Origin of the sequence: Rhizobium sp. BK376, from assembly GCF_004341625.1 — a bacterium.
Classification (GTDB): Bacteria; Pseudomonadota; Alphaproteobacteria; order Rhizobiales; family Rhizobiaceae; genus Rhizobium.
The window spans coordinates 57,672-165,554 of record NZ_SLZG01000014.1; the positions used below are offsets into that span (position 1 = coordinate 57,672).

100 protein-coding genes and 2 pseudogenes (1 of these 102 cut by a window edge) are annotated in these 107,883 nt (G+C 60.3%); 41 read left to right on the top strand and 61 right to left on the bottom strand.

The features are described from left to right. The 3 genes from EV561_RS25465 to EV561_RS25475 form a co-directional block, all read right to left on the bottom strand. Positions 1–36: the 5' end (the start) of a carbohydrate ABC transporter permease gene (locus EV561_RS25465; RefSeq protein WP_132525740.1), read on the bottom strand. 810 nt of this gene lie to the left of the window's left edge; only the first 36 of its 846 coding nucleotides appear in the window; the start codon lies at positions 34–36; its stop codon lies beyond the left edge, outside the window. Next, positions 36–920, bottom strand: a complete 885-nt coding sequence (locus tag EV561_RS25470) for a sugar ABC transporter permease (protein WP_132525742.1) — start codon at positions 918–920, stop codon at positions 36–38. Before EV561_RS25470 ends, EV561_RS25465 begins: the two co-directional genes overlap by 1 nt. 76 nt (positions 921–996) lie before the next feature. Beyond that, positions 997–2,235: an extracellular solute-binding protein gene (locus EV561_RS25475; RefSeq protein WP_132525744.1), complete on the bottom strand. Its 1,239-nt coding sequence runs from the start codon at positions 2,233–2,235 to the stop codon at positions 997–999. Positions 2,236–2,489: 254 nt separating this feature from the next. Here EV561_RS25475 and EV561_RS25480 point away from each other — a divergent pair, with 254 nt between their 5' ends. After that, positions 2,490–3,716 carry an ROK family transcriptional regulator gene (locus EV561_RS25480; protein ID WP_132525746.1) on the top strand — a complete coding sequence of 409 codons (1,227 nt, stop codon included), beginning with the start codon at positions 2,490–2,492 and terminating at the stop codon, positions 3,714–3,716. A gap of 20 nt (positions 3,717–3,736) precedes the next feature. Here the strand turns inward: EV561_RS25480 and EV561_RS25485 are convergent, their stop codons facing one another. Then, positions 3,737–4,066: a hypothetical protein gene (locus EV561_RS25485; RefSeq protein WP_245512921.1), complete on the bottom strand. Its 330-nt coding sequence runs from the start codon at positions 4,064–4,066 to the stop codon at positions 3,737–3,739. A 233-nt stretch (positions 4,067–4,299) separates the two neighbouring features. Here EV561_RS25485 and EV561_RS25490 point away from each other — a divergent pair, with 233 nt between their 5' ends. Together EV561_RS25490 and EV561_RS25495 are read left to right on the top strand one after the other, a co-directional pair. Then, positions 4,300–5,217 (top strand): alpha/beta hydrolase, encoded by a 918-nt coding sequence (locus EV561_RS25490; protein ID WP_132525748.1) that lies wholly within the window; start codon positions 4,300–4,302, stop codon positions 5,215–5,217. Position 5,218: 1 nt separating this feature from the next. Continuing rightward, a complete protein-coding gene (locus EV561_RS25495; RefSeq protein ID WP_132525750.1) occupies positions 5,219–5,623 on the top strand; it encodes an ACT domain-containing protein in 405 nt (134 codons plus the stop codon). Here the strand turns inward: EV561_RS25495 and EV561_RS25500 are convergent. The 10 genes from EV561_RS25500 to EV561_RS25545 form a co-directional block, all read right to left on the bottom strand. Continuing rightward, positions 5,616–7,616, bottom strand: a complete 2,001-nt coding sequence (locus EV561_RS25500) for a CocE/NonD family hydrolase (RefSeq protein WP_132525752.1) — start codon at positions 7,614–7,616, stop codon at positions 5,616–5,618. The genes EV561_RS25495 and EV561_RS25500 overlap by 8 nt on opposite strands. 50 nt (positions 7,617–7,666) lie before the next feature. Then, on the bottom strand, positions 7,667–9,298 hold the full coding sequence (locus EV561_RS25505; RefSeq protein ID WP_132525754.1) for an ABC transporter ATP-binding protein: 1,632 nt from the start codon (positions 9,296–9,298) through the stop codon (positions 7,667–7,669). Continuing rightward, complete coding sequence (locus EV561_RS25510; protein WP_132525756.1) at positions 9,291–10,118, bottom strand: ABC transporter permease; 828 nt, start codon at positions 10,116–10,118, stop codon at positions 9,291–9,293. The genes EV561_RS25505 and EV561_RS25510 overlap by 8 nt, the downstream gene beginning before the upstream one ends. Beyond that, a complete protein-coding gene (locus EV561_RS25515) occupies positions 10,115–11,140 on the bottom strand; it encodes an ABC transporter permease (protein ID WP_132525758.1) in 1,026 nt (341 codons plus the stop codon). Before EV561_RS25515 ends, EV561_RS25510 begins: the two co-directional genes overlap by 4 nt. Before the next feature lie 100 nt (positions 11,141–11,240). Then, a complete protein-coding gene (locus EV561_RS25520; RefSeq protein WP_132525760.1) occupies positions 11,241–12,833 on the bottom strand; it encodes an ABC transporter substrate-binding protein in 1,593 nt (530 codons plus the stop codon). Between the two features lie 133 nt (positions 12,834–12,966). After that, complete coding sequence (locus EV561_RS25525; RefSeq protein WP_132525762.1) at positions 12,967–13,749, bottom strand: carnitinyl-CoA dehydratase; 783 nt, start codon at positions 13,747–13,749, stop codon at positions 12,967–12,969. A gap of 4 nt (positions 13,750–13,753) precedes the next feature. Next, positions 13,754–15,811, bottom strand: coding sequence for an acetate--CoA ligase family protein (locus EV561_RS25530; protein ID WP_132525764.1), 2,058 nt, complete (start codon positions 15,809–15,811; stop codon positions 13,754–13,756). A 4-nt stretch (positions 15,812–15,815) separates the two neighbouring features. Further along, the gene (locus EV561_RS25535) at positions 15,816–16,976 is read right to left on the bottom strand and encodes an acyl-CoA dehydrogenase family protein (protein WP_132525766.1); all 1,161 of its coding nucleotides are present in this window, start codon (positions 16,974–16,976) and stop codon (positions 15,816–15,818) included. Positions 16,977–16,990: 14 nt separating this feature from the next. Then, positions 16,991–18,481, bottom strand: coding sequence for a carnitine 3-dehydrogenase (locus EV561_RS25540; RefSeq protein ID WP_132525768.1), 1,491 nt, complete (start codon positions 18,479–18,481; stop codon positions 16,991–16,993). Between the two features lie 8 nt (positions 18,482–18,489). Then, positions 18,490–19,392, bottom strand: coding sequence for a 3-keto-5-aminohexanoate cleavage protein (locus tag EV561_RS25545; RefSeq protein WP_132525770.1), 903 nt, complete (start codon positions 19,390–19,392; stop codon positions 18,490–18,492). A gap of 105 nt (positions 19,393–19,497) precedes the next feature. On the opposite strand from EV561_RS25545, the gene EV561_RS25550 reads away from it, so the two are divergent. Further along, on the top strand, positions 19,498–20,493 hold the full coding sequence (locus tag EV561_RS25550; protein WP_132525772.1) for a GlxA family transcriptional regulator: 996 nt from the start codon (positions 19,498–19,500) through the stop codon (positions 20,491–20,493). Positions 20,494–20,590: 97 nt separating this feature from the next. Then, entirely contained in the window at positions 20,591–21,823 is a 1,233-nt protein-coding gene (gene pepT, locus EV561_RS25555) for a peptidase T (RefSeq protein WP_132525774.1), read from the top strand. Positions 21,824–21,843: 20 nt separating this feature from the next. On the opposite strand, the gene EV561_RS25560 is transcribed toward pepT, so the two are convergent. From EV561_RS25560 to EV561_RS25595, 8 genes are all read right to left on the bottom strand, one after another. Further along, positions 21,844–22,506, bottom strand: a complete 663-nt coding sequence (locus EV561_RS25560) for a sulfite oxidase-like oxidoreductase (RefSeq protein ID WP_132525776.1) — start codon at positions 22,504–22,506, stop codon at positions 21,844–21,846. A gap of 132 nt (positions 22,507–22,638) precedes the next feature. Next, positions 22,639–22,752 carry a cytochrome bd-I oxidase subunit CydX gene (gene cydX / locus EV561_RS25565; RefSeq protein WP_132525778.1) on the bottom strand — a complete coding sequence of 38 codons (114 nt, stop codon included), beginning with the start codon at positions 22,750–22,752 and terminating at the stop codon, positions 22,639–22,641. Between the two features lie 18 nt (positions 22,753–22,770). Beyond that, on the bottom strand, positions 22,771–23,925 hold the full coding sequence (gene cydB / locus EV561_RS25570; RefSeq protein ID WP_132525780.1) for a cytochrome d ubiquinol oxidase subunit II: 1,155 nt from the start codon (positions 23,923–23,925) through the stop codon (positions 22,771–22,773). Between the two features lie 6 nt (positions 23,926–23,931). Next, the gene (locus EV561_RS25575) at positions 23,932–25,512 is read right to left on the bottom strand and encodes a cytochrome ubiquinol oxidase subunit I (protein WP_132525782.1); all 1,581 of its coding nucleotides are present in this window, start codon (positions 25,510–25,512) and stop codon (positions 23,932–23,934) included. Between the two features lie 81 nt (positions 25,513–25,593). Beyond that, positions 25,594–27,285: an amino acid ABC transporter ATP-binding/permease protein gene (locus tag EV561_RS25580; protein WP_132525784.1), complete on the bottom strand. Its 1,692-nt coding sequence runs from the start codon at positions 27,283–27,285 to the stop codon at positions 25,594–25,596. Continuing rightward, positions 27,282–29,051, bottom strand: coding sequence for a thiol reductant ABC exporter subunit CydD (gene cydD, locus EV561_RS25585; RefSeq protein ID WP_132525786.1), 1,770 nt, complete (start codon positions 29,049–29,051; stop codon positions 27,282–27,284). Before cydD ends, EV561_RS25580 begins: the two co-directional genes overlap by 4 nt. 5 nt (positions 29,052–29,056) lie before the next feature. Then, on the bottom strand, positions 29,057–29,632 hold the full coding sequence (locus tag EV561_RS25590) for a GbsR/MarR family transcriptional regulator (RefSeq protein ID WP_132525788.1): 576 nt from the start codon (positions 29,630–29,632) through the stop codon (positions 29,057–29,059). A gap of 217 nt (positions 29,633–29,849) precedes the next feature. Beyond that, on the bottom strand, positions 29,850–30,641 hold the full coding sequence (locus tag EV561_RS25595; protein ID WP_132525790.1) for a phenylalanine 4-monooxygenase: 792 nt from the start codon (positions 30,639–30,641) through the stop codon (positions 29,850–29,852). Between the two features lie 124 nt (positions 30,642–30,765). Here EV561_RS25595 and EV561_RS25600 point away from each other — a divergent pair, with 124 nt between their 5' ends. Next, positions 30,766–31,227: an Lrp/AsnC family transcriptional regulator gene (locus EV561_RS25600; RefSeq protein WP_132525792.1), complete on the top strand. Its 462-nt coding sequence runs from the start codon at positions 30,766–30,768 to the stop codon at positions 31,225–31,227. 24 nt (positions 31,228–31,251) lie between these two features. Here the strand turns inward: EV561_RS25600 and EV561_RS25605 are convergent, their stop codons facing one another. Beyond that, positions 31,252–31,752, bottom strand: coding sequence for an Lrp/AsnC family transcriptional regulator (locus EV561_RS25605; protein ID WP_132525794.1), 501 nt, complete (start codon positions 31,750–31,752; stop codon positions 31,252–31,254). Positions 31,753–31,880: 128 nt separating this feature from the next. Here EV561_RS25605 and hppD point away from each other — a divergent pair, with 128 nt between their 5' ends. The 4 genes from hppD to maiA are packed head-to-tail and all read left to right on the top strand — an operon-like array spanning position 31,881 to position 36,101. Further along, the gene (gene hppD, locus EV561_RS25610) at positions 31,881–32,990 is read left to right on the top strand and encodes a 4-hydroxyphenylpyruvate dioxygenase (RefSeq protein ID WP_132525796.1); all 1,110 of its coding nucleotides are present in this window, start codon (positions 31,881–31,883) and stop codon (positions 32,988–32,990) included. 57 nt (positions 32,991–33,047) lie between these two features. Further along, positions 33,048–34,409, top strand: a complete 1,362-nt coding sequence (hmgA, locus tag EV561_RS25615) for a homogentisate 1,2-dioxygenase (protein ID WP_132525798.1) — start codon at positions 33,048–33,050, stop codon at positions 34,407–34,409. Positions 34,410–34,446: 37 nt separating this feature from the next. Further along, on the top strand, positions 34,447–35,472 hold the full coding sequence (locus tag EV561_RS25620; protein WP_132525800.1) for a fumarylacetoacetate hydrolase family protein: 1,026 nt from the start codon (positions 34,447–34,449) through the stop codon (positions 35,470–35,472). After that, positions 35,469–36,101 carry a maleylacetoacetate isomerase gene (maiA, locus tag EV561_RS25625; RefSeq protein ID WP_132525802.1) on the top strand — a complete coding sequence of 211 codons (633 nt, stop codon included), beginning with the start codon at positions 35,469–35,471 and terminating at the stop codon, positions 36,099–36,101. The genes EV561_RS25620 and maiA overlap by 4 nt, the downstream gene beginning before the upstream one ends. A 116-nt stretch (positions 36,102–36,217) precedes the next feature. On the opposite strand, the gene EV561_RS25630 is transcribed toward maiA, so the two are convergent. Continuing rightward, on the bottom strand, positions 36,218–37,420 hold the full coding sequence (locus tag EV561_RS25630) for an MFS transporter (RefSeq protein ID WP_132525804.1): 1,203 nt from the start codon (positions 37,418–37,420) through the stop codon (positions 36,218–36,220). A 93-nt stretch (positions 37,421–37,513) separates the two neighbouring features. Here EV561_RS25630 and EV561_RS25635 point away from each other — a divergent pair, with 93 nt between their 5' ends. Beyond that, complete coding sequence (locus EV561_RS25635; protein WP_132525806.1) at positions 37,514–38,290, top strand: helix-turn-helix transcriptional regulator; 777 nt, start codon at positions 37,514–37,516, stop codon at positions 38,288–38,290. A 67-nt stretch (positions 38,291–38,357) separates the two neighbouring features. Here the strand turns inward: EV561_RS25635 and EV561_RS25640 are convergent, their stop codons facing one another. Together EV561_RS25640 and EV561_RS25645 are read right to left on the bottom strand one after the other, a co-directional pair. Next, positions 38,358–39,491 carry a mandelate racemase/muconate lactonizing enzyme family protein gene (locus EV561_RS25640; protein ID WP_132525808.1) on the bottom strand — a complete coding sequence of 378 codons (1,134 nt, stop codon included), beginning with the start codon at positions 39,489–39,491 and terminating at the stop codon, positions 38,358–38,360. Next, entirely contained in the window at positions 39,488–40,804 is a 1,317-nt protein-coding gene (locus tag EV561_RS25645; protein ID WP_132525810.1) for an MFS transporter, read from the bottom strand. The genes EV561_RS25640 and EV561_RS25645 overlap by 4 nt, the downstream gene beginning before the upstream one ends. Positions 40,805–40,914: 110 nt before the next feature. On the opposite strand from EV561_RS25645, the gene EV561_RS25650 reads away from it, so the two are divergent. Both EV561_RS25650 and EV561_RS25655 read left to right on the top strand, forming a co-directional pair. Beyond that, positions 40,915–41,826 carry a LysR family transcriptional regulator gene (locus EV561_RS25650; protein WP_132525812.1) on the top strand — a complete coding sequence of 304 codons (912 nt, stop codon included), beginning with the start codon at positions 40,915–40,917 and terminating at the stop codon, positions 41,824–41,826. Positions 41,827–42,007: 181 nt separating this feature from the next. After that, positions 42,008–44,182, top strand: a complete 2,175-nt coding sequence (locus tag EV561_RS25655) for an adenylate/guanylate cyclase domain-containing protein (RefSeq protein ID WP_281026131.1) — start codon at positions 42,008–42,010, stop codon at positions 44,180–44,182. Between the two features lie 36 nt (positions 44,183–44,218). Here the strand turns inward: EV561_RS25655 and EV561_RS25660 are convergent, their stop codons facing one another. Together EV561_RS25660 and EV561_RS25665 are read right to left on the bottom strand one after the other, a co-directional pair. Next, on the bottom strand, positions 44,219–45,250 hold the full coding sequence (locus tag EV561_RS25660) for a FecR domain-containing protein (protein ID WP_132525814.1): 1,032 nt from the start codon (positions 45,248–45,250) through the stop codon (positions 44,219–44,221). 752 nt (positions 45,251–46,002) lie between these two features. Then, complete coding sequence (locus EV561_RS25665) at positions 46,003–47,553, bottom strand: trimethylamine methyltransferase family protein (RefSeq protein ID WP_132525816.1); 1,551 nt, start codon at positions 47,551–47,553, stop codon at positions 46,003–46,005. An 88-nt stretch (positions 47,554–47,641) separates the two neighbouring features. Here EV561_RS25665 and EV561_RS25670 point away from each other — a divergent pair, with 88 nt between their 5' ends. Further along, on the top strand, positions 47,642–48,586 hold the full coding sequence (locus tag EV561_RS25670; RefSeq protein ID WP_132525818.1) for a LysR substrate-binding domain-containing protein: 945 nt from the start codon (positions 47,642–47,644) through the stop codon (positions 48,584–48,586). Positions 48,587–48,614: 28 nt separating this feature from the next. Here the strand turns inward: EV561_RS25670 and EV561_RS25675 are convergent, their stop codons facing one another. Continuing rightward, on the bottom strand, positions 48,615–49,829 hold the full coding sequence (locus tag EV561_RS25675; RefSeq protein ID WP_132525820.1) for a pyridoxal phosphate-dependent aminotransferase: 1,215 nt from the start codon (positions 49,827–49,829) through the stop codon (positions 48,615–48,617). Between the two features lie 286 nt (positions 49,830–50,115). On the opposite strand from EV561_RS25675, the gene EV561_RS25680 reads away from it, so the two are divergent. Next, entirely contained in the window at positions 50,116–51,114 is a 999-nt protein-coding gene (locus tag EV561_RS25680; RefSeq protein WP_132525822.1) for a glyceraldehyde 3-phosphate dehydrogenase NAD-binding domain-containing protein, read from the top strand. A 55-nt stretch (positions 51,115–51,169) separates the two neighbouring features. Here EV561_RS25680 and EV561_RS25685 read toward each other — a convergent pair whose 3' ends face one another. Next, positions 51,170–52,780 carry a GMC family oxidoreductase N-terminal domain-containing protein gene (locus tag EV561_RS25685; protein ID WP_132525824.1) on the bottom strand — a complete coding sequence of 537 codons (1,611 nt, stop codon included), beginning with the start codon at positions 52,778–52,780 and terminating at the stop codon, positions 51,170–51,172. Positions 52,781–53,001: 221 nt separating this feature from the next. Here EV561_RS25685 and EV561_RS25690 point away from each other — a divergent pair, with 221 nt between their 5' ends. The 4 genes from EV561_RS25690 (at position 53,002) to EV561_RS25705 (ending at position 57,720) form a co-directional block, all read left to right on the top strand. After that, complete coding sequence (locus EV561_RS25690; protein ID WP_132525826.1) at positions 53,002–54,081, top strand: sugar ABC transporter substrate-binding protein; 1,080 nt, start codon at positions 53,002–53,004, stop codon at positions 54,079–54,081. 168 nt (positions 54,082–54,249) lie between these two features. Next, on the top strand, positions 54,250–55,233 hold the full coding sequence (locus EV561_RS25695; RefSeq protein ID WP_132525940.1) for an ABC transporter permease: 984 nt from the start codon (positions 54,250–54,252) through the stop codon (positions 55,231–55,233). Positions 55,234–55,238: 5 nt separating this feature from the next. After that, positions 55,239–56,741, top strand: coding sequence for a sugar ABC transporter ATP-binding protein (locus EV561_RS25700; protein ID WP_132525828.1), 1,503 nt, complete (start codon positions 55,239–55,241; stop codon positions 56,739–56,741). Positions 56,742–56,751: 10 nt separating this feature from the next. Continuing rightward, a complete protein-coding gene (locus tag EV561_RS25705) occupies positions 56,752–57,720 on the top strand; it encodes an ABC transporter permease (RefSeq protein ID WP_132525830.1) in 969 nt (322 codons plus the stop codon). A 77-nt stretch (positions 57,721–57,797) separates the two neighbouring features. Here the strand turns inward: EV561_RS25705 and gloA are convergent, their stop codons facing one another. Next, positions 57,798–58,211: a lactoylglutathione lyase gene (gene gloA, locus EV561_RS25710; protein WP_132525832.1), complete on the bottom strand. Its 414-nt coding sequence runs from the start codon at positions 58,209–58,211 to the stop codon at positions 57,798–57,800. A 161-nt stretch (positions 58,212–58,372) separates the two neighbouring features. On the opposite strand from gloA, the gene EV561_RS25715 reads away from it, so the two are divergent. Genes EV561_RS25715 through EV561_RS25730 form a run of 4 tightly spaced genes read left to right on the top strand, consistent with a single transcriptional unit; the run spans position 58,373 to position 62,178 of the window. Further along, positions 58,373–59,818, top strand: a complete 1,446-nt coding sequence (locus EV561_RS25715) for an FAD-binding oxidoreductase (RefSeq protein WP_132525834.1) — start codon at positions 58,373–58,375, stop codon at positions 59,816–59,818. Positions 59,819–59,821: 3 nt separating this feature from the next. After that, positions 59,822–60,541, top strand: a complete 720-nt coding sequence (locus tag EV561_RS25720; RefSeq protein ID WP_132525836.1) for a FadR/GntR family transcriptional regulator — start codon at positions 59,822–59,824, stop codon at positions 60,539–60,541. A 17-nt stretch (positions 60,542–60,558) separates the two neighbouring features. Beyond that, positions 60,559–61,302: an SDR family oxidoreductase gene (locus tag EV561_RS25725; RefSeq protein WP_132525838.1), complete on the top strand. Its 744-nt coding sequence runs from the start codon at positions 60,559–60,561 to the stop codon at positions 61,300–61,302. Between the two features lie 30 nt (positions 61,303–61,332). Next, positions 61,333–62,178, top strand: a complete 846-nt coding sequence (locus tag EV561_RS25730) for a fumarylacetoacetate hydrolase family protein (RefSeq protein WP_132525840.1) — start codon at positions 61,333–61,335, stop codon at positions 62,176–62,178. Between the two features lie 29 nt (positions 62,179–62,207). Here EV561_RS25730 and larB read toward each other — a convergent pair whose 3' ends face one another. The 4 genes from larB to EV561_RS25750 are packed head-to-tail and all read right to left on the bottom strand — an operon-like array spanning position 62,208 to position 65,968. Further along, a complete protein-coding gene (gene larB, locus EV561_RS25735) occupies positions 62,208–62,870 on the bottom strand; it encodes a nickel pincer cofactor biosynthesis protein LarB (protein WP_132525842.1) in 663 nt (220 codons plus the stop codon). Beyond that, positions 62,867–63,658, bottom strand: coding sequence for an adenine nucleotide alpha hydrolase (locus EV561_RS25740; RefSeq protein ID WP_132525844.1), 792 nt, complete (start codon positions 63,656–63,658; stop codon positions 62,867–62,869). Before EV561_RS25740 ends, larB begins: the two co-directional genes overlap by 4 nt. Continuing rightward, entirely contained in the window at positions 63,655–64,986 is a 1,332-nt protein-coding gene (locus EV561_RS25745; protein ID WP_132525846.1) for a LarC family nickel insertion protein, read from the bottom strand. Before EV561_RS25745 ends, EV561_RS25740 begins: the two co-directional genes overlap by 4 nt. A gap of 13 nt (positions 64,987–64,999) precedes the next feature. Further along, positions 65,000–65,968, bottom strand: a complete 969-nt coding sequence (locus tag EV561_RS25750) for an NAD(P)-dependent oxidoreductase (RefSeq protein WP_281026133.1) — start codon at positions 65,966–65,968, stop codon at positions 65,000–65,002. Between the two features lie 59 nt (positions 65,969–66,027). Here EV561_RS25750 and EV561_RS25755 point away from each other — a divergent pair, with 59 nt between their 5' ends. Beyond that, entirely contained in the window at positions 66,028–66,774 is a 747-nt protein-coding gene (locus EV561_RS25755) for a FadR/GntR family transcriptional regulator (protein ID WP_132525850.1), read from the top strand. A gap of 4 nt (positions 66,775–66,778) precedes the next feature. Here EV561_RS25755 and larA read toward each other — a convergent pair whose 3' ends face one another. From larA to EV561_RS25785, 6 genes are all read right to left on the bottom strand, one after another. Then, complete coding sequence (gene larA, locus EV561_RS25760) at positions 66,779–68,065, bottom strand: nickel-dependent lactate racemase (RefSeq protein ID WP_207910592.1); 1,287 nt, start codon at positions 68,063–68,065, stop codon at positions 66,779–66,781. Between the two features lie 2 nt (positions 68,066–68,067). After that, the gene (locus tag EV561_RS25765) at positions 68,068–68,796 is read right to left on the bottom strand and encodes an ABC transporter ATP-binding protein (protein WP_132525854.1); all 729 of its coding nucleotides are present in this window, start codon (positions 68,794–68,796) and stop codon (positions 68,068–68,070) included. After that, positions 68,793–69,515 carry an ABC transporter ATP-binding protein gene (locus EV561_RS25770; RefSeq protein ID WP_132525856.1) on the bottom strand — a complete coding sequence of 241 codons (723 nt, stop codon included), beginning with the start codon at positions 69,513–69,515 and terminating at the stop codon, positions 68,793–68,795. The genes EV561_RS25765 and EV561_RS25770 overlap by 4 nt, the downstream gene beginning before the upstream one ends. After that, complete coding sequence (locus EV561_RS25775; protein WP_132525858.1) at positions 69,512–70,531, bottom strand: branched-chain amino acid ABC transporter permease; 1,020 nt, start codon at positions 70,529–70,531, stop codon at positions 69,512–69,514. Before EV561_RS25775 ends, EV561_RS25770 begins: the two co-directional genes overlap by 4 nt. A gap of 18 nt (positions 70,532–70,549) precedes the next feature. Further along, positions 70,550–71,419: a branched-chain amino acid ABC transporter permease gene (locus tag EV561_RS25780; RefSeq protein ID WP_132525860.1), complete on the bottom strand. Its 870-nt coding sequence runs from the start codon at positions 71,417–71,419 to the stop codon at positions 70,550–70,552. 107 nt (positions 71,420–71,526) lie between these two features. Then, on the bottom strand, positions 71,527–72,738 hold the full coding sequence (locus EV561_RS25785; RefSeq protein ID WP_132525862.1) for an ABC transporter substrate-binding protein: 1,212 nt from the start codon (positions 72,736–72,738) through the stop codon (positions 71,527–71,529). Between the two features lie 146 nt (positions 72,739–72,884). On the opposite strand from EV561_RS25785, the gene EV561_RS25790 reads away from it, so the two are divergent. The 3 genes from EV561_RS25790 to EV561_RS25800 are packed head-to-tail and all read left to right on the top strand — an operon-like array spanning position 72,885 to position 75,757. Then, on the top strand, positions 72,885–73,871 hold the full coding sequence (locus EV561_RS25790; RefSeq protein ID WP_132525864.1) for an aldo/keto reductase: 987 nt from the start codon (positions 72,885–72,887) through the stop codon (positions 73,869–73,871). 12 nt (positions 73,872–73,883) lie between these two features. Then, positions 73,884–74,756 (top strand): amidohydrolase family protein, encoded by an 873-nt coding sequence (locus EV561_RS25795; RefSeq protein WP_132525866.1) that lies wholly within the window; start codon positions 73,884–73,886, stop codon positions 74,754–74,756. Next, positions 74,753–75,757, top strand: coding sequence for an aldo/keto reductase (locus EV561_RS25800; protein ID WP_132525868.1), 1,005 nt, complete (start codon positions 74,753–74,755; stop codon positions 75,755–75,757). The genes EV561_RS25795 and EV561_RS25800 overlap by 4 nt, the downstream gene beginning before the upstream one ends. A gap of 87 nt (positions 75,758–75,844) precedes the next feature. Here the strand turns inward: EV561_RS25800 and EV561_RS25805 are convergent, their stop codons facing one another. Further along, positions 75,845–76,885, bottom strand: coding sequence for an aldo/keto reductase (locus tag EV561_RS25805; RefSeq protein WP_132525870.1), 1,041 nt, complete (start codon positions 76,883–76,885; stop codon positions 75,845–75,847). A 172-nt stretch (positions 76,886–77,057) separates the two neighbouring features. Between EV561_RS25805 and EV561_RS25810 the strand changes: the two genes are divergently transcribed. From EV561_RS25810 to EV561_RS25820, 3 genes are all read left to right on the top strand, one after another. Next, on the top strand, positions 77,058–78,155 hold the full coding sequence (locus EV561_RS25810) for a sugar ABC transporter substrate-binding protein (protein WP_132525872.1): 1,098 nt from the start codon (positions 77,058–77,060) through the stop codon (positions 78,153–78,155). Between the two features lie 90 nt (positions 78,156–78,245). After that, positions 78,246–79,331: an ABC transporter permease gene (locus EV561_RS25815; RefSeq protein ID WP_132525874.1), complete on the top strand. Its 1,086-nt coding sequence runs from the start codon at positions 78,246–78,248 to the stop codon at positions 79,329–79,331. After that, complete coding sequence (locus EV561_RS25820) at positions 79,328–80,146, top strand: ATP-binding cassette domain-containing protein (RefSeq protein WP_132525876.1); 819 nt, start codon at positions 79,328–79,330, stop codon at positions 80,144–80,146. Before EV561_RS25815 ends, EV561_RS25820 begins: the two co-directional genes overlap by 4 nt. 112 nt (positions 80,147–80,258) lie before the next feature. Here the strand turns inward: EV561_RS25820 and EV561_RS25825 are convergent, their stop codons facing one another. After that, complete coding sequence (locus EV561_RS25825) at positions 80,259–81,422, bottom strand: isocitrate/isopropylmalate family dehydrogenase (RefSeq protein ID WP_132525878.1); 1,164 nt, start codon at positions 81,420–81,422, stop codon at positions 80,259–80,261. Between the two features lie 15 nt (positions 81,423–81,437). Next, positions 81,438–82,250 carry an amidohydrolase family protein gene (locus EV561_RS25830; RefSeq protein ID WP_207910593.1) on the bottom strand — a complete coding sequence of 271 codons (813 nt, stop codon included), beginning with the start codon at positions 82,248–82,250 and terminating at the stop codon, positions 81,438–81,440. Between the two features lie 94 nt (positions 82,251–82,344). Between EV561_RS25830 and EV561_RS25835 the strand changes: the two genes are divergently transcribed. From EV561_RS25835 to EV561_RS25875, 9 genes are read left to right on the top strand one after another with little or no spacing between them, the layout of a single operon-like run. Further along, on the top strand, positions 82,345–83,136 hold the full coding sequence (locus EV561_RS25835; protein ID WP_132525882.1) for an amino acid ABC transporter ATP-binding protein: 792 nt from the start codon (positions 82,345–82,347) through the stop codon (positions 83,134–83,136). A gap of 24 nt (positions 83,137–83,160) precedes the next feature. Then, complete coding sequence (locus EV561_RS25840) at positions 83,161–84,009, top strand: glutamate ABC transporter substrate-binding protein (protein WP_132525884.1); 849 nt, start codon at positions 83,161–83,163, stop codon at positions 84,007–84,009. A 50-nt stretch (positions 84,010–84,059) separates the two neighbouring features. Then, positions 84,060–84,707 (top strand): amino acid ABC transporter permease, encoded by a 648-nt coding sequence (locus EV561_RS25845; protein ID WP_132525886.1) that lies wholly within the window; start codon positions 84,060–84,062, stop codon positions 84,705–84,707. After that, the gene (locus EV561_RS25850) at positions 84,704–85,495 is read left to right on the top strand and encodes an ABC transporter permease subunit (protein ID WP_132525888.1); all 792 of its coding nucleotides are present in this window, start codon (positions 84,704–84,706) and stop codon (positions 85,493–85,495) included. The genes EV561_RS25845 and EV561_RS25850 overlap by 4 nt, the downstream gene beginning before the upstream one ends. A gap of 48 nt (positions 85,496–85,543) precedes the next feature. Continuing rightward, on the top strand, positions 85,544–86,305 hold the full coding sequence (locus EV561_RS25855) for a GntR family transcriptional regulator (protein ID WP_132525890.1): 762 nt from the start codon (positions 85,544–85,546) through the stop codon (positions 86,303–86,305). Positions 86,306–86,331: 26 nt separating this feature from the next. Then, on the top strand, positions 86,332–87,150 hold the full coding sequence (locus EV561_RS25860; RefSeq protein WP_132525892.1) for a TIM barrel protein: 819 nt from the start codon (positions 86,332–86,334) through the stop codon (positions 87,148–87,150). A 40-nt stretch (positions 87,151–87,190) separates the two neighbouring features. After that, positions 87,191–88,576, top strand: a complete 1,386-nt coding sequence (locus tag EV561_RS25865) for an NAD-dependent succinate-semialdehyde dehydrogenase (protein WP_132525894.1) — start codon at positions 87,191–87,193, stop codon at positions 88,574–88,576. Between the two features lie 11 nt (positions 88,577–88,587). Continuing rightward, on the top strand, positions 88,588–89,001 hold the full coding sequence (locus tag EV561_RS25870) for a cupin domain-containing protein (protein WP_132525896.1): 414 nt from the start codon (positions 88,588–88,590) through the stop codon (positions 88,999–89,001). A gap of 9 nt (positions 89,002–89,010) precedes the next feature. Then, on the top strand, positions 89,011–89,310 hold the full coding sequence (locus EV561_RS25875) for an antibiotic biosynthesis monooxygenase family protein (RefSeq protein ID WP_132525898.1): 300 nt from the start codon (positions 89,011–89,013) through the stop codon (positions 89,308–89,310). A 95-nt stretch (positions 89,311–89,405) separates the two neighbouring features. On the opposite strand, the gene ugpC is transcribed toward EV561_RS25875, so the two are convergent. The 9 genes from ugpC to EV561_RS25920 all read right to left on the bottom strand — a co-directional run bounded on the left by ugpC (position 89,406) and on the right by EV561_RS25920 (position 99,134). After that, positions 89,406–90,473: a sn-glycerol-3-phosphate ABC transporter ATP-binding protein UgpC gene (ugpC, locus tag EV561_RS25880; protein ID WP_132525900.1), complete on the bottom strand. Its 1,068-nt coding sequence runs from the start codon at positions 90,471–90,473 to the stop codon at positions 89,406–89,408. Positions 90,474–90,537: 64 nt separating this feature from the next. Next, on the bottom strand, positions 90,538–91,851 hold the full coding sequence (locus EV561_RS25885; protein WP_132525902.1) for a D-tagatose-bisphosphate aldolase, class II, non-catalytic subunit: 1,314 nt from the start codon (positions 91,849–91,851) through the stop codon (positions 90,538–90,540). Beyond that, entirely contained in the window at positions 91,848–92,801 is a 954-nt protein-coding gene (locus tag EV561_RS25890) for an SIS domain-containing protein (RefSeq protein WP_132525904.1), read from the bottom strand. The genes EV561_RS25885 and EV561_RS25890 overlap by 4 nt, the downstream gene beginning before the upstream one ends. A gap of 12 nt (positions 92,802–92,813) precedes the next feature. After that, positions 92,814–93,671 carry a carbohydrate ABC transporter permease gene (locus tag EV561_RS25895; RefSeq protein WP_132525906.1) on the bottom strand — a complete coding sequence of 286 codons (858 nt, stop codon included), beginning with the start codon at positions 93,669–93,671 and terminating at the stop codon, positions 92,814–92,816. Further along, complete coding sequence (locus EV561_RS25900; RefSeq protein ID WP_132525908.1) at positions 93,671–94,588, bottom strand: sugar ABC transporter permease; 918 nt, start codon at positions 94,586–94,588, stop codon at positions 93,671–93,673. The genes EV561_RS25895 and EV561_RS25900 overlap by 1 nt, the downstream gene beginning before the upstream one ends. After that, the gene (locus tag EV561_RS25905) at positions 94,585–95,841 is read right to left on the bottom strand and encodes a sugar ABC transporter substrate-binding protein (RefSeq protein WP_132525910.1); all 1,257 of its coding nucleotides are present in this window, start codon (positions 95,839–95,841) and stop codon (positions 94,585–94,587) included. The genes EV561_RS25900 and EV561_RS25905 overlap by 4 nt, the downstream gene beginning before the upstream one ends. Beyond that, positions 95,834–96,832 (bottom strand): BadF/BadG/BcrA/BcrD ATPase family protein, encoded by a 999-nt coding sequence (locus EV561_RS25910; protein WP_132525912.1) that lies wholly within the window; start codon positions 96,830–96,832, stop codon positions 95,834–95,836. The genes EV561_RS25905 and EV561_RS25910 overlap by 8 nt, the downstream gene beginning before the upstream one ends. Further along, entirely contained in the window at positions 96,829–97,623 is a 795-nt protein-coding gene (locus EV561_RS25915) for a DeoR/GlpR family DNA-binding transcription regulator (protein WP_132525914.1), read from the bottom strand. The genes EV561_RS25910 and EV561_RS25915 overlap by 4 nt, the downstream gene beginning before the upstream one ends. 194 nt (positions 97,624–97,817) lie before the next feature. After that, positions 97,818–99,134 (bottom strand): alpha-glucosidase/alpha-galactosidase, encoded by a 1,317-nt coding sequence (locus EV561_RS25920; RefSeq protein ID WP_132525916.1) that lies wholly within the window; start codon positions 99,132–99,134, stop codon positions 97,818–97,820. A gap of 108 nt (positions 99,135–99,242) precedes the next feature. On the opposite strand from EV561_RS25920, the gene EV561_RS25925 reads away from it, so the two are divergent. Beyond that, positions 99,243–100,100, top strand: a complete 858-nt coding sequence (locus EV561_RS25925) for a helix-turn-helix domain-containing protein (protein ID WP_132525918.1) — start codon at positions 99,243–99,245, stop codon at positions 100,098–100,100. Positions 100,101–100,554: 454 nt separating this feature from the next. On the opposite strand, the gene EV561_RS25930 is transcribed toward EV561_RS25925, so the two are convergent. The 4 genes from EV561_RS25930 to EV561_RS25945 are packed head-to-tail and all read right to left on the bottom strand — an operon-like array spanning position 100,555 to position 104,482. Continuing rightward, positions 100,555–101,892, bottom strand: a complete 1,338-nt coding sequence (locus EV561_RS25930) for an LLM class flavin-dependent oxidoreductase (protein ID WP_132525920.1) — start codon at positions 101,890–101,892, stop codon at positions 100,555–100,557. Between the two features lie 12 nt (positions 101,893–101,904). Next, on the bottom strand, positions 101,905–102,630 hold the full coding sequence (locus EV561_RS25935; RefSeq protein WP_132525922.1) for an ABC transporter ATP-binding protein: 726 nt from the start codon (positions 102,628–102,630) through the stop codon (positions 101,905–101,907). Then, a complete protein-coding gene (locus EV561_RS25940) occupies positions 102,627–103,493 on the bottom strand; it encodes an ABC transporter permease (protein ID WP_132525924.1) in 867 nt (288 codons plus the stop codon). Before EV561_RS25940 ends, EV561_RS25935 begins: the two co-directional genes overlap by 4 nt. Next, positions 103,493–104,482, bottom strand: coding sequence for an ABC transporter substrate-binding protein (locus tag EV561_RS25945; RefSeq protein WP_132525926.1), 990 nt, complete (start codon positions 104,480–104,482; stop codon positions 103,493–103,495). Before EV561_RS25945 ends, EV561_RS25940 begins: the two co-directional genes overlap by 1 nt. Before the next feature lie 265 nt (positions 104,483–104,747). On the opposite strand from EV561_RS25945, the gene EV561_RS38435 reads away from it, so the two are divergent. Beyond that, complete coding sequence (locus EV561_RS38435; RefSeq protein ID WP_281026132.1) at positions 104,748–104,870, top strand: hypothetical protein; 123 nt, start codon at positions 104,748–104,750, stop codon at positions 104,868–104,870. 161 nt (positions 104,871–105,031) lie between these two features. Here the strand turns inward: EV561_RS38435 and EV561_RS25950 are convergent. From EV561_RS25950 to EV561_RS25965, 4 genes and pseudogenes are all read right to left on the bottom strand, one after another. After that, a pseudogene (locus EV561_RS25950) lies at positions 105,032–105,475 on the bottom strand (zinc-binding dehydrogenase); the annotation flags it as partial. Between the two features lie 17 nt (positions 105,476–105,492). Then, a pseudogene (locus EV561_RS25955) lies at positions 105,493–106,281 on the bottom strand (POTRA domain-containing protein); the annotation flags it as partial. Positions 106,282–106,302: 21 nt separating this feature from the next. After that, positions 106,303–106,968 carry an invasion associated locus B family protein gene (locus EV561_RS25960; protein WP_245512925.1) on the bottom strand — a complete coding sequence of 222 codons (666 nt, stop codon included), beginning with the start codon at positions 106,966–106,968 and terminating at the stop codon, positions 106,303–106,305. Between the two features lie 598 nt (positions 106,969–107,566). After that, on the bottom strand, positions 107,567–107,883 hold a 317-nt coding region (locus EV561_RS25965; protein ID WP_348633754.1), incomplete at its 5' end, for a type II toxin-antitoxin system RelE/ParE family toxin.

The window sequence follows — 107,883 nt, forward strand, 5'->3', positions numbered from 1 at the left end:
AACGAAGGCGGTGAAGATCGGGTTCTTGCGTTCCATCAGGCGGCACTCCCTGCAGTCTTGCGCACCAATGCGGCATAGGCTGCCGCGAGCACGGTGACGAGCAGCGTGACAATCAGCGCCAGCGAGGCACCGGATCCCGCGCGTTGGAAGGAAAACGCCTCCTGGTAGACCAGGATGGAAAGCGACCGGGTGCTGTTGGCAGGGCCGCCACGGGTCATGACCCAGATGATGTCGAAGACCTTGAAGGCTTCGATCGTGCGCAGCACCAGCGCCACCATCAGCGGTCCGGCCAGATAAGGCAGGATCACGAAGCGGAAGCGGTTAAACGGTCCGGCGCCGTCGACCAGCGACGCGGCCGTTATATCGCGCGGAACGGCCTGCAGGGCCGCGAGAGCGATCAGCGCCACCAGCGGGAAATTCTTCCAGCAATCGGCAACGATCAGCGAGACGAGGGCAGTGCCCGGTTCTCCGAGCCAGGACCGATATTCGCCGATAAGACCAAGCTGGGTCAGCGCGGCGTTCAATGCGCCATATTCAGGATTATAGATCAGGCGCCAGAGGGTGGCGTTGACCACTGTTGGCAGCGCCCAGGGCAGGATCATCAGGCCGCGCAGGATGGTGCGCCCCTTGAATTCCTGATTGAGCAGCAGGGCGGCAAGGACACCAAGCACCATTTCGGCAAAGACCGAGGCGATGGCGAATTCGGCCGTGGTGATGAGGGTTCGCTGGAAATTCGAACCGGAGATCATCTTCACGTAGTTGTCGACGCCGACGAAACTGCCCGCGGTCCCGACCAGCTTGGCATCGGTGAAGGAGAGGCCGACCGTGTCGACGAGCGGCCAACCGATGACGGCGATCATGACCACCAGGAGCGGCAGCATCAGGAGCCAGGCGCGGGTCGTCATCCAGGTGCCGGACATCAGCGTCTCTTCTTGTTCTTGGAATAGCCGGAGAAAAGTCCGGGCGACGGGAAGGCCGCCGCCCGGCTTGTCGAGATCAGAGGCCGCTATTGTCAGCTGCGGTCTTCAGCGCGTCTTCAGGCTTTGACTGGCCGAGGAGCGATTCCTGGATCGCCTGCTGCAGGGCGGTCGAAAGTTCCTGATACTTCGGCGTCGTCGGGCGCGGGAACATTGCGGCGAGCGCATGCTTAGCGGCGCCGATCAGTTCTTCCTGACCCTTTGTCACGGCCGGATCGTCGTAGGAGGTCGCCCAGATCGGCAGGCTCAGCTTGGCATACTGGTTCTGCACCGGCTGCGAAGTCATGAAGGTAATGTACTTCCAGGCCTCGTCCTGATGCTTGCTGGTTGCCGTGATGCCGAGGCCCATGGAGCCGTTGACTGCGGAAACCTGGCTCTTGCCATCGACGCCGGGGGCAGGCACGACGCCGACCTTGCCGGCAACCTTGCTGTCCTTCGGGTCATTCGCCATGTTGTACATGTAGGTCCAGTTCAGCGCGAAGGCAGCTTCGCCGTTTTCGAAGACCTTGCGGACATCCTCTTCCAGAAATTCCTTGGAGTTCGGATTGGTCAGGCCCGACGTATAGCTGGAGACCATGTACTTCAAGGCGTCGAGACCGCCGCCGTTCTGGAAGTCCGGCTTGCCGTCCTTCAGGAAGTCGCCGCCGTAAGCGCTGACGAGCGTTGCATAATCGCAGATCGCGGCTTCCGCCTGCGACCAGCTCCAGGCGATCGGGGTGGCGAGCAGGCCCTTGTCCTTGATGATCTTGGCGTCTGCGCTCAGTTCGTCCCAGGTCTTCGGGGGCGCGGTGATGCCGGCTTTCTCAAGGATTTCCTTGTTGTAGAAGAGATACTTCGTGTCGAGGATCCACGGCATGCCGTAATATTTGCCGTCATACTGAACGGTTGTCCACGCGCCCGGCAACACACCCTTCTTCATCTCATCGGTAATCTTGTCGGAGACGTCGACCAGCACCTTGTTGGTCGCATACTCGGCCGGCCAGATGACGTCGAAGAGGGCAACGTCGTAACCGCCGCCGGAGCCCTGCGCCAGCACCGTCTTATCGTGCAGGCCTTCGTAAGGGACGAATTCGAGATTGACCTTGATATCGGGATTGGCCTTCATGAAGGCATCCGTCATGGCGCGAACATCGGCCTCGCTATAGGCCGCCTGGACCATGAAAAGCGCGTTGAGCGTTGTTTCCGCGTGGGCATGCGTGGCAAAGGACGCGCCGATGAGGGCAGCACCCAAAAGCGCGTTGCGTGTCGATTTCAACATTCCTACCTCCATTGACTGTTTATTGTGATGTCGCCCGCTGCCAGCTCATCGCGGCATCGGGATCTCGGGTTGGCGTCGCGTCGAGACGCGGCACCGCCATGCGTACTGGAGCGTTGAAACGACATCGGAAACCCTGGCCCTCGTCGTCTGCGTTCCCCGGAACTCTGAACGGTTCCTTATTAAGTCAATTGCATTGACTAATTTCTTGTTCAATATTCTAATCAAGTCAAGAGGGATTTCAGCGGTCGACCGAGATGAACGATATCCGCCCCATCCGGGCCAAGAGTGGTACCAATCAGGAAGGCACCAGCGCCCATAATCGCCGGGTGATGATCGACGCTTTGCGACTGAACGGTTCCCTTTCCCGCGCCGATCTTTCCCGCGCAACCAAGCTTACAAAGCAGACGGTCTCCAACATCATCGAAGAACTCGAAGGTGATGGTCTGGTCGTTTCCCTGTCAGCGGTGCGCAAGGGCAGGGGGCAGCCTTCGACGCCCTATCGTCTGGTCCCTGAGGGTGCGTTTGCGATCGGCCTCCAGATCGATCGCTATGTGACGCGCGCGGCGGCCGTTAATTTGGTCGGCACGGTATTGGTCCGCGCCGAAGCAAACCTGCCGCTTGACGGGCCGGCAAGAGGTGTCAAAGTCATCCTCGACCTAATCGAGGGGGTGCGCAAGGAACTTGCTGTCCTCAGCGCGCAATCGGAGAAGCGTCTGGTCGGCCTCGGCGTCGCCATGCCTGGTCCATTCGGTCTCGAAGCCCCTGAGGACGATCCGTGGATGATGGCCGCCTGGCAGAATTTTCCGCTACTGGAAACGCTGGCAGCCGGCACGGGGCTCGATGTCGGGCTGCAGAACGACGCCGCCGCATCTGCGACCGCCGAACGAATGGTCGGCGCCGCCCATGGGCTTGATAATGCCGTCTGTCTTTATCTCGGTTACGGTATAGGCGCGGGCCTTATTCTCAATGGCGAGCTCTACGCCGGAGCAAATGGAAACGCCGGCGAGATCGGCATGGTACTCTCGCCGCCGGGAAGCAAGGGTAAAGAGCGACAGACGCTGGAGCATCGGGCGTCGTTCGCCTCGCTTTACCAACATATGGGTTTCGATCCGGCAGACCCGATGTTGCGTCAAAAACTGACGGTCGCAGTCGAAACTGCCGATCCGTTGCTAAGGGACTGGATTGAGGCTGCAGGCGTGGATTTGCGCTGGAGCGTGCAGATCATCGAGACGATCTTCGATCCGGAGACGGTCATTCTGTGCGGAAGCGCTCCCGAGCCGCTGGCGCGCCGGCTGATCGAAGCAATGCATCCACTGCTGCCGTCAATTGCCGAACGACGGACAAGGAGGCTGCCGCGACTTCAACTTGGCATGACGGACCCTTGGGCGGTGGCACTTGGCGCCGCCGCCGAACCCATCAGCCGCGCCTTCGACCCTCGCTTTTCGGCAATCCTTAAAACCCGGACGAACAGCCTGGCCTAACGCCTTTGCCGCTCACCCAATTACGGGCAAGGCATGGACATATCGAAGGTGCTTGTTCGCATCCCGACTGTGTTGGGACCGGAGTCGCACAGCATCCGAGGCTGACTGGAACTGGTCGTGCCATCATTGCTGTTTGTCAGGCTGCCCGTCACCATTGGGTCCAAATTGATTGTGCCGTCAGGGAGAATGGCATCCTTCGAATGATCGGTGCCGCTGCCAATCACCGATTGCACACGAGAGCCCTTGAACATTTCCGTCGTATGCGTCTTGTGAGTGTTCTGCGCCACGACCGTCGTCGCAACGCCCATTATCAAGGCGGATACCGCGAGGGTTCTAAGAAACATGATCATTGCTCCTACCACCTGGGATTAATCCCCAACCGGGATTAATCGGCGTAAACGCTGGATCGCGCTTTATGTTCCGCGGCAATTCGCAATAATATGCTTTTGAACACTCTCCGGAAATTTGATCTATGACGGACGGCATTTCTGTATCGAATCAGGTCAAAAATTGCGGACTTTCCATAGGCAGTTCATATGATGGTATTGCTGTCACAACATCAGCCACATTTGTCGAGAACACCATGAGTTCCACAACATGCCCCAGGCCTTCGGAAGAAGGTATTCTGCAGTTCCTTGAAATCTGCGACTCCTTCTACCCAGCCGACGCGGTGAACGCCTCCATCGAGCAGCAGCGGCAATGGTATGATGCCTTGTGTGCGCGTTTCGATCGTTCGCTTCCGGAAAGGATGGTCGTCGAAGATTCGATCATCGGCGATGTTCCCGTCCGATCCTATCGTCCTGCCACGTTGCGCAGTTCCACGCTCCTCCTCTATTTCCATGGCGGTGGATTCGTCGTCGGTTCGCGGCAGAGCCATCACGCCATATGCGCCGAGATCGCTGACCATGCCGGAGCAGAGCTCGTATCGGTTGACTATCGCCTCGCGCCCGAACATCTCTGGCCAGCGCAGGCGGATGATTGCTTCGCTGTCTTGAAACATGTTCTGAGGGACGGCCGCCGTGTCGTCCTGATCGGCGATAGCGCCGGCGGCAACCTTGCGGCGGGGGTGGCTGTCCAGGCGAAGAACGATGGCCTCAATGGCATCGTTGGCCAGGTGCTGATCTACCCAAGCCTCGGCGGTGATTTGATTTCCGGTTCCTACGAGGAAATGGCGGATGCTCCGGGGCTGACAACGTCAGATGTCGCCTACTACCGCCAGCTACTCGGGGCGCCGGAAGACAATCCGATAGCGATGCCGCTTGCCACAGAGTCCTTCGCCGGCCTCCCGCCTGCCTTTATCAGCGTTGCCCACTTCGATCCCTTGCGCGACGATGGCCGTATCTATGCCGGCCGGCTTGCGGCCGCCGGTGTCGAAGTCTGGTTTCGCGAGGAGCCGCAGATGGTGCATGCGTGGCTGCGAGCGCGTCATATGAGCGAAGGAGCGCGCATCGGGTTTCGCGCCGTCTGCGATGCCGTCAGCTATTTTGCGGGAGCTTTATGAGATGGCTGGGATCACGGATCTCTCGATCCTTCTGAAGACGATGGAGCCCAACCTTTCGCCGCTGGAATTCGTTTATTGCAGCGTTCCGACCGAGGACTTTACAAACTATCTGACCCTGAACCCGCTTTGCGTTTTCCACGAGGCCGAGGGCACGACGCTGATCCTGCCGATAGGGGCCGCGAAAGATCACGGCTTGCCACACAGCGCGCCGCTACGATGCATCACGCTGACCGTGCATTCGGCGCTTGAGGCCGTCGGACTGACTGCGGCTTTCGCGGCGGCACTGACCCGGGAAGGGATCAGCGCCAATGTCGTTGCCGGCTATTATCACGACCACATCTTCGTCCCTTCGGCCGACGCCGAACGGGCAGTCGCTGCGCTGAAGGCGCTTTCGGCGTCTACATGAAGTCGCGCGGAATGGTTTTGACGAATGTCTTCTCGAAGATCTGCTCCTCGCTTTCGTAGGCGACGACCGATCCGCCGACCCGCCAGTCCGTGGCCGTGCAGGTGATCGTCGCTGTGCTTGCTGTGCGGACGGACCAGCCGGGCCGTTCCATTTCGCAGGTCCAGACCGAAACACCTCTCATCGAAAGTGGATCGTCGGGCGAAATCGACCACACCTCGTCGCGTCGCTGGCGTGTCGAGAGCCCCGTGCCTGGATGCTCAAAAAGCCCGGTGTCTTCGTGAATACGATAGTCCGTACGGTTGGCCGAGAGATCACGCATGACCTGGCGTCTCGTCGCAGCGGGCTTGTGCTCGATATAATGCGGTAGCGGATCGGGATTCTCCGGCTCCTTCACTTCGATCGCGTCATGCACGCCAAGCTTCGGCAAGCCAAGTCCAATGGACGCGATATCGATCGTAAGGCCGGGATCGGTCGGTGCGGGAAGGATCGTCGGCCAATAGGCAGTGGAAAGCGAAAGCCGGATACGGTGCCCCTCGCCAAACCGGTAGCCACAGGCGTCCAGAACAAGACGGATCTGCGTCTTCTCACCGGGCTTCATCGGGGTCGGTTCGGTATTACCATCGCGATGGGCGAGGTTCAGCACGCCATAGGAGACGCGTGTCGCGGTGCCATCGGGGTGGACATCGACCAGGCGGGCGCAAAGATTGGCAATCTCCGCCGTGCAGCTGAGCGTCACTGTCACCACCGGCCGTCCCAAATAGTCCTGCGCTTGGGCGAGCGGTGCAGTCTGGAATGTCAGTGAACCGGCATCGTCGATACGCTGGTCGATCGCGAGTTCCGCATCCGGTTTCAAGGTGAACCATTCGCCGGACGTGGTTCCGGTATCCAGCGGCGACTTGATATAGACGTCATGCGCCGGCGCATGGGGAATCGGCATCCCCTCCATCAGCGTTCCGAACTGCTCGACATAGAAGCATTGCATCTCCGGCTGCGTCCAGGCGTCCTTGGCAATCCAGAAGCCCGGATCGCGGTCACGCCTCGGTGCCGGCCTTACCGCGTCAAGAATGTAGGCTCGAACCTGCGGGCCTTCCTCGATGCCGTTTTCCTCTCCGCGTAGCCAGCGGTTCCACCAGCGGATCGCTTCGCCGTGGAAATCCGCTCGCGGCTTCGGCCAGGCGAAATGCGGATATTTATGGATCCATGGTCCGATCAGCGCCTTGGCTTTCTCGCCAAGCCCCTCTGCGGCGGAAAGCGGCGTGTTGCGATAGCCGTCAGCCCAGCCGGCGATAACGAGAGCAGGGACCTCCAGGGCAGAGAAATCCTCCCGGATCGAGCCATGCTTCCAGAAATCGTCGCGGCGCTGATGGGAAAGCCACTCCTCCATGAAGAACGGCTCTTTCTCCAACCGCTCCAGCCACATCTCCTTCCAGCGTTCTCCAACGATCTCGGGATCGGGGGCGCGGGACTGATAGGCAAGCATGGTGGCCGCCCAGGAAAGCTGCGCCGACAGATGGCAACCATTCTTGTAATGAATGTCGTCGTTGTAACGGTCGACTGTGGAGGCAATCGAAATCACTGCCTTCAGTGCAGGGGGCCGAAGTGCGGCGACTTGAAGGCAATTGAACCCACCCCAGGAAATGCCCATCATACCGACGGAACCGTTGGACCAGGGCTGTTCCGCGATCCAGGCAATCAATTCGCAGGCATTGGCAAGTTCCAGCTCGGTATATTCGCCATCGATGACACCATCGGATTCGCCGGACCCCCTGATATCGACCCGCACCCCGGCAATGCCGGCGGCCGCAAAGACGGGATAGGTGGATTCGTCGCGGACACTGGTCCCGTCACGCTTGCGATAGGGCAGGAATTCAAACACCGCCGGCACCGGATCGACCTCGGCATTGTCGGGCATCCAGACACGCGCCGCCAGCCGCGTGCCGTCCTTGAGCATGATCCATTCGTTTTCGATGACGGTGAAGCTGCGGTCAGTCATTGTCAAAATCCATGTTCCATTACACCTGTCGGTCCCGAAAGACCGCTTGGTCAATTTCCGGCACTGGCCATCTTTCGCGTCGTGAGCACCTTCTCAAGCCAACCGATTTCCATTTCGGGAACGGATTTCAGCAGGAGATCGGTGTAGTCGTCGAAAGGCGGAGAGAGCACTTTCGACTTTGGCCCGAAGCGTACCAATTTGCCTCGATGCATCACGGCAACCGAGTCCGCGATGGCGCGGACAATGGCGATGTCGTGGGTGATGAAGATATATGAGAGCTGCTGCTCTTCCTGCAGCCGCATCAATAGCTTGAGGATGCCTTCTGCAACCAGTGGATCAAGCGCCGATGTCGGCTCGTCGCAGAGGATCATCTCCGGATTGGCCGCCAGTGCTCTGGCAATCGCAACGCGCTGCTTCTGGCCACCGGAGAGTTCGGCGGGATAGCGATCGACGAAGCCGTTGCTCATTTCGATATGTTCGAGCAACTCCTTCACCCGCGCTGTCTTCGCCGCGCCCCGCAAGCCGTAATAGAAGGTCAGTGGCCGGCCGATGATGTCACGCACCGTCTGGCGGGGGTTCATCGCGGTATCAGCCATTTGATAGATCAGCTGGATACGACGAAGATCGTCGTTCGACCGGCCCTTCAGTGCCTTGGATAACGGCTTGCCGTCGAATGAGAGGGTACCCTGCAACGGTGGCAGAAGCCCGGTGATAACGCGGGCGAGCGTCGATTTTCCGGAACCGGATTCGCCGACGACGGCAAGCGTCTGTCCCTTCGGCACATGCAGCGAAATGTCAAACAAGACCTTGAAGCCGTTGGGATAGCCGGCGGTGACGTTCTCCACCTTCAGCAGGGCCGAACTCTGGTCGGGAGCCTCCTCACGCTTGTCCTGACGGACATTGACGAGGGCCCTCGTATAATCTTCGCGAGGCGCCTCGATGATCTGTTGCGCGGTACCGTATTCCACTCGTCTGCCGTGGCGCAGAACCATGATGTCGTCGGAAATCTGCGCAACGACGGCGAGATCATGGGTGATGTAGAGCGCCGCGGTATTGGTCTCCTCAATCGCGTGCTTGATGGCGGCGAGCACGTCGATCTGGGTCGTGACGTCAAGAGCGGTGGTCGGCTCGTCGAAGACGATGAGCTCGGGATTCGAGCAGAGCGCCATTGCCGTCATGGCGCGCTGCAGCTGGCCACCGGACACCTGATGGGGAAAGCGATCGCCAAAGCCCTCCGGATTGGGGAGGCCGAGGACGCGGAACAGATAGAGCGCCCGCTTCTTCGCCTCTTCCTTGCTCATCAGGCCGTGCTTGACTGACGCTTCGATGACCTGGCCGCCGAGCTTGTGAGCGGGGTTGAATGCAGCAGCGGCCGACTGCGCGACATAGCAGACGCGGGCGCCGCGCACCTTGCGAATGCCTGACTTGCCGAGGGTCAGGAGGTTCTGCCCGTCGAGCAGCACTTCGCCGCCGGTGATCTCGGCACCGCCACGACCATAGGCGAGGGCAGAAAGGCCGATGGTCGATTTGCCGGCGCCTGACTCACCGATCAGCCCGAGCACCTTGCCTTTCTGGAGATCGAAGGAAACGCCGTCGACGATGGTCACCCGCTTGGGCGGCTCGCCGGGCGGATAGCTTGTCGCCTCGATCTTCAGATCACGAACCGAAAGAAGTTCAGGCATCGCCGCGTCCTCCCTTGAGGCTGGATGTCCGTTTCAGGAGCGAGTCGACCACCAGATTGACACAGACGGCGAGCGCCGCAATGGCGGCGCCAGGCACGAGTGCAGCCGAAACGCCGAAAATGATGCCGTCCTTGTTGTCCTTGACCATGCCGCCCCAGTCGGCCGCCGGCGGCTGGATGCCGAGGCCGAGGAAGGAGAGGGTCGAGAGGAATAGAATGGCAAAGGCGAAACGCAGGCCGAACTCTGCCAGCAGCGGCGACAGCGTGTTCGGTAGGATCTCGCGAAAGATGATCCAGACCTTGCCTTCGCCGCGCAGCTTCGCGGCCTCCACGAACTCCATGACAGCGACATCGAGGGCGACGGCGCGGCCGAGGCGATAGACGCGGGTGGAGTCGAGGATCGCCATGACGAGGATCAGCACGATTAGGTTCTGCGGCAGAACCGCCAGCACGACCAGCGCAAAGATCAGCGTCGGGATCGACATCATCAGATCGTTGAAGCGCGAGAAGATAAGGTCGATCAGGCCGCGGGAAACCGCCGCCGTGAAGCTGAGGATGATGCCGAGCGAGAAGGAGATGAGGGTCGCGCCGAGTGCGACGAACAACGTCGTCCGCGCGCCGTAGATCAGGCGCGAGAGGATGTCGCGGCCGAGATTGTCGAGGCCGAAGAAATAGTTGGCATCGGCCGGCGCCCAGACGTCGCCAAGAACCTGGGTCTCGCCATAGGGCGCAATCCAGGGAGCAAAGATGGCGCATATGAGTGCGAGAAGGATGCCGAGAATGCCGACCCAGGCAGTGATGGGAATATCTCTCAATCTCATCGCGGATGCCTCAGGCGTGGATTGGCGACGATCGCCAGAATGTCGGCCACCATGTTAAGGAGGATATAGACCGCGGCGAAGATCAGGCCGCAGGCCTGCACGACGGGCATGTCACGCACCGTCACCGCATCCACCATGTATTGACCCATGCCGGGATAGACGAAGACCACCTCGACCACGACGACGCCGACGACGAGATAGGCAAGGTTAAGCGCTACCACATTGACGATCGGCGCCAGTGCATTGGGTGCCGCATGCTTGACGATGGCCCGAAAGGCGCTGAGGCCCTTGAGCTCTGCCGTTTCCATATAGGCCGACGACATGACAGAGAGGATCGCCGCCCGCGTCATCCGCATCATATGGGCAAGGACGACAAGCACGAGCGTGGCGGTCGGAAGCGCAATCGCCTTCAACCGGTCAAGGAAATCCATGCCGTCGAAAACCGTGGCCGGAAAGGTGGCGACGCCGAATTTGACGGCAAAGAACATGATCAGCAGATAGCCGATGAAGAATTCCGGCAGCGAGATCGCCGCGAGCGAAACGACGTTGATGATCTTGTCTGGCAGCCGGTTGCGATAATGAACCGAGAGCATGCCCAGGCCGACGGCAAGCGGCACGGCAATCAAAGCCGCGAAGCCGGCAAGAAAGAGCGAGTTGCCCAAACGGTTGCCGATTTGCTCGCTCACCGAATTCTTGCTCGCCCAAGAGGTTCCGAAATCGCCCTCGACCGCATGCCCGAGCCACTGGAAATAGCGGGTCGTCACCGGTTGGTTGAGCCCCAGTTCCTCGCGAATGTTGGCGACGGCCTCCGGCGTTGCCGACTGGCCGAGATAGGTCGTCGCAAAGTCGCCGGGAAGCGCCTGGACGCCGCCGAAGATGAGGATAGACACGGCAAACAACAGGATGATGCTCAGCACCAGTCGTTCGAAGATGAGAAAGACGAGCGGAAAACGCTCGCGCAGTCTTCGACCTGGAAGGCCGCCGACTTCGACAGGATTGGCGACTTCTACGGGATTGGACATGGCAGGCTCGCCTCGCGCTGAAACAAACGGGGAAGGACCGCAGGCGGATCGCCTGCGGTCCTGGTTCCGGATTTTCGGGCAATAGGCCCGGCTTCAGGCATCAGGTGTCGAGCCAGACGCGGGTGGCGACGTAGCCGTTCGACATGTCATTGCCGATGTCCTGAACGTAGTTCATCAGCTTCTTGGTGCCGGCGTTCACGAAGTCGTTGAACATCGGCAGGATAGTGCCGCCTTCGTCGCGAACCATCATCGCCATCTGGCGATAGAGGTCCTTGCGCTTGGTCTCGTCGAGTTCGGCGCGGGCCTGGATCAGCAGCTTGTCGAAATCCGGGCGTTTGAAACGGGTGTCGTTCCAGTCGGCGGTGGAGAGATAGGCACCGGAATAGAACTGGTCCTGCGTCGCGCGGCTGCCCCAATAGGAAGCGGAGAAGGGCTGCTTGTTCCAGACGTTGGTCCAGTAGCCGTCGCCCGGTTCGCGCTTGATTTCCAGCTGGATGCCGGCCTTCTTGGCGCTTTCCTGGAACAGCACGGAGGCATCGACGGCGCCCGGGAAGGCGACTTCCGACGTGCGCAGCAGGATGGAGCCGCTATGGCCGGACTTCTTGTAGTGGAAGGAGGCCTTGTCCGGATCGTATTTGCGCTGCTCGATGCCCTCGGGGAAGAGAGCATAGGTGTTGTTGATCGGGAAGTCGTTGCCGAGCGAGCCGTAGCCGCCGAGGATGCGCTTGACCATCTCGTCGCGATCGATCGCGTACTTCAGAGCGAGGCGCAGGTCGTTGTTATCGAAGGGCGCGGTGTCGCAATGCATGATGAAGACGTAGTGGCCGCCGCCGGCCGTCGTCAGCAGCTGGACGTTCGGAGCGCGCTTCAAGAGGCTGACCGTCTTCGGGTCGACGCGGTTGATATAGTGTACCTGGCCTGATGTCAGCGCCGCGATACGGGCCGTCGCATCGTTCATGGTGATGAGTTCGACGCTGTCGACATAGCCGCGATCCGTGCGCCAGTCGTTGGGGTTCTTCTCGAAGGTCATGCGAACGCCGGCCTGGAAATTCGTCACCTTATAGGGACCGGTGCCGATGCCTGCGGTCGGGTTGTCCACGCCGCCATTCGGCTGGATGACGAGGTGATAGTCGGTCAGCAGCGCCGGCATGTCGGCATTGCCCTGGTCGAGGCTGATGACGAGGTCGCCGTTCTGGTTCTCGATCTTCGTCAGCGCTTTCATCATGCCGAGCGCGCCGGATTGCGACTTCTCGTCGGAATGGCGGTGCAGGGTGGCGACGACGTCGTCAATCGTCATTTCCTTGCCGTTGTGGAACTGCACGCCCTTGCGGATCTTGAAGGTCCAGATCTTGGCATCCGGCGAAGACGACCAGGATTCGGCAAGCGACGGCAGCGGCTTGCGGGTCTGCGGATGCGTTTCGACGAGCGTGTCGCCCCAGGTGCGCACGGCGCAGAACATGACCTGCGAGGTCGCTGCTGCCGGATCGATCGAATCCGTCGAGGCGCCGCCTTCGAGGCCGAGCTTCAGGTGGCCGCCCTTCTTGGGCGTATCGGCAGCGGAAGCGCTTGATGTAAACAGGCTGTCGGCCGCGGCGAGCGTCAACCCGGCGGCCATGGCGCGGCCCATGAATTCGCGGCGGCTCATGCCTCCCGCGGTCACGCGACCGGCGAGATATTTGGTATATTCGGTCATTCCCCTTTTCCTTCTTGTTCGAGTTTTAAAAGTGAAATCCCGGCCAGTAGGTTCAAAGCTGCGTTTCCTCTCGCAGATTGCCCGGCTGCCCACGATCATTCGCGGTTATTCGGCACGGTTGTCGCCGGCCTCGTCATTTCCCTTTCCAGACCGGCTCCCGCTTCTCGGCGAAAGCGCGGGCACCTTCCAGTTGATCCTCACTCGAATAGAGGACGTCGACCGTCCGAAACTGCCTTTTGGTGATTTTGTTCATGGCAGTCTGAAAGGTCATGCCCTCCGCTTCGCGAACCACTTCCTTGATGGCCGCCTGAACGAGCGGCGGCCCTTTTTCCAGAAGACGGGCGAGTTCCCAGGCTCGCTCCATCAGCTTGTCTGCGCCAAGGATTTCGTTGACGAAGCCCCAGCGATGCGCTTCCTGCGCATCCAGCCAGCGGCCCGTCAGCAGCATGTCCATGGCTATATGATAGGGAATGCGCTTTGGCAGCTTGATCGAAGCCGCATCTGCAACCGTACCCGAACGGATTTCCGGCAGTGCGAAGGTGGCGGACTCCACTGCAAGGATGAGATCGGCGGAGAGCGCAATCTCCAGCCCACCGCCGCAACAGATGCCGTTGATCGCCGCGATGACCGGCTTGTTCAGGTCGCGCAATTCCTGGAGACCGCCAAAGCCGCCGACGCCATAATCGCCGTCGACTGCATCACCGGCGGCCGCTGCCTTCAGATCCCAGCCGGCCGAAAAGAACTTTTCGCCCGCCCCAGTAATGATGGCCACGCGCAATTCGGCGTCATCGCGAAAGCCGCGGAAAATCTCTCCCATCAAACGGCTGGTAGCAAGGTCTATAGCATTGGCCTTCGGTCGGTCGACCGTGACCTCCAATATGCCGCCGACACGCTTGGTGCGAATGGGGCTATCCAATGCCTTACCTCCTTCGCCTGACGAGCGCATCTGCCGCAACGACACCTTCGCCGTCTGCGAGAACCATCAAGGGATTAATGTCCAGTTCCTCCAGCATTGCAGCGTTTGAAGCGACATAATCTGCCACCGATGCGACGGTCCGGACCAGAGCCCGCCAGTCACCCTTACGGCCGTTGCGATAACCCATGATCAACTTGCTGATCCTAAGTTGCGAGAGCGCCGCGGCGATTTCCTCCTCCGTCGTAGGCAATACCAAAATTGCAGAATCTTCAAGCAATTCCACAAGGATTCCGCCGGCACCAACCGTGAGGTAAAGACCGGCGACGGGATCGCGCGCCGCGCCGATGATCAGCTCGGCTACTGGCGCGGGGATCATCTTTTCGACGAGGAAACCTGAACTGATCCCAGCCATCGATCGAGCTGCGGCTGAGACGCTCTCCGCGTCTTGAAGATTGAGCCGAACCGCCCCCGCTTCGGTTTTATGAGCTACACCCAGCCCCTTGAGGGCGACCGGAAAGCCGATTTCGGCCGCGGCACTCGCCGCCGCGTCCGGTGTCGTGGCCGTGCGGCTCTTGGGTATCGCAACGCCGAACAGCGCCAGTTCAGCCTTTGCTTCGGCCTCCGTCAAAAGAACGGCGTCGCCATCTTGAGGGGTAGTGTCCAGAAACTTTGGCGGTTCAGCGCGTTGCCAGGCTGCTCCGATGGCCGCAGCCGTTTCCGCTGCTGCAAGGGTTTCGCTGATTCCGCTGAAAGGGACGACCCCGGCCTGCGTCAGCCCCAATGCGACCTGTTCGGGCATGTTCTCGCCAAGCGTTGCGACGATGCCGGCGCGTGCGCCCGTAGCAGTGGAGGCATCGATCACGGCGTCCACTGTTGTCATCCAGTCGGCTCCATCGCAGCGGTCGGCTCTGGGGAAATCCAGGACGACGAGATTGAGAGCGTACCCTCCGGCAAACATCGCGGAAAAAGCCTCCGTCAGCCGGATGCGATCTCCCCAGACGAAGGTGTGGTAGTCGAGCGGATTGGACAGGGTGACCATCTCGCCGAGGGTTCGGCGTAGGGGTGGTACCTGCCCGGGTGTCAGTGCGCGAAAGTCAACGCGGCGACCTACCGCTGCATCAGCCATCAGCGACGCCTCACCACCGGAACAGCTCATCGACGATATCTCGGCGCTGGCGAGAGGGCCGGCGATATGGAGCAGCTTCAACGTTTCGATCATCTCGGGCAATGTCGAGACGCGGCCGATGCCCAGGCGATCCAGTATGGCGGCGGAAACCGCATCGCTGCCGGAGAGCGAAGCGGTATGCGAGACGGTCGCCCGTCGCGCCTTTTCCGATTTGCCGACCTTTAACGCGACCACCGGCTTCTTGAGTTCGCGGGCGCGCATTGCAAGGCGTTGCAAGGCCGCAAGACTATCGAAGCCCTCGATGTGTAGGCCGACGGTAGTGACGCGAGGATCTTCGAGGACCGCGCAGGCGAGGTCCGAAATTCCTGTCTGCGCTTGATTGCCGGCGGTCATCAGATAGGCGATCGGCAGACCGCGTGTCTGCATGGAGAGATTGATGGCGATGTTGGACGATTGCGTCAGGATGGCAACGCCGCCTTCGGTGCGAAGGACGCCGTGTTGGTCCGGCCAAAGCAATGCGCCATCAAGGCCGTTGATAAGGCCATAGCAGTTCGGACCGATAATCGGCATATCGCCGGCGGCATCAACAAGCGCCGCCTGCAATTCGGCGCCATCGGCAAGTTCAGCTACAGCTTCGCGAAAGCCGGAGGCATAGCAGACAGCGCCACCGGCGCCCCGTTCGGCCAGATCTCGGACGATGTCGATCGTCAGCGTTCGGTTGACGCCGACGAACGCCGCGTCCGGCGCTGCCGGTAAGTCAGCGACGGACCGGTAGCATCGGCGACCAAGCACCTCGTCCAGCTTCGGATGCACGGGCCAGATCTCTCCGGCAAACCCCATGCGATCACATTGCTCGATCACCCGCCGCGCTTCTCTGCCGCCGAAAACGGCGATGGATTTCGGTCTGATGAGGCGGTCGAGTGACGCTTGGACCATCCGGTTACGCTCCGAAGGGCCGCAACAGGTCGCGGCTGATGATGTGCCGGTGGATTTCCGAGGTGCCGTCCCAGATGCGCTCGACGCGGGCGTCGCGCCAGAAACGGGCAAGCGGCAGGTCATCCATCAATCCCATGCCGCCATAGATCTGGATTGCCTCGTCGGTGACGCAGGCTAGCATCTCTGTCGCAAACAGCTTGGCCGAGGAGATTTCCCTGTTGGCCGGCAGACCCTGGTCGACCCGCCACGCGGCAGCCAGCGTCATCCATTCGGCGGCATCGATCTCAGTGATCATGTCGGCAAGCTTGAAGGAGACACCCTGGTTGGCGCCGATGGGCTTGCCGAACTGCTTGCGTTCCGCTGCATAGGAGAGCGCAAGATCGAATGCGCGCCTGGCACGGCCGATGCAGGTTGCAGCCACGGTCAAGCGTGTGCCGGAAAGCCATTGATTTGCAATCTCAAATCCCTTGTGCAGCTCGCCGAGAATTTGCGACGCCGGCAGGCGGCAATCGGTAAAGTTAAGAATGCAGTTGTGATAGCCGCGATGGGATACCGACTCGTAGCCCTTGCGGATTTCGAAGCCCGGCGTGTCTCGGTCGACGAGAAAGGCGGTGATCTTCTTCTTCGTGCCCTTTGCCGTCTCCTCCTCGCCGGTCGCAGCAAAGACGATGACGAAATCGGCAATATCGGCATGGGAGATGAAATGCTTCGTGCCGTTCAGCACCCAGTCCGAACCATCGGGTCGGGCGGCACATTTCATGCCACGCATGTCGGAGCCGGCATCAGGCTCCGTAATTGCCAGAGCATCGAACTTCTCGCCGCGAACCGCAGGCAGGAGATAGCGATCGCGCTGCTCGCCCTCGCAGGCCATCAGGATGCCGGACGGACGGCCGAAATAGACGGTGAGGCCGAGCGATCCTCGTCCCAGTTCCCGTTCGACCAGCGTGAAGGTCAACGTATCGAGGCCGGCACCGCCGACCTCTTCGGGGAAATTGCAAGCAAAGAAGCCGAGCTCGAGGCACTTGCGCTTGATTTCCTGCCCGAGTTCTCGCGGCACGATGCCGGTGCGCTCGACTTCGTTTTCATGCGGATAGATTTCGGTCTCGACGAAGTCCCGGACCGTCTTGACGATCAATTCCTGCTCTTCGCTCAATCCGAAATTCATGATCCGCTCTCCCCTTAGCGTTTTTGTCCCACATGTCGGCCGGCTCCCTCCGGCGTCGGCAGTTTGGCGTGTTCCGCCGCAATCGCATTGACCTTCGCGAACACCTCTGCTGGTGCGGGCGTCGCTCTTCCGGCCTTCGTATCCACATGCAGCAGCATCTGCTCCGCTGTGGCAATCGCCTCTCCGGAAGCAGTCTCGTAAATCGTATGGAACACCTGCAGTCGCTTTTCGTCGGCGGAAAGAACCTGGCAGGTCGAATAGATGGCGTGGCCGAGCTTGGCCTCGCCGAGATGGCGAATATGCGTCTCGACAGAATAGTAGCTGTGGCCGCCCTCCACATAAGCGAGATCGACGCCAATCAGCCGCAGCAGCGCATCGGAGGTGTCGCCGAAGACCTGCAGGTAGCGATGCTCGGTCATATGGCCATTGTAATCGACCCAGGCGGGGCTGACCTTGGTTTCAACGAGACGGAGTGGTCTTGCCGTATCATGCAGGGTCTTGTCGCTGCCTGCCGAGGCCCAAAGCGTCGCCTCGAACTCCTTGAGCAGCTTTCCAGCGCCCCAGCCCTTGCCGCCATGCCCACCCTTCAAGGCGTGGAAAATGCCGACAAGATTTTCGTCGCGGATGCGCTCGAGTTCGCGGATCGACAGGCCGTCGGCCTGTTCGTCGGATTGCTGGCCGATTTTTTCGACCAGAGCATCATCGAGATCGACGACATCGGTCAGCTTCGTCCAGGGCCACGCAAGGCAGGGTCCGAACTGGGCGAGGAAATGGCGCATGCCTGCTTCGCCGCCGGCGATGCGATATGTCTGGAACAGACCCATCTGGGCCCAGCGCAGGCCGAAGGAATAACGGATGACGTCGTCCAGTGTCTCGACGGTGCAGATGTCGTCCTTGATAAGCCAAAGAGCCTCGCGCCAGAGCGCTTCCAGCAGGCGGTCGCCGACGAAAGCCTCGATCTCCTTGGCGATGTGAACGCCCTTCATGCCGATGGGGACAAGCTTGTCCATCGCGGACTTGATCGTCTCGGCCGACGTCTTCTCACCGCCGACGATTTCGACCAGCGGCAGAAGATAGACCGGATTATAGGGATGCGCCACGAACAGCCGCTTGGGATGTTTCATGTCGCGCTGCAGATCGGTCGGCAGAAGGCCCGAGGTGGACGAGCCGATCAGCGCATCGGGCCTAGCTGCGGCATCGATCTGCGTCAGCACGTTGCGCTTGAGGTCGAGCCGTTCCGGTACGCTCTCCTGGATCCAGTCGGCACCCGCAACGGCTTCCTCAAGCGTCTTGCTGAAAGTCAACTTGCCACGCGGCGGTAGCGGAGCCCCTGTCAGCATCGCATATGCCTTTTCGGCATTGGCCAGCACTTCGCCGACGATGCGTTCGGCATCCGGATGCGGGTCGAACACCTTGACGTCGATCCCGGCCAGCAGAAACCGGGCGATCCAGCCGCCGCCGATGACGCCGCCGCCGACGCAGGCGGCCTGTCTGATCTTGCTCATGGCCACCCTCAGCGCTTCGTCAGTTTCAGCTTGGTGCGGACCTCTTCCGGTCCGATGATCCGCGCGCCCATTCCCTCGATGACGGTGACCGCCTTTTCGACGAGCTGCGCGTTGGTGGCGAGCGCGCCCTTGCCGGCATAGAGGTTGTCTTCAAGGCCGACACGGACATTGCCGCCCGCGAGCACTGCGGCAGCCGGGTAGGCGAGGGCGTTTCGGCCGATCGAGAATGCCGAGAAGGTCCAGGATGACGGAACGTTGTTGACCATCGCCATGAAGGTATTGAGGTCGTCCGGCGCGCCCCACGGAATGCCCATGCAAAGCTGGATCAGCACCGGATCCTGGATCAGGCCTTCCTCGACCAATTGCTTCGCGAACCAGAGATGGCCGGTGTCGAAGGCTTCGATTTCCGGACGGACGCCGAGATCCGTCATCTTCTTTGCCATGGCGCGCAGCATGGCCGGCGTATTGGTCATGACATAGTCGCCGAGATTGAAGTTCATCGTGCCGCAATCGAGCGTGCAAATCTCCGGCAGGCATTCGGCAACGTGCGAAACGCGCTCCGTGGCGCCGGCCATATCCGTACCCTTGGGGTTGAGCGGGAGAGGGCTTTCGACATCGCCGAAGATCAGATCGCCGCCCATGCCGGCGGTCAGGTTAAGCACGACGTCGATATCCGCGGAGCGGATTCGATCGGTCACTTCCTTGTAGAGGTCGTTGCGACGGCTGGCAGCGCCGGTCTCCGGATCGCGGACGTGGCAATGGACCACGGCTGCGCCGGCCTTGGCGGCATCGATGGCGGAATCGGCGATCTGTTTCGGCGTGATCGGCACGTGGTTCGACCGACTGGTGGTGTCGCCGGCACCGGTCACGGCGCAGGTGATGAAGACATCGCGGTTCATCGCAAGAGGCATTTTGTTCTCCCTCGTTTTGTGACCATTACGAAACAAGAGTGACGAACATGCTTTGCATTTACGGATGCATTCTATACATTTCCGGAAAAAGACGGGCGATCCAATATGCTAACTGCCTCCAATGAACGGCTCGATATCGATCTTCTGGTCTTGCCGGAAACTAACCTCATTCTGCTCGCATCTGTCATCGAGCCCTTGCGCGGTGCGAATCGTATAGCGGGCAGCGAGATATATCGTTGGCGGGTCTTCACCTCAGAAGGCGAGCCGGTCGAAACGACGTGCCATCTCGCGGTGTCCGCGGAAGGTCCCTTCCGGCCGCAGCGTGATGCAGCCCCGCTTTTTGTGGTGGCGAGCTACAATTGGCAGCGTAGTGCGACCTCGTCGTTGAAGATGCAGTTATCCCAGACTGCGCGTTATCGTTCCTTCATCGCAGGTATCGAGTCGGGCACGTGGTTGCTGGCGGAATCCAGCCTGCTCGATGACGTGTCCGCCACCATCCACTGGGAGGATTTCGAGGAGTTTTCCGCCGCCTATCCGCAGGTGAGATGCGTGCAGGACCGCTTCGTCATCGACGGCAAGCGGATAACGACAAGCGGCTCGCTACCGACGATCGACCTCATGCTCGAGGTGATCAGGCGGCGGCAGGGTTATTCGCTGGCCTTGGAGGTCAGCCGTCTCTTCAGCTATCAGCAGGCGCCATTCCAGCTGACCGATGGATCGCTTTCGCCGGCAGCGGCGGGACTTGACATGCGCGATCCACGAGTCGCGCAAGCCGTCAGAATGATGGAGGAGAACATCGAGCAGCCATTGGTGCTGACGCGACTTGCCCGCCGGGTCGGCGTCAGTGCCCGCCACTTGCAGGGGCTTTTCCGGGATAGTCTGGGCGCGCCACCGCATGTGCATTACCTCGCCCTGCGGCTCAATGCAGCACGTCGCAAGGTCATCGAGACAAGATCTTCCCTCGCAGACATCGCAGCGGCAACCGGCTTCAATTCCGCCTCTGCTTTTGCGCGGAGCTATCGGGCGAGTTTCTCCGAAAGCCCCTCCGAGACGCGCCGCCGGCTTCGCGCACGATCCGTTGCCATGAGTTCGGCGAGTTGAACGGCGAAGAGCTCCTTTGGGGAAAAAGGGCATTCACGAGAGCGGCCGTGGAGGTTAAGGTCGACGCTTCAAGAGCACATATTGGACCTGTTGCACCATGACCGATACCGTTACAGACCGCTTTCTTCGCTACGTTGTCATCGACACCCAATCCGATCCCAAATCCCTGGCGCAGCCCTCCACGGAAAAGCAGAAGAACCTCGGTCGTCTGTTGGTCGAGGAATTGCTGGCCATCGGCCTTTCCGATGCGCATCTGGATGAGCACGGCTATGTCTACGCAACCGTTCCGTCGAACACGGACAAGTCGGTCCCGGTAATCTGCTTCTGTTCACATATGGACACGGCGCCCGATTTCACGGGAACGAACGTCAAGCCTCAGATGGTGCGTGACTATCGCGGCGGCGATCTCCAGCTTTCCGGTGATCCGCAGCAGATCATTCGCTTGAAGGATCATCCGGCGCTCGCCGACCAGATCGGCAATGACATCGTCACATCGGATGGCACGACCCTGCTCGGAGCCGACGACAAGGCCGGCTTGGCCGAAATCATGACCGCGGCGAAATTCCTGGTCGATCATCCGGATATCAAGCACGGAACGATCAAAATCCTCTTCACGCCTGATGAAGAGATCGGGCGCGGCGTCAACAAGGTCGATCTGGAAAAGCTCGGCGCCCAGTTCGCCTATACGATGGATGGCGAAACGGCGGGCCATATCGAGGACGAAACCTTTTCGGCCGATGGTGTCGAGATCACTATCCAGGGCGTTGCCATCCATCCGGGCTTTGCCAAGGGAAGGATGGAAAATGCCATCAAGATCGCCGGCGCGATCATCGACCGCCTGCCGAAGGACGTTGCGCCTGAAACCACCGAAGGCAGGCAGGGCTTTGTTCACCCGACCGGCGTGGTCGGCTCGATGGAAAAGGCCACGATCGGCTTTATCATCCGCGATTTCACGGATGAAGCCCTGACGACCAAGGAAGAGATGCTCGAGGCGATCGTGAAGGAGGTCATGGTCGGCTACCCCGGTTCCTCCTACACCTTCGAGGTCAAGCATCAGTACCGCAACATGAAGGTCGTCCTCGATCGCCACCCGGAGATTGTCGAAAACGCAGTCGATGCCATCAGGCGTGCGGGCATGACACCGGTGCGCGGCAGCATCCGTGGTGGCACGGATGGGTCCCGGCTGTCATTCATGGGTTTGCCCTGCGCCAACATCTTCGCTGGCGGCCATGCCTTTCACTCGCCGCTCGAATGGGTCAGCCGGCAAGACATGGAGAAAGCGGCCAAGACGATCGTGGAGCTCGCGAAGGTCTGGGAGGAGCGGAGCTAGTCTCGCCGCAAGGCGGATGATCAATCCTCGGAGTAGCGCTGTTCCTTCCAGGGGTCGGCGTACATGTGATAGCCGTTCATCTCCCAGAACCCGGCTTTATCCGCCCGCAGCAGATCGATGCGACGCAGCCACTTGGCACTTTTCCAGAAGTAGAGGTGAGGGACCACCAGCCGCATCGGTCCGCCATGTTCGGCGCTGAGTGGCTGCCCCTCCCAGGCCGTGGCGAGGATGGCGTCTTCGGCGGCAAAATCGGCAAGCGGTAGATTGGTTTTGTAGCCATCATAGCTGGTCAGCATGACGTAATGTGCCTCGGCCTTCGGCATGACAAGATCGAGCAATTCGCGCGTCGAGACACCTTCCCAGCGATTGTCGTAGCGCGACCACGTCGTCACGCAATGAATATCGGTGACGCGCGTGCTCTGTTCGAGCGCCTGGAAATCGGCCCAGCGGAAGATAAGCGGATTTTCGACAAGGCCGCTCACTTCGAGCCGCCAACCGGATGTCAAAATCTCGGGCTGCTGCCCGAGGTCCAGCACAGGCCAGTTCTTGACGAGATGCTGGCCCGGCGGCAGCCGCTCAGTTTCAGGGCGACTGATGCGACCGGTCAGAAATTTGCCCTCTGCGGCCCAGCGGCGCTTCGAAAGGGTGAGCTTGCTATCGGTCGCTGCGTCTTCGTCGCTCATGTGGGCCTTCCCTATGCAAACAGTTCAATAGGGCATCCGCATCGACGCGGTGTCAAGCGGGGAGCGGCGATGGGGCGCGAGGCTCCATGTGAAAGGCATGCGGCCGGGGATTAGGCCCGGCCGCGATATGTACTAGCTGCGCTTTTTCTTCTTCGCTTCGTCATCCATCAGTTCGTACCATATAGCGTTGAGGACGGCGAAGGCGGCTGCCAGGGGCAGGCCCAGGAGCCAGGCGAAATACCACATTTCATTCTCCTTTCCGGGTCAGTAGGCGTGACCGCCCTTGTCGTTGACAGTATCTGCATCGACCTTGCCCCAGAGCACCCGGTAGACCCAGCTCGTGTAGGCGAGGATTATCGGCAGGAAGATCACGACCACGACGAGCATGGTGAACAGCGTCGTGTGGCTGGATGAGGCATCCCAGACGGTAAGGCTCGATCTCGGATCCAGCGACGACGGCAGGATGAAGGGGAACATCGAGAGGCCGACAGTCGAAATGATACCGAAGATCGACAGCTCGCTGAACATCATCGTGGCGCCCGGGCGCCGCGCCAGCATCAGGAGGAATGCCGCCATCGCGCCGACGAAACCGAGGATCGGAGCGATCAGCATCCAGGGGTGCGTGCTGTAGTTGGCAAACCAGATGCGCGAACCGCGATCGACCGTCTTCAGAAGCGGGTTGGACGGCCCGATCGTGCTGATCTCGCTGGTGATGCGATAGCCATCGATGCCGTACCACAGAAAGAGCCCACCAAGCGCAAAGAGCACTATGACGACAAGTGCCGCGAAGCTGCCATAGGTGCGGGCGCGTTCAGCGACCGGACCGGATGCCTTGAGCTGAAGCCAGGCGGCGCCATGCATGATGAACATGGCGACGGACAACAGGCCGCAGAGCAAGGCATAGGGGTTCAGCAGCCCGAAGAATGAGCCCTCGTAGAAGATGCGCATGTCGTCGGCGAAGCGGAAGGGTACCCCTTGCAATACGTTGCCGACCGCAACGCCCAGGATCAGCGACGGCACGAAGCCACCGATGAACAGGGCCCAGTCCCAACCCGCTCTCCAGGCGGCGCTGTCACGCTTCGAGCGGTACTTGAAGCCGACCGGGCGCAGGATGAGCGCAAAGAGGATCGCAAACATCGCCAGATAGAAGCCCGAGAAGGAGACGGCATAGAGGGGTGGCCACGCTGCAAAGATCGCGCCGCCGCCCGTTATCAGCCACACCTGGTTGCCTTCCCATACGGGGCCGATCGTGTTGATGGCGACGCGCCTTTCGGTGTCTGTTTTTGCCACGAATGGCAGCAAGGTACCAACGCCGAGGTCGAAGCCGTCGGTGGCGGCAAAGGCGATCAGCAGCACGCCAAGCAACAGCCACCAGATCATGCGTAATGTTCCATAGTCGATAAGTTCGTGCAGGATCATGGCGTGTTACTCCGCAGCGGAAACGAAGGTTTCGGGAATAAGTTCTGCTTCCGGTCTGTCGTCAGGTTCCGGACCTTTGCGGATGGCCCTGATCATCAGGGTCATCTCGATGATGATCAGCACCGTATAGAGCGCCGCAAAGCCGATGATCGTCAGCAGAACCGAGCTGGCGCCGAGGCTCGAAACGCCGGCTGCGGTCGGCAGCACGCCTTCGATGATCCAGGGTTGGCGGCCGAATTCTGCGACGACCCAGCCAAGCTCGATGGCAACCCAGGGCAGAGGGATCGCGAAGACTGCGATCCGAAGCAGTGGTCTATAACGATCGAGCTGCCTGCGGGCGGAGAGCCAGAAGAAGGTCATCATCAGCAGGATGAAGAACAGGCCGAGTCCGACCATGATGCGGAACGACCAGAACAGCGTTGGCACGTTGGGAATAGTGTCGCGAGCTGCCTGTGTGATCTGCTCGTCCGTGGCTTGGCGGGGATCGTCGACATAGCGCTTCAGGAGAAGGGCGTAGCCGAGCTCGTGGCCGAGATCCTCGAACGAGGAACGGACTTCCGGCGCCACAGCGTCAAGCTTCGGCGCCGAGCGGATCTGCAGCAGCGCGTCGTAAGCCTTGATGCCGTCACGGATACGCGTCTTGGCCTGTTCCTCCAGCTGATTGATGCCGGGGATTTCCGTGGTGAGCGAACGCGTGCCGATCAATCCCATCACCCAGGGAATATGGACGGCGAAGTGCGTCTCGCGGGCCTGCTGATCCGGGAAACCGAAGGCGGTAAAGGCTGCAGGCGCCGGCTCGGTGTTCCACATGCTTTCGATGGCGGCGAGCTTCATCTTCTGGTTTTCAGTCGCCAGATAACCGCTCTCGTCGCCGAGGACGACGACCGAAAGCGCGGAGGCAAGGCCGAAGGAAGCAGCAACCGTCATAGAGCGCTTCGCAAGTTCCACGCTACGGCCGTTGACGAGATACCAGGCCGAGACGCCGAGGACGAAAACGGAGGCGCAGACATAGCCAGCCGAAACCGTGTGAACGAATTTCGCCTGGGCGACCGGATTGAACACGACATCGTAGAAGCTGGTGATCTCCATGCGCATGGTCTGCGGATTGAGTGCAGAGCCAACGGGGTTCTGCATCCATCCGTTTGCGATCAGGATCCAGAGTGCGGAGAAGTTGGACCCCAGCGCGACCGCCCAAGTCGCCGCCAAGTGCCCGACCTTCGACATCTTCTCCCAACCGAAGAAGAAAAGCCCAACGAAAGTCGCCTCCAGGAAGAAGGCCATCAGCCCCTCGATCGCCAGCGGCGCGCCGAAGATATCGCCGACGTAGTAGCTGTAATAGCTCCAGTTCATGCCAAACTGGAATTCCATGACGATGCCGGTGGCGACGCCAAGGACGAAGTTGATGCCAAAGAGCGTGCCCCAGAATTTGGTCATCTGGCGCCAGATCTGCCGCCCGGTCATGACATAGGTGGTCTCCATGATGGCAAGCAACACGGATAGGCCAAGCGTCAGCGGCACGAACAGAAAGTGATAGAGCGCAGTCATGGCGAACTGCAGGCGCGACAGCGCCACAATGTCGAGTTCCATTTGTCTTTCTCCCACGGTCCCACGGGGTTCGGTTACACACCGCCTATCAATGCGGCATGGTCATGCACTTGAACTGTCGTCTCAATCGGGCCTTAGCCCGTCGAGTGCGATATCGAATTCGGGTTCACCGCGCCGTGCAGTGGCGATGATCCGGCCTCGGTCGAGGATCGCGATGCTGTCGGCAATTGCCGCTTCGCGCCGGATGTGTGTGGCGATGACCAGGGATCGGCCCTGCGACCTCTGGACGAGCCGATCCATGACATCGCGGGCCGTCTCTCCATCCAGGCTTTCAGTCGGCTCGTCGAGAAGCCAGAGTGGCGTATCCCGCAACAGCAGACGGGCGAGCGCCAGGCGCCGCGACTGCCCACCAGACAGTCCGAGCCCGCCTTCGCCGAGCCGGGTATCGAGCCCCTTTGGCAACACGTTTACATCGGCCAGCAGCCCGGCAGCGGCGAGAGCATCACTGAGCTTGCTGTCGATGGCTGCCGGATCGGCGAGGCGAAGATTGTCGCGCAGCGTGTCCTGAAAGAGTTCGGTGCGCTGCGTCAGCAGAGTTGCGCGCTGCGTTTCGAGCAAACCGCCATCCGGAGCCATTTCGCCGGCAATGAGTGCCAGCAAAGTGGATTTGCCCGCGCCACTCGCGCCGATGAGGGCCAGCCGTTCGCCAGCCGCGAGCGAAAGCGTGATGTCACGCAGGGCCGGATGGTGCGCATGCCGGTGCTGCACCTTGATCCGGTCGACGCGGAAGGCACTCCCATCCGTTGGAACGGCGATAGGAGGAGAAGCTTCTTCCGGCGCAAGGCGAGGGCCGATACGCTTGGCGGCAAGCACGGTGCGGCCGAGTTCAAGCGCGCCACGGCGCAGCGCCGCGAAAGGTTCGATTGCGGCAAGGGCGACGAGCAGGCCGAGTGCCGCAACGGGCGCCGTCATTTGTCCAGCCTCCGAAAGCGCTGCAACCGCAAGGAGCGTACCTGTCAGCAGCACCGTTGAGGCAAGACTGAAGCCGAAGGCACTGGCGCTTTCGATGCGGTTCAACGCGTCGTCGGCGTCCGCCAACCGATACTCCGCATTGCCGATCGCGATCCGCTGCGCTTGCAGCCGCCCGGTCATGGCAAGGTCCGTCTGGCCGGCGACGAGGTCAATGACGCGCGAACGCAACGCCTCGATCGTGTGTGCCCTGCGGCGCGCTGGCGCGAGAGCCTTTCGTCCGGCAAGGAACGGGATACCAAGACCTACCGCAGTCAGGAAGAGGCCTGCCGAAAGACCGAATAACGGCTCTATCAGGCCAAAGGCCAGGCCGACGCCGAGAGCAGAGAGAACGGCCACGCCGGCCGGGACGAGAACGCGCAGATAGAGGGAATCGAGGGCGTCGATATCAGCAGTCAGCCGGAAGAGCAGCTTCGCCGGCCGATGCAGCAGAAGCGCAGCCGCCCCTGGCGTCGCCCAGCCGCGAAAGAGCCTTTCGCGCAACGATGCCAAAACCCTCAAGGTGGCCTCATGCGTGGTCAGTCGCTCGCCGTAGCGCGCAGCCGTGCGACCAATCGCCAGCAGGCGGATGCCGGCCGATGGGGCGAAAACATCGAAGGCTATTGCGCCTCCAGCCGAAAGCCCGGCGAAGGATGTTGCGGTGATGAACCAGCCTGAGAGGCCCAGCAGCGCGATACCTGCCGTGACGGTCACGAAGGACATCAGCGCACCGAGCAGCAGCGCGCCGCCATGCTGGCGCATGAACAGCCGCAGGATCGGCCGGAGGGATCTGATCATCTGGCTCATGCGGCCACCTCCTGCATCTCCATGCCCAGGCGGATCGTGCGGTTCATTCTTGCGGCCAGCACCGGGTCGTGCGTGGCGACGATCAGCGTGCGGCCTTGTGCCAGCGCCAGGAGGCTCTCGGTGATCTCGCTTGCCATTTGCCCGTCCAGATGCGCGGTCGGTTCGTCGGCGAGGATGATGTCGGCGCGGGGATTGGCGGCTGCGCGAGCGAGCGCCAGTCGCAAAGCCTCTCCGCCCGAGAGGCCGATACCACCTTCGCCGATCAGTGCTTTGCCGCGCGATTCCTCGATGTGCCCGAGATACATATGATCGATGGCTTGTCGGACGGCATCGGTGGTGATCTCGGGGCGGCCGAGCGTGATGTTGCCGAACAAGGTGCCGGCGAAGACATGAGGGCGCTGGCCGATCCAGGCCATGCGGTGGCGCAGAGAGTGCGCGGTGACGTCGCTGAGCACCGTATCATCGATCTGGATCGTACCGCTGTGGGCCGCTGCCAATCCGGCAATCAGGGACAGAAGCGTCGTCTTTCCCGAGCCGCTCGCGCCGAGCAGCGCGACATGTTCGCCCGGTCGAACGGCGAGACTGAAGTGATTGAAAATCGGCCGCCGGTTTGTCTCTCGCGAGTAATTGAGACTCTCGATGCGGATTGCGGGTGGTGACTGCACAGGCGGAATTGCGGCTGCGTCTTCGGCACCGCTGGCACCAAGCAAAATCGGGGCCTCCGCGGACAGTTTGTCCAACGCATCCAGCGCAGCTTCGCCCGCCGCCCGATCGTGCCAGACAGCGGAAAGCTCGCGTAGGGGCTCGAAGAATGCCGGAGCCAGCAGCAGGATGAACATGCCCTGCGTCAGGCCGAGCTTGCCTTGCCAGGTGCCGACATCGATCGAACCGAGCAGGCCGAAGCCGACATAGACCGCCGTGGCTGCCACGCCGAGAGCGGCAAAAAGCTCCAATACGGCAGAGGACAGAAAGGCGATCTTCAGCACCGCCATGGTACGCACCCGCAGCGAATCCGCATCTGCGCGCAGCCTCAGCGCCGTCGCATCAACGGCATCAAGGGCGCGAATCGTTGCCAGCCCGCGCAGCCGATCGAGAAGAAATGCATTGAGACCGCCGGTCTCGGCGAGCTGCTTTTCGCTCGCCTCCTTGGCGCTCCAGCCGATCAGCGCCATGAAGACCGGGATCAGTGGCGCTGAAAGAAGGAGTATCAGCGCAGCTACCCAGGAGATTGGCAGGACGCAGACGAGGATAGCCAAGGGCACGAAACTCGCTTTCATACGGGCCGGCAGAAAGCGCGCAAAATAGGGCACGGTTGTCTCGGCCTGTTCGGCGAGAAGGCTGGCGGCAGCGCCGGAAGCAGGTCGATCAATATCGAGCGGTGAACGGGCAGCGAGCGCTTCCGCTGCTCTCTCGCGTCGCTGTGTTAGCTCGGTTCTTGCGGCCCGGAAGGCCATGCGCATGCCCATAGCGTCAAGGCCGGAGCGCAATATGCCCAGCGCAAGAATAGATGCAGCCGCCGGCGCAACAGCGGCAAGGCCGCCGCGATTGACGATCGCGCCAACGCTCCAGGCAAGCAGCGCCGCCTGCGGAATCCAGAGTGAGGTCCCCAATGCCTGGACCAGAGCCGCCCGCGGCAGGCCCTTGGGCTGCGAACGCTTCGGCTTTCTGTAACGGGGAGGCGCCCCGGCCGGCTCATCGGTCGCGTGCGGGTTCCTTGTCCGCCGCCCCTTGGGCGCAGCACTGGCATCGAAGAAAGCGCTGGCCATTGGGCTCACCTCTTGTCCGCAGGATTGGGACGGCGGCGACCCAGGGATACGACGCGATCCTTCGCTTCCAGCAATTTTGTTACTTTAGCACCAAGCGATAGTAATGTCGCGAGCCTATCAGTTTCCAGTTGCCGAACATCATCATACCAATTGGTAAGTTGCTCTATCAGTCCGTGCATTTCGTTCATGCGCACCTGCGCATATCGCTCGTCCTCGGTAGAGGGGCGCTGCATCAGGATTTCGCGGAGAACCGAGAGGGTTGGATCGACTTCGCGCTTCTTCCGCTCCTCGGCGAGCGTCCTGAGAATCTGCCAGACGTCCTCCGGCGTGGTGAAGAAGTCGCGTCGGTCGTCCGGCTTGTGCCTGAGCAACACGAGGTTCCAGGTCTGCAGTTCGCGCAGGCTCATGGAGACGTTCGAGCGCGAAATGCCGAGGGCGTCGACAATCTCTTCGGCGCAAAGCGGCGAAGGCGAAACGTAGAGCAGGGCGTAGATCTGCCCGACCGTGCGATTGATGCCCCACCGCGAGCCCATTTCGCCGAAGTGAAGCACGAAGGATTGGACGAGGGGAGGGAGGTTCATGGCGATTTCAGCCTCTACAGTGATTTCAGTAATTTCTGAAATCACTGTAGAGAATATCGCGAATTTGCCAATCGGTATTTCGCAACTGCGTCACTCTGCGCAGGTTGCAGACTAGCGCTGTGCCATCCTGCCTTTCGAGACAGGTTACAACATGCTGATATCGATCAAACTTTCGGAAGTTTGCACTGCAAAAGAAATAGCCATCGCCGCCAGCAGGTCACGAGGCCTTGGCTTCGAAGGCGGGGGCGAAATCACCCAGCGACTTTGCGTGCAGGATCATTTCCCCGATATCCTGTTGGACAATGGCCTCAAGGTCGGCGAAGCTGTCGATGACATAATAGATCGGCTGGACGATATCGATCCGATAGGGGGTCCGCAGCACGCTCAACAGGTCGAATGGCCTGAATTCGCAAGCTTTTCCTTCCATCGCTGCCTTCGCTTCGCTGGGTGAAGAGACGATGCCAGCGCCGAAACAGCGGCGCCCCTCCGGCGTATTGATCAGGCCGAATTCGACAGTGAACCAGAAGATGCGGAACAGATGCCAGGAATAGCCCTTGCCGAGGCGGACGGCGGTTTCGCCGAAATGCCGCACGAAATTGGCATAGCTCTGGTTGGTCAGCAGCGGGCAGTGGCCGAAGACCTCGTGGAACAGGTCGGGTTCCTCGATATAGTCGATATGTTCACGACGGCGCAGGAAGGTTGCGAGCGGGAATTTGCCTTGGGATAGAAGTTCGTAGAAGCGCGATGGCGGAATGAGCGCAGGCACACCTTCGACGCCGAAGCCGGTGGTTTCGTTCAGACGTCGGTTGACATCGAGGAGCTGGGGCACCTTGTCTGGCCTAAGGCCCAAGGTTTTGACGCCCTCCAGATATTCCTTGCAGGCCATACTAGCCAGCAGCTTGATCTGCCGTTCATAGAGCTCGCCCCATATCACATCCTCTTCGGTAGTGTAGGCATAGAAGCCGTCCGGGCCGGGCAATTTGGCGGTGTAGCTGCTTTCCTTCGGCATATGCTGATCCTCCCTGGAAACTGCGGTTTTCTTGCAATTATGCTCCGGGGGTTGAGGGTTTTCTTTTCTTTTATGCTGGCCAGCGACATAGTGATGAAAAATATCTTCGGCTTCGGGGCCAGTCATGAAAGAATCTGGGACTTTCAATCGCAAGCTCCTGCAACTCATTCAGGCCGACGGCAGTCTTTCGCTGGCGGAACTGGCGGAAAGCGCCGGCATGTCGCAAAGTTCAGCCTGGCGGAAAATCCAGGAACTGGAATCGGACGGCGTCATCCGCAAGCGCGTGACCCTGCTCGATCCGTCAAAGCTCGATCTCAAGCTCTGCGTGATCGCGCATGTGACGCTGGAGGATCATCACGAAGAGGCGGTGGCATCCTTTGCCTCGGTCGTGCTGGAGAGGCCGGAGATCATGGAGTGCTACGCGCTTTCAGGCGCCTTCGACTACATGCTGAAGATCCGGGCAAGCGATGTGGAAAGCTATGAGGCCTTCATGACCCGCTACCTCATGCGCAACCCGCATGTGCGTACGGTCGTGTCGAGCTTCGTGCTGCGCGAATTGAAATTCTCCACCGAACTGCCGATCTAGCCGTTCATAACCGAGGCGCCAAACTCACCGCGCACTGTCGCCATGCCAGCCAGTTGGCATAAGCACCGGCAGGCCTTCGAATGTCTTGAGCGTGTCGAGAACGATGGACGTCTTCACATGCTGCACCGACTCGTGAGGCAACAGGACGTCGTTGACGAACCTGGAGAGATCATTCAGCCCGCGGACCGCGACCTTCAGGTGATAATCCATCTCGCCGGTCAGCGCATAGGCTTCAAGAACTTCCGGTAACCCGTTGATGAGTTGGGAAAATCTGCGCGCATTGTCCCTGTTGTGGGTTGCGAGCGTCACGGAGATGACCACAAGCATATCGAAACCCAGCTTCTGTCTATCAAGGTTCGCCTGATAGCCGCGAATATATCCTTCCGCCTCCAATCTCGTCCGCCGGCGGGAGCATTGAGAAGGGGAAAGCGCGATCCGCTCGCCCAACTCATTGTTCGTCAACCTGCCGTCTTTCTGAAGCTCCTGAAGCAGACGAAAATCCAGTTTGTCGAGCTGCTCATTCATTGCGCCAAATCCCAATAATGCTCACGGAACATGCGTAATATCTTCATAGGATACGAAGAATGCAAGAACTTTGCGCGCGTTTTGGGCCACACTTTGCATAGTCGAAGCACCATTCTCAGGAGGAGAAAATGGGCCCTTATCCGCACGATGCACCGCCCCCGGAAATCAACGCCAAAAACCCGGCCGGCACGGATGGCTTTGAATTCGTCGAGTTCGCTCATCCTGAACCTGAGAAGCTGCGCGACCTCTTCACGGGCATGGGCTATGTCGCCGTCGCCAAACACAGGACGAAAGACATCACCGTATGGCGTCAGGGCGATATCAACTATCTCCTGAACGCTGAGCGGGGCAGCCACGCCACTCGGTTCGTCGCAGATCATGGCCCCTCTGCTCCGTCGATGGCATGGCGCGTTGTCGACGCCAAGCATGCTTTCGACTACGCGGTATCGAAAGGCGCTGTTCCCTATGAAGGGGATGACAAGGCGCTCGACGTGCCTGCGATCGTTGGCATCGGCGGCTCGCTGCTCTACTTCATTGAGACCTATGGTGCGAAGGGCTCGGCTTACGACAGGGAATTCGATTGGCTTGGCGAGCGCAATCCGCGTCCCGAAGGTGTCGGTTTCTACTATCTCGACCATCTGACGCACAATGTCTTCCGCGGCAACATGGACAAGTGGTGGGACTTCTACCGTGAACTGTTCAATTTCAAGCAGATTCACTTCTTCGATATTGACGGGCGCATCACCGGGCTGGTCAGCCGCGCTATTACATCGCCCTGCGGCAAGATCCGCATTCCGCTGAATGAATCCAAGGACGATACGAGCCAGATCGAGGAGTTTCTGAAGAAATACAAGGGCGAGGGCATCCAGCATATCGCCGTCGGAACCGAGAACATCTACGAGGCCACTGACCGGCTTTCTGAGAATGGCCTACGCTTCATGCCAGGCCCGCCCGAGACTTACTACGACATGTCCTACGCACGGGTGAATGGACATGACGAACCCATTGAGCGCATGAGGAAACACGGTATCCTCATCGACGGGGAAGGTGTGGTCAGTGGCGGCATGACGAAAATCCTGCTCCAGATCTTCTCAAAGACCGTCATCGGCCCGATCTTCTTTGAGTTCATCCAGCGCAAGGGGGACGAAGGCTTCGGCGAGGGCAATTTCCGGGCACTCTTCGAGTCGATCGAAGCGGATCAGATCAAGCGTGGCGTCATCGGCACTGCGGCAGAGTGATCTCTCGGCGACCCACGTCTGCGTGGGTCGCCCTTAGTTTTCGAGAGGAATTGAGCAATGGAACAGACGGTAACTCAGTCCTCCGACGGCGGGGCCTCGGCGGCGGACCGGCCGAAATATATGTCGGGGTTCGGCAACGACTTCGAAACAGAATCGCTTCTCGGCGCCCTGCCGCAAGGCCAGAACAGCCCGCAGAAATGTAATTACGGCCTTTACGCCGAGCAGCTTTCCGGCTCGCCCTTCACTGCCCCGCGAGGAACGAATGAGCGGTCCTGGCTCTATCGTATTCGTCCGAGCGTGCGCCACACACGTCGCTTCTCCAGCACATCCTATCCGCTCTGGAAGACCGCGCCATGTGTGGAGGAACATTCGCTTCCCCTGGGCCAGCTTCGCTGGGGACCTCTCCCAGCGCCAACCGAGAAGCTGACCTTTATCGAAGGAGTGCGGACGATTACGGCGGCCGGCGACGTGCTCACCCAGACCGGGATGGCGGCCCACGCCTACGTCTTCAACGAAGACATGATAGACGATTACTTCTTCAACGCCGATGCCGAGCTGCTGATCGTGCCGCAGCTCGGCGCTATCCGCGTCTTTACCGAGATGGGCATCATAGATGTCGAGCCGTTGGAAATATGCCTCATCCCCCGCGGCATGATGTTCAAGGTGCTGCGACAAGGCGAGAGCCAAGCTTGGCGCGGCTACATCTGTGAAAACTACGGCGCGAAATTCACCCTGCCGGATCGCGGGCCTATCGGCGCGAACTGCCTGGCGAACCCGCGCGACTTCAAGACGCCCGTCGCAGCATTCGAGGACAAGGAGACGCCTTGCCGCGTGCATGTAAAATGGTGCGGCAGGTTCTACACCACGGAAATCGGCCATTCGCCCCTCGACGTGGTGGCATGGCATGGCAACTACGCCCCTTTCAAATACAATTTGCGGACATTCTCCCCCGTAGGCGCGATCCTCTTCGATCACCCCGATCCGTCGATTTTCACGGTGCTGACCGCCCCGACTGAATCGGCGGGCACGGCGAATGTTGACTTCGTGATCTTTCCGCCGCGCTGGCTGGTCGCCGAACATACGTTCCGTCCGCCCTGGTACCATCGGAACATCATGAGCGAATTCATGGGCCTGATCCATGGACAGTATGATGCAAAGGCAGAAGGCTTCGTGCCTGGTGGCATGAGCCTGCACAACATGATGCTTCCTCACGGGCCGGATACGTCTGGCTTCGAAAAGGCGTCCAATTCCGAGCTCAAACCCGTGAAGCTCGATCACACAATGGCCTTCATGTTCGAGACCCGATACCCGCAGCAGGTGACGAAATACGCCGCCGAGCTCGAGACGCTGCAGAACGATTACCTGGAGTGTTGGGACGGGCTGGAACGCAGGTTCGACGGAACCCCAGGTATCAAGTGAAAGCCAGCCACATATTCTCTGCCAGCGGAATTGGGACATGAAGCTCGCGACATTGAAGGACTCCACAAGGGACGGTCGGCTCGTCGTCGTCTCCCGCGACCTGACCCGCTGCTCCGAGGTCGGTCATATCGCCCGCACTTTGCAGGCGGCTCTCGACGATTGGGAACATGCGGCTCCGCGACTTGCGCAGATCGCCGAAGGGATCGAGACCGGCGCCCAGCCGACGATCCGGTTCCACGAACATGAGGCCGCGTCGCCTTTACCGCGAGCCTATCAATGGGCCGACGGCTCGGCATACGTGAATCATGTCGAGCTGGTGCGCAAGGCCCGCAATGCCGAGATGCCCGCCAGCTTCTGGGCCGATCCGCTGATGTACCAAGGAGGGTCGGATGGCTTCCTGGCGCCACGCGACCCTATCCTTATGGCCGACGAGACCTTTGGGATCGACATGGAGGGTGAGGTCGCCGTCGTGGTCGGCGACGTTGCCATGGGTGCCAGTCCGGACGCGGCCCGTAATGCCATCCGTCTGGTGATGCTCGTCAACGATGTGTCCTTGCGCGGTCTGATACCGGAGGAGCTGGCAAAGGGATTTGGCTTTTTCCAATCCAAGCCCGCATCCGCATTTTCTCCGGTCGCCGTAACACCGGACGAACTCGGTGAAGCGTGGGATGGTGGCAAGGTGCATCTTCCGTTGCTTGTGAGCCTGAATGGCAGTGCATTCGGCAGGGCCAATGCCGGCGTCGACATGACATTCGATTTTGGCCGGTTGATCGCCCACGCTGCCAAGACCCGCAATCTCGTGGCGGGAACGATCATCGGCTCCGGCACGGTTTCCAACAAACTGGATGGTGGAGCGGGTAAGCCGATCGAGGAGGGCGGAGACGGCTATTCGTGCATCGCCGAGATACGGATGATCGAGACCATCGAAACCGGATCGCCGAAGACCCCCTTCATGCGGTTCGGGGACCAGGTCCGCATCGAGATGAAGGACCGGGCAGGGCACTCGATCTTCGGGGCAATCGAGCAAACCGTCGAGAGATATGAAGGGCCGGCGCAGCCATGAAAGAGGTCGTTCTTTACGACTACTGGAGATCGTCCGCCAGCTATCGCGTCCGTATCGCGCTCAACCTGTTGGGGATCGACTATACGACTGTGCCGGTTAACTTGCTGGAGGGAGCGCACAGACGCCCCGATTATCTCGCACTCAATCCTCAGGGCTTGGTGCCGACATTGGTGATCGACGGGAAGACGCTGACGCAGTCCCTTTCAATCATCGAATATCTGGCGGAGCTTCGGCCGGAATGTGGGCTACTGCCATCGGACATTCTGGATCGACAACACGTGCGGGCGCTCGCATATGCGATCGCCATGGACATCCATCCGATCTGCAACACGCACGTGGTCGCTCATCTCATGACCATAGTGGATGAAACTGATGCCCGCGAAGAATGGATGAAGCACTTCATTTCGGACGGCCTTCACCGGCTGGAGGCTGTGCTCGACAAGCTGGATGGGCAGTTCAGCTTCGGGGATGCGCCGACAATGGCGGATCTTTGCCTTGTGCCGCAGGTCTACAATGCCCGCCGCTGGGGCGTTGATATGAGTGGCCTCAAGCGCATCGTCGATATCGACAGCCGGTGCGCGCAATTGCCTGCCTTTCAGGCGGCGCATCCCGACCGCGCAAAACCATAACGCAAGATCGGCGGATTTCCATTCGTCGGCAAAGCTGCTTAAAAGCAATCAACCGCGAGGACTAATCGCTTTTTGAGAGGTCAGGCTAATTCCGTCACGGAACCAGTTGCTTTTACTCAATGTTCCACGTTCGGCAGCAGCGCCGTCAGCAGACCGATCAGTGGCAGGAATGCGCAGACTTCGAAGACGAATTCGACGCTCGTCCAGTCCGCCAGCGCACCGAGCGCCGCCGCTCCTATCCCGCCCATGCCGAAAGCAAAGCCGAAGAACAGGCCCGAGACCATGCCGACCCGTCCGGGCATCAGTTCCTGAGCGTAGACGACGATCGCCGAAAAGGCCGAGGCAATGACGATCCCGATGATGACGCTCAGGACGACCGTGATCGGAAGGTTCGAGTGGGGCAGGGCCAAGGTGAAGGGAAGGATGCCGAGTATCGATCCCCAGATGACCTTCTTTCGACCGATGCGATCACCGACGGGACCACCGATCAGCGTGCCTGTCGCGACGGCTGCAAAGAAAACGAACTGGTAAATCTGAGCCGCCTTCGCCGATATCCCGAACCGCTCCACGAGGTAGAAATTATAGTAGCTGGTGAAGCTGGCGAGGTAGAAATACTTGGAGAATATGAGCGCGACGAGAATGGCGATCGCAGTGCCGATTTTCCAACGGGAGAGCGCAGGGGTCGTGGCTGAGGCCGCCCTCTTGCGCGGCGCCGCAAGGTGCGGTGCGTTCACTTGGTACCAGCGGCCGAGGCCTGTCAGGATGAGAATGCCGACCAAGGTGATGACCGAAAAATGGGCAAGATAGTGCTGTCCGTTGGGCAATACGAAAAATGCCGCCAGCAGCGGGCCGAGCGATGTCCCGAGATTGCCGCCAACCTGAAACAATGATTGCGCGAAACCATGCTTTCCGCCGGAAGCCATACGAGCAATACGTGACGATTCCGGATGGAATATCGAGGACCCGATGCCAAGCATTGAAGCGCCGATCAGCAGCACGGGGTAGCTGGGGGCAAATGCCACCACCAGCGTCCCTGCCATCGAACACGCCATTCCAAAAGGCAATGAATAGGGCTGTGGCCGGCCATCCGTATACCAGCCGACGACAGGTTGAAGGATCGACGCAGTGATCTGATAGACAAGCGTCAGCACGCCGAGCTGACTGAACGACAAGTCGAATGCAATCTTCAGGACGGGATAGGTCGCGGGAAGAAGTGCCTGCGTTACGTCGTTGATGAAATGGCAGAGACTGGCCGCCACCAGGACGGGCATGATTGTCATGGAAGCCGAAACCCTCGGCGCTTCAATTGTCTGGCTCATCGTCGCCTCTTTACTTGCTTTACGCTCCTGATAATGAAATGGCAGTCGGCCCGCCACCGCGAGTAGGCGAAATTATAACGAGACTGGGCCAGGATGGTCAGAAACATCAGGATTGAAGATTACATAGACGCTCCAAGGCCGCTGATTGCCTTGGGCAACGACTATAGGGATGGCCATTTTGTCGAGCCGCACCACCATAGTCGCGGCCAACTCCTGTACGGCTATTCGGGTGTCGTCATGGTGACAACGCCCACGGGGACATTTGTCATGCCGCCGCAACGTGGGATGTGGATCCCGGCCGGCGTGATCCATAGTGTCCGCATGCTGGGGGCGGTCACGATACGCAGCCTTTATGTCGACCCGCGATGCGTCGAGGGGATGCCCGAGCACTGTCAGGTCGTCGAGATAACGCCGTTGCTGCGCCAGCTCGTCACCGAGGCAGTGGATATATCGGTGGAGTATGACGTCTCAGGTCGCGACGGCGCGCTCATGGCACTGATAGCGCACGAGCTGGTGCGGCTTCAGCCATTGCCGCTGTCCCTTCCGCTTCCAGCGGATCAGGCCCTTGCAAAACGGTGCCGTGCCTTCCTGATGTCGCCGACAACGCACGATACCATCGATGCCTGGTCACAATCGCTGAACATGAGCCGCCGTGCCTTCACGCGTCTGTTTCGCCAGGAGACTGGCCTAAGCTTCGTCGAGTGGAAGCAGCAGGCCTGCCTGGTTGCCGCCTTGCCCCGATTGGTGGCGGGCGACCCGGTGACGGCAATTGCGCTTGACCTCGGATACAAAAATCCCGCCGCCTTCACCTCGATGTTCAAGCGGAGCTTCGGCTACTCGCCGCGTGAAATCAGGCGTGATCGGACTTGAACCAACCGCGCCAAATTTTTATTTTTCAAGAGAAATCACCGATGCGGAGACCTCTCGATAGGCAGCCTCATTCGGAGATGATCTTGCGAGCAATAGTATAGGGTTCAAGGATCGAGGCATTCAGCTCGATTCCGAGCCCAGCGCCTTCGGGTACGGAAACCGTGCCATCACCATTGACCTTCGGCCTGCCTGCCAGCTCCAGAAGCGGATTCGGGCCGACGTCATATTCCAGATAGGGGAATGGCTGGCTCCCGCCGGAGCGATGGCGCGGCAGTGTCGAGATGAAATGCAGAGCTGCATGGAAATTGACGGTGCTTCCCCAGACGTGCGGGATAACAGGACGATTGTACATATCGGCCAATGTCGCGACTTGCCCGACCCCGGTAAGACCGCCGCAGATGGCGATATCAGGCTGCAGGATATCCATACAGCCCTCCGACAGGAACGGACGGAAGGCAGCCGGGGTCATCAGGGCCTCACCACCGGCGATCGCCGCTTTGATGTGATTTGCGGCCAGGCGGTAGCCCTGGATATCCGTCGGCGTCACCGGTTCCTCAATCCAGAGCGGAGCCGCTTCTTCCATCAAGGCCGCGGTCGCAATTGAACGCCGCGCCGTACAGGATTGATTGAAATCGATCATGAGGTCGGCATCCGCGCCGATCTGCCTGCGCGCGCCAAGTGCGGCGGCGACATCGTCTCTCGGATTGAAGCCGCTTCGCAGTTTCAGCGCGCGAAAACCTTCCTTCAAATAGCCATCGATCTCTCGCTCGAAATCCCGATAGGGATGACCGTTCGGCTTGAAGAACGGGCCGCTGGCATAGGCAAGCACCTTGTCGCGTCGTGCGCCGCCGAGCAGGCTCGATAGCGGTATGCCATAGGCGCGTGCCGTCAGGTCGTGCAAAGCCATGTCGACGGCAGCAATGGCCACCATGATGCCATCGCCTTCGTTCGCTTCACGCATTGTCTGCCATAGCGCCTTGATATGGGTGGGGTCGCGTCCAATCAGATGGCGGGCGAGTTGCTGTTCGACCATCGCCGCGGCAGTGCCAGGAGAAACCCACGCCTCGCCCCAACCGGAAAGCCCTCCTGCTACGATCTCCACCAGAAGTGTCTGGCGGCTCGGAAAGAAGATGAGGGCATTTCCAATCGGCTCCGATAACGGAGCCGAAAGATGGTAGAGGCGAAGTTCGGATATTCTCATGATTGTGTCCTTGCGGATAGCGGGCGGGCAATCCTGGGACGGATCATGTCCCTCATGCTGTACCCGAGAAGGAAGATGGCAGCGGCAGTGATTGCCATTGCCGCTGCCAGAAACAGAAGAGCGCCCTGGAAGCCGCCGGTCGCGTCGCGAACCCAGCCGATGATCGTCGGACCAAAGAAGCCGCCCGTGCTGCCGACGGAATTGATAAGGGCGATACCGGCGGCCGCGGCAGTTCCTGTCAAAAGCGTCGAGGGGAAGATCCAGATCGTCGGCGAAGCTCCGCCGATACCGGCCGCGCCGATCGTCAGGCCAATGAGGCCGATGATCGGATTCGTCGCGAAAGCGGCCATCACAAAACCAACCGTGCTTGCGAGAAACGGTCCGGCGGTATGCCAGACGCGCTCTCCGGTTTTATCGGAATGACGACCGACGACGATCATGGCAACAGCCATGAAGGCGGGCGGGATGGCGGAGACGAAACTGGTCTGGATGTTGGAGAGGCCGAATTGCTTGATGAACTGCGGCATCCAGATCGCGATCCCCGTCGTGCCGATGACAAGGCCGACAGCAATCAAGCACATCAGCAGAACGCGCGGATCAACCAGGGCACGTCTAACGGAAAAACGCTCCACGGTTTCCTGCGCCTCACGTTCGCTGTCAAGGCGATTGGTCAGCCACTGCCGTTCCTCGTCATTCAGGAAGGAGGCCGTCTTGGGCTCCTGCGGAAGAGCAGAGAGCACCACCAGACCCATGATGAGAGCGGGCACTCCTTCGATCAGGAACATCCACTGCCAGCCGTGCAGACCGGCTACGCCGTTGAGATTTTCCAAGATGAGCCCCGATATCGGCGCTCCTATGACCGAGGCGAGGGGAACCGCCACGTTGAATGAGGCAAATATTCCGCCCCTGTATGCGCGGGGAAACCACAAGGTCATGTAGAAGATCATGCCTGGAAAGAAGCCTGCTTCGGCCGCACCCAAAAGAATGCGAACGATATAGAAGCTCGCCGGGCTCCAGACGAACGCCGTCGCGGCGGAAAGAATGCTCCAGGTAATGAGGATGCGGGCAATCCAGCGACGCGCACCGACGCGCGCCAGCATCAGGTTGCTCGGCAATTCGCACAGGACGTAACCCAGGAAAAAGATGCCGGCGCCGAACCCAAAGGCCGAGGCGGAAAAGCCAAGATCCTGGTTCATGGTCAAAGCCGCGAAACCGATATTCACACGATCGAGAAACGCCGCCAGGTAGCAAAGCATGAGGATCGGCAATATTCGCTTTGCAGCCTTGGATATGATGTCTGGTCTATCTGTCATTATTCTTTCCTCCCACAAGGCGGCGGTCAGCCGCTTGTGCAGCTTCTATCGAATATTGACATTTCCAATCAAATGAGTTTTTCAAAGATAGGGATATAGGATTATTCAATATGCGGATAACGCTCGCCCAGGTCGAAGCCTTTTACTGGACGGTTCAACTTGGCTCGGCGCAAAGGGCGGCGCAGCATCTCAATCTCGCGCAGCCAACGGTCTCGTTGCGTTTGAAGGATCTCGGCGAAGCGCTAGGCGTAGAATTGCTGGAGCGCTCGAGCCGGGGCCTTGTCATGACGGCGGAGGGCCGCCTGCTGCTGCCCCGCGTCAAGGCGATCATGACGGAAGTGCAAGGTATCCAGCAACAGGATCCGGCCGGCGCTGTGGTGGGCGCCATTCGTGTCGGTTTGGCAGAGGGTTTCGCGGTCAATTGTCTGGCGCCGCTGCTGGCGGGCCTCCTGGAGGATCATCCGGCACTACAGCCGGAATGGGTTGTCTCGACCAGCACGACGCTGGAATCCTCGCTTCTGGACGACAAGCTCGATGTTGCGGTCCTGCTCAATCCGACCGGGCACGAAAAACTGGCGCTGAAGCCGCTAGGCCCGCAACCGACACATTGGGTTGCTCCAGCCTCGTGGAAGATGGGCAGCTCGGTTGAACCCAAGGACCTGTGGGACAAGCCGATCATCTCGAATCCGCCGCCTTCCGCCATGTATCGCCAGATCACCCACTGGTTTGCGCTTGCCGGAATACAGCCGGAGAAGGTCAGTATCTGCAACAGCGTTGCAGTAATCCCCGAGCTGGTAGCGGCAGGCCTGGGCGCGGGCATTCTGCCGACGCGGATGGCTGATCGCTATGTCGCGGAAGGGAGCATACAGCTGCTGCCTTCCAGCCCCAGGATCGAGAACGGCAGGCTCTTCCTCGGATCGAGAGCCGGCGTGACGGACCCGAAGACGGTTGCTGTCGAGCGGACAACCAGTCGGGTACTGGAGAAGATGCGCTACCTGGAAGTCGATGAAAAGATGCCGTAAGGCAGCATGATTTCACGGTTTGTCGAGGCTCTGCTTGCCTTTCAGACCTTCGCCATTGCATCCATAGCAACAACGATGCAGCATATACTTCGCTTGGCGCGGCAGCAGGATAATAAACAGGGCAGTCTCGACGAAATAGTATTTATTGTTTGGCTTCCGGCAAAGAGGGACCGGCACCATAATGGTGACACGCGCACAACAGGTTGGCGTCATTGTCGGTCTTGCCATTGTCGCAGTGCTGACGATCTTGCGGGCGAGCGACCCGCAGTTGCTGCAACTGGCCCGTGATTTGACGTTTGACCAATATCAGCGCCTGGTCCCGAGGAAATTCGAGAATGTGCCCGTCCGCGTCATAGACATCGACGAAGCGTCTCTTCGGGAATTCGGGCAGTGGCCATGGCCGAGAAATCGGGTCGCCGCGCTGGTAGACAGGCTTTCCGATATGGGAGCCTCGGCAATTGCGTTCGATGTTCTGTTCGCGGAGCCCGATCGCCTGTCGCCACGCAATGTCGTTCGCGATGTCAGCGGCATCGATCCGTCGCTTCTCAGCCAATTGCCGGACAATGACGAGATTTTCGCGAAATCGCTGACCGGAAAACCGGTGGTGCTGGGCTTTGGTCTTTCGAACGAGGGCAATTATCTGCCCCCCGTGCTGGCCGGCTTTGCCTTCACCGGCGAAAGCCCTGTCGGGGCACCTCCCGCCATCAAGGCCGCCACGCCACTAAGGCCACAGCTGCAGGCCAATGCCACGGGCATCGGACATATCAGCCTCAATCCGGGCGCATCCTCCGCTGTGGTGCGAGCCGTCCCGCTATTTCTCAGCGACGGCAAGCAGCTCTATCCCAGCCTTGCGCTCGAGGCGCTGCGCGTAGCACAGGGCTCGTCCACCTACGTGCTGGCCGGTGCCCCGGACACGCCAAACACGATGACCCGCGCGAAGATCGGGGATTTCGTCGTCCCGGTAACGGCTTCGGGCGAGCTTTGGCTCTATGTCAGCCCAGACACATCTGAAAGATATATTTCCGCGAGCAAGGTCTTGGCTCCGGAGGGGCCTTCTGCTGATGTCAGATCGGCCATCGAAGGCAGCATCGTTTTTGTCGGCACCTCAGCGGCCGGCCTTCAGGACGTCCGCACCACGGCGCTGGGTGAAAATGTCCCGGGCGTTTCCATCCATGCGCAGATCGTCGAGCAGATCCTTTCCGGGCATTTCCTTTCCCGGCCGGATTGGGCAAATGGAATGGAGATTTTGTCTATTGCCGTGCTGGGTAGCTTGTTGGTTATCCTGACCACTTTCGTTACTCCAGCGGTCGCGCTCGCTTGCGGGCTGTTGATAACATTGCTCGCGCTTGCTGCATCATGGGCAGCGTTCCTCTATGCTGGTCTCCTCTTCGACCCCTTGGCACCGATCGTCGCCGGCTCCATCACCCATTTCGCCGCCACGGCATTCCGCTTCCTCGTGACCGATCGCGAGCGGCGCGACGTACGGCGGGCTTTCGGCCACTATCTCTCGCCGTCTCTGCTCTATCGCGTCGAGCATACGCGAGACGCCTTGCGTCTCGGGGGCGACGATCGCGAGCTGACCGTCATGTTCGTCGATGTGCGAAACTTCACCCAGATCAGCGAAGCGATGACGCCGGCAGCCGTCGTCAATTTCCTCAACACGTTGCTCGATGCGCTGAGCCACCACGTCATCGCAAACGAGGGCACGCTCGACAAGTTCATCGGCGACTCCATCATGGCTTTCTGGAACGCTCCCGTGGATGTCGTCGATCATGCCGGCAAGGCTGTCCATGCCGCGCTTGGCATGCGGGAAACGCTCACGCGTCTCAATGACAGCGATGCGTTCGGCTTCGGTCCCGAACGAAAGGTCGGCATAGGCATCGGCATACACACGGGACTTGCCTGCGTTGGAAACATGGGGGCGCAGACACGCTTCAACTACTCGGCTGTCGGTGACGCGGTCAACATCGCCGCGCGCATCGAATCCACTTGCAAGGATATCAACTTCGATATCCTGGTGTCCGACACGACAGCGCGCTTACTGCCTGCGTCAGCATTGCTGGAGGCGGGCGCGCTGACGCTCAAGGGAAAAAGCACCCGGACCACGCTCTTTGCTGTCGTGGGTGACGCCGGCATGGCGAAATCTGCCGCATTTGTCGAGCTTCAGGCTCTTCACCGACAGCTCGTCGATGTCTTGCGAACGCGGTCGACGAGCAGTCGCAAGCTTCTCGGCGCCGCAAAACGCAAGGCGGCGATCTTGGCAACGGGCCTGCCCGGATTTTACGAGCGGATCTCGCGCCGGTCCGATCACTTTCTCTCCGACCCGGCAGTCAGGACGGATCACGTCGAGACATGATTGGATCCCTGATCGATGCCTGGCGGGGGCGAGGCGTTATCGATGGTGATCTCCACCATTATTTCGACCCCCGTCATGATCCCCTCGCCCACGTCCGTGGTTGTCCCGGCCCCAGCCGTGGTCGTGTCTACCGTCACGGTCATGATCATGATCGTGGTCGCGATCGTGATGCCTGCCCCGGCCGTCGTGATCCTTGTCCGGACCATTGGGCTTACCCGGCGTGCTCGGAGGGTCGGGGGTGTTCGGTGTGCTCGGCGCTTGCGGCGCTGCAGGTGCGCTGGGCGCCGCCGGCGAGCTTGGAGCCGTGGGAGTATCCGGTGCCCTCTGGGGAGCCGGTGCGGATGGCGGCGCGGCTCGGGGAGAAATCCCATTCGGCCGCTCTCTTGTCGCGGTGGCCAGACCGCATCCTCCTGAGCCGGCAAAACCCAATTGCCCGGCGAGCTGTTGGTCGCCAGACAGGAACGGCAGAGCCTGCTGATTGCCGAGCGTCCTTAAGACATCGCGATTGACCCTGCGGGCATCGCTCACGCCGCCACTCGGTGAGGCGACGACCACATCGCATTTTTGCTTCAACTGTTTGCAACCGCCCGCTCCGCAGAATTGGACGGCACCATTCAGGAGAACGACCGCCGTCCGGCCATTACGATCGACATAGAAATCAAACGCAGTTCCGCGCACCCCGATCGTCCCCGCAGGTGTCACGATCTGGTAGGCGGAGGAGTTCGAATTTCCGCTGATCCAGCGAAACGTTCCCTTCGCGGCCTTTATGGTGAGCTTCTTCACCGAGCCGGAATCATCGAAAACGAACTTGTCGATGACCACGGAAGAGCCCCAGCCGACCGCGAGCTTGGTACCGTCACGAAAGGTGAACTGACCCAGGCCGGATTGCGAGGTGCGGATTCGCTCGTCGCGATGCACGCGATCGTCGACGGCTAGGGGACCGCCGTCACCCGAAACCTCGGTTTTGATCAAAACGGCTTGGCCAACCTCCTCGGCGGCTTTCGACTGCAACGGGGCGAGTAGGATAACGCTGAACAACACGAATGCGGCGGCCCGCAGATGCAACATCGAACCCTCCCCAAGTGATCAGGTTTTACCATGGGATAAGGGCTCACGTCCCATCATCCTTTCTGGGTAAAAAGGATGCCGTTGGAGTTCCGTGCGGGTGAGTTTTCGCCTTCGCGATGCCGTTTCAGCTGGAGATGATATCGAGGGCGATCAGGCCGACGATGGGGCGATCTGACGCTGGTCAGTCCGCCAAAGGCCAACTGTTCCGGAAGATACGGATATGAGGTATTGAGATCTTGGCTGGCGAACCGGACAGTCCAGCCCAATATCCAGAGATCAAAGGCCGTCGCCAGCGCTCATCTTAATACCGGCGACGGCCACGCCTGCGTCCCCCTGCAGGCTTGTGATAAACTAGCATCCGCTAATTTTCTCGAAATTTAAAAAAGACATGGGGTTGAAAACAATCAGCCTTACGTAAGGTAAACTCTTACAACCCCATGTCCCAGCATACGTATAATATTGGAAGAGCCGAAAACGCGACGGTTACAAGTAATGCAGTACAGAATTTCAACGTTTGGCTTCTGCGATCGTGTCGCTCATCCCAATCAATTCTCACCACGTTCGCCTGCCTCGCTCTATTAACGCAGAACCTGGCTAACTAAAGCAGCGTTGCTTGGGGGAGTCGAGTCGGCGCAATTCAATCATCATTGCGGGAGTCATCAATACGTGATCCCGGCGATTGAATGAACGTTTCCTACCGATGCGGCGGTGATTGCCGGGAAATGAAAGCGGTCGCTGGGCTGCGGGAATCCTTAATACCAGCCGTCAGCCATCGACGCTTTGCGTCTGTTCATAAAGTCGCCGAGGGCCTCGTCGATCGCGATGTCGAGGGGCGGCTCTTCGTAGCTTTCGAGCGTCCGCTTCCACTGCCTGTTGGCGCGGGTTGCGATATCGGTCGAACCGCCTTCCTCGCTCCATTTCTCAAAGGGCTCATTGTCTGAAAGCGTAGAATCCCAGAATGCGGTCTGGTAGTTCCGCATCGTGTGAGCCGAGCCTAAGAAATGGCTACCTGGCCCGACCTCTTCGAAGGCATCGAAGGCGAGCGTATTGTCATCGACGGTGACGCCGGCAAGATAGGAGTGCAGCGCGCCGCAGAGGTCTGTGTCCATCACGAATTTCTCGTAGGACATGGCGAGAAGCCCATCCAGGAAGCCGGCTGAGTGGAGGATGAAGTTCGCTCCGCAGTGAATTGCCGATAGCATCGACATCAGGCCCTCCTGCATGGCCTGACCGTCCGGCAGCTTGGAATTCGAGAAATTTCCCGCGCAGCGCAGGGGGAGCTTCAGTCGCCGTGCGAGTTGACCGATGACCATCGAGCCGATGGCCGGTTCCGGTGTGCCGAAGGTCGGAGACCCCGATCGAAGCGACATGGACGAGAGGAAGTTTCCGAAGATGACCGGCGCGCCCCTACGCTCGAGTTGGGTCAGGGCACAGCCCGCCAGGGTCTCGGCGTAGGATTGCGCAATGGCTCCGGCATTGGTGACCGGACCCATCGCACCGCCGAGAATGAAGGGCACGATGACGGCGGCCTGATTGGCACGGGCATAGGCTCGCAGCGATTTCGTCATGGTGCCGTCCCAGACGAGCGGCGAGTTGACGTTGACATTGCCCAGGATAACACAGTTCCGGTCGACAAAATCGGCGCCGAAAAGAATGCGCGTCATCTCGATCGAATCTTCGGCACGATCTTCTGCCGTCACCGAACCCATGAAGGCGCGGTCAGAATATTTTATGTGGCTGTAGACCATGTCGAGATGGCGCTTGTTGACGGGCACGTCGACCGGCTCGCAGATGGTGCCGCCGGAATGGTGCAGCCACGGGCTTGCCTGGGCGAGTTTTATGAAATTCCGAAAATCCTCGATCGTGCCGTAACGGCGTCCTTTATCGAGATCCATGACGAAAGGTGAACCATAGGCCGGGGAGAAGACGACCTTGTCGCCCCCGATCTGAACGCTGTTGGCCGGATTTCTGGCGTGCTGCGTAAACTCCCTCGGCGCCAATGCAACGATCTCATGGAGCATCCCCGGCTCGAATTTGACCCGGACACCGTCGACCTTCGCTCCGGCTCGCTTCCAGTGATCGACCGCCGCGGGATCATCGCGGAACTCGATGCCGATCTCTGCGAGGATACGATCCGCGGTCCGCTCGATCTTCTGAAGGTTTTCTTCCGACAGGATGTCATAGGTCGGAATATTGCGGACGATGTACGGGGCACCGTGCGGCTTCGCGTTTCCATCGCGACGCGCAGCCCTTCCACTGCGTCCCCGCCTGACAGTCCCTTCCTCGATTGCCGCTTCGGTCATATCCGCCTCCATAATTTGAACAGAGGCTAGGACGACATCGACGCTTTGTGACGCTGGAAAAAACTTGGTCTTTGTATAAGCTCTATTTATGGAAACGTTTCGAAGACTGCTGCCTTCCGCGTCGAGCCTGATCATCTTCGAGGCAGCGGGGCGTCACCAGAATTTCAGCCGGGCGGCCGAAGAACTCGGCATGACCCAGGCTGCCGTCTCTTATGCCGTCAGAAAGCTTGAGGACCAGCTTGGCGTGCCGCTCTTCCATCGCGAGCACCGCAGTGTCGAGTTGACCGATGCTGGCGAGAGGTTCCACGTGGACGTCACCGTTGGCCTGTCGCGTATCCAGAAGTCGGCGGAAGATATTCGCATGAAAGGACGGGAATCCAATGTCACGCTTGCTGCATCGACCGCCTTCGGCTCGATGTGGATGCTGCCACGGCTCGCCCGGCTGCGTGCCGACCTCCCGGATATCGACCTACGCATCCAGACGAGCGTCCGGGACCTCGATCTGGACGATGAGCCGATCCCGCTCGGCGTGCGAGGTGGCGATCCGGCAAACTGGCCGCGATATCATTCCGTGATGCTGGCACCGGAGATCGTCTTTCCGGTCGCCAGTTCGAGCTTCGTTGAAAAACGCGGACGTCCCGAGCGTCCCGAAGATTTGCTGCAACTGCCGTTGATCCATCTGGAAGAGCCTGTGAGGGCGGCCTGCGACTGGTCCGAATGGTTCGCAAGCGCTGGGGTTCGCTACTCCGCCCAGCCCCGGCGGCTGGCAATCAATGACTACGTCCTCGTTATTCAGGCCGTCCTGGCAGGCGAAGGCGTGGCGCTCGGATGGCAGCACCTGGTCGAAGAACAGCTTCGATCGGGTGCGCTTGTCGCTGTTGGCAGCCACGTCCTCGATACAAATCTTGCCTTCCATGTGGTCTGGCCCCGATCACGTGAACTGAACGCTCAGGCACGGCGTGTGCGTGATTGGCTGGTCGAAGAGGGAAGACGCAGCCATTCGAAGGACGAGCTGCATCTCGGTTCCACGTAATTGCCCTTGGAGCCCTGAGATACCGGGTTCATCTCGCGTAGGTTTCTACCATGGAGACAATCCGCTTGGCGGCGGCGACCGCGGCGGCGCGATCCTGAGAGTAATTTAGACGCACGCTTGTCAGCGTTCGCGGACTGAATTCCGACCCTGGTGTCACGATCACGTTCGCCTGCTGACGCAACAGCGCGACGAATTCCTTTGGCGCAACGCGCAGCTCGGGCAACTTCGGGAACAGGTAGCTTCCTGCCTTGGGTATCGCGACCGGAAGGTTGGCGCTGCGGAATATCGTGACGAGGTCGTCGCGAATTGCCTGATGCAAGCGGATTCGCTCCTCCATCCATCCAGCGGGTTCCGCAAACCAGGTGTGCAAAACGGCCTGATTGTAGCCTGGGGCGCGAAGCGAAACGATGGCCTGCAGCTTCTCCATCCGCTGAATGATCTTCTCAGAGCCGAACGCGACGCCTAGCCGATATCCGCTCAGGGATTCGGTCTTCGACGGCCCCATGATCGTAATGAGATTGTCGTCGCCGGCCTTGGCCCGCAGATGCGTATAGGTGTTGCCGCTATAGAGAAGGCGGGAATAAAGCTGATCGGCGATGACCGTGGCGCCGAACCGTTTTGCGAGAGCCGCGATCTGTTCGATCTCATCTGCTGAGTAGACGGCTCCTGTGGGATTGTTCGGATTAGAGAAAATGAAGAGCCGGGCGTCTGCCTCGAAGGCAGCCTCCAGCGCGGCAAGGTCGAGTCCCTTCAGCTCGTCTTCATCGAGATAGCCGAGTTGAACGGGAACGATCTCGCCGCCAAAGAACTGGACGAGCTTTCTGTTGGCGAAATAGTCCGGCTGAACAATCGCGACCTTGTCGCCGGCAGCCACTGTGGACGCGACGGCCAGAAACAGCGCGCCTTGCGTACCGGGCGTCAGAATAACCTGCTGATCGCCTGAGATCGGCGCCCCTGTGAAAGCTGCCAGCCGCTCGGCCACCACCTCACGAATGTCGCGCGAGCCGCGATACTCCGTATATGCCTGTTTGCCACCATCCCGGACACCCTGTTCGAACGCTTCGAAGGAGTTCGGTGCGGGCAGGAAGGCATCGACATCGCCGTGGGAAAAATCCACCAACCGACCATCGAATTTCTCACCGATCATCTTCCCGGTCAGGTCTGCGGCGACCTGTCGCACCTCTTGCCCCGGCGCATTATCCGTCGCCAAGGCTGCGAACTTCCGGTCGATTGCGTCCAGCATTTGCATAGTCCTCCACAAAAGTTATTTGCCAAGCCCCCGGAACTGCCCCGTCGCAAGGCCTGAATTCAACGCAGAGACAATTTTGCCGGTGATGTCGCCGTGGATGATTGGCTTGCTTGCGCAAAAGACGAGGTCGCGAAGCGAATAGTCGTTCGCCGGAGTATATGCAGCTCTACCCGCATTTCGCAAAGGGCCGCGACGTTTTCGCCAACAACTCGTTCCGGCTTGCCTTGCGGACTTATCCCTGTTTATCACCATCGGGTACTGCGGTTTTTCGGAGGGAAAAGTGTCCGGGCAGAAGATCAAGATAGCCATCAACGGGTTCGGGCGCATCGGCCGTTCGCTCCTGCGGATATTGCTGAATGACGATCGAAACTTTGAGCTGGTCCTCATCAACGACGTCGCTCCGCTCGCCAGCTGCGCCTACCTGTTTCAATACGACAGCGTGTTTGGGCCATGGCGTGAAGAAGTAACCGCTCTGGACCAGGTACTGCAGATTGGGAAACGGAATATCCGCTTCTTCAACGAGAACGATGTCAGGCGACTGGATCTTCAGGGAGTGGATGTCCTACTAGAATGCACCGGGCAGCCCTACACCCGCGAATATGCCTCTCGGGGCCTGGAGGCTGGAGCCAAACGGGTGCTGATCTCCGGCCCAGCCGAGGCTGCCGATGCCACGATGATCCTTGGCGCCAACGAAGAGGTCTTCACCGGACAAACCATCATCTCAAACGGCTCCTGCACGACAAACGCCCTGGTGCCGCTCTTGAAAGTGATCGACGACGCCTATGGGATCATCGGTGGGCAGATGACGACGGTTCACTGCTATACCGGAAGTCAGCCGACCGTCGATCAACCGCGGGATGATTTTGCCCGCAGCAGAGCCGCCGCTCTTTCGATGGTTCCGACGAGCACGAGTGCACACAAGCTTTTAAGCAAGGTACTTCCACATCTTGCTGGAAAAATCGAGGCGCGTGCGATCCGTGTTCCAACGGCAAGCGTTTCCGCGATCGACTTGACCGTGGTGCTGAAGCAGGCACCCACTCGTGATGAGGCGATCGAGCGCCTGAAACAGATTGCGGCAGGTTCACCCGTCCTCGGCTGGATCGAAAAGCCACTGGTTTCGGTCGACATGCGCGCGGGGCCGGAATCGCTTGTCATTTCCGGCCCAGAGATCTCCGTATCTCCCGGAGGGCTGCTACGCGTCTTCGGCTGGTATGACAACGAATGGGGCTTTGCAAACAGGATGCTTGATGTTGCCGACCTAATTGGCCTGAAACCCTAGACCAACGGGCGCCGCAGCGCCCGTCACCCGATTGAAGTTCTCCTAAATGACGACATCATGCGTAGCTTCGCGTCGTCCGATTGTCCGTTACCTCCTTGAGGATATCGGCCGCCTTTTCCGCAATCATGATCGTCGCGGCGTTCGTATTGGAAGAGATTAGTCGCGGCATTACCGAGCTGTCGCATACCCTCAGTCGGTCGATGCCGCGGACCTTCAGCTCGGGATCGACGACGGAATCGCTGCCGCCGCCCATCCGGCAGGTGCCGACGGGATGATAGGCAGAACGCGCATATTGTCTGGCGAACTCCCGGTATTCCGCCTGGCTGCGGATCGTTCCATCCGGCAAATGCAGCCGTTTCACGAAGGGCCTGAAGGCCGGCTGCGACAGGATTTCCTGGCTGATCTTGATGCCGTCGACGGCGCGCTCGAGATCGTAGGGCTCGGCAAAGGCGTTGGGATCGATATCGGGGGCGATAGCCGGATCTTTCGAGCGGAGCTTTACGTGACCGCGCGAACGCGGACGCACGTGATAGGAGTTGAGCGTGCAGCCGTTTCCGCCCGGCACGCTGCCGATACCCTCTTCCACGCCGGCGCCGGGAAGGAAATGAAACTGGATATCCGGCGTCTTCTCCTCGTTGTCGCCCCACCAGAAGCCGCCGCCCTCGACGATATTCGAAGCGACCGGTCCTTTGCCGAACAAGGCATATTCGATGCCAGCAGCAATCTGCCAGTGGCGCTTCTTGTAGCGATCGATACCGTGGGGACCGGAAAGTTCCGCAAGCACGTCGACATCCATGTGATCCTGCAGGTTCTTGCCCACCTGCGGCAGATCTCTGATAACGTCGATGTCGAGCGCGCGCAGCTCGTCCGCAGGCCCCAGCCCGGACAACATCAGCATTTTTGGCGAGCCGATTGCTCCGGCCGTCAGGATGACTTCGCGGTCGGCGCGCAAGATGACCGGGCGGCCATTTTCGACGATCTCGATGCCGACGGCACAACCGTTCTCGATGACGATACGGTTGACCATCGCGTCTGTGCGGACGGTGAGGTTCTTTCGCCCTGTAGCGGGCCTGAGATAGCCCACGGCGGTGCTGCTGCGACGGCCGCCGCGTGTCGTCGTCTGGTAGAAGCCGGCACCCGCCTGAGATCCGGCGTTGAAGTCGGGATTGAAGGGAAGGCCTGCCTCCTGCGCCGCGCGCACGAACACGCGTGTCAGCGGGTGCGGGACCTGCGAACTGACGCCGAGCGGACCTTCGGTACCATGGTGAAGACCGCCGAACGTATCGTTGCCTTCGGATTTGCGGAAATAAGGCCTCACATCCTCGTAACCCCAGCCGGCGCATCCTTCGAGGTCGCGCCACCCGTCGTAATCCTCGGGGCATCCGCGGGTGAAGACCTGGGCATTGATCGAACTGCCGCCGCCAAGCACCCGCGCCTGCGGATAGACCATTTTCCGGCCTGCCAGTTCACGGCCCGCCACCGTCTCATATCCCCAGATGAGGGGCCCGGCTGTCATCTTGAAGAAGCCGACCGGCAGATGAATATACATGTTGGTGTCACGCGGGCCGGCCTCGAGCAAGGTCACGGTAACATCCGGATCCTCGCTCAGGCGCGCAGCAAGGACACACCCCGCCGAGCCGCCCCCGACGATGATGTAATCAGGCATTCTCTCCTCCGATAAATTTATGCGAGCGCCGGGATCTCCTCATTGTCCGGGCAATAAATCGCAGTCACCATCTCAAGTCTCTTGCTCCGCGTCAAGAGAAAGGGTACGGTTATCGTCTTGAAGGGTTGTCGTACAAATGCTATGACCAACTCGCTCTTGGATCCGGATGTCGTAGGAGAAGGACGACACCCGATCTTCGTCATTCAACGGGAGGTTTTCGAATGACTGACAGGACTAATTCGCGTTTTGCTGCCATGAATCGCCGGTCGTTTCTCGCCACCGTCGCGGCAGGCGCGACCGTGGCCGCATTGCCCCGGCAACTCTTCGCGGCCGACAAGCCGACGCTCGTAACGTCGATCCGTTCGCTGTCCAATCCTTACCATGCGGTATGGAAGACCGGTGCCGAAGCCTTTGCACAGTCGATCGGGCTGGACCACGTCACGCTGGTGTCGGAGGGCAACAGCGAGAAGGGTATTGCCGACATCAAGGCCATGCTTGCCAAGACCGGCGGCAACATGGTGCTGAATTCCGACCCGAACGACACGCCGGACGCACGTCCGATCGTCGAGGCTTGCGCCAAGGCGGGAGCCTATGTCGTTACCCAGTGGAACAAGCCGGACGATCTGCACCCAAAAGACTTCAACCCTTACTATGTCTCGCATATCGAGTTCGACGGCATCTCCAGCGGCAAACAGATCTCCGAAATCCTGTTCAAGACGATGGGCGGCAAGGGCGGCATCATCGCGCTCGGCGGCCAGATCTCGAATACGGCGGCGATCGAGCGCAAGAAGGGTCTTGAAGACGCCCTGGCCGCCAACCCCAATATCAAGCTCCTCGATTTCCAGGTCGCGAACTGGAAATCGTCGGAAGCCTATGACCTCACCAGCAATCTTCTGACACGCTTCGGCGACGACGTGACAGGCGTCTGGGCCGCCAATGACGACATGGGCACCGGTGCGCTTGAAGCTTTGCGCGCGGAAAATCTCGCCGGCAAGGTCCCGGTCGTCGGTGTCGACGGCATCAAGGCCGCGGTCGATGCGGTCCGCAAGGGCGAGTTCGCCTGCACCGTTACGTCAGATCCCTTCTGGCAGGGCGGCATGGGGCTCGCGATCGGTCTGGCCGCGCTGCAGAAGAAGTTCGATCCCGCCAAGGAACCGCCGGAGCACCGCGAATTCTACGGCAAGGCAGTTCTCGTCGCGAAGGACAATGTCGAGGAGTACTACAAGAACAATATTGACTCGCATCCGAAGCTCGATTGGAGCGACCTGTGGGGCCGCGTGACGGGCGCCATCCGCGCCTGACATCATGCATCGTTTCCCCGGCGGCCGTGGCTCCTTCTGCGGCCGCCCCTATGCTGGCGGGTGTGTTGCGACGCCCGCCAGTCTCCCCGCTGACGCTTTGAGGTGCCTGTGTTGACCATCAACGCCGAAAACATCAAAACTATTCCGAAAAGTGAACAGGCAGGTGCCATGCCGAACAATGGACGCCGCCTCTTCGGCGGTCTCAACCGAAAGCATCTGCGCGCCTACGCACCGGTGATGGTTCTCATCGCGCTCTGCATCCTGATCACCATCGCCAATCCGAATTTCATCGAGCTGCGCAATCTCGTTCGCGTCGCAAATTCCGCTGCGGTTCCATTGACGCTCGCCATGGGCCTCACCTTCATCATTCTTCTGGGCAGCATCGACCTTTCGGTCGAGGGATCGCTCTCGATTGCGGCGATGGTGACGGTGCTGCTCGCGACCAATGACGCAAATGGCAATTCCTACGGCTGGCTGGCAGTGCTTGCGGCAATCGCGGCCAGTACGGCGATGGGTTTTACGACCGGCATCATCCAGACCTTCCTTCGAATTCCGTCCTTCATGGCGACGCTCGGCGTCTGGTTCATCGGCCTCGGCATTTCGGTCTATATGCTCGGGGGATCGGCAGTGCGACTGATGGACCCGTCCATTCGTGACCTCGCGCTCGCTCGCTTTCTCGGCCTGCCGGTGGGGGTATGGGTGGCGCTTGCCGCTTTTCTCTTCGCCTGCACGATCCAGTACTATACGCGTCTCGGTCGCCACATCATGGCCATCGGCGGCGGCGAGGACGTGGCGGAGCTTTCCGGCATAAACCTTCGCCGGGTGCGCATCATGACCTTCGGTCTGGCCGGCTTCTTCTTCGGTGTCGCCGGCGTTCTTGCCGCCGCCCAGCTCGGCCGCTCCGACGCAGTCATCGCAGACGGGCGGCTCTTTGCCGCAGTGACTGCAGTCGTCGTCGGCGGCACGGCCTTGACCGGGGGCGAGGGTGGTGTCGTCAACACCTTTATCGGCGTACTGATCGTGACCATTCTCAGCAACGGCATGATCCTGCTCGGCATTTCGCCCTACGTGCAGCAGACGGTACAGGGCTTGATGATCATTGCTGCTGTCGCCCTGTCGCTCGACCGCCTCCGCCTCCAGATCGTGAAGTGACCGCCATGTTGTCAGCCAACGAAATCAGCAAATCCTTTGCGAGCGTCCCGGCGCTGAAGAGCGTCTCGCTGGAAGTCCGGCCGAACGAGGTCGTCGGTCTTATCGGAGAAAACGGCGCCGGAAAATCGACGCTGATGCGTATCCTTGCGGGAACCCATCAGCCGGATGGCGGAACGCTCATGCTGGATGGCCAGCCGCTGAGATTGCGCAATGCCCGTGACGGAGCGGCGCACGGCATCGGCATGGTGTTCCAGGAACAGTCGCTGCTGCTCAATCTCTCGGTTGCCGAAAACATCTACCTCGGTCAGGAAGACCAGTTCGTTCGCTTCGGCGTCGTGAATTGGGGAGCCATGCGGGCGGCGGCAAAACGGCAGCTCGCAAAGATCGGCGTCGATATCGACGTGACGGCGCGCACATCGGAATTGACGTTCGCGGCACGTCAGATGGTCGAACTGGCAAAAGCTTTGACGCTGGAAGAAACAGTGTCGCGTCCGCTGGTCATCCTGCTCGACGAGCCGACATCCGTTTTGAGCGGCAGCGATATCGACGTTCTGTTCAAGCGTGTGCGGTCGCTGAAATCTCGCGCCAGCTTTGTCTTCGTTTCGCACAGGCTGGACGAGGTGCTGCGCATCTCTGATCGCGTCTACACCATGAAGGACGGCCAGGTGGTTGCCGAACATCAGGCAGCCGACGTAACCGGACCGGCACTGCACGAGATCATGGTCGGCCGTGGTCTGCAGGCGACCTATTACAAGGAAGACAAGCAGCTTCCGCCACGCAGCGAGATTGTCGTCGAAGCGAGCCGACTGGCAATCGCCGGCGCGTTTCATGATGTCGACCTCGAAATCCGGGCAGGCGAGATCGTCGGCATCGCCGGCGTTGTCGGCTCCGGCCGCGAGGAAGTGACCCGTGCGATCGGAGGATTTCTACCGCATACCGGCGGCAGCCTGAAAATCAATGGTGAGCCGGTACACTTCCACAGGCCGGAGCAGGCCGTTCGCAAGAGCATAGGTTATATACCGCGCGAGCGGCGTGTCGAAGGCCTCGTCATGTTCCTCTCGATTGCCGAGAACATCTCGCTCGCCGATCTGTCCTCGGTCATGCGAAACGGTGCGATCGACTATCGTCGCGAGCGCCGGCTGGCCAGCGAATGGATCAAGCGGCTGCGCATCAAGGCACCGGGGCCGGACATCGCCTGCCGCAAGCTTTCCGGCGGCAATCAGCAAAAGGTGGTGCTGGCGCGGTGGATGACGGCCGGCTCGCGCATTCTCGTGCTCGACCATCCCACCCGCGGGCTCGATGTCGGAGCGAAGGAGGAAGTCTACGAGCTGGTTCGCGACCTATCCTCACAGGGTGTGGCGATCCTTTTGATCTCCGACACGCTGGAGGAAACGATCGGGCTTTCGCATCGAGTGCTTGTCATGCGCGATGGAGCGGTGACGGCGCATTTCGATGCGGCGCCGGGCAACAAGCCCGATCAGGTCGATCTTGTCCGGGCAATGGTGTGAGGAGGGAACCATGGAACGCATCAAGGATATAAAGGCCCTTCTCGCAGCAGGTTGGATGCAGGGTGCCATACCGCCGGCACTGCTTGTCGCATTGGTGCTGATCATCGAACTCGCAGCACCTGGCTTTCTGACCGGCGACACGCTTCTGCTTTTGCTATCCAACACCGCCGTTCTGTTCATCCTGGCGGCAGGGGTCACTTTCGTGATCCTGATTGGCGGCATAGACCTGTCGATCCAGTCGGTGGCATCGCTGTCGAGCGTCATCCTCGCGCAACTGCTGCCCAGGTTCGGCATGCTGGCCTTCGTGGCCGCGATCCTGTCCGGCCTGGTTTTCGGCATTCTCAGCGGCTACGTCCATGTGCGGCTGAAGGTGCCCTCCTTCGTCGCGACGCTTGCAACCGGCGGCGTGGTTGCCGGCATTGCGCTCTGGGCCGCGGCCGGGCGCGCGATTACGATCGAGGAGAGCGGCCGCGAAAATACGGCTTGGATCAACGGAACATTTGCCGGTCTGCCGACGGTGATCTGGATTGCCGCCGTAATCGGCCTGCTCGCCTTCGCAGGTCTTCGCTATACGCGCTTCGGCCGTCATAGCCTGGCGATCGGCGCCGGAGAGCCGGCAGCGATCGCCGCTGGGATCAATGTCGAGCGCACGAAGATCATTGCTTTCGCCGTTTCCGGCATGCTGGCCGCGATTGCAGGGGTTATTCTTGCTGCCCGCCTGTCCAGCGGATCGCCCAATCTCGCCAATCAGCTGCTGCTGCCGGCCATCGCGGCGGTCATCGTCGGCGGTACGGCTATCACCGGAGGTCTCGGCGGCGTCGCGCGTACCGCCGTCGGTGCGCTGATCATTTCGATCGTCCGTATCGGTATGACCTTCGTCGGCATCAACATCTTTGCCGAGAATGTCGTCTTCGGCGCGGTCCTCATTCTCGCGGTCGCCATCACCATCGATCGCAGCAAGATCGCGATCATCAAATGATGGAGCGGCAGATGACCTCATCCGAGCATCAAAAAGGCCGCGCCATGGGGCGCGGCCGGTCAGACGGCAAGTCTTCTTTACATCGTGTCCAGTCCGATCAGCTCGATCTTGTAGCCGTCCGGGTCTTCGATGAAGGCGATATGCGTGGTGCCGTGCATCATCGGGCCCGGCGGACGCGGAATTCTTGCGCCCTGCTTCTCCAGCGCTGCACAGACGGCGTAGATATCGTTGACGCCGAGCGCAAGGTGGCCGAAGCCGGTGCCGAGATCATAGGGCTCCTCGCGACCCCAATTGTAGGTCAGCTCGACAACTGTATCGGTCTCCTCGGGACCATAGCCGACGAAGGCGTTGGTGAACTTTCCGCCGGGATAATCGTCTCTGCGCAGCAGCTTCATGCCGAGCAGCTCGGTGTAAAACTTGATCGACCGGTCGAGGTCGAGAACGCGGATCATAGTATGCATCATACGAAATTGGCCGGACGCTGCGGTCATGGTACGGATCCTCCTGCAAGTTATCGTTTTCACACTGGTTTTTAGAGAAATGAGAGCAGCGGAATTGGTCCCTGCACTTGATGTTCGAAACCAGTGTTGTATGATAACCATGTAAGTGACCCAGTTGTCCAGATGTTTTCCCGTCTAATCGGAGCAACCAAATGAATGCCCATCCGCCTCTCCAGGAAAGAGCGCTTGCCGCCCTTTCCTCTGCCATGCCGGCGGATCTGTTCCTGACGGACGCGGACGCCATGGAGCGATACAGCCGTGACTGGTCCGGCGATCATTACGCTCGACCGCTGATCGTCGCGCGACCGCGGTCGACGGCCGAACTGAGCAGCCTGATGAAATGCTGTCACGAACAGCAGATCCATGTTGTCCCGCAAGGCGGCCTGACGGGCCTTGTCGGAGCCGCTGTGCCGAGCTACCCGGGCGGCGAGCTTGTCGTCTCCCTGGAGAGAATGAACAAGGTTCGTTCTGTCAACGCCATCGATTTTGCGATGGTCGTGGAGGCGGGATGCATTCTCGAGGATGCCAAGCGCCAGGCGGAGACTGCAGACTGTATTCTCCCGATCACGTTCGGCGCTCAGGGTACCTGCCGCATCGGCGGCAACGTCTCGACCAATGCCGGCGGCTTCAATGTCTTGAGATACGGGATGACGCGTGATCTCGTGCTCGGCCTAGAGGTCGTTCTCGCCGACGGACGCGTCTGGGACGGGCTTCGCACCTTGCGAAAGGACAATCGCGGCTATGACCTCAAGCAGCTGTTCATTGGCAGCGAGGGCACGCTCGGGATCGTCACCGCGGCCGCGCTGAAGATCTTCCCGATGCCTGACAAGATTGAAACTGCCCTGGTTGGTCTTCGCTCTGTCGAGGATGCCATGCAGCTTTATGCCCGCGCCAGGCGCGAATGCAGCGATCTATTGAGCGCATTCGAGCTTCTGCTGCGAGGCGGCATCGAGATTGCGCTCAACGCCAGGGATGATCTGCGCGATCCGCTGGATCAACCTTATCCCGTCTATGTTCTTATCGAGACATCAGCTGCGGGACGCGTCGACCTGCGTGCGTTGCTCGAGGGCTTCCTCGCCGACGCATCCGATCTTGTCCTCGACGGTGTCATCGCCAGCAGCAAGGCGCAGGCCGACCGGCTCTGGCTGCTGCGCGAAATGATGGTGGAAGCGCAGGGACGAGGAGGTCGCTATCTGAGGACGGATGTGTCGGTCTCGATATCGAGCCTGGCTTCCTTCGTTACCGACACACTCGAGGCCCTGGCGGAGAGGCATCCCGAGGCGATCGCTGTCACCTACGGCCATGTCGGGGATGGCAATATCCATATGAATATCGTGCCGCCTGAGGATATGTCGACCAATCGTTTCGACGAACTCTTTCATGCCACGGAAGAGGTGATCTTCGATATGATCGACAAGCATGGCGGTTCGATCAGCGCCGAGCATGGTATCGGTCGTGTCAAACAGGCGGCTTTTCTCAAGCGCGCCGACCCTTTGACGCTCGAGCTGTCGCGCCGGATCAAGGACGCATTCGATCCGAGCCATCTTTTGAGCGAAGGACGGATATTGGAACGCGTGGAAGCAGGGGCAGGGGAATAGGGAATGGCGCTGAAGCTCGACAAGGTCAATCGAGGGCCGCATCTTTCGACACTGGTCGCGAGTTCGATTTCCAGAGAGATCGCGCAGGGCCGGTTGAAGCCCGGTGATCAATTGCCGACGGAACAGCAGCTGGCGACGACCTTCGGCGTAAGTCGCAACGTCGTGCGCGAGGCGATCGCAAGATTACGCTCCGAGGGACGCATCTGGTCGCAGCAGGGTCGTGGCGCCTTCGTGGCGGATCAGCCGAATGCAACGGTGCTGACCATCGACTACGAGGCGCTGCAGCAGGCCAACGCCTTTCAGTCGCTTTTCGAGCTGCGCGGCATTCTCGAAGTCGAGGGAGCGGCACTCGCGGCCGGGCGGCGAACCGATAGCGATCTGTCGGCCATGAGGGACGCGCTGACCACCATGCAGGCCGCGCCATACGGCAGTGTCATGTGGCTGAAGACTGACCTTGAGTTCCACAAGACGGTCGCTGCGGCGACAGGCAACCCCTACATGGTGCAGTTCCTGACCTTCGTCTCCGAACGCGTACGCGAGAGTATCCTCGCCTCAGGCAATCAGCAGCGCTCGGAAGATCTCGCAGCCGTCACGCTCGGCGAACACCAGCGCATTCTCGATGCCATCGAGGCCCGGCAGGCCGATGAGGCCCGGGATGCCATGCGCCAGCATCTTCATGGTGCAGCAAGCCGTGTCGGCCTTGCGGAAGAGCAATCAGAATAATGTCTTGAGGATTTCAAATGACGGGAAGACTGAAGGGAAAGACGGCGATCGTCACCGCCGCCGGACAGGGGATGGGGCGTGCCACGGTGCTGGCGTTCCTGCGGGAGGGCGCTCATGTTCTCGCGACCGATATCGATGCCGAAAAGCTCGGCACGCTGAACGAGCTTGCCGATGTCACGATACGCAAGCTCGATGTGCTGGATCCCGCGGCGATCCGGGCTCTCAGCGAGGAAATTCAAGCACCTGACATTCTGTTCAATTGCGCCGGCTTCGTTCATCACGGCTCGATCCTCGACTGCGACGAGGATGCCTTCGACTTCTCGGTCAATCTCAATATGCGTGCCATGTACCGCATGATCCGCGCTTTCCTGCCGGGCATGATTGCGCGCGGCGGCGGGTCAATCGTCAACATGGCGTCGGTTGCTTCCACCGTCATCGCTGCACCGAACCGCTTCATCTACGGAACCACCAAGGCAGCGGTAATCGGCCTGACGAAATCGGTCGCGCTGGATTATGTCGGCAAGGGTATCCGGGCCAATGCGATCTGCCCGGGAACAGTCGAAAGTCCTTCGCTCCAGGATCGCATGCGGGCGCTTGGCGATTACGAACAGGCACGTTCGGGCTTCATTGCCCGCCAGCCGATGGGACGTTTGGGAACGGCGGAGGAAGTCGCCGAGCTCGTCGTCTATCTCGCGAGCGATGAATCCGCCTTCATGACCGGAAATGCCATCGTCATCGACGGCGGCTGGGCAAATGCCTGAAGAGACACTTAAGGATACGGGGATAATCATATGAAACTTTTAAGATTTGGACCGCGTGGCTCCGAAAAGCCGGGCATTCTCGACGCGAGCGGAAACGTGAGAGATCTGAGCGGTCGGATCGACGACATTGCCGGCGATAACCTGACGGCATCGGGACTTGTCGGCATTGCCGCGATCGATGTCGAGAGTCTGCCTGTCGTCGCCGAGCCGGGCCGCTTCGGACCCTGCGTGGCGCGCACCGGCAAGTTCATCTGCGTCGGTCTCAACTATGCCGACCATGCGGCCGAGACCGGGGCGGCGATCCCCGAAGAGCCGATCCTCTTCATGAAGGCGACCAGCGCTATCACCGGTCCGAACGACAACGTCATTATCCCGCGCAAATCAAAGAAGACCGATTGGGAAGTCGAACTCGGCGTCGTTATCGGCGACGAGGCACGCTACGTTTCTGAAGCCGACGCGATGAAGCATGTTGCGGGTTATTGCCTGATCAACGACGTGTCGGAACGCGAATTCCAAGCGGAGCGTGGCGGACAGTGGACCAAGGGCAAGTCAGCCGACAGCTTTGGTCCGATCGGCCCCTGGATGGTAACCCGCGACGAAATTGCCGATCCGCAGAACCTCAAGATGTGGCTGTCCGTCGATGGCACGATGCGCCAGAACGGCTCGACCAAGACGATGATCTTCGGCGTTGCCTTCCTCGTTCACTATATTTCGCAGTTCATGAGCCTGCAGCCGGGCGATATCATCTCGACAGGAACGCCTCCCGGCGTCGGCCTCGGAATGAAGCCGCCGCTCTTCCTGACCGCCGGCCAGACGATCCGGCTCGGGATAGAGGGCCTCGGGGAACAGACGCAACTAACTGTCAATGCGGATTGAGATGGTGGAGGAGGCGTCTAGGCGCCTCCTCACCGAAGATTCATTGTCTTTAACATGCGCAGCGCCGCGCAGGCGGCGCCGTAACCATTGTCGATATTGCAGACGAGCAAGCCCGGGGCGCAGCTCGCAAGCATCGCATTCAACGCCGTACGCCCTTGCTCGGAGGCGCCATATCCGACCGAGGTCGGCACACAGATGAGACTGCCGCCGTAGAGCCCTCCAAGAACGCTCGCCAACGCGGCATCCATGCCGGCAACGGCGATGACGATCGGATAGCGGCGGATGTCTTCGATCCGATCCATCAACCGCCATAGCCCGGCAACGCCGACATCGACGATACTCGATGCCTCAACGCCGGCATGCCGGAGCGTCCTCGCCGCCTCTCTTGCGACTGGCGCATCCGAGGTTCCTGCAGCGACAATCGCCACCTGGCCACTGATGGCTACCGGCTGGAGCGGACCGAAGAAGGCCGATTGCGAGAGCTCGCACCAGTCCAGCCGTTCCGTCAGCGCCGCGGGCAAGGCAGCGAGCTTGGCCGCCTCCAGACGCGTTAACAACAACCCGGCCTCCCGCTGTTGCGCACCTTCCAGAATGACTGCGATTTGCTCCGGCGACTTGCCGGCGCAGAAGACAGCCTCGCTGAGGCCGATCCGCTCGGCGCGCGCAAAGTCGAAGACGACATCGTCTCTCACGGCTTCGCTCCCACGAAGGCGCTGCCGTTGCGATATTGTTCGAAACTCAGCGGCTGGTCTCTATAGGCATCCGGTAGCAGCTCGCGAAGCGCATCGCCGTTGGCTGCCATCCCCCCGGCGCGGGAAAGCGCATCAGGATCAAGCTCGACGACAATGCCACTGCGCCGCACGCGGCATCGTACGGTCTTGGGATCGAGCGTTTTCGTCAGAAAGCTTTCGATGCGGTGCACCGCCGCAAGGACATCCTGCCTTATTGCGATCGATGTCTCGATGCGGCTCGAAAGACAGGGAGACGCGGGCAGTTCCGAGATCATGCCTAGACCAGCTAGTCGCGCACGCTCACGTACGCCCTTCTTGTCGATGCCGGCTTCCACAAAGGGATGGCGAACGGAAAAGTTCTTTGCCGCATCGAGACCGGGCCGGTACTCGCCGAGGTCATCCAGGTTCGTACCCGATAGGATCTGTCTATCCGACTGGGCCGCGATCGCTCCGTAGAGATTGCCCTTGCAGAAGAAACAGCGGTTGACCGGGTTTTTTAGGTAATCGGCATCGCCAAATTCGCCCGCATCGATGATGCGTAGGTCCCAACTCTCGCTGGCGGCAAGCGCCCGGACCCGCTCGGTCGCCTCGGGCGGGACGGCGGGCGAGACGGCATGGACGATTGCAACGCGATCGGGACCGTTGAGACGGTTTGCGATTGTCGCAAGCGTAACGGAATCTACCCCGCCGCTGACAGCGATCGAAACTTCACCGAGGGAAGACAACACGTCTTCGAGTGCATCTCTCATCGAAGCTCTCCTCTCTTTTGCCTCAGCAATCCGTCCAGGAGCCGGCGAAGCGCGTTGCGGGGGCCGACACCTTCGATGGAGGTCAGCATATCGGCCTCCAGTTTGGCCGTGCTGCCGGAAGGTCGTTCGACGATTTTGAAGGCGTAGACCGTCCCCTCATGCTCCACCGTGGCAGCTTCCCGCCTCAACGTCATCCGCTCGGTGGTGGTCATGCGCACGCCGATGCTCGTCGTCTCGTCGAGGATCGCTGCGGCGACCTCCTCCTTTGCGTCAGTCGCCGCGAGAACCCGCAGATGCGTCATCATCCGTCCCTTCTTGCCGAAAACCGGCGCCTGCACGACGTCGTAGACATCCGCGCGGCCACGGAGCCTGTCTATCGCTTGTGCAAGGTCTTCACCAGTCTGGTCGTCGATTTCGCATTCGAGAACTGCGATCCTATCCCCGGACGATTGGTCGGCATCGGACCGCTCGAATGTCAGCACGCGAAGGCAATTGCTGACTCCTTGCAGCCGTTTGCTGCCGAAGCCATGGCTGGAGGAGATGAGCCTGCGTCCGCGCTTCCCGACCACCTTCTGGTCGTTGCAAAGATAGGACAGGATCGCCGCTCCGGTCGGCGTCACGCGCTCGCCGCCGATGCCATCGTCGATCACCTCGAAGTTCCGCAGCAGATGGACCGTTGCAGGGGCTGGAACAGGCAGCAGGCCATGGGCCGTCCTGACACGGCCACTTCCAAGCGGAGCCGGCCCGGCACTCCAGCGTGCCGCGCCAAGCTGCGCCACCAGCCATGCTGCGGAGACGATATCGGCGATCGAGTCCCACGCCCCGACCTCGTGGAACGCAACATCGTCGGGATGTGTGCCATGCACCCTGGCTTCGGCTTCGGCCAGGCGTTGAAAGATGCCGATCGCGTGGCGGATGGTCTCACTATCCAACCGGGACTCTGCAAGGGCGTTACGAATGTCTCGCCATGCCACGTGCTCATGATGATGATCCACGGCCGGTGAATGGTCGGCATGTGTATGGATATGGCCATCCGTGCCGTGCTGATGTTCGTGGCCGGAATGATGGTCATGACTGTGATCATGACCGTCATGCCCATGATCATGGGCATGGTCCTCGCCGTGTTTCGCATGCCGCACGATGAAGCGGCGACCGGTCAGAACGCCGTCGTGATGATCGATCACATCGCACTCGACCTCTCCGATCATCGGGCAGAGTGCTAAAGCCGCCCGCAGCCCGGTTTCGAGATCGGGCCTGAGATCGAGGATGGCTGCGACGAACATATCGCCGGAAATGCCGCCGAGCGGATCGAGATGGATGTCCAGCATGCTGCTCGTCCTATCAGCGGCTCGATGCTTCGACCAGCGAAACGCCGTTCGCGCTTGCGATAACGTCCGACAGCGCCGGCACGAAGGACTGGCCATGACCTGCCGCGACGGCAGTGGCAAAGCTGTTGCGGACTGCCGCGCCAACCGGATTGACCGCCTGAACCGCCTGAGCCAGTGAGGCCAGATAAGACATGTCTTTCAACGCGTTCGCCATGGCGAAGCGCTGGGCATTCTCGTTGCGGTTCAACACGAAGTCGAAGAAGGCCTGGTAGAAGCCGCAATCCATGCGGCTGCCGCGCAGCACGCTGTCGAAGACCTGCGGCGTCAGCCCGGCCTTGGCGGCGATCATCAGCGCCTCGGAGTAGATTGCCGAGTATCCCATCGAAACGAAATTGTTGAGAAGCTTCATCGTATGTCCCGTCCCTGCGGGACCGGTTTCAACAATGCGGGCGGCGAAGGCTTCAAGGATCGGTCGTGCCCGGGCAATCGCCTCAGGCGAGCCCCCCGCCATAACATCGAGCTTGCCCTCGGCCGCTTCCTTGGGCGTACGGGCCAGCGGCGCATCGACGAGCGTAATCCCCTGACGGGCAAGATCCTCCACGAGCTTGATCGTCACCGCCGGATTGGAAGTCGAACAATCGATGATGAGAAGTTGCTTGCCAGCCGCGAGAATGCCGTTAGGCCCGGACAGCAATTCCTGGACCTGTTCCGAACCGGTGACGCAGAATATGACGACATCGGATGCCTCCGCCAGTTCCCTTGGAGTGGCTGCCTCGCCTGCGCCGAGGCTCTTCAGCTGCTCTATGGCTTCGCGCTTCCTGTGCGCCATGACCGTCAGCGGCCAGCCCTTCGCCAGCAGGTTTGCCGCCATGCCGGAACCCATCGCGCCGAGACCGATAAACCCGATTTCCTCTTTCATTCTTTCCTCCCGGTTCGTTTGGTGTGTTCCCGTCATGCGGGATTTTGCTTTTTGCCTGCGTATGCGGTAGCAACGACATCATCGGCCACTCGCCAGACGGTAATTATGGACGTCAAGACAGCATGAAGGATAGGGACAACGCCGTTTTCAACACGATCCCGCAGACGCCAAATTTGCGCAGCGGGCTTGTCGACAGTCTGATCGGCCAGATCGAGTCCGGCGACCTGAAGCCCGGACAGCGGCTGCCGACGGAGCAGGCGATCATGGAAGCGACGGGCGTCAGCCGCACGATCGTACGCGAAGCGCTGGCGACCTTGCGCGCCAAGGGCCTGATTACCACTAGGCAGGGGCTCGGCGCCTTTGTTTCGAACGATCCGATGCCGCGCACCTTCTCGATCATTCCTAATGACCTGCAGTCGATCGACGAGGTGCTGCGTGTCCTCGAGCTTCGTCTCGGCATCGAGTATGAAGCGGCCGGACTTGCCGCGCTTCGGCGCACGCCGGAGGATATCGTCCGCATACAGGACCGGCTGGATGCGCTTGATCACGCGATAGAGCAGGGCGGCTACGGCGCCGAGGAAGACTTCGCGTTCCACCGGGCCATACTCGTCGCCACGCAGAATTCCTATTACGGACGCCTGTTCGATACGTTTGGAACCGCCATGGTGCCCCGTCAATGGGCGCGTCTCGACAAGATGACCGCGGCCGAGCGCGAACGTCATGCGACACGCATGCGCAAGGAACATCACGCGATCTTCCAGGCGATCCGCGAAGGCAATGAGGCGGCTGCCCGCAAGGCATTGCGCAACCACCTGTCGAAAAGCACGGCTCGCTTCGAAGAGCTGCGCGACGCCAATCTCCATCGTTGATCGTTCACGCGGCATATCGCGGAACGACATAGGGACCTTCGGGGATAATGGCGACATCGGGATCTCCGCCTGCGGTGATACTGCGGGCGATTGCGCCGGAAAGGTCGTCGATCATCCCGACACCGGTCAAACGTCGGTCATCGCCGGAAAGCCCAGTTGTATAGAGCTCGACTTTGCCGAGGCGCATGGGCTTCAGCTGCATTTCCGTTTGCCACTCATCGATCTCCGCAAGGGTCTTGGCAGTGAGCGTGGCGAGAAACCGATCCGGCCCGAGGTCGACCAACCGAGCCTGCGCCTCGCGAAATTCGGCCGATCCGAAACCCTCCGAGCATTCCGACGCGATGATCAAAGTGCCTCCCGGCTTCAGGATATCGAGCGGCGTCACCATGCCCTTGATCGTCTGGTAGTAGGTCTTGTCGAGCGGATAGCCGGCCGAAGACGTGACGACGGTCGAGAACTTGCGGTTGAGCGGAATCTGGGTGACGCCGCTGACGAAATCGACGGCCGCCTGATGGCTGGCGATGATCTCGCCGAAGGTGACGCAGACGAGATCACGGACCTCATCGAGAACGGTGTTCACGGCATAGACCTCGCCAAGCATGCGGACGATCTCGAGCTGTTCCTCGTGCAGCGGATTGCCGATAAGATTGCATTGGACCGCCAGCGGGTCCTCCATGAAGCGGGCCGAATGGAAGGTGCGGATCGTTTCGTGATGGGCGACGCCTGGCGCGATGACCTTGCGTCCGCCCGACCAGCCGGCCATGAAATGAGGCTCTACCAGCCCGGTGGCGATGCGCAGATCCGCCTCGACGAACAGCCGGTCGAGTTTGACCGGCGTACTCCGGGTCTTCGTGACGCCGAGGTCGATGTGGGCGGCGTCGTCCCGGGCGTAGTGATTTTCGACGCGGACATTGTCCAGCACCCAGGGATCGCCGACGAGTTCGGCCAGTTCGTCACCGAGGTTCGGCCGATGCAGGCCGGTCGCGACTAGGACGACGATCTTATCTTTCGGAATGCCCGAGGACCACATGGTCTCGATCATCGGCCGCAGGAAGAGCTTGTTGGGAACCGGTCGGGTAATATCGCAGATCAGAATGCAGGCACTCTTGCGTCCGCGGGCAAGCTCAGCCAGCGTCGCCGATGCCACCGGCGCGTCGAAAGACGCAATCACGGCTGCCTGTTGATCGGGCAGTTTCGGCAGCTGTTGCTTGCGGACGATCGTTGGCCGCACACCGGCGGGCAGTTCAATGTCAATGTGGCCGCGGCCATATGAAAGAGCAATTGAGCGCATCGCTATACCTTTTCCGCCACGCCGCCGAGATAGAGCTCGCGCATCAGCGACATATCCTTGAGATCGGAAATCGGTCCTGATGTGGCAATGCGGCCATTCTGCATGAGATAGCCGCGAGTCGCCACAGACAAGGCAAGTCCCGCATTTTGCTCGACCAGAAGAACGGATGCGCCGAAGGTCTTGCCGATATCCAGGATGATCGCCTGGATCTCCTTGACGAGCAGCGGCGAAAGACCGAGCGAAGGTTCATCGAGAAGAAGCACGCGTGGCCTGGCCATCAGACCGCGGGCGATCGCCAACATCTGTTGCTGGCCGCCACTCAGCGACCCGCCTTTCTGCTGGCGCTTGGTCGCGAGAATCGGGAAGAAATTCTCCATCGTCTTCACGTCGGTGTCGACGGCACCGGCATCGCGTCTGGCATAGGCGCCGAGCCGAAGGTTCTCCTCGACCGTCATGTCCGCGAAGATACGCCGGCCCTCCGGCACCAGGACGACGCCACGCTTGGCCATGATATCGGGCGTCTTTCCCGTCAGGTCTTCGCCCGCAAAGCGGATGCTTCCCGCCCTTGGCTTGACCAGCCCGACGATGGTGCGCAAAAGCGTGGACTTGCCCGCCCCGTTGGGGCCGAGAATGGTGATGACTTCGCCTTCGTCGAGCGCGATGGAAACGTCGCGATTGACGACAGTCGCACCGTAGCCGGTCGTTACGTTCGAAACCTCAAGCAGGCTCATAGCGCACCTCCAAGATAGACTTCGAGGACTTTAGGATCGGAGAGTACGTCCTGGGTCAGCCCGTCGGCGATCTTCGAACCGAAATCCAGCACGACCAATCGCTTGCAGAGCATCTGCATCAGCTTCATATCGTGATCGATCACGCAGACGCTGATGCCGTGGTCAGGAAATTGCTTAACGAGACCGACCAGCGTTGCCGTTTCTCGATCATTGAGGCCGGCCGCGGGCTCGTCGAGCAAGATGAGCGATGGTCGCGTCGCGAGCGCCAGGGCGACACCTAGCAGGCGCAGGCTGCCGAAGGGCAGGATTCCGGCCCGTTCCTGCGCCAGAGCCGTCAGCCCGACGAAGTCAAGCAGTGCGGCCGGCGTTGTCCAGGGATAGGGACGGCTGATGCGATGCGAGTGCTCGCAGGCGATCTGGACATTCTCGTGGACCGAGAGGCCGGGAAAGGCCATGGCCTGCTGGAACGTATAGCCGATACCCGCGCCCGATACCTGATGCGCTGCCAGACTGGTGATGTCGCGTCCGCGCCAGCTGACCTTGCCTTCAGTCGGCTTGTGGACGCCGGTAATGACGTTGAAAAGCGTCGTCTTGCCGGATCCGTTAGGGCCGACGATCCCGAGGATCTCTCCCTCCTCGATCGACAGGTCGACGCCGGAGAGCGCCGTGAGGCCGCCGAACTGCTTCTTCAGTCCCTTGATCTCGAGAATGGCGTTCATCGGCCCGCCTCCGACGCATGATTTCCGTCGGCGGTTCGGCTTGCCGTATCCTTCCGCATCAACATCCGGAACAATCGTTGCCAGCCTTCCAGCAGGCCTGCGATCAGCCCGTTGGGCAGCAGCAGAATGACCGCGATCAGGCAGACGCCATAGAGAATGCGGGATTCGACCGGATCAAGGTTCAGCATTTCAGGCAGGAAGGAAACGAGAATACCGCCTGCGAGTGGTCCGAGAAGCAGTCTTGCTCCACCGATCATGACCATTAGGGCGAGGTAGATGCTCGGGAAGGAGGCGAATTGACTGGGTGAGATATGACGCAGGAAATAGGCGAGGAGCACACCGGATACGCCCGCGAAAACCCCGCTGACGACGAAGGCGCCGATCTTGTGTCGGCCCACATTGATACCTAGCGAGGCGGCCAGCTTCTCGTTCTCCCGGATGGCGCGTAGCGTGCGCCCGTAGGGCGAGTTGATGATCATCCAGCTCGCGACGGCGCTCAGAGCAACGAAGAAAAGCACGATGTAGTAATAGGGGATGAGATCGTCGACACGCTGCCCGAAGACAGTGACAGGGAACTGCAGGTCAAGCCCGGTTGCCGCACCCGTGTAATCGCCACCATTGGTCAGCACGATCGTCAGCAATTGTCCGAAGGCGAAGGTCATGATGACGAAGTGATGGCCGGAGACACGCAGTGACGGGATGCCGATCACTGTCGCCGCGATCGCGGCGAAAATCCCCCCGAGCGGCAATGCCAACCAGAAGCCTACATCGGCATCGCGTGCAAACAGTGCGGCGGCATAGGCTCCGACACCGACGAGTGCTGCGTGGCCCATCGACAGGATGCCGGTTTGTCCGAAGAGGACCGACAGGCCATAGAGAGCAACAATGTTGATGCCGGCGGAAATGGCGAGCGATAGCATACGATTGCTAGGCCCCATGGAGGGGACAAGCGCAAGCACCGCCAACACCACCAGGGCCGGAACAAGCGAGCGAAGCGACGAAAGAGACGTGTTCATGATGTTACCTTTCGGGCCTCAAGCCATCTTCGGCCCGCTTGTGCCACCGAAGAGACCGTTCGGGCGGAACAGCAGCACCAAGATCATCAATGCGAAGGAATAGGCGTCGGTCCATTCGGAGAAGCCGTAGCCTGCGCTGAAGCCCTCGACGATGCCGAGAATGAGACCCGCAACGACGGCGCCGGTCAGATTTCCAAGGCCGCCGATCAGGGCCACGGCAAATCCCTTCATGACCATTGTTCCGCCGGTGAATGGAGTGATCGGAAAGAGGGCGATCAGGAGCGCACCGCCGAGCCCGGCAAGCGCGCTGCCGAGAACGAAGACGCCGGTGATATAGCGGCGGACCGGAATGCCCATCAAGGCGGCGGTATCGCGATCGTCGACGGCGGCGCGAAGTGCGCGGCCATAGCGGCTGCGGGTCACCATGGCGAAGGTGAGAGCGACCACGGCAATGGTCACGAGAATGACCATGACACGCACCGAGGCGATGCGGACGCCTCCGACATCCCAGATGCCGTTGAGGGGTCGCGGAATGCTCTTCTGGTTCGGATCATAAAAGAAAATGACTATGTGCTGCAGGACCACGATCAGGCCCAGCGAAACGATGAACCCGTTGGTCGGTCGTGTCAGCGTGAAGCGAAACAACCCGCGTTCCAACAAGAAACCCATCGCGGCGACGGCCACGACCGCAAGCACGAGGGCGATAAGGAAGCCAAGACCCGCTTGAACAGCCAGCCAGGTGACGATGCTTCCGACCATCAGGAATTCGCCGTGCGCGAAATTGATGATGCCGGTCAGCCCGAAAATCAATGTGACCCCGACGGCGATCAGCGTGATGACGCTCGCGATCGACAGACCGTTGAGGATTTGCTGAATGAGAATGTCCACAGCCTTGTTCCGCTGTTGTGCGGGCGTCGCGCGCTTGGCCCGCCTGTTCCTGTAACAAAAGGTCCCGCCGGCCTTGGGGGCAACCGGCGGGACGGCGCTATGACAGCCTATTCCGCAGGGGCTTCGGCAGGGGGCTGTTGCATCGCGCAGGAGATGTTTCCGCCGGGTGCGGCGGCGCAGACCTCGGTGGCGTGCGTCACCTGATGGCTTTTGTTGAAGGCCAGATCGTCGGAGACAACGCCCTTGTGATGCAAGGTTTCGAGCGCTGCCACAGTCTTATCAGGATCAAGCGAGCCGGCCTTTTCCCAGGCCTCGGCCAGCATATGGACGTAGTCGTAATAGAGGAGCGAAACCGAGGAGGTCACACCCTTCGGGGCGCCGGCGGCAAAGTAGTTCTTGAAATAGGTCTTCGCATTGGCGTTCGAAGATTCGCCCCAGCAGATCGGGACGCAGCTCATGGCGACCGGAACGTCGGCGCTCAAATTGCGCTCCTTCCAGATGCCGGGATCGACGCCGAACAGGAAATAGCTGGGGGCCACGCCAAGTTCCAGCGCCTGAGGCAATGCCGTCAGCGTCGAGTCGCCGTTGTACCAGAAGTGCACGACGTCAGGATTGAGGCTCTTGGCGCGTGTCAGGAACGGAGAGAAGTCCGTGGTATCAGGCGGATAGGAGATGACCTCAGGCACTTCCTGGCCTTCGGCCTTGAGAGCCTTGACGTAATAGGACGTCAGGAACTGACCGGTCGCGTCATTGCCGACGATGACGACGGACTTCTTCAACGGGTGGCCGACGAGCGGGGTCAGGAGGCTCAGAACGCCACGGGCGGTCGAACCCGACCGCTGGAATTCCTGCGGCTCGGATTGAAACAGATAATGGTCCTCGCCACCGGATGCGACCGATTGCGGGTTCAGGATTTTCGCAAGCGTGCTGTTGCCGGCGATCTGGATCACCTTCGCGGGCTGCGTAATCTTCGTCATGGCGAGCGTGAAGTCATGCGTCTCGGAGCCGAAGATCGCCGCCACCTTCTGGTCGCGCACAAGCTCCTGTGTCGCAGCGATCGCCGTCGAGATATCGGTGCGGTCGTCGCGCTTGACCATCTCGAGCTTGTAGGTCTTGTCGCCGACTTTCACGCCGCCGGCCGCGTTGATTTCCTTTACCGCCAGACCGACGCCGGCGGGCAGCGTATGGCCGGCGGAAACGAAAGCGCCGGATTCGGCCGCGACGACACCGATCTTGATCGTGTCCTCCGCGGACGCCAGTTGTACAGACGCGCCAAGGCCGAGCGCAACAGAAATGCCTCCCATCACAAGTGATCGCACGATCTAATCCTCCCAGTGCAGATTTTGCGTACTTACCGGGTTGTCGTACAACCCTGTTTTCTGATAATTGGGTTGACGGAGAATGTCAAGCAAGTCCAACCGGAGGCCACCGGCAATGTCGGGGCAAGCAAACGAGGGAGTGAGAGATGCGTAACAGGGAGTTCGGCCGCACCGGCCGGAAAGTTAGTGAGATCGGCTTTGGGGCCTGGGCGATCGGCGCGGCCTGGGGGGAAGTTAATGACGAGGAAGCGCTGGCCGCACTGCACGCTGCACTCGACACGGGCGTGACGTTCATCGATACCGCCGACGTCTATGGCGACGGCCATTCCGAACAGCTGATCGCGAAAGTCATACGCGAACGCGGCGGCGAGCGTCCATTCATCGCCACCAAGGCCGGCCGTCGACTGCCGCAGCAATCGGTGGAGGGCTATAGCGCCGAGAACCTGAACGCCTGGATCGACCGCAGCCTTAGGAATCTCGAGACGGATTGCCTCGACCTCGTGCAGCTCCATTGCCCGGCGACGGATCTCTACTACCACCCCGAGGTCTTCGAGCGACTGGACCGGTTGGTCGATCAGGGCAAGATCCGCAATTACGGGGTCAGCGTCGAACGGGTCGAGGAGGCGCTGAAGGCCATCGAATATCCCGGCGTGGTCAGCGTGCAGATCATCTTCAATGTGTTTCGGCAGCGCCCGATCGAGCATTTCTTTGCACAGGCGGCGGAAAAGAAGGTTGCCATCATCGCCCGCGTGCCGCTGGCGAGCGGGCTGCTTTCCGGCAAGTTCAAGAGAGATACACAGTTCGAAGCCAACGACCACCGGCTGTTCAACCGCAATGGAGAGGCCTTCGACGTTGGCGAGACCTTTTCCGGCGTACCCTACGAAGTTGGCCTCGATGCCGTCGAGAAGGTGCGTCCGCTGGTATCGGGCGACACGACCATGGCAAAATTCGCGCTTCGCTGGATCCTCATGTTCGACGCAGTGACGGTCGCCATCCCGGGAGCGCGCAACCCGGCCCAGGCCCGCTCGAATGCCGAGGCGGCTGCCCTTCCGGCGATTTCCGAAAGCGCCATGCAGGAGATCAAGTCGATCTACGACGCCTACATCAAGCAATATGTCCATCAGCGCTGGTAGGAGAGCCGGATCATGACATCGCCTATCATCGATGCCCATCATCACTTCTGGGACCCGGCCAGCGGCGGCGACTATGGTTGGCTGAGCGGTCCGTTCGAGCCGATCAACCGGAAATTCGAGCCGGACGATCTACGCCCGGCCCTTCAAAAGAACGGCGTCACCGGGACGGTCCTGGTCCAGACCTGGAACGATCTCGGCGAGACCTGGGATTTCATCAGAACGGCGCAGGCGACGGATTTCGTGGCGGGTGTCGTCGGCTGGGTCGATCTTACCGATGCGCGCCTTGTCGATACGCTCGACGAACTGAGGGGCTCGCCCGAGGGCATATGGCTCGTCGGCGTCCGCCATCTTATCCAGACCGAGAGCGATCCAAATTGGCTTCTGCGGGACGATGTCAGGCAAGGCCTCAAAGCAGTTGGCGCCGCTGGCCTCGTCTATGACCTCGTGCCGAACCTGCCGCAACTGCCGTCGTGCATCAGGACGGTCGAGGCGTTCGGCGACATGCGCTTTGTGCTCGATCACATCTCGAAACCGGAAATCCGTAGCGGTGGGTTCGACGAATGGGCCGCGCTGATCCGACAGTTTCGCGGCCAGCACCATGTCTGGTGCAAGCTTTCAGGCATGGTGACCGAAGCCAACTGGCAAACGTGGACACCAGAAGACCTGAAACCCTATGTCCATGAAGTGCTCGATATCTTCAGCACCGACCGCTGCATGTTCGGCACCGATTGGCCGGTCTGCCTCGTCGCAGCGAGCTATGACCGCGTGATGGACGCGCTGCAGGAGTGCGTCAAGGATCTCTCCGAGGCCGACAGGCAGAAGATTTTTGGCCTGAATGCCATCGAAGCCTATCGCTTGCCGGAATTTTGGGGGATGGGCGCATGACCGACAATCACTCTGGACACCGCATTAATTTTCGTTCGCGCCTCGGATTTGGCGCGAGCGGCCTCGGCACCCTCTACCGTGATGTAACGGAAGCCCAGGCGGCCGAGGTGCTCGATCAGGCCTATGAAGCGGGGATGCGCTATTTCGATGGCGCGCCGCTCTATGGTCATGGCCTTAGCGAACTGCGACTCGGCCGCTTCCTGCGCACGATCGATCGCGGGACCGTCACCGTGTCAACGAAAGTGGGGCGCTATATGGTGCCTCCGTTCGGCGAGAGGGTGGAGTATGGGCTCTGGGCCTCGCCGCTGCGACTGAAACCGGTCTTCGACTATAGCTATGCCGGCACCATGCGCTCGCTGGAGCAGTCCGCAAACCGCCTCGGGATCGCCGACTTCGATCTCATCTATATTCATGACGTCGATCGCTTCACCCATGGCGACGCCTACGAGCGACGGTTCAACGAGGCGATCGAAGGTTGCTATCGCGCGCTCGACGATCTTCGCAAGGCCGGCCACATCAAGGCGATCGGCGTCGGCGTCAATGAGGGCGATGTTGCGACGCGTTTCATCAAGGCATGCTCGCTGGATGCCGTCATGATGGCGGGCCGCTACACGCTGCTGGACCGGGGTGCCGAAACTGACCTTCTTCCGGAGGCAGAACGACGAGGTGTCGAGATCGTGGTTGCCGGCGTGTTCAATTCCGGCATTCTTGCAGCAGGGCCGGCAAGCGCAGCAGCAACCTTTGATTATGGTGCGCCGCCGGCTGAGGTGGTGGCGAGAGCCAGGGCGATCGAACAGATCTGCAATCGACACGGCGTGCCTTTGCAGGCGGCGGCCATCCAGTTCCCGTTTCGCAATCCGCTGGTTTCCGCAGCCGTGCTCGGCATGAGCCGGCCGGAGCGCATTGCGGAAAACCTTGCCTGGTCGCAGCAGGTCATCCCGGAAGAACTTTGGCGGGAAGTCGACGATCTCTTTCGGCCGTCATTGCCGAAGGCCAGCTAACCGGCCACCTGCGCAATCGCGGTTGCGAAGGTCGCTCTGGCCTGCCGAAGACTGATCTCGGCAGGCCGATTGCTCGGTCGAGCGGCCTCAGGCCGCTTTCGATGGTATGGGCGAAGCCTCATCAATGAGTTTCTGGCTCTTGAGATCGGTCCAGAGGCCATCGGGGATGGGCCACTGCATGTACTTCAGGTTCTGCTCCAGTTCAGCGACTGACCGGGCGCCAGGGATGACGCTCACCACAAGCTTATGTGCCAGAGGAAATTGCAGGGCGGCGGCGGGGAGGGGGACGCCATAACTCTCGCAAACGGCATTCAGGCTTGCAACGCGGTCAAGGACGGCCTGTGGCGCGTTCCGCGTATTGAAGGTGGCGCCCTGTACCGCGCCCGTCGCCAGGATGCCCGAATTATAGGGGCCGCCGATGACGAGCTTCGTACCCTTGCGCTCGCAGGCGGGAAAGAGCGTCGCGAGCGGCTCCTGCTCGAGCAGCGTATAGCGTCCGGCGAGAAGAAAGTAGTCGAACTGCCCGGCCTCGACAAAGTCCGAAAGCATCTCCCACTGGTTGATGCCAACGCCGACCGCCTTGATGACGCCCTGGGATCTCAGATCCGAGAGAACCGGATAGGCTCCATCCATGGCTTCCCGTAACCGGCTGCGCGCATAGGGGTCTTCACCCTTGACGAAATGGATAGCCTCATCCGGATCGTGGATGGCCAGCATGTCGATATAGTCGGTCCCAAGCCGCTTCAGCGAGTTTTCGATCGAGCGGAGAACGGCATCGCGCGAATAGTCGAAGTCGGCCCGAAAAGGAGGGGCTTCATCCCAGAGGACCGGCTTGACCTCGCTGTCAGGGATGGGCACCAGATCATATCCGACCTTCGATGAGATGACGATCTCCCCTCGCGGCAGCGTCCTGATCGCTTCGCCGAGACGCGTTTCGGCGAGACCAAAGCCGTAAACCGGGGCAGTATCAAAATAGCGCAGGCCGTTTCCGAAGGCGGCGTGGACGGTCTCGTGTGCGACCTTCGGGTCGGTAGCGCGATACATATTGCCGAGACCCGTCCCACCCAAACCCATCGTGGTGACGTTCAGTCGTCCTCCGGCTAAGCTTCTCTTCTCCAATATAGACATTGATTTTCCTGACTAATTTTTGATTTCACCAATTTGTGACCTGGCCGGTGGCGTCTCATTTGCCGCAGGCCGCCGATTCATATTGACACAGAATTTGTCGTACAACAATGTAACCGTACGACAGCAAGCGCACGGGAGGTGTGGCTCCTGTCCTCAAAGGGAGGATGCAGTTTTGAATGACGGTCACGATAAAAATGGCGATCTCATTGCCCAGCGCATGCTGAGCCGCAGACAGGCCTTCGGCTTCGCCGCCAAGGCGGGTCTCGGGGCCGCGGCACTTGCCGGCGGAGCCGCAGCGCTCATGTCAAACCCTGATTTTGCGATGGCGCAGGCGGCGGCAACAGCGAGCGCCGGCCTGCCCAAGAAGCCGTTCAAGTTTCACTTCGTTTGCCATGTGACGCTCGACCAGTTCTTCACTCCCTGCATCTACGGCATTCAGGACGCGTGCGCGGCATTCGGCGCCACCTACCAGTGGACGGGATCGCAGAAAAACGTCGTCTCCGAAATGGTCAGCGCCATGCAGACGGCAATCGCACAGAAGGCCGATGGCATTGCAGTATGCCTGGTCGACCCGAAGGCATTCGACGCGGCAACGGACATGGCGATCGCTGCCGGCATTCCAGTCGTCGCGTTCAACGCCGACGTCCCGACGGGCAGCCCGAACAAGCGGCTTTCCTATGTCGGCCAGCCGCTCTTCCAGGCCGGCTACAACGTCGCGATGAAGTGGCTGAAGCTGCTGCCGGCCAAGGCGCATGTGATGCTGACAATCGGTGTTCCCGGCTCGCTCAATACGCAGCCGCGCCTCGACGGCTACATCCAGGCAATCAAGGATTTCGGCAATGGTATCACTTACGACGTCGTCAACTCCGGGCCGGATCCGCAGACCGAAATCTCGCGTGTCGAATCCTATTATCTGAGCCATCAGAACGTTGCCGGTCTCTTCGGCACCGGCGGTTCCGATACCTATGCCTGCGGTTTCGTGTCGAACAAATACGGGCTCGCCAAGAAGGGCGGCGTCGTGGCCGGCTTTGACTTGTTCCCGCAGACGCTGACCTTCATCAAGAGCGGCGACGTCACCTTCACCACCGACCAGCAGGCCTATCTGCAGGGCTTCCTGCCGGTACAGCAGATGTTCCTCTACAAGGTCTCCGGCGGCCTCGTTGGTCCAGCAAACAGCGACACCAGCCAGGCCTATGTCACCAAGGACAATGTCGACAACTATCTTGGCCAGACCCGCTTCGAAGGCCGGACCGCCGACGAGCCCAAGTAACTCCGGTCCTGGAAACCGAAGTGCACAGCGCCCGCCTGTGCACTTCCTTGCCGGCCGTGCATGGCCCTTCAATGACGAGGTCGAATATAGATGAACGTGGAGTCCAATAGCCTGGAAAAGGCCAATCGGACCGCTGCTTCCTCAACGCCTGTGGGGCAACCCTCGGTCGGCAGCAGGCTGGCAGCGATATTGTCGCGCTACAAGGAGGCGAGCATTGCCGTCGTCGCCGTGCTGCTCGTGATATATTTTCAGATCGGAAGCAACGGCGGCTTCCTGACGACGCAGCTGATGAGCGTCGTCCTGCGTGATACCGGCCGACTGGGAATGATCTCGGTCGCCGAAGTCATGCTGATGATCACCGGCGAAATCGACCTTTCGCTCAGCAGCACGTTTTCACTTGCGCCCTATCTCATGGTGCTGATGTCGATCACCTGGGGATTGCCCCTCTTCGCCGGCGCAATCATCGGCATATTGCTCGGCGTCGCCATCGGTTTCATAAATGGCTTCATCACAGTCAGGATGCGCGTGCCTTCGCTGATCACGACCGTCGGCACGCTATTCCTGCTTCAGGGTATCACCGTCTCGATCTACGACAGCCAGCCGATCGTCGCGCCCGTCGAAGAGCCATTCAATTCGATCTTCGGCGAGAGCCTGTACACACCCGGCGATTCTCTGTTTTCCCTGCATGGCCTGACGGCCTTCTCGCCATTCCTCTGGGCGTTGCTGGTCGTCGTGGCGCTTGCGCTGGTGCTGACCAAGACACGCTTCGGCCTGCACACCATCGCAACCGGCAGCAATATCACCGGCGCTCGCGAGATCGGCGTCAGAACCGACTGGATGAAGATCTACAATTTCATGATTGCCGGTGGCATCGCCGCCTTCGCCGGCATCATCAACACGGCCGAATTCTCATCGGCAGATCCGACGGCAGGCAGCCCCTTCCTCACACTACAGGCGATCGCAGCAGCCGTCATCGGCGGCACATCCCTTCTCGGCGGCTCGGGGACGGCCATCGGCTCGCTGATCGGCGCCTTCGTCGTCGCTTCCCTGAACAACGGGCTGGTCATGGTCGGCGCACAGGCGACGACCTCGGACATCTATCTCGGCGCGGCCATTGTCGCCGCCATGATCCTCAACGTGCAGGTCGACAGGCTGCGCACAAGGAAACGCAAATGACCGATGAACCCATACCAGCTCTAGCGGCAAACGCTCCCATCATTCTCGACATGCAGCATATCAGCAAGAGCTTCGGCGCGGTGACGGCGCTGGTCGATGTCAGCCTCAAGCTCCGCAAGGGGGAGGTACTGGCGTTGGTCGGCGATAACGGCGCGGGCAAATCGACGCTGATCAAGACGATGTCCGGCTTCCATACGCCGGATCGCGGCAAAATGCTGTTCAACGGTTCGGAAGTGCGGTTCAATTCCCCGCGCGATGCGCGTGCCCTCGGCATTGAGACCGTCTACCAGGATCTTGCCCTGATTGGCGATCTCAGCGTGTTTCACAACATGTTTCTCGGTCGCGAGCAGCGCCGCCGCTTCCTGGGGCTCAACCTGCTCGACAATCAGCGCATGCGGCAGCTGTCGCGAACCTATCTCGACACGCTCGGCATTTCCATTCCAAGCGTGAACAGCACCGTCGACATGCTGTCCGGTGGCCAGAGGCAGTGCATCGCGGTGGCGCGCTCGATCTATTCCTCGCCAACGGTGCTTATCCTGGATGAACCGCTTGCGGCGCTTGGCGTGCGCGAGAGCGCCCATGTACTCGGACTGATCCAGAACCTGCGGCGCCAGCGCGAGGTGTCTGTCGTGCTGATCGTCCACAACTACAACCAGATCTTTGAAGTGTGCGACCGCATCAACTTCCTGCATTCCGGCGAGATCGTACTCGATGCGGCAACCTCGGAAACGAGCGAGGAAGAGCTAATCCGCATTGTCAAATCGGGCCTCGGCAAGCGGGCAATCGCCGCAGCCGAGCAGGCCGTGGGAATGTGAGCGACACGGAACTCACTTACCCGCGGGGGATGGCATTGTCGGCCGAAGTAATAGCCTCGGCCGACAACCACCGTCTAATGTTTCAATACCTGACTACGATAGCTTCTGCTGCTCAGGCTGCCGTTGGGGCTAGGCTTGCCTGGACGAAGCTTCTGAGATCGTCCGGCTTCCACCCCATTTCGGACAGGCCTTCGAGAGAAGGCGCGTGCCAGCGCATTTCCTCGTTCAAGAGTTCGACCTTCGGCAGCGCTTCGATGACGGCCCGCGTAAATGCTGTCGTCGAGACCGAAGGACCGCCGACGGCGAGATCCGCCGTCAGCGACTTACGCTCCTGGAGGACCAACGAGAGCGCGCCTTCCACCCGCCGTGCGACATCGTTCTGGCCGATATGGTCGAGGAGCATGATCGCGGCGCGCAACAGCGCGGTCGGGTTGGCGACATTGCGGCCGGCAATATCGGGGGCAGTGCCGTGCACGGCTTCGAAGATGGCGACGTCGCAGCCGAGATTGACCGACGCGCAGACGCCTAGGCCGCCTGCAAGGCCGGCGGTCAGATCGCTGAGAATATCGCCATAGAGATTGCTGGTGACGACCACGTCGAAACGACCTGGATCAGTCACGAATTTGCAGGCCGCGGCATCGACCAGCATGCGGTCGGCGATGAGGTCGGGATAGAGCTTCGCTTCCTCGTCAAATATCCGATCGAAGCTTCCGTCGGTCCGCTTCAGGATGTTCGATTTCGAGATGCCGGTCACGCGCTTGCGGCCAAGCGCGCGGGCGATGGCGAAGGTCGCCTTGCAGATACGGCGCGTATTCTTCTCCGAATTGACCTTCAGGGCCGAGAACACGTTGCGGCCGAGGTCGTATTCCACACCGAGATAGAGGTCCTCGAGGTTTTCGCGGACAAGGATCAGATCGACTTCAGGGAAACGCGAGCTGGCTTCCAGCCCCCGCAGCGTCTTGGCCGGGCGCACGGCGGCGAATGTGTCGAATGTTTCGCGCAGGCGGACATTGGCGCTGCGTTCGCCGCCGCCGAGCGGAGTTGCGAGCGGCGCCTTCAGCGCGAGCTTGCAGCGGCGGATGGTCTCGATCGTCTCTTCGGGAAGCCCCGTCGGGTCGCCCTTGAGAAAGACGCGGGAGCCGGCGAGGCAGGGGACCCATTCGATCCGCGCGCCGGCGGCGGCGAGGATTTCCGCCACCGCCGCGGCGATCTCCGGCCCGATGCCATCGCCGTCGATCAATGCGACCTCGACTTTTTTCTTCGACACGTTCGTCATCTTGGGAGCCTTCCTTCAGTGCTTGTTGGAATTGAAATCAAAGAGACGGGCGGGATTGTCCGCGAGTATCTGCTGGCGGTTGCCGGCATCACCGACCCAACGATCGAGCCAATGGAGCGTCTCCTGGTAGGTGTGCTGCTTCTCGAATTGCGTCCACGGCCAGTCGCTGCCCCAGACGATCCGGTCATGGCCGGTCACATCGAGGATTGCAGCGGCGCAGCGATCCGCGGCATCTTCGGGAAAGCGGTAGGGGCCTGAAAATTTGAACCAGACATTGCTTGCAACGGTGGCGCTCGACAACAGAGCCTCGAAGCCGCCGCTTTCATCACCGGCCGGCGTACGGCCGAAGTGATCGACAAGGACAGTGCAGGGAAGATCGCCAAGGCCGGGGGCGATCGAAAGCCATTGCACGCCTTCGGCCTGGATCTGCAGCACAAGATCGAGTTCGCCGAGGCGATGCGCCATGACCCCATGGTCGCCCCGATGCAGATCCGGCGCGGGCTGGCCAATGCAGTTCAGACGCACCCCGACGATGCCTGCTTCTTTCAGGGCCTCCAATTCATCGATGCCGCTCGCAGGGTCGATCACTGCGATACCGGCGAAGGATTGCGGGTCTGCAACGATCGTATCCAGCAGATAATGATTGTCGGTTCCAAGGAAGCTCGGCTGCACGATCACGGCCTTGGCAATTCCTGCAGTTCGCATTTCCCGGCGGAGTTCTTCCGGAGTGGCATCATAGTCGGGCGCATAGCGGCGGGCCGCCGCCAGGGGCAGCCGCCGCTCGAAGATATGCACGTGCGTGTCCACCCAGTTCCCGGACTCCGGCATAACGTTCATTCTCGAAAAACCTCTTGATCGATTCCTATAGTCTTGTATAAGACTAGTTCTATAAAAGTAATCAAAAGGTCATGCAAGGGTGGAAATGGACAGCGCAGAAGGATTGGGAAAAGCCAAGGCCAATGCCGCGGCGAGTTCGGCGACGCCCGCGATTTTGATCGAAAACATCACCAAGTTCTATGGCGCCTATCGCGCCCTCAACGACGTCAGCCTGAATGTCCGCAAGGGCGAGGTCGTCGTCATCGTCGGTCCGTCAGGATCGGGAAAATCGACGCTCTGCCGCACGATCAACCGGCTTGAAACGATCGACAGCGGCGCGATCAAGATCAACGGAAAGCCGATTCCGGAAGAGGGGCGGGACCTGGCACGGCTGCGCGCCAGCGTCGGTATGGTGTTCCAATCCTTCAACCTCTTCGCCCATCGCACGATCCTGCAGAACGTCACGCTTGGCCCCACCCGCGTGCGTCGCATGACGCAGAAGGATGCGGAGCGGAAGGCGCTCGATCTTCTGGAGCGCGTCGGCGTTCGCGAGCAGGCAAACAAAATGCCGTCACAGCTCTCCGGCGGCCAGCAGCAGCGCGTGGCGATTGCCCGCGCGCTGGCTATGGAGCCGGAAGTCATGCTCTTCGACGAGCCGACCTCGGCGCTCGATCCGGAAATGGTGAGCGGTGTGCTGGATGTCATGCGCTCTCTCGCCGATGCCGGCATGACCATGGTCGTCGTCACCCATGAAATGGGCTTTGCCCGGTCGGCCGCCGATCGGGTGGTCTTCATGGATGCCGGGCGGATCGTCGAACAGTCATCGCCCAAGGAATTCTTTGCAGCCCCGCAAAGCGAGCGCGCCCGGGACTTCCTCGCAAAAGTGCTGCATCACTAAACAAACCTTGAAAGGGAGGAATCAATGAAATTCAATCTTCGTCTCGCAGCAGTTGCGCTGCTTGGCGCGCTGTCGCTGACACCGTCTCTTGCGAGCGCCGATCAGGCCGCATTCCCGGCCGGCTCCACGATGGAGCGGCTGTCGAAGGCTTCGACGCTGCGCATCGGGGTCAAGTTCGATCAGCCGCTCTTCGGTCTGCGCGACCTTTCCGGAAAGCCGATCGGCTTTGATATCGACATTGCCAAGCTGATCGCCTCGAAGCTCGGCGTTTCGGCCGACAAGATCACCTGGGTCGAGACCTCGTCTTCCAACCGCGAACCCTTCCTCGAGCAGAACAAGGTCGATTTCATCGTCGCGACCTATGCGATGAACGACCAGCGCAAGAAGGTCATCGACATGGCCGGCCCCTATATCGTCGGTGGCCAGGACATGATCGTAAAGAAGGGCAATCCGCTGAACATCAAAGGCCCCGATGATCTCGCCGGCCACAAGGCCTGCGTCATCAGCGGCAGCGAAGGCCAGTCTGCTCTGGCCAAGAAGTACGCTCAGGCGCAGATCGTTCCCTTCGACGTCATCTCCAAATGCGTCGAGGCGCTGAAGAATGGTTCCGTCGATGCGGTTGTCACGACGAACTTTATCCTGGCCGGCCTCGTTAGCCGCGATCCGAACAATCTCCAGCTCGTCAACAACCTCTTCACCCGCGAGCCCTGGGGCGTCGGCATGCCGAAGTCGGAAAATGATTTCTGCCACTTCGTGTCGGATGTCCTGACCGAGGCGGACAAGGATGGCACCTACGGGAAGATGTACGACGCAACGCTGAAGACCTATGTCGGCGGCGACGGCAAGCTGCCCGCTCTCGATCAGTGCCCCTGATCTGACGGCGGTTCCACAGGCTTGAGCGGAAGGATGCAAGGCATATCGAAATGACAGCGTTTTTGAACAATATCGATGTTTTCTGGAACGGCATGCTGGTGACGCTTGCTCTCTCCGTGCTGTCGATCGTGATTGCCCTTCCGCTCGGCGTCCTAGTGGCCGTCATGCGCATATCGCCTGTCGGCGGCTTCCGAGTGATTTCGATGATCTATATCGAGATCATCCGGAACGTGCCGCTGACGATCGTCTTCTTCTTCTCGGCATTCGTGCTGCCGCAGTTCGGCGTGCATGTATCCTATTTCAGCTTCGCGATCATCGCGCTGGTTGCCTATTACGTGCCGCTTTTCTGTGAAGCCGTCCGCTCGGGCATCAATTCGGTTCCGATCGGCCAGGCCGAAGCGGCGCGCTCCATCGGCTTGCCCTATGTGGAATGCCTCTGGTTCGTGATCCTGCCGCAAGCGCTGCGCAGCTGCATTCCGCCGATCGTCAACGTCGCGATCGCGCTGGTGAAGAATACCGCTGTTGCGGCAGCCTTTGGCGTCGGCGAAGCGCTTGCGACCATGCAGCAGCTGGCAAACGAGGAAAGCTCCGCCGTGCTTTCCGTCTTGATCGCCACGGCCCTCATCTATCTTGCCGCGACGATCTCGCTCGGGCTGCTGGCATCCTATATCGAGCGCAGGAGCGCATTTTCTCGATGAGCACGCTTCTCTACGACACCCCCGGACCGAAGGCTCGCCGCCGCTCGCAAATACTGTCGGCGCTGTCGATCCTTGTTATCCTGCTCCTCCTCGCCTGGGCCGGTTTTTCCCTCGACAAGGCCGGCATGCTGGCACCCGATCTATGGGCGACGGTCTTCCAGCCCGATCTCTTGAACCTTCTGGCCGGCGGCCTGCTCGCCACGTTCGAAGTGTCCGCAGTCGCCATCATCATGTCGGTCGTTCTCGGCGCACTGGTCACGGCGGGCCTGATGACGCGATCCGTATTGCTGCGCGCTGCCCTCAGGACATGGGTGGAGGTCTTCCGCGGCCTGCCGCTGTTGCTTCTGATCTTCTTCCTCTTCCTCGGGGGCCCTGTGATCGGCGTCGATATCTCGACCTTCTGGGCACTGGTGCTTGGGCTTGTCCTCTATAATTCGGCCGTCCTTGCCGAAATCTTCCGAGCCGGCATCGACACGCTGCCGAAGGGGCAGGGCGAAGCCGGCCTGGCGATCGGCCTCAGCAACGCCGAGGTCTTCTGCATCATCCTGCTGCCGCAATCCATCCGCCGCATGTTGCCGACCTTGCTGACCCAGCTGATCACTCTCCTGAAGGAGACTTCTTTCGGCTTCGTCATCGGCTATGCGGAACTTTTGCGCGATGCGCGCACGGCGGTCGAATATCTCGGCGGCAGCTACTCGCTGCCGGTCTATACGCTGGTCGCCGTCGTTTACATGGTCATCAACTGCATTCTCTCGGAAATCGCAAGACGGGCGCAAGCGGTGCTGTAGAAGCATCGAACAAGGTCACGAATCGATTGAAAGGATCACGGGGGTAACATGGGCATTCGCGAGAGCAATCCACAGGACGCCTTGGTGCTTGAAGGCGATGAGCACCTGCCGCTCTATCGCCGGCTTTATCTGACCATCGCCAAGCGGATCGCGAATGGCGAATGGCGTCCGGGCGATGCCCTGCCGGCCGAACTCGATCTCGCCAAGCAATATGGCGTGGCGCCCGGCACGATCCGCAAGGCGATCGACGAACTCGTCGACGACGGCCTGATCGAGCGTCGCCATGGCTCCGGCACCTTCATCCGTCGGCCGAACTTCGACAATATGATGGTCCGCTTCTTCCTGTTCCGCGATCCCGCGGGCAACATGATCATGCCGGAAAGCCACATTGTCTCGCGGGAAATCGTTCCCGCAAGCGCCGACGTTGCTGCCAATCTGAAGATGCGGGAAGGCGATGACGTCATAAAGGTCACCCGGCATCGCCACTGGGAGGGGCAGGCACGTCTGCTCGAGGATATTTTCCTGCCGCCCGCCCGCTTCAGGGCTATTCTCAGCCACACGCCAGAAGAAATCGGTCCTTTGCTCTACCCCGCCTATGAGCGCCTCTGCGGCCAGCTCGTCTGCTTCATCGAGGAAGAGATCAGCATCACCGACGTTTCTCCGGATGATGCCGGCCTGCTGAAGCTCGGCAGCGACGACTTGGTCGTCGCGATCGAGAGGCTGGCGAAGGACGCCTCGGGCCACCCGATGGAATGGCGCATCTCGCGCGGCGAGGCGAGACGCTTCCGATACAAGATCAACGTCAGCTGACCGTCAGCGTTTCCATAGAGTTCCCCATGTCCACACAGCATCTTTCGGCGCATATCGGCTATCTCTACACCGAGCTCGGCTTGATCGACAGGATCGGCGCGGCAGCGCGCGACGGTTTTACCGCGATCGAACATCCCAATCCCCTGTCGGTCGATGCCAAGGCCATGCTTGCGCAACTGCAGGAGCATGGTCTCGTTTTCTCCCAGATGGCGGCGGCTTCAGGCGATGCTGCCCGCGGCGAAAAGGGCATCACGGCTCTGCCGGGGCGCGAGGCGGAATTTCGCGACGCGCTGCTGCGCTCGCTCGATTATGCCGAGACGATCGGATGCCCGCTCGTGCATCCGATGGCAGGCGCCGTCGATGGCGCCGTCGATGGGGATCGCCAGCGTGCCGAAGAGACCTATCGCACCAACCTGGCCTTTGCCGTCGAGCAGTGCCGTGACCGGCCGGTCCGCATCCTGATTGAGGCAATCAGCGACAAGGTCGTTGCGAACTATTTCCTTTCCACCCTCGAACAGGCGATCGCATTTGGTGATCAGGTCGGTTCTGCCGACGAGACCGTTCTGCTGGTAGACACCTTCCACGCTGCCGCCAACGGCGCCGATCTGGCGACCTTCATTGCTGCGCATGTCGCGCGCATCGGGCATGTGCACATTGCCGACGCCCCTGGCCGGCACGAGCCGGGAACGGGCGGCCTCGATCTCACGGGCACGCTTAAGACGCTTCTGGCGCATGGATACAAGCACGCAATCGGTTTCGAATACATTCCTTCCAAGTCAACGGGCGAGACCCTGTCATGGATGCCGTCCTGGAAGGACCTTTTAAGTGGTGCCGCCACCCGTTGACGGCGGTGGGCCGACAGGTTTGATATTTCAGGAGACAATCATGATCCAATCGATCAATCCGGCAACGGGCGAGGAAATCGCACGGTTCGATCTGCATTCGCCGCAGGATGTTGACGCGGCTCTGACCAAGGCAGTGGCCGCTCAGGCTGCATGGCGCGAAGTGCCGATCGCCGAGCGCGTGGAGTTGCTGCGCCGCATGGCGAAGGTGCTGCGCGCCAACGCCGAGCGCTATAGGCTGATGATCACCAGAGAAATGGGCAAGCCGCTGCCGGAATCGGCCGGCGAGATCGAAAAATGCGCCTGGAACTGCGATTTCTACGCCGAGCAGGCGCCGAAATTTCTGGCAGACGAAGTGGTCGCCTCGACCGCGCAGGAAAGCCTGATCGCCTATGATCCGCTCGGCGTCGTGCTGGCGATCATGCCCTGGAACTACCCCTTCTGGCAGTTCTTCCGTTTCGTCGCCCCGGCGCTGGCCGCCGGCAACGGCGCGATCCTGAAGCACGCCAACAACGTTCCGGAATGCGCACTTGCCTGCGAAGAAGTGATGCGTGAAGCGGGCGCGCCTGAGGGCCTGATGCGCACGATCCTGATCGAGGCCAAGGATGTCGCCGCTATCATCGCCGATGACCGAATTGCTGCCGTCACGCTGACTGGCTCGACCGAAGTCGGCGCCATCGTCGCTTCGCAGGCCGGCAAGGCACTGAAGAAGCAGGTGCTGGAACTCGGCGGCTCCGATCCGTTCATCGTGCTTGCGGATGCCGATATCGAAGAGGCGGCCAGGGTCGCGGTCAAGGCTCGCTTCGTCAATGTCGGCCAGAGCTGTGTCAACGCCAAGCGCTTCATCGTTGAAGAGAGCATCGCCGATCGCTTTGTTGCAGCCTACATCAAGGGCGTCGGCGAGCTGAAGGTCGGCGATCCGATGGAGTCCGACACGAATATCGGTCCGATGGCCCGCGCCAATCTGCGCGACACGCTGCATGACCAGGTGAACCGTTCGGTTGCATCAGGCGCCACACTTGCCGTCGGCGGCCAATTCGTCGACCGTCCGGGCTTCTACTACGCGCCGACAGTGCTTGACCACGTCACGCCAGAGGCTGCCGCCTTCACCGAGGAAACCTTCGGGCCGGTTGCCGCGATCATCCGCGTCAAGGATGCTGACGAAGCCATCCGGCTGGCCAACCAGACCGAGTTCGGCCTCGGCGCAGCGCTCTGGACGAAAGATCTTGCCAATGCGCGCAAGCTCGCCCGCAAGATCGAGGCTGGTGCTGTCTTCATCAACGGCATGGTCGCTTCCGACCCGCGCCTGCCGTTCGGCGGCATCAAGCGCTCCGGCTATGGCCGCGAACTCGGCTATCACGGCATCCGGGAATTCACCAACATCAAGACGATCTGGATCGGACCGGTCCGGTCGGTTGCAGCCAAGTGAGCGAGGGCAAGATGAGCGAAGAACAAACCGCAAAGCCGGCAATCCTGCGTCCCGCCGAAATCAAGCCGCACGAGCGCGGCGGCGGCGCACGGACCATTCCGATGGTGACCCGCGGGGTAGGCTCGACAAGCCTGCTCAACGGCATCACCGAATTCGAACCGCAAGCTGCGATCGGGCTGCACACGCATAATTGCGAAGAGAGCGTCATGGTGCTGGAAGGCTCGGCCATCGCCGAGATCGACGGCATTGAATATCCGATGGGACCTGGCGACACGACCTGGGTTCCGGCCAATCTGCCGCACCGCTTCATCAACGCATCGTCCACGGAGCGTATGCGCATCTTCTGGACCTACGCATCGGTTGACGCCACGCGCACGCTGGTTGCGACGGGTGATACGCGCACGATCGATTCCGAGCGCGCTTGAGAGGCAGACATGGTATTTGAAATCGCGGAAATCGAAGTGAAGGCCGGCCAGGGGCAGGCCTTCGAGGCGGCGGTCGGAGAGGCTGCTCCCTACTTCAAGAAGGCGAAGGGTTGCCTCAGCCTCGAACTGCACAAGATCGTCGAACGGCCATTGGTCTTTCGCCTCGTCGTCGGCTGGGAAAGCGTCGAAGACCATATGGTCCACTTCCGGGAATCTCCCGATTTCCAGGAATGGCGCCGGCTCGCAGGTCCCCATTTTGCCAAGGCACCGACGGTCGAGCATGTCGAAGTCGTGCTGAAGGCCTTCTAGGCCTGATATCGAACGGGTCTTGGACCCCTGGAACGTGATGATGCGGAGGAGGGGGCTGGCTGGACCAGCCCCGGCTCACCGAAGCGTCCCGTTCATCACCACGTCAAGCGCTTCCCGCTCTCCGCGTCGAACAAATGCAGCTTGCTGATGTCAGGCGCAAGCGGGAGAGCATCACCGGGGCGTATGTCCAGGCGCTCGCGTACCGTGGCGACAAGCGTGTCGGTGCCGATATTTGCGGTCAGCTGTGTCTCTGCTCCCGTCGGCTCGATAACCGAAACCTCCGTCGCAACGCCGCCTTGTCCGACGAACAGATGTTCCGGCCGGATGCCGTAAATCACTTCCGCGCCGCGTGTCATGGCAATGCCTTCAGGAAGCGGCAACTGGCTTCCGCCGTCGCCCACAAAGTTCAGCGGGCCGGAGGCACTGATCTTACCACGAATGAGATTCATCCCGGGTGAGCCGATGAAGCCGGCGACGAAAAGATTGGCGGGCCGATCATAAAGCTCCAACGGCGAGCCGATCTGCTCCACCGAGCCGTCGCGCATCACAACGATCCGGTCGGCCATCGTCATGGCCTCGATCTGGTCATGCGTGACGTAAATCGTCGTCGTCCGCAGCCGCTGATGCAGTTGCTTGATCTCGGAGCGCATCTGCACGCGGAGCTTGGCGTCGAGGTTGGACAAGGGTTCGTCAAACAGAAATACCTGCGGCTGCCTGACAATCGCGCGTCCCATGGCAACGCGTTGGCGCTGGCCGCCGGAAAGGTTGCGCGGATACCGGTCGAGGAGGGGCTCTAGCCCCAGGATCTGCGCCGCATCCCGAACACGTTTCCGGATCTGTTCCTTCGGAGCTTTCGCAAGCCGCAGCGAAAATCCCATGTTCGCCTCCACAGTCATATGCGGATAGAGCGCATATGATTGAAACACCATGGCAATGTCGCGTTCCTTGGGCGCGACATCGTTCACCACATGCGCGCCGATCGCGATCTGACCATCGGTGATATTTTCGAGCCCGGCGATCATCCGCAGAAGCGTGGACTTGCCGCAGCCGGACGGGCCGACGAGAATGACGAATTCGCCATCCCTGATATCAATATTGACTCCGTGCAGAACTTCGAAATGGCCGTAGCTCTTGCGGGCGTTCGTCACGCTTACCGACGCCATAATATCCCTCCGCGTAAGTGATCTGTCGATGATTTGCGGCCGCGGCAGCAGGCGGCCCGCAGCTTTAAGTCCGGATGTTCCGGGGAGCCGTCGCGGCCGAGTAGGGCTCAAGAGCCGCATCGATCATGGCAAGGCAAAGCTCACGCGGCCGCGGCAAAACCTCTTTCGACACAACGCCGGGGGAGATGCGACCGAGATATTGGCTGATGAGCGTTTCCGGAATATCTGCATCAAATCGATCAAACAGGTCGGCTACGGCCGCCGAGGCGCGGGGGTCGGGCCAATAATAGCGGATGCGGTCGCTGTAACTGAAATGGCGCTGCAACCGCTGCTCCTCAGCCGTACCATGGTAATGAGCCTTCCAATGCTCAGGACGATCAAGCATGACGCTTTCCATCGTCGCGACAAGCGGATCAGATAGCATCTTTCCGGCAAGAACGGCGGCGATTGCATCAAGGCCATACAGCGCTTCGCGCAGAGCAAAGGTCAATCCGGGACCGACCTTCAGGATGGCAAAGCCGCCATCGACGAGAGACGACAGCGCGTCCGAGGGCTGATAGTCCGTCGAATGCGCCTCGAAAAGCAGACCCGGCATGTGTTCGAGAGCACCGATCAGGGAACGTGCCCGGTCAGGCTCATAGATTGCAACATTGGCATTGCCGAATTCGACGCCCGGCTGAACGACAATGCCGATCACCCGCTCCATGGCGGCCTCGATGCCCGCGTCGCTGAAAGCGGCGCGATGGACCGCGAGCGTTCGCACTGCTGCATCGGCCCGCGTCACCTCAAGCACATCAAGGGCATGGGTCGCGCCGCCCGGCGGCGGAACTTCGGTGCCGATGATATATACCGGGGCGCGCCGACCAGTCGGGCGGGCTGCCTGCTCAGCGGCTTTGGCGAGACGCGCGGCCCGGGCAGCGGTCAGCTCGTCCTCCAAGGCGACAGGCTCGCCGGCGCAGCCCATCGAAGTATCCAGGTGGATTTTCTCAAAACCCGCCTCGACATAGGCGGTTACCATGAGTTCGGCCCGCTGCATGGCCTCTTCGGCAGGCAGGCGCTTCCAGGGGTTTGGGCCGAGATGGTCCCCGCCGAGAATGATGTCGTCGACGGGAAACCCGACACGCGCCGCGATATCTTCGATGAAGCGCCGGAAATCCGCCGGCGTCATGCCCGTATAGCCACCCTCCTGATTGACCTGGTTGCAGGTTGCCTCGATGAGAACGACCGAGTTTTCCGCGGCTCCACGCCTGAGCGCGGCCTCGATGACCAGTGGATGAGCGGAGCAGACGGAAGTAATGCCGCTCGGGAGTGAATGCGTGCGGTCTCCGAAGAGTTTCCCGAGTGCCACGCTGCGATTGTTGTCCATCAACATACTCATGCCAGCGTCACGACCTTCGTCAGGTGGCGGGGAGAAACCGTATCGATATTTCTGGCTTGTGCGACGCGCTCGCCGAGGATCTGCAAAGCTGGCAGCATCGCCAGACCGGCGAGCGAAAGATCGAAATCGACGTTCAGCTCAAGATCACCAGGACCGCCCAGGCCGATAACGACAGCGCCCTTTTCCCGCAGCTCCTCCACCAGCTTTGCCTCTTCGGCCTTTTGATCGGCGCTGTAAAGCATGATGGCGGCCGTTTTCTCATCTACCAGGCTGATTGGTCCGTGGCGATATTCGAGGGGATGGAATGCCTGCGTCATGCTTTGGCTCATCTCCATGAGTTTAAGCGCTCCCTCGACGGCGACACCATAAAGGGGACCGCTCCCGAGGAAGACGAAATGCGACCGGCCGGTCACGGCCTTTGACAAGGCTGCATCGAGATCATTGGCCAGACCGCGCGCAGAGGCAACGATCGAGTGCGGAATTTGCAGACCGATCATCTGCATGCCGAGAAGCAGCATGAGACTGGCCGATACCGACATGACAATCCCTTCGTCCGGATGCGTCGGGGAGGCGATCAGTCGGTCGCAATTCTTCGCGAGCGAGCTCTCCGGCTCTACGGTCAGCGCCGTCACGAAGGCGCCGGCTGCGCGACTTGCTTTGGCTGCGGCGACGGTTTCGGTGGTTTCACCGCTGCGGGAGAGGACGACCACATGGGTCTGCTGCCAGCGCGACCACAGAGCGGCAGGCCGGTTCAGCCATTCGGCACCCGCTGCAGCAATCGCCGAACGGCCGGCCAAATTCGACAATGCCGCGAGCGAGAGAGCAAGATTATAGGAGGTACCGCAGCCGACGAAGACCATCAGTTCTGCACTCTGAGGAGCCGGTATCGAGCCGATTGCCTTCTCCCAGTAGGGAAATTGCTCAATGATTACCTTTTCCGTCGTATTCATATTATCTCCGATTCATTTTACCGAACCAGCCAGCAGGCCGCTAACGAGGTACCGGTTGAGGAAAATCACGACCAGGGCCGGGATGATGATGGCAATCGATCCACTTGCCGTGATCAGGCCGTAGTCGATGTAGTTCTTGGTGACAAATTCAGGGATGAGCACGGTCATCGGCTTTGTCGCCTGCGGCGAGAAGATGAGCGGCACCAGATATTGCCCCCAGGCGCCGAGGAAGGTCAGGATCGCCGCTGCCGTCAGCCCCGGTCCTGCGAGCGGCAGCACGATATTGAAGAGGATGTAAAGACGGCCGGCCCCATCAAGCTGGGCCGCTTCCTCCAGCGAGATCGGTAGCGCTTCGAACACGCTTCGCAACAGCCAGAGCGACAGCGGCAAATAGGCCGAGACGTAAATCAACGCGACGCCGACATAGGTATCGACGAGGTGAAGCTTGATCATGATCTGGTAGAGAGGGATCAGGACCGCATAGGCCGGAACGGCGAGCGTTGCCACCACCACGGCAAAAAGCGTCCTTCGTCCGGGAAATTCCAGCCGTGTGAAAGCATAGGCTCCCAATGCGGAGATCGCGACGCACAGGATCGTAGCAGCGGCCGACGTCACGATACTGTTGACCACAGCGGCACGGAACTGCGCCCAAACCTCCACTCCGCCGATCTGCGCGATATTGATACCGAGAAGTCGGGAGAAATGGTCGAAGGTGAACCGCTGCGGAAAGAAATGTATCGGACGGGCCGAGAAATCAGCGGAGGGGGTGACGGAACTGACGAGCGTCCAGTAGATCGGTCCCAACGACCATAGCAGCAAGACTGCGACACCGACCAAGATCAGCAAACGATATCCAAGGCTCTGTTTCATCAGTCGTACCGGGTGTTGCGATAGACGCGAAGGACATAAACGAGCGAGACGAGCAGCGAGACCAATGTGATCACCACCGAAAGCGCCATCCCGTAGGAGAAGTGGAGGTTTTGGAATGTCTCCAGATAGATCTGCACGAGGACCGGCCTCGTCGCGAGACTGGCTCCCGAGAGAACCCAGGCCTCGTCGAACAGGTTGAAGGCGTTGACGGTCGCATTGGTCATGGCGACAGCGATTGCGCTGCGCACGAGGGGCAGGGTGACCAAACAGAACATCTGCGCCCGTGTGGCTCCATCGATCCGCGCAGCCTCGTAAAGATGAGCCGGGATGCCCTGCATCGCTGCAAGGACGATGACGATGGTAAGCGGCATCATGCGCCAGACATGCACCACAGTGACTGCGATGATGGCGCTCGTGCGGTCGTTGAACCAGACGTGATTGTCGAAGGGCAGTCCCATCGCCGAGAGGATACCGTTCAGCAGGCCAGCGCCGGGCTGATAGATCCAGAGCCAGATCACCGCATTGACGACGCCCGGAAGTGCCCAGGGCAGGATGACTGCCGCAAGCAGCCATTGGCGCCCGACCTTGACCTGATTGATGAGAGCAGCGGCAAGCACGCCGAAGATCGTCTCGGCAGCCACGGCAAGGACGACATAGAGGAGCGTGTTGATCCAGGTCGTCCCGAGCTGCGCATCGGACAACATCCGCGTGTAGTTTTCCAGGCCGACAAAGGGCGTGCCGGCCTGCATCGGGTTGACCCTGTGCAGGCTGTCCCAGACGGTTCTCCCGACAGGGTAAAAGACGAGCGCCGCCATCGTAATGAAGATCGGCAGGACGAGCAGCACCCCAAGCCCGGCGTCGGCATTTGCGCCGACCCCACGCTTGGTTCCCACGCTCGGTGAGACGATAGCCGTCATTGCGACATCGCCTGCTTTGTTGCGTCGGCAATGCTTTGCATCGCCTGGTCAACGGTCATCTGACCCTTGGCAGCGCTGTTGATCGCCGTGTTCACCGCGCTGGAGAATTGCGGATACCAGGGAGGAGTGCCCTGCGGGAACAGCGCCTCGACGGTCTTTGATTGCGCCACCAGCGTGTCGCCGCTATGCAACCCGCCCGCAGCGTTTAGCTCGGAGAGAGCCGACGTACGGGTCGGCAGGAAACCGTTGACGAAGTTCTTCTTCTGGTAGTCCTTGCTGGTGAACCACTTGATGAAGGCCACCGCAGCTTCCTTGTGCTGCGACACGTTCGGCACAGCGAGTGCTTCCGGCAGGCCGAAGGTGCGAGTTTCGCCGCTTGCCGTCGGAACAAGGATCGCAGCCGCCTGACCGGCGATCTTCGACTGCTTCGGATCGTTCATCGCTCCCAGTCGGCCGGGTTCGCCCGAGATCATGATGCTGGTCACGCCCTGGGTGAACATGCCCTCGTTGATCTCGGTGTCCTTGAGGGTGGTGGAAGCCGGATCGACAAGGCCGTCCTTCAGCAACATCAATTCGAAGGCCAGGGCCTTGTAGCCAGCCGAATCCGGCTTCAAGAACAACGGATTGAAATCCTTGTCGAACAGCTCGCCGCCGAAGGCCTTGGTCAACAGATACCAGCTGGTAGAAGCTCCTTCCGTCGCCGAAAGCGGCAGGCCGATTGGGTAGGTGGATATGCCCTTTTCCTTGATCTTCTTTGCCGCCGCGACGAGCTCGTCCAGCGTCTTCGGCATCTCGGTAATGCCAGCGTCGGCGAAATGCTTCTTGTTGACGAGCATGACACGGAAATCGTTGGTGTAGGGCACACCAAGCAATTTTCCGTTCACCGTAAAGATACTGGAGACGCCGATATCCTTCACCGTATCGGCATCGATGACGTCGTTCAGCGGCATATACCAGTCGGCAGAGCTGAACTGGCCGGTCCACGACCAGTCAAACTCGGTAACGTCAGCCGGCGTCGTTCCGGCGATCAGCGCCGTCACCAGTTTCGGGCGGATGTCATCCCAGGACAATGTCTGCAGATCGACGTGAATGCCCGTTTCGGCTTCAAAGTCAGCCGCGATGGTCGGTCCCTGGGGCGAGGGCATCAGCACTGTAATCGATTGACCGGCAAGTGGCTTGGCATTCTGAGCAAGTGCCGGAACTGCGGCTATCAAGGCCGCGGCCGCTGTTAGCGGCAAAATGAATCTACGCATGTTCCCATCTTTCCTTGTTATTGAGGTCTGCACTACCTGACTGCGCCGCTGCAGCCTTTGCCGTGGCGGCGACTTGCCCGATCCAGCCTTCGTCTATGGGCCAGCCGAGGAGTTGGGCGGCTGCCAGAAGGGCGCCACCGATGGGAGGAAGTCTTGGCGAGATGGCCGGCCGGCCGATGCGCCGTTCGACCGAGGCAAGCAAAAGGGGGCTCGAAAACGTGCCGCCGGCATAAGTCCAGTCACCCACCGGATCGCCGTCTTTGGCAATGGCCCGATGAAGTTTTGCAAGTTCGTCGGCCGCCCGCTCGATCAGTTGGATTGCCGCTTGGTCTCCGGCCTGCGCCACCCGATCGACGAGGACCGAGAGAGCCGCAATATCTGCACGCGGATTGACGAGCTCGCTCACCCAGCCTGCAAGTCCGTTTGCTGGATCGGAAATATCAAGCCGCAGGTGGCTGAACATCGCCTCGGCCAACGCCGTGCGCGGCGCGCGGCCATCGAGGCTCTGACTGACGAGGCTGAGTGCCGCACGTCCGATCCAGTAGCTGCTGCCCTCATCGCCGATGACATCACCCCATCCGCCAGCGCGCCGGGAGACGCCTGCTGCGTCGCGGGCCCAGGCCATCGAGCCGGTGCCGGAAAGGATAAGGATGCCCGATTGGCCGGCGAAGGCGCCAAGATGGGCGGCGTCCACGTCGTTGAGTACGGTTCTGCGCACGGCTGGAAAAGCTTCTCCGACCGCTTCGTCCTGTAGCTCGGAGAGGCGTGCCACCTCTCCATAGGCTGGGAGCGCGGCCGCCACCGCGGCCAATCGCTGCTCGCCCAGAAACGGATCCAGATGCTTGTCGAGTTCCTCCCACCAATCCTTGTTGTCCATCGGATTGACGCCACCGCCGCGCGATGTGCGCAGAATCCGGCCGCTCCGGTCAGCAAGTGCAACAAGCACCTTGCTTCCGCCGCCGTCGATGCCGAGAATCAGGTCATCGCTCAATCGTTCGCTCCCAAATCAGCAATCGTCGTTGCAACACCGAGTTCGCGGAGCTGGGCGCGCCATGGCTCCGACAGGCTGGTGTCGGTGATCATTTTTGCGGCGGTTAGAGGCGCCACCTTGTAGGTCGCCGTGGTTCCGAATTTCGAGGAATCCGCAAGGACGAAGCAATGTGCGGAGCGCGTGAGCATGCGCCTGTTCAGGTTCGCCTCCGCGCTGTCAACACTGTAGATCGCGCCATCGGCGCTGATGGCGCCGGCGCCGAGAAAGAGCTGATCGAACCAGATTTCCTCCAGCATCGCCTCGGCCTGTGGTCCGACCAGCGAGGCATTTTCGCTGCGCAACTGGCCGCCCAGCAGGACGATCTCGAGGTTTGGAATATCGAGGAATTCCTGCGCTACCGTCAGGCCGTTGGTGAATATGCGAAGGGGTATCGGATTGATGCGGATGAGGCGGGCGAGCTGAAGAACCGTCGTGCCGGCATCGAGGAAAATGGCCGTTCGTGGGACGAGCAAATCATAGGCTGCTGTCGCAATCGCCCGCTTTGCCGAAAGATGCCGCTTCGCGCGCTCCTGAAACGCAAGCTCCACCGAAGAGCCTTCCGCAATGCGCGCACCGCCGTGTGTCCGGTCGATCAAGCCTTCCCGTTCGAGAATCTGGAGGTCTCGCCGCACGGTCGCCGGCGAAGCGCCGATGGCGTCGGCAAGGGTGTGGATCGTCGAAAAACCGTTCGCGTAGAGATGGCTGCGAATGGCGTCGAGGCGATCGACTTTTACTCCTCCGATCTGGTTCACAGAATGCTCTCCTCACGCCATTATCTTGTTCCGATCAGAATTTCACTGGATTTAATCAATGTCAATCACAAGTATGACGTTTTATGATCTATTTATCGATGCCTGATGACGCGATGCGAAAAGCGCGCCGTCCGAGGGACGGCGCGCTTAACTGCATGATAGATTGATCGTTTTTTTAGGAGAGGGGCGTCGCTTTAGTGATATTCGGGCAGCAAATTGCCGTGCTGCTTGATCAAGTCATCAACTAGATTCCAGATCTGATCAGGCGACAGCTCCGCCGAAGTATGCGGATCGAGCAGGGCAGCTTGGTAGATACGGTCACGCTTCTTCGTCAGGGCGGCCTCGACGGTCAGTTCCTGCACTGATGTGCTCAACCTCATGACAGCGGCAAGCTGAGAAGGGATGCGACCGATCCGCATGGGCTGAACGCCATTCCTGTCCACATGGCAGGGTACCTCGACGATGCATTCGTCCGGCAGATTTGTGATCAATCCGTTATTCGGAACGTTGCCATAGATCAGCGCCGGCTGGCCCGTCACCGCGGCATGAATAATGCCGGCGGCATATTCGTTGCTTCGGCAGACCTCGATCGGCTTATCGCCTTCGAGATCCCGCCTCAGGGCGTGCCACTCGCCGATCTGCACCTCGCAACGGCGGATATATTCGTCCAGAGGGATATTGAGTTGCTCTACCAAATCGCCGCGCCCTTCTTTGATGTACCAGGACGTGTATTCGGAGAAATGCTCGCTCGATTCAGTCACGAAGTGTCCAAGACGCTTCAGGACATCGAAACGAACACGGTCATCAGGCGGAACGCGCCCCTCTGCAGCCAAGGCCTTGAGGCGCGGATAAAGATCTTCCCGCCTGCCGTCGAGGTGACGCTTCTCATATTTGAGAAAGAAGGCGATGTGATTGATGCCGGCCGAGATATAGTTGATGTCAGCGATGTCCTCGCCAAGGCAATCGGCGAGATGGGCGGCGGTGTGCTGTACGCTATGGCAGAGACCGACGGTCCTGATCTCAGGCGCGATCTCCTTGATCGCCCAGCAATTGATCGCCATCGGGTTGACATACTGCATGAGCAGTGCGTCGGGACATACGTCCTGCATGTCGCGGCAGATCTCTTCCAGAACGGGAATTGTGCGCAGCCCGCGGAAGATGCCGCCAATACCAAGCGTGTCGGCAATGGTTTGCCTGAGGCCGTATTTCTTCGGCACGTCGAAGTCGGTCACCGTGGCCGGCTTGTAGCCGCCGACCTGCATCATCAGGATGACGAAATCGGAGCCTCGAAGTGCTGTGCGCCGATCGAGTGTCGCCTCGACCCTGACTTTCTCCAGCTTCAGCGCCTCGCAGATGCGCCGGGCCACGATCTCGGACGTCTTCAGACGTTCCGGATCGATATCGAACAGGCTGATGACATAATCGCTGCCACCCTGCGATGAGAGGACATCGCCCAGGATATTTTGTGCGAAAACGGTGCTGCCGGCACCCACGAGGCAAATCTTTGGCATGACAAACTCCGATAATTGGGTCTCATCCGCCTCATTGCTCCTTTTAAACTAGAATTTCTTCCTGCTAATGAGAGAGTTCTTCCCGGATTCGAGTCAGAGGAGAACTTCATGCGCGGAGAGAATAGCGCCGAGCGCGAGGCCTTGATCATCTCGCAAGGCGATTTTCTGATCGAGCGGCACACCGCAAGAGCCATGGGCGAGGCCCACTGGCACGATCACGTCGAAATCAATCTGCTCCTCAAGGGGCAGATGACGTATCTTTTCAATGGACGGCAGGAGCATGTCGAGGCCGGGCGGCTTGTGCTCTTCTGGGCGGCGATCCCGCATCAAACCATCGAGGTTACGCCGGATACGCCGCTCGTCTGCATCTATCTCCCGTTGGTCGACTTTCTCGCATTGCCCATCAACAGAAAAGTCAGGCAGTCGATCATGCAGGGGAGGTTCCTGAATGAAATGCAGCCGCAGCCGGCCAACACGATCCTGATCCCACAATGGGTGCAGGAATGGCAGGAAGGCGACACAGTGCGGCAGCAGCTGATTGCGGACGAAGTCAAGCTCAGGGTGCGCCGTCTCATTCTCGATACGGCGGATGAGCATGGTTCATCAGCCCGGAAGTCGTTGGCGACACCCGCAGGCCCGGCTGTGCATCGCGCAGAGATGCTCACGGACCTGATAAACACGCATTACGCGAGACCGCTGAGCATGCCCGCTCTCGCCGAGCTCGCAGGAATTCACCCGAGCACCGCCAACAAGATATTTCGTGACGTGCTCGGCATTTCGGTGAACGAATATCTCACGAGATACCGGCTGGCGCGAGCCATGCAGAGGCTCGCCGATACCGAAGAGCCGATTCTGCAGATCGGCTATAGCTGCGGGTTTGCTTCCGTCAGTCGGTTCTACGATGTCTTTAAGCAGCGGACCGGCACAACGCCCAAGCAATTCCGCGCTTCGTTCGAAAGAAAGTGAGGGGCGTAAGAACGGAGCGAAAAAGAACCAGAGGAAGGTCCGTTCCTATTGAAACCAGACTCTAAAATGACCCGAAACGGAATGTAAAATGTCCGCGTTCGGGGTAACAAAAAAAGGCCCGACGAGGCTAGCCGATCCGGCCAATCGGGGGCTCTGCCGTCCTGGTCGCTCTTGCTGTGATAAGCATCTTCGGGTCCGGACCGGGACCACAGTTCGTCGGCTTGGTCGGCGATTTGCTTCGGCTGACCTTCGGCGATGACTCCCTGAGATATTCGCTGCTTGTCTTCCTCATCCCGAAAGCATGCGCGTCAATGTGCTTCTGGGTAGCCGGATCGACGATTTCGAGTGCCATCGAGGATCTAGTGACAGCGAAGGCGCAGTCGGGGTAAGGAAGCCGGACTTGTCAGCAAGATGTCGGCGGAGCCCGGCGCTCCACCGCCAACCGCTTTCAGCGCTATGCGGATCGTGCGAAGGTACGATCTACTTCGACTTCGGCGAGCCCGAAATGCGATCTCAATGTATCGCCTTCGTATTCACTCCGGAACAGACCCCGCTTCTGGAGGATCGGTACGACTTCATCCGCAAACAGCGAGAGCTGGCTGTTTATGATTGGCGGCATGACGTTGAAGCCGTCAGCGGCGCCCGACTGGAACCATTCCTGAATGATGTCGGCAATCCTTTCCGGCGTGCCCGCGACGGCAAAGTGGCCACGGGCGCCAGCGAGCTTGCGCAACAACTGACGGAGGGACAATTTCTCGCGCAAGGACATTTCGACATAGCCGATGACGCGGCTCTTGGAAGCCTCGACCGCATTTGGATCCGGAAAATCGTCCTTGGTGAGCGGGCGATCCAGCGGGACGTGGCTGAAGTCATGTCCGCCGAAGCGCGCCTTGAGCCGCGTCAGGCCGACTTCGGTGCTCGTGAGCGCGTCAAGCTCCTCCCAGACTTGATCGGCTTCGCGCTGCGTCGAGCCAATGGCTGCGCTGATCCCCGGCAGGACAACGATGTCCTCATGACGGCGGCCGTAAGCGACCGCCCGGTTCTTCACATCGGAATAGAAGGACTTCGCGGAATCGATCGTCATGTGCGCGGTGAAGATTGCCTCGGCCCATCGAGCCGCAAAGGATCTGCCAGAATCCGATTGTCCGGCCTGGATGTAGACTGGCCGCCCCTGTGGGCTACCCGGCACATTCAGAGGACCCTTCGTCCGATAGTGTTGGCCTTGGTAGTTCGCGGGCGTGATACGCGAAAGATCCAGATACTGGCCAGCATCGCGATCGTCGACGACAGCGTCTGAGGGGAAGCTCTTCCAGAGAACGTCGACCGCCTCGACAAATTCCTCTGCGAGCTTGTAGCGGTCGGCGTGGTCGAGGTTCTGCTGCAGCCCGTAGTTGGCGCCTGCCTCAGGTGCCCAGGAGGTGACGATGTTCCATCCGGCGCGGCCTTTGGAAAGGTGGTCGAGCGTGGCAAACTGGCGCGCGAGCGTGTAGGGCAGGCTGTAGGTGGTCGACGCTGTGCCGATGAGCCCGATCTTCCGTGTGTGGGCCGCGAGCAGAGACAGCAGGACGATAGGCTCCAGTGAACCGGAGGACGCCAGTCCGCTGCTATTCCCGGCGGCCAAGGTGTCCGCCAGGAAGACTGCGTCGAACTTCGCCGCTTCCGCGATGTGGGCGGCCTCGACATAGAGTTCGAGATCCGTCAGCGCCTTGTGATTGGAGCCCGGATGGCGCCAGGCTGCCTCGTGGTGGCCGCGCGACATCAGAAATAGGTTCAGGTGCAATTGCCGGGACATTATCGATACCTTTCAAACGCGCTCGGCGACGCCGAAGCTCTGAAGGAGCTTGGCGCGGAGCGAAATCAATTTAGGGTCATGGGAACGCCGGGGGTGCGACGCGGAAACGAGGTGGTCTTCGGCAATGCGCCCGTCTTTCAGAACAAGGATGCGATCGGAGAGAAGCAGCGCTTCGTCGACGTCATGCGTGACCAGGATGATCGTGGGTCTTTCTCGATCCACCAGCCGCATCAGCAGTTCCTGCATGCGAAGCCGGGTGAGGGCGTCGAGCGCTCCGAAGGGCTCGTCGGCAAGCAGGAGTTCCGGAGAGCGGATTAGGGATCGCGCCAGCGATGCCCGCTGCTTCTGACCGCCCGATAGTGTCGAAGGCCAAACATCCGACTTGTCGCTCAATCCGACGGCCTCAAGCATCTCCAGAGCAGCAGGCCTCGCATCCTGACGGCGCAAGCCGAGCGTGATGTTTTCGATAACGGACTTCCAGGGGAGAAGTCTCGAATCCTGAAAGAGGACCGACGTATTCTCTGGAACATCGAATTCGCCGCGTGTTTCTGCGTCGTCGTCGAGACCCGCCAGGGCACGGAGCAGCGTCGTCTTTCCGGACCCGGATTCGCCTAGCAAAGAGACGAATTGGCCGCGCGGTATCTCCAGCGAGACACGGTCTAGGATTGTCTTGCCCTTGAAGCTGCGGGACAGGTCCCGAAGTTCGACGGCGTAGGGGATGCGAGTATGTGCGTTCATGATCCAAGAGCCCTCCGATAGGACAGGGCACGTCCCTCGATGAACCTCACCACTGCGTCCGAGACGAGGCCGAGGACCGCGTAGATAAAGATGCCGACGACGATGACGTCGGTCTGACCCCAGTCACGCGCCCGGTTCATCAGATATCCGATCCCAGTCTGGGTGTTCACCAGTTCGAGCACGACCAGTGCGGTCCAGGAGATAGCGACCGCGAGGCGAAGCGCCACGAAAAAGCCGGGCAACGCCCCTGGAAGCGCGACATGGCGAATGAACTCCAATCGCGTCAGCCCCAGCGTTTGCGCGAGCTCGACATGTCCGATGTCGATAGCCCTAAGTGCCGCGTGGGTGTTGATGTAGACGGGCACCAGAACGGCGGTGAAGATCAGGAATATCTTCATCTCTTCGCCAATTCCGAGCCAGATGATCACCAGCGGGATCAACGCAAGTGTGGGAATTGCTCTCTTGATCTGGACAACGCCGTCAATCAGAGCCTCACCAGTTCGCGTCAGTCCGGAGAGCATAGCAAGGACGACGCCGACGATTACGCCGAGAAAGAGGCCCGTGTACGCCCTGCCGGCGGAGGCTAGAAGATGCGGAAGCAATGATCCGTCGAGGATCATGTCGTACCCGGTCTGCAGGGCAGTCGAGGGTGCCGAAAGAGTGTATGGCGACAGAAAGCCGAGCCGTGACGCCGCCTCCCAGACGATGAGGATCAGCGCCGGACCGAGCAGCCGTAATCCTGCGGGCAACTTAGCCGGCGTAAGTCGGACTGACTTCCTTGCGGCGATCGGCGCCGCACGCTGTTGGCCTTGCCGGTATCGGCTGCGGGAATGAGCAACAGACGATTGGAGTATGTCGGCCATCAGCTTCCTCCCTGGCGGGCTTGCTCGATCACCTGATCGAACGTATTGACGAAGGAGGTCTTCGCATCGAAGCGTTCCTTGATCGACCCGGCCTGATAGAGGATGTCGATCAGCTTCTGATGGTGCGGGATTGCCTCCACTGACGTCTCGAAGATCAGAGGCGACTGACCCTTGATGATCACGTCGGCATCGGGCGGCGGTATGTGCTGAAAATCGGTGTAGTAGAACTTCGCCCATTCCTTTTCGTGTTCGTTGCTCCATTTGCCAGCACGCACGAATGCGGTCAGGAATTCCTTGATGGCCTCGACCTTCTTCGGGTCCGCCAGTGCTTCCGGCCGGGCGTAGAAATAGGATGTGCTGGGAAGAAGCTTGCGCTCCTCGGGGTCTAGGACCGGAGAGGCTCCCGCCTGCTTGGTCAGTCTGGTGACGAATGGTTCCTGCAAGACGGCGACGTCAACCGCACCCGACCTGACCGCATCAGGAAGATCGGCAACGCGTAAATTGACCAGCTGCACGTCGCTGAGTTTCAATCCGGCACGGTTCAAGGCCTCGATGAGGAATACCTGTCGCCCGGATCCTTCGACATAGCTGACCTTATTTGCCCTGAGTTCGGAGAGCTTGTTGATGACCAGTCCCGGCCGAGTGGTCAGGCGGTATTCGGCGACGTCGCGCGTGAAGGTTCCGATGATCGGGAGGAGGGTGCCCGACGCCCGAGCCTGGATGGGCGGCGTATCACCGACGAAGGCGATGTCCAGCGCGCCTGCCCGAATCGCCTCGAGGATCGCCGGACCGCCGGCAAAATTCGGAAATTCGATATTGAAATTGATGTTCTTCTGCTCGCCGCTGGCCTCAAGCAGATTGCGAACGAACTCGCTTTGGTCTGCAACGACGAGCTTTGCTGACGGGTCGGCAGCAAACGACATCGTTGCGCCTGAGGTAGCAAGCAGACCAATCATGGCAGCTTGTAACAAAGTCCTTCGTCTCATCATTGGGGCTCCGTCGGTTCGATCGCGTGTCCAATTAATGTATAGTGACTTTATAGATATTATAGGATTCAGATTTCATCTCACGTCGCGATGCGCGAAAACTCTTCCGTCGTCAGCGCCAATGCATGAAAGTTCGTTTCATCCATGATGCCGGTGGCCTCCGGCGTTATCCATTGCAGCTTGGACCCTCAGCGGCACCATCGTACGATTGCAAAGGGTGGTTCTTGAGTGTTCTGTAGGCGGAGACGCCCAACCTGGGGAAATCATCATGAGATCTGATATCGTGCCTGGCGTTACGGACCCGGCGCTGCGGACCGCGTGGGCGGAGGGCCGCAAGGAGATTTTCTTTCCTTACGGGCGATCATTCGCGCAAACTGCCGGCGATGAATGAGGCCCTTTATCGATCAGATGAAGCCATCCGTTTCTGGAATGTGGATCTCGATCAGCGCTGGCGCGTTACCGCCTTTCTGGTGACGTCCCCATTAAGGTCATCTGCCGCCGCCCCGTTTGAAGGCCTGGCCCGGCTCGCCTTGTACCGGGCCAAACTAGATCTCAGACGCGCAGGAGCGTCTTGATGGCGCGGCGCTCGTCCATTGCACGGTAGCCCTCGGCAACATCCACAAGAGGAATTTCGAGATCGAAGACCTTGCCAGGATTGATCTCACGGTCGATCACGAGATCCATAAGATAGGGAAGGTAGCGCCGGACGGGCGCGGGACCGCCGAGCAGGCTCTTCTGCTGGCGGAATAGGTTCTGTCCATCGAATGTGACACCATGCGGAACACCGACGAAGCCTATCTTGCCGCCCGGACGGGCAGCGTTTATCGCCTGGCTCATGGATTCCTGAGTGCCAACGCATTCGAGGACGCAATCTGCACCGACGCCACCGGTGAGTTGCTTGATACGCGCGACGCCATCGTCACCACGCTCGGAGATGATGTCCGTTGCTCCGAACTCCAGCGCGAGATCCCGTCGCCGTCGCCGCGCCAGGGATAGTCCGGTCCGGTGCGGCCATAGGAAAAGTCGATCTCGTCATTGAGGCCGAGCAAACCGTCGTAGCCGAGCGACAGCGTGGAGCTGGAATAGCCGGTCTCCTCCTGGCCGAGATTGTTGTTGGCGAAGGATGCGTGCCAAGCGTGTTCGGGAACATTCTGGATGTTAAGAATGGATGTGCCTTCGTCCTTTCCAGGCAACATCGCCGTCTTCGCCTTGTTCGATTGCAGCCGATTGATCTGATCCAGGCCCTGCTCGATGTCGCGCAGATTGGCGATATGGTCCTTCATGCCGGGAAAGGCCGTCTCCAGCATGGCGGAATCCAGGGCCGGCTTGCCGTTGATGTAGATGTCGGAAAGCTTCCCCTCGACCGCGACGAGTTTCAGCACCTTGCTGCCCGCGATATCCTGTGCCGGCACGAAGATGCGCGAGGTTACGTAGCCCTTGTCTAGATAAAGAGTGGTGATATCCCGCATCAGGATATTGATCTGGGCGACGCCGATGCACTTGTTGCGATAGGCGGAAATGATCCTGTCGGTTGCGGACGTTGGAAGCCGTGTCACGCCGGCGAGCTCGACGTGCGAGATCGCAAAACAGGCGCCTGGGGCAGGCTGCTGTGCCGGTTCGCCACCTCTCGCCGCCGGTTGCTGCTGCGGCGTGATCTTCTTCAGATCGTCGAGCCGCTGCTGGTCGTTCCGTTCGGCCTGGCGACGCGCGAAATCGTCGGCAGGCGATCGCCTTGCGGCGGCTGGATTGCCCGAGGCTGCGGTCAGAAGCAGAAAAATGAGAGCGGAAGTCCGGGGAGGCATGGGGGAAATGGGATCGCGAGCTTACTTCGCGGCCGGTTTGTTCATGGCATCGAGAGCGGGCCACAGTCCCTTCAGGGAAAACTTGATGTTGACCTTTCGGCCGTCCATCAGCTGCAGATGTCCGACGCCGTCCGCACTCTTCTGTAAGGTGGCCAAGGTCTTGGTGGTCATTTCCTGCTGGGCCCAGCAGCCGGTCTGATTGCAGTTCCGATAGGCCAACTGCACCACCTGCTTGTCGCCGGCGTCGATCGAAAGTCCGGCGGGCAGATATACATTGAGCGGAACAAGCGTTGTCAGTAGCAGTCCGGGTGCGGCGGGCTTTACGCCCTTCTGTCCGGTGTCCACGGCCTTGGCGAAGGCCAGAGTCAGAACGTTGACCGTCTGGTCTCCTTGCTTGACCGTGGCGATCTGTGCCACCTCGCAGCTTGACTTCACCGCGCTGTCGGCCGCCTTGCCATCGACGCAGCGATAGTACCAGTCGTCGAATTTGGTGACATTGGCTTGCTGCTGTGAGCCCGCGGCCTGACCGTCTTGCGGAGGCGTCATAGGGGCGGCCTGTTTCGGGCTGCTGCCGGTTTGAGCGGCTACAGGCGCCTTTGCGGCATCCTCGGCAAATCCGGCCGGAGCGAATGCCATGCACGACAGCAGCGCCATTGCCGATATGCCCGCTTTCAGGTGGGTGCGCATCATAGGTTCAAGCGTCACGGCTATTCCTCCAATGGCGGGCAAACCCCGATCTGGCCGGAGAACTTGCGCCTGATGGTTGCAATTTGTCGCGCTCGCGGATCCGCGATGCTGCGGAGGTCGCGATTGACCTTCGCTCGGATCGGCGCAGAGACGACATCGATGTCCGGGATGCGAGAATGCGCGTTGTCGGGAGGATCAGTCCGAAGGAAGCGCGCAATTATCCATTATAAAATCGCAAAAACAGCTTTAGTACAATGGGTCAGCTCATCTGACTGCAATTCGAAGCGGAGACTCCCGACTTCGATCGTCGCGTATCCCAATCGCGGGTAATTGTTCATCCTCTTCGATTCGAGACACGCAAAACGTTTAATCCTCGTCGCAGTTTACTAAAATTCGAACCAAGGCCGTTCTCGTTGAAGCCGCATTTGAAATGCTTTCTTGCGAATTTCTAGATCACTGTGCTGCGGGGTTAAAGTTCGGCCGGCGATTTGGTGACCGAGTTGACTGGCCTGACGCGCTGAATGCGAGTTTGCCGGATGTTTGTAAATCGGACGTAAGACCACGATTTCGGCTGTAGAGTTGTGGATTGACGAGGCCGTTAGTTGATCTCGTCTTGATCAACTTTTCGACGCCCATGAACGACACGAACGATTTCTACACTATGGTCGTTGAGCCGATAGAGTGTCAGGTACTGTCCCGCGATCAGATGGCGGATACCCGGCATAATGTCGTCGCGAGCGACACCGGAGTAGGGGTGCTGGGCAAGCTGTTGCCAGCGCGCTTCGATTGCATCGAGAACGCGATCGGCCGCCGTCGGATTTTCTGCGGCGATGTATGTCCAGATTTCGATGAGGTCTTCGTCGGCGCGATTGCTCCGAACAATCGTGATCAACGTCACTCCGAACGACTTGAGGC

Coding starts and splice junctions, on each gene's coding strand:
- larA (WP_207910592.1), bottom strand. CDS start 68,065: ATGCGCTCAATTGCTCTTTCATATGGCCGCGGCCACATTGACATTGAA.
- maiA (WP_132525802.1), top strand. CDS start 35,469: ATGAAAGAGGTCGTTCTTTACGACTACTGGAGATCGTCCGCCAGCTAT.
- EV561_RS25645 (WP_132525810.1), bottom strand. CDS start 40,804: ATGACAGATAGACCAGACATCATATCCAAGGCTGCAAAGCGAATATTG.
- EV561_RS25590 (WP_132525788.1), bottom strand. CDS start 29,632: ATGAACCTCCCTCCCCTCGTCCAATCCTTCGTGCTTCACTTCGGCGAA.
- EV561_RS25875 (WP_132525898.1), top strand. CDS start 89,011: ATGGTATTTGAAATCGCGGAAATCGAAGTGAAGGCCGGCCAGGGGCAG.
- EV561_RS25725 (WP_132525838.1), top strand. CDS start 60,559: ATGACGGGAAGACTGAAGGGAAAGACGGCGATCGTCACCGCCGCCGGA.
- EV561_RS25690 (WP_132525826.1), top strand. CDS start 53,002: ATGACTGACAGGACTAATTCGCGTTTTGCTGCCATGAATCGCCGGTCG.
- EV561_RS25580 (WP_132525784.1), bottom strand. CDS start 27,285: ATGAGCCAGATGATCAGATCCCTCCGGCCGATCCTGCGGCTGTTCATG.
- EV561_RS25770 (WP_132525856.1), bottom strand. CDS start 69,515: ATGAACGCCATTCTCGAGATCAAGGGACTGAAGAAGCAGTTCGGCGGC.
- EV561_RS25755 (WP_132525850.1), top strand. CDS start 66,028: ATGAAGGATAGGGACAACGCCGTTTTCAACACGATCCCGCAGACGCCA.
- EV561_RS25635 (WP_132525806.1), top strand. CDS start 37,514: ATGGTCAGAAACATCAGGATTGAAGATTACATAGACGCTCCAAGGCCG.
- EV561_RS25960 (WP_245512925.1), bottom strand. CDS start 106,968: ATGCGCACCCACCTGAAAGCGGGCATATCGGCAATGGCGCTGCTGTCG.
- EV561_RS25795 (WP_132525866.1), top strand. CDS start 73,884: ATGACATCGCCTATCATCGATGCCCATCATCACTTCTGGGACCCGGCC.
- hmgA (WP_132525798.1), top strand. CDS start 33,048: ATGGAACAGACGGTAACTCAGTCCTCCGACGGCGGGGCCTCGGCGGCG.
- EV561_RS25665 (WP_132525816.1), bottom strand. CDS start 47,553: ATGACCGAAGCGGCAATCGAGGAAGGGACTGTCAGGCGGGGACGCAGT.
- EV561_RS25890 (WP_132525904.1), bottom strand. CDS start 92,801: ATGAATACGACGGAAAAGGTAATCATTGAGCAATTTCCCTACTGGGAG.
- EV561_RS25935 (WP_132525922.1), bottom strand. CDS start 102,630: ATGAACGCACATACTCGCATCCCCTACGCCGTCGAACTTCGGGACCTG.
- EV561_RS25575 (WP_132525782.1), bottom strand. CDS start 25,512: ATGGAACTCGACATTGTGGCGCTGTCGCGCCTGCAGTTCGCCATGACT.
- EV561_RS25860 (WP_132525892.1), top strand. CDS start 86,332: ATGTCCACACAGCATCTTTCGGCGCATATCGGCTATCTCTACACCGAG.
- EV561_RS25840 (WP_132525884.1), top strand. CDS start 83,161: ATGAAATTCAATCTTCGTCTCGCAGCAGTTGCGCTGCTTGGCGCGCTG.
- EV561_RS25920 (WP_132525916.1), bottom strand. CDS start 99,134: ATGCCAAAGATTTGCCTCGTGGGTGCCGGCAGCACCGTTTTCGCACAA.
- EV561_RS25545 (WP_132525770.1), bottom strand. CDS start 19,392: ATGCCTCTTGCGATGAACCGCGATGTCTTCATCACCTGCGCCGTGACC.
- EV561_RS25685 (WP_132525824.1), bottom strand. CDS start 52,780: ATGCCTGATTACATCATCGTCGGGGGCGGCTCGGCGGGGTGTGTCCTT.
- pepT (WP_132525774.1), top strand. CDS start 20,591: ATGACCGATACCGTTACAGACCGCTTTCTTCGCTACGTTGTCATCGAC.
- gloA (WP_132525832.1), bottom strand. CDS start 58,211: ATGACCGCAGCGTCCGGCCAATTTCGTATGATGCATACTATGATCCGC.
- EV561_RS25895 (WP_132525906.1), bottom strand. CDS start 93,671: ATGAAACAGAGCCTTGGATATCGTTTGCTGATCTTGGTCGGTGTCGCA.
- EV561_RS25820 (WP_132525876.1), top strand. CDS start 79,328: ATGACCGATGAACCCATACCAGCTCTAGCGGCAAACGCTCCCATCATT.
- EV561_RS25630 (WP_132525804.1), bottom strand. CDS start 37,420: ATGAGCCAGACAATTGAAGCGCCGAGGGTTTCGGCTTCCATGACAATC.
- EV561_RS25925 (WP_132525918.1), top strand. CDS start 99,243: ATGCGCGGAGAGAATAGCGCCGAGCGCGAGGCCTTGATCATCTCGCAA.
- EV561_RS25595 (WP_132525790.1), bottom strand. CDS start 30,641: ATGCCGAAGGAAAGCAGCTACACCGCCAAATTGCCCGGCCCGGACGGC.
- EV561_RS25490 (WP_132525748.1), top strand. CDS start 4,300: ATGAGTTCCACAACATGCCCCAGGCCTTCGGAAGAAGGTATTCTGCAG.
- hppD (WP_132525796.1), top strand. CDS start 31,881: ATGGGCCCTTATCCGCACGATGCACCGCCCCCGGAAATCAACGCCAAA.
- EV561_RS25715 (WP_132525834.1), top strand. CDS start 58,373: ATGAATGCCCATCCGCCTCTCCAGGAAAGAGCGCTTGCCGCCCTTTCC.
- EV561_RS25515 (WP_132525758.1), bottom strand. CDS start 11,140: ATGTCCAATCCCGTAGAAGTCGCCAATCCTGTCGAAGTCGGCGGCCTT.
- EV561_RS25655 (WP_281026131.1), top strand. CDS start 42,008: ATGGTGACACGCGCACAACAGGTTGGCGTCATTGTCGGTCTTGCCATT.
- EV561_RS25830 (WP_207910593.1), bottom strand. CDS start 82,250: ATGCCGGAGTCCGGGAACTGGGTGGACACGCACGTGCATATCTTCGAG.
- EV561_RS25815 (WP_132525874.1), top strand. CDS start 78,246: ATGAACGTGGAGTCCAATAGCCTGGAAAAGGCCAATCGGACCGCTGCT.
- EV561_RS25480 (WP_132525746.1), top strand. CDS start 2,490: ATGAACGATATCCGCCCCATCCGGGCCAAGAGTGGTACCAATCAGGAA.
- EV561_RS25805 (WP_132525870.1), bottom strand. CDS start 76,885: ATGTCTATATTGGAGAAGAGAAGCTTAGCCGGAGGACGACTGAACGTC.
- EV561_RS25530 (WP_132525764.1), bottom strand. CDS start 15,811: ATGGTCCAAGCGTCACTCGACCGCCTCATCAGACCGAAATCCATCGCC.
- EV561_RS25535 (WP_132525766.1), bottom strand. CDS start 16,976: ATGAATTTCGGATTGAGCGAAGAGCAGGAATTGATCGTCAAGACGGTC.
- cydB (WP_132525780.1), bottom strand. CDS start 23,925: ATGATCCTGCACGAACTTATCGACTATGGAACATTACGCATGATCTGG.
- EV561_RS25660 (WP_132525814.1), bottom strand. CDS start 45,250: ATGTTGCATCTGCGGGCCGCCGCATTCGTGTTGTTCAGCGTTATCCTA.
- EV561_RS25540 (WP_132525768.1), bottom strand. CDS start 18,481: ATGAGCAAGATCAGACAGGCCGCCTGCGTCGGCGGCGGCGTCATCGGC.
- EV561_RS25520 (WP_132525760.1), bottom strand. CDS start 12,833: ATGACCGAATATACCAAATATCTCGCCGGTCGCGTGACCGCGGGAGGC.
- EV561_RS25620 (WP_132525800.1), top strand. CDS start 34,447: ATGAAGCTCGCGACATTGAAGGACTCCACAAGGGACGGTCGGCTCGTC.
- EV561_RS25745 (WP_132525846.1), bottom strand. CDS start 64,986: ATGCTGGACATCCATCTCGATCCGCTCGGCGGCATTTCCGGCGATATG.
- EV561_RS25675 (WP_132525820.1), bottom strand. CDS start 49,829: ATGCTGGACGCAATCGACCGGAAGTTCGCAGCCTTGGCGACGGATAAT.
- EV561_RS25855 (WP_132525890.1), top strand. CDS start 85,544: ATGGGCATTCGCGAGAGCAATCCACAGGACGCCTTGGTGCTTGAAGGC.
- EV561_RS25695 (WP_132525940.1), top strand. CDS start 54,250: ATGCCGAACAATGGACGCCGCCTCTTCGGCGGTCTCAACCGAAAGCAT.
- EV561_RS25800 (WP_132525868.1), top strand. CDS start 74,753: ATGACCGACAATCACTCTGGACACCGCATTAATTTTCGTTCGCGCCTC.
- EV561_RS25945 (WP_132525926.1), bottom strand. CDS start 104,482: ATGATGAGACGAAGGACTTTGTTACAAGCTGCCATGATTGGTCTGCTT.
- EV561_RS25550 (WP_132525772.1), top strand. CDS start 19,498: ATGCTAACTGCCTCCAATGAACGGCTCGATATCGATCTTCTGGTCTTG.
- EV561_RS25640 (WP_132525808.1), bottom strand. CDS start 39,491: ATGAGAATATCCGAACTTCGCCTCTACCATCTTTCGGCTCCGTTATCG.
- EV561_RS25870 (WP_132525896.1), top strand. CDS start 88,588: ATGAGCGAAGAACAAACCGCAAAGCCGGCAATCCTGCGTCCCGCCGAA.
- EV561_RS25940 (WP_132525924.1), bottom strand. CDS start 103,493: ATGGCCGACATACTCCAATCGTCTGTTGCTCATTCCCGCAGCCGATAC.
- EV561_RS25475 (WP_132525744.1), bottom strand. CDS start 2,235: ATGTTGAAATCGACACGCAACGCGCTTTTGGGTGCTGCCCTCATCGGC.
- EV561_RS25560 (WP_132525776.1), bottom strand. CDS start 22,506: ATGAGCGACGAAGACGCAGCGACCGATAGCAAGCTCACCCTTTCGAAG.
- EV561_RS25730 (WP_132525840.1), top strand. CDS start 61,333: ATGAAACTTTTAAGATTTGGACCGCGTGGCTCCGAAAAGCCGGGCATT.
- EV561_RS25900 (WP_132525908.1), bottom strand. CDS start 94,588: ATGACGGCTATCGTCTCACCGAGCGTGGGAACCAAGCGTGGGGTCGGC.
- EV561_RS25705 (WP_132525830.1), top strand. CDS start 56,752: ATGGAACGCATCAAGGATATAAAGGCCCTTCTCGCAGCAGGTTGGATG.
- EV561_RS25775 (WP_132525858.1), bottom strand. CDS start 70,531: ATGAACACGTCTCTTTCGTCGCTTCGCTCGCTTGTTCCGGCCCTGGTG.
- EV561_RS25500 (WP_132525752.1), bottom strand. CDS start 7,616: ATGACTGACCGCAGCTTCACCGTCATCGAAAACGAATGGATCATGCTC.
- EV561_RS25740 (WP_132525844.1), bottom strand. CDS start 63,658: ATGAGAGATGCACTCGAAGACGTGTTGTCTTCCCTCGGTGAAGTTTCG.
- EV561_RS25510 (WP_132525756.1), bottom strand. CDS start 10,118: ATGAGATTGAGAGATATTCCCATCACTGCCTGGGTCGGCATTCTCGGC.
- EV561_RS25845 (WP_132525886.1), top strand. CDS start 84,060: ATGACAGCGTTTTTGAACAATATCGATGTTTTCTGGAACGGCATGCTG.
- EV561_RS25720 (WP_132525836.1), top strand. CDS start 59,822: ATGGCGCTGAAGCTCGACAAGGTCAATCGAGGGCCGCATCTTTCGACA.
- cydD (WP_132525786.1), bottom strand. CDS start 29,051: ATGGCCAGCGCTTTCTTCGATGCCAGTGCTGCGCCCAAGGGGCGGCGG.
- EV561_RS25825 (WP_132525878.1), bottom strand. CDS start 81,422: ATGACGAACGTGTCGAAGAAAAAAGTCGAGGTCGCATTGATCGACGGC.
- EV561_RS25850 (WP_132525888.1), top strand. CDS start 84,704: ATGAGCACGCTTCTCTACGACACCCCCGGACCGAAGGCTCGCCGCCGC.
- EV561_RS25605 (WP_132525794.1), bottom strand. CDS start 31,752: ATGAATGAGCAGCTCGACAAACTGGATTTTCGTCTGCTTCAGGAGCTT.
- EV561_RS25765 (WP_132525854.1), bottom strand. CDS start 68,796: ATGAGCCTGCTTGAGGTTTCGAACGTAACGACCGGCTACGGTGCGACT.
- EV561_RS25470 (WP_132525742.1), bottom strand. CDS start 920: ATGTCCGGCACCTGGATGACGACCCGCGCCTGGCTCCTGATGCTGCCG.
- EV561_RS25670 (WP_132525818.1), top strand. CDS start 47,642: ATGGAAACGTTTCGAAGACTGCTGCCTTCCGCGTCGAGCCTGATCATC.
- EV561_RS25650 (WP_132525812.1), top strand. CDS start 40,915: ATGCGGATAACGCTCGCCCAGGTCGAAGCCTTTTACTGGACGGTTCAA.
- EV561_RS25885 (WP_132525902.1), bottom strand. CDS start 91,851: ATGAGTATGTTGATGGACAACAATCGCAGCGTGGCACTCGGGAAACTC.
- EV561_RS38435 (WP_281026132.1), top strand. CDS start 104,748: ATGAGATCTGATATCGTGCCTGGCGTTACGGACCCGGCGCTGCGGACC.
- ugpC (WP_132525900.1), bottom strand. CDS start 90,473: ATGGCGTCGGTAAGCGTGACGAACGCCCGCAAGAGCTACGGCCATTTC.
- EV561_RS25835 (WP_132525882.1), top strand. CDS start 82,345: ATGGACAGCGCAGAAGGATTGGGAAAAGCCAAGGCCAATGCCGCGGCG.
- cydX (WP_132525778.1), bottom strand. CDS start 22,752: ATGTGGTATTTCGCCTGGCTCCTGGGCCTGCCCCTGGCAGCCGCCTTC.
- EV561_RS25865 (WP_132525894.1), top strand. CDS start 87,191: ATGATCCAATCGATCAATCCGGCAACGGGCGAGGAAATCGCACGGTTC.
- EV561_RS25930 (WP_132525920.1), bottom strand. CDS start 101,892: ATGTCCCGGCAATTGCACCTGAACCTATTTCTGATGTCGCGCGGCCAC.
- EV561_RS25495 (WP_132525750.1), top strand. CDS start 5,219: ATGGCTGGGATCACGGATCTCTCGATCCTTCTGAAGACGATGGAGCCC.
- EV561_RS25485 (WP_245512921.1), bottom strand. CDS start 4,066: ATGATCATGTTTCTTAGAACCCTCGCGGTATCCGCCTTGATAATGGGC.
- EV561_RS25600 (WP_132525792.1), top strand. CDS start 30,766: ATGAAAGAATCTGGGACTTTCAATCGCAAGCTCCTGCAACTCATTCAG.
- EV561_RS25700 (WP_132525828.1), top strand. CDS start 55,239: ATGTTGTCAGCCAACGAAATCAGCAAATCCTTTGCGAGCGTCCCGGCG.
- EV561_RS25790 (WP_132525864.1), top strand. CDS start 72,885: ATGCGTAACAGGGAGTTCGGCCGCACCGGCCGGAAAGTTAGTGAGATC.
- EV561_RS25505 (WP_132525754.1), bottom strand. CDS start 9,298: ATGCCTGAACTTCTTTCGGTTCGTGATCTGAAGATCGAGGCGACAAGC.
- EV561_RS25905 (WP_132525910.1), bottom strand. CDS start 95,841: ATGCGTAGATTCATTTTGCCGCTAACAGCGGCCGCGGCCTTGATAGCC.